The organism is Terriglobia bacterium, assembly GCA_020072565.1.
GTDB lineage: Bacteria > Acidobacteriota > UBA6911 > UBA6911 > UBA6911 > JAFNAG01.
The window spans coordinates 56,505-138,569 of the sequence record JAIQGI010000021.1; the positions used below are offsets into that span (position 1 = coordinate 56,505).

The following is an 82,065-nucleotide window of genomic DNA, read 5'->3' on the forward strand; positions in this document are numbered from 1 at the left end:
GGCCCGGCCTTCCCAAAGTGTTCTACGGCAGGATAGGGTCGGCGAACACACTACTTCGAGATTGTAAGCTACGGGATCGTCTACGAGACCAATATGATGTACGCGCCATTGAGATGGAGGGATCAGGAGTTGCCGATAGCACATGGACGCACCAACAGTCGTATTTGGTGATTCGTGGGATTAGCGATTACGGCGATGGACATAAGAATGATCTTTGGCACGGTTATGGCGCCGTCGTTGCGGCCGCATTCGCGCGGGCGCTACTTGAAGCGGTTCCGAGCAAGGCAACAGGCAAGAAACGCAACAAGCGTACCATAGGAGCTCGATCAAGCCTGCAGGGACGCAAATCTACTGACCGGCGAGCACTTGAGCGATTGCGCCATCTGACCGCGATAGTTCGTGACGACGCTCGCGAAATTCCAGGTTCCGGACCAGAATCCAGACCAATCTATCTCGATGAATCCTTGTACGTGCCACGATCCATAGAGCAAGAACTGGAACATCTGATTGCTGACGCTATGATCGCTGACCCTGTCGTCGCGGTTATAGTGGGTGAAGCAGGAAATGGGAAGACCACACTGCTCTGGAAACTCCATCATGCGCTTACCAACCAATCAAGGTGGGAACCGTGGTTCCTCAAGGCAAGCATGTTATCAATGAAGGAGCATGAGGAAGCGACCGGCAGATTCGACATAAGCGACATCCTTCAGGCAATCAATGCCTTAAAGACAAAGAAACCAATTCTCTTTCTGGATACTGTCGATCTCCTTCTGCATAGTGAACGCGAGCGGGATGCCTTGTTGGAACTGCTTGTAGCCCTACGCAGTCATAACTGTCCAGTGATTGCCACTTGCCGACCCCAGGAGGCGACTCGCTTGCGTAGCGCTGGGGCGCACCACCTCATGCTAGGCCCATATACGAAGACGGAGCTTGATGAAGCCGTAGCAAAGCATGTCGCTCGGTTTTACAAAAATGCTGTCCCTCGTGACCGGCAGGAACATCTCCTGAGAATTCAGGAAGCTGTTGCACTTGGGCTTCCGATACGGGAGATCTGTTCAATTCCTCTTACACTCCGGATGCTGTTCAGCCTCTATGCGCCTGAAGAAGTACCCGTTGAGATCCATGCCTTCCGTTTGTATGACGAGTACTGGAAGTCCCGCGTCGTCCAAGACGTGCGAGCTGGAAGCCTCCCAGCGGACCTGGCGAATAATAGCCTTGAAAGGTCTTGCTGGCTTGCGTCCCTGACCATGCTGGCCGAAGGTACGCCCGAAATTGACGAAAGAAGAGTCGAACGGGTGCTTTCAGAGTTTGGCGCTTCACCAGAAGATATATGGAGGCTTGCGTCAAGGGCAGTCATTCGCCGCTCTGAAGCAGGCACTATCAGCTTTTTTCACCAGACATTCTTCGAGCATAGTGCAGCACGAGCAATATTAGGTCTGATGGGCACTGCAGGCCTAGCATTGATGCGTCGCCGGATAAAAGCATCACCGAACGATCTTTTTCTTAGTCCCATCCACGAACAACTGCTTCTGCTTAGTGAATTTGACGTTTCGCTTAGGAGTCAGGGGAACTCAGCCCTTGCAGAACTTCTTTCGATAGAGGGATATCCCAGAATGTCTGGGATTTACGTGTATGCTCACCTTAGCAATCCTACGGTTGAGATCTCAACTACCATCAGATCGTTGCTGACGAATGAAGAGACGGCCCTCGTAAAGAGGTTTCTTCAAGTTGCTCCCAACATGCCAGGTTCAAGACTTCGCATGCTCTTTGAGGAACTAGGGAGCATCTGGTGCCGCAATCAGTGGACAGAGCGACAACATGTTCTTGAATTGCTCGAGCGATTGGGTTCTCGTGACGCGCTCTCGGTCAAGGAGTTTCTCGAACGGCACTCGATTTTCGACCACGTCCTCGCTATGCCTGCTTCTGCAGGCCCGGGTGATCGCAGACTGCTTCGCGTTTTGCACGCAATCGCGCCGGGTTTTCCAGAATGGACCTGGGGGTGTCTCATCCAGCTATATGCTAAGTCCCTTCCTCGAGCTGAAAGCAGGCAACTCCAAGTGGCAATCCTCGATACTATATGCGCGCGTGCGAGCACTTTTTCTCCTAGTGGTATTGCGAGACGATTCGAGGACGCCATTTCCGGAGCGGCAAATAAACCCTACACCAATGATTTCGATGACCTTACGCGGTCAGCAGGGCGCCTCTGGGCAATCGAGTGGAAGGAGAGTGGAATCCAGATTAGATCGATTCTAGAGGAGCTCGCCAAAATGGAGGACGGCTTGGGATTGCGAGCTAGGCTCAATGGCCTCAGTTACCTCCTCATTGAGTCGAGTGAGGTCGAAGCAAAGCGCGCTTTTGATGTGTTCAAAGGAGAAACCGACGTTTTTCGACTCTGGCTTTGGAGCATGGTCGTCTTTCCCAACTGGCTTCGCGGCAACCGAGGAGACATCGGTTCCGCCCAGACAACCGATAGTGTCAGATTCCTCCGTCGAAAAACGAGGACCGTGCTCACGCTCATTGCCTCTGAGAAAGAGACGTTGTTGGCCCCGATGCGACGCGCATTGATAGAGGCCTCTCTACCTCCAGAAATTCTGCTGGAGATCCTCAGCGACGTACATCAAGACGAATGGCTCGACCCTGATCGCCTGGCAGAACTTCTCGCTGATGCTGCTCTTGCGAATCACCCAGCGGCCTCGCGGGCTCTGGAACAACTGATTTCTGACCCCAAAATGTTCAGTCAGTCGACTGCGTCCATGGTGTGCTCACTATTGGCTCGCAGGGCTCAGCAAAACCGTCGAGCTGTTTTTAAATTAATTCAGTTATCGGTGAAGATCAGAGATTCAGTCCGTCTCTTCAGAGCACTGGCCATGCTCGAAGGACCTGTTGAACCATGTATTCTTCGGTACGCCTCGCAACTGGACCATTTTCGGCAAAGTCTAGTTGATTCTACAGCAGGACAAAGCCGGCGCATTGGATTAATAATATGGCTCCATTTGCTGCGCCTCGGACTGGTACCGGAACCGATATTGTCAGAACTTCAGGGACGATTCCAAAAAGAAAGCGATTTACGCGCGCGGGCCTCCATCGCACGTCTGATTGCACAAGCAAGTATTGGTCCCGGCTCAACATTAAAAGAGATTGTAGATATCCTAGGGCCCATGTCACTGGCAACTGATGAGGACTTACGGACGCAGGCATTTGACGCTCTTGCTCGGGCAGTTGCCGAGCGCTCAAATGATCCGGATCTTTACGCGAAAGTTCTCGATATCGCCTTGACCCAGCCGACAAATGCCGGCCGACTCTCCATGGTCGGTCATCTCGTCACCCGTCTCCTGCCGCAGACCCCAACACACGCCCTGGAAATGTTCGAGCGGCTTCTGCTTTCGCCACAAGTAGCTGCGATGGGCGCGCAGGCCAAACGAGTACTCATCAACCGTCTGCGGACTCCTGCTCGGCATCTTGTTTCGTCAATCTCATCGACCGATCGGTTGCAGCTTATCGGCCACGTACCAGGTCTTGATCGCTTTCTGGGTCGGCTCGTCATCGAAGCGATCTGCCATGAGGCGTTCGATTCCGTAGTGCCCCAACTGGATGCCCTTCTTCAAACAAAGCTTGATGGCGATATTAAAGAACTCATCCGGCGCCAAAAATACCAACGAGAAAGAACACTTGGTGGAGACCAGTGGCCCGAAGTCCTCCAGGCGGTTCGAAATAAGAGCAGGCTCTAATTCGCCTTGTCGATCTGCCTGCTTGGATGCTGGAATAGGGAACCATTCATCTATGGGCCGTTAGAACATCCGTTGCCGTCCTACAGAACTGCTCCCGCCAGGACCTCGCTTTGCTCTTGCGCGAAGTCTACGCCGGGCCTGGTAAGGCCGCTGCGCTCCATGTTGTGATACAGGGTGGCCTTGGCAATCGCACCGCCTTGCCAAACTGTGACAAGCTCGCGCAACATGGCGGGATCCATCGACTGTTCAAAGAACTCGGTGTTCAACCGGACCATAATGCTTCCTGACGCCCCAGCCCAGTCCGCAAACCATTGAAGCGCGATTGTTAGCGCCAGGCTGGCAGTGTTCCCGATCGTCGTCAGCGCAACCTGCTCGCCGCCCAGCCTGAGGCGTATCGCTTCGGCGGCTTCGGCTGCGCGTTTTGGATCTTCCAACAGGCGAGCGCCCAATGCGGCCATCATCGCCTCTTTCTGGGAAAGCGCCTTCTCCAGCGCTCCCAGACCCTGGCCCGTAAACTCCAGGATGCCGGCCTTGGCGTCGGTGCGGTCGGTAATCCATGCTGTCTGACTGCCGATCCGCAGTTCCGTTCCCTCCGTCGGGAATCCTGCCACCCAGACGGTAGGAAGAGCTGTGTAATGTCGCCCGTGCTCCAGATCCGCCGAGCTGCGATAGTGCGACAGGTTCACGTCGACCAGGTCTTCACTCGGTGACTTCTCGACATCAGGCAGGATCGTGTTCGGGCCGATGAAGCAGAACGGAATGAAATCTAGCGGCTGCCCCTTTAGCTTGGGGACATATTCCGCGACTGGAGTCCACGAATCTGAGTCGTTTTTGTCGATCTGTCGCCATACCCTGACCGTGTACGTGTTGAGCGCATCGCCCTCAAGGGTCAGCACCCGATACTGCTCCACGTTCTTGATTTCGAATGGATCTTCAGGTTGCGGCACCGCTTCAGTTTCCCTCAGCACGACCATCGACAGCACCACGTCTCCCTGCCGGCGGGCGGTCTGCCAATTAACGATCTGTTCCGCCTTGAAGGGGATCAGGTACGGACGCCGCTCCTTGGATTCCTCGGTCGGCATGTCAACCAGGATGCCATAGCGCCCAACCGTCAAAACCTCCTGAAGCGCCGTCTTCGCGAGCGCTTCAATCGGGACACCGGTCAGCGTTACATCCTGGAACTGCTGCTGAATCGAATCAGGGACTGCAATCTGCGGGTCCTTCCGAAATACGCAGCCGAGCCAGCCTTGAATCGTCCGGGCGGTGGCGTTGTAGTACAGGGCCCGTTCCATGTACGCGTCGTAATCATCGCTGTTCTGGCCTCCCAGTTTTGGAAGGTACGTCTCGCCCCGAGCTTTGACAGCCTCGCTGCCATCGAACGCATCCCGGCATTTCTGCCACTTGCCTTCGTTCTCGTCATACTGCGGATGCTTCGTCGTAACGCCCATTGAACCGCGCCTCTCCAAAATGATGAGACCTCAGAATCCGGTGATTTTCCCGACCTTGATCGACGCCTTGCGGTACATCGCCCGATAGCGCGTCTCGTCCGCGATGTGGTCTTCAGACTCGTCGTTGATGTCGTCGGGGTCGCGCTCGTCCCGCGGCAGCACCGGAACCGTCCGGATGAAATCCCGGCAAGTGTCGAAAACGAACATGCCCGCCGACTCCATCGGTCGATCCAAGCACGCTTTGAGCCGTTTCCTGAGTTCCTGCCAGCCCGGTTTGCGGCTGTTGTCTGTGCGATTGTCCCAGCGGATGCCAACCGCGGCCATGTCCTCGGCTACGCAGTTGCCGTTTTCCTTGCTGAAGATCGATGGATCGGCCGGTCCCGGCCTTATCGTATTGCCCTGAACCAGGGTTTTGAGGAGGATGCTCTCGCGCTCGCGAATGCGCCGCGCAATCTCGGGCGCCGTCAGCTTCAAACCCTCGTTGGGATTCCCGGAGCAGCCGTAGTACTCTGAGATCCGGAACAGCGTTCCCCGTGGGTACACCTTCCCGTTCGGCGCTTGTGTGCCGTCGCTCTCCGCCCACCAGCCGACGCTGAACGGTTTCGCACTGCCCCAGTCAAACGAGCGATCCACATACCACGTCTTTGGAACCGTGAACGGTTGGACCAAGTGAACATCGGGCCGCCAGAGGTCGTCCAACATGCCGCCGGCAACAATGTCCCAAATGCCCCAACGCCAGGCTTTGAGTAGCGCCTCGTTGCCCGATACCGACTCCACAACGCGCTGCCAGTACTCGGGATCTGCCTCCAGGAGCTTCCTGTTGTCTTCGAGCAGCGCCGGAATGTAGACGCGCTTTCTGATAGCAGTTGAACCATCGAGCAGCTTGATCTTTTGGACGTGTGGAATCAGCGGTGGCGCAGGATCAACATAGCGGCCCTTCACCCAGGAATGTCCAGGTCCGCCCGGGTTCCCAGTGCACCGGAGAATCGTCTTGACACCCTTCGCGCTTCGCAGGGTCGCCTTGATCTTGTCAATCGCGTACGGGCTGGCCCAGTTCGTAACCTCGTCGAACCCGGCCCACGTGTACGAATGGCCCTGGTATTCCTCAGCGTCAACGTCCCGCTCGAGATGCCTGAGCTTCAACTGCGCCCCGTGCGTCCAAGCGAACGTCGGCGGGGACGTCTTCCACGTCACCCCCATCGGCAGGTATATCTCTTTTGCCCGCCGGATGATTTCTTCGAACTGCTTGTACCGTTTTCTGAACAGGATGCCGTTTGCGTTTGGGCCATGCTGAATGACGTGATTCAGCCAGTCGCCCAGCAGGCTGTCGGTCTTGCCCCCGCCGCGTCCTCCGCCAAGGAAGACATCGGAAATTTTGCAGCTAATGAGCCAAGTTTGCGGCCCCGGCTGTGGCTCCCAAATCGTTACTTCTTTGATTGCGCCGGCGCTCATATTCCTCTTGGCTTCGTTTGGCCCATTCGTCGTCGTCCTCGACCGGCGTCGGCAGCCTCACCACTTTCACCTCACCCGAATGATCCGCAGCCACGTTGTCTGTCGGCTCGCCCCTGGCCAAACGCTCAATTTTCACTCCCACCTCAAGCAACCGCGCAATCACGCTTGGCGTCATCTCAACGTCTTTCCTGACTTGCCCCTTCTCGTCGAGCAGGTTCTTGACGCCGCCCATCGCGATGTTTTGCAGCGTTGTTCCTTCCCTGGCCTGACGCTCCGCCATTTCGATGCGGGCCTTTTCCTGCGCGGCCTGCTTCAATCGCTGCATGTGCAGGTCATAGGCTTCGGCCCGCTTCAGCCAGTCCCACTTGGAACTCAGATCCCACATCATGCGGACGGATCGCCCGACCTTCTCCGCAACCTTTTTGACCGAACGCTCCAGAGCTTCCATATCTCGATACAGGCAGAAGTACGAATACGCCCGCATCGACTCAAACGGCTGCCGATCCCATTCCTCAATCTCGATCTTGGCCACGACACACCAACCGCTTCACTTCGTATGCGCTTCTTGCCGAGCTGCAATGATTCCTGCGACCGCTCTGCGTCGCCACCGGTCAAAGACCTCGATCTATCTTCATACTTTCCGTCGATGTTAGGTCGCCGACTGTCTTGGGGGCCATCGAGAGCTACGCGGATTGACCCTGCCGAGTCGATAGATGATGGAACATTGTCTGTCAGCGAATATCAAGGTCCAATCCGCCATACCGAGCGGAGCCGCGCTGGAAATCTCAAAAACTCCATGACCGACAACATCGTTTTCGTTGTAACATCAATTTGCAAATCCCATTGGGATTCGGGACAACGCGGTTGGGGCAGCATCCCGTTATCTGAAGGCTAAGTGGTTCACTTGCAGCCGAGAATGACCAGTGCCATACCTAGAGTTGGAGATGGTGTAATTTATGCGACTCGACGTTAAAGGCCGTATCCGCAATGTTTCGCTGCCGGCGAGCAGGCCGTTGCTACCGTTGTTCGAGGCCATCGTCAATTCGGTCCAGGCCATTGAAGACAGCGGCGAGGCGAAAGGAACTATTGAAATCTCTATTCTGAGAGACAATTGGAATTTGCTGAGCGATCAGGATCGCGCGTTTGGTGACATCATCGGGTTTGAGGTATCAGATAACGGCATCGGCTTCACGGAGGAGAACTTTGCAGCGTTCGAGACCTCCGACACAACGTACAAGCAGAACCGGGGCGGTAAAGGCGTTGGCAGGTTCCTGTGGCTCGTGGCGTTTGCACGCGTCGAAATCGAAAGCCATTACCTGGCGAACGGACAAATGGAAGTCCGCCGGTTCGCCTTCGTACCGGAAGGCGAAGGCGTCCAAGACCCTGTTCGCGCTGCTTCCGACCGGGCGACACGGTCAACCACCGTTCGGTTGACGGGCTTTTTGCCAAAGTACAGGGAAACATGCCCAAAGAAGGCGGAGACCATCGCCGCGCACATCGTTGAACACTGCCTTGAGTTCTTCATCCGCCGAGATTGCCCTCGGATCATCCTGACCGATCAGCAGTCAGGAGACACCTTTGAACTTAACCGGATGTTCGACTCTGAAATGGTTACACATTCGAAGGCCGATGATTTCACAGTCAAGGAGAAACAGTTCTTCATCGTTCATGTCCGTCTCTATTCCTCCCATGCGCGCGAGCATCTCGTCCATTACTGTGCTCATGACCGGATAGTGAAATCGGAGCGGCTTCGAGGTCGTATTCCTGATCTGGCCCGCTCGCTCGAAGACGACGAGCACCATCCCTTCCTCTATGCTGCTTATGTCGAGTCCGACCTCCTTAACGATACCGTCAATCCCGACCGTAGCAACTTTGACATTGCCAGCGACCCACCCGATTTGCCCAGTGGCGAAATAACCTGGAAGGACATCAACGCGGCTGTCGAACAGCAATGCCGTTCATTCATTACCCACTACACGCAGACAATCGCCCGTCAAAAGCAGGATCGCATCAACCGCTTTGTGGCCACCGAGGCTCCAATGTATCGGCCGATAATGAAGTACATTGGAGAGAAGATCGACAAGATCGATCCTGAAATCAAGGACGATGAATTGGACATCCGTCTCTATGAGGCCTATCACGCTCTGCAAGTGGAACTACATTCGGAAGGGCAGACACTCTTGCAAACTGAGGCTACCGCCGCTGATCTGGATGACTATGCCAGCCGGCTTCAGGCCTATTTCAACAAAGTGACCGACATTAACGCCGCCGATCTTGCCCGGTACGTCTGCCATAGGAAGGCTATTCTGGACTTTCTGCAAAAGCAACTTTCCATTGACGAGGAAGGCAAGTATCGTCGGGAAGAACGCATTCACAACATCGTCTTCCCGATGGGAAAGACTTCGGATGAGGTTCCACTTGAAGGCCATAATCTCTGGTTAATTGACGAAAAACTCGCCTACCACGCTTTCCTGGCTTCGGATAAGCAGCTCCGTTCCTGCCCGCAGTTGAATTGTACGAGTGGCAAGGAACCGGACATCATTGTGTTCGATATCGCCTGCGCCTTCGTGCCTTCCACAGATCCGCCGTATCCAGCGTTTGTAATCGTTGAATTCAAGCGGCCGATGCGGAAGGATTTTAATGAAGACAAGAATCCTTTCGTGCAGGTCCGTGAGTATATCACGGAGCTCCGCTCCAGGAAGGCCCGCACGCCTGAGGGCCGCGACATCCCAATCGACGACAACACCCCTTTTTACTGTTACATCGTCTGCGATAACGTCTCTTCGCTTGAGCAGCAAGCCAAGGACTTTGAGCTTCTGGACACGCCCGATGGACAGGGCTTTTTCGGCTTCAAGCGGCACTACAATGCCTACTTCGAGGTAATTTCGTATACCAAGATGGTGACGGATGCCAAAAAACGCAATGCTGTCCTGTTCCAAAAGCTGGGATTGCCCGCGCGCATCAACTTGAAGGATCCCACTCCTGCGCCGTCATGCGCGCAAGAATGAAATCCTGATGATCCCTCAGGCTCCCTTTGATTGTTGAATGCTGCTGATTCCCCATAACATCTCCTTGGACAGGTCCTCCGCAAGATATTGGATTGCCTCACCCTGCCTTCGAAAACTCCGCCAATTGGACGAGCTCATGCCTGATCTCCGTACAGACGTGGTGTGATTCGCTTCGCGCCAGGCATGCAAAGCACCCCTAGGCAGAAATGTGTTCGAAACTCTGATGTGCCGCTTCTTCACTTTCCAAATCCTCGAAGGCGGCGGATTCTGCAGTTGCTACCATGAGCATTCCCATCCTGATCCATTTCTGAATCTTCATTAGGTCTAGCTTCGAGATTTGATTTGCCCGCTTTGCGAGTGCCTCGTATCGTTCCTTGCCAATATGGATCAGCTTCCAGACCTTGTGCACGTTCGGGTGATGGTCCATGTACCAGTGGCATTGCCAACAAAGAGCCGCGGCATTCTCCAGGTCGAAGCGCGTCGCCTTGTGCCGCCTGCTGTGGAAGTGACTACAATGGAGCATGTCTCGATTTCCGCTGAAGTTCCTGCCGCATCGGGCACATTTCCAGTTTGCCCGGGTCCGAACCAGGACTGAGAACTCCCGGTCCAGCATTTCCAATCCCGTCGACATCCAGCCCCCTACTGCTTCATGGGCATCAGCACGTACCGGTATTCGAACTCCGATTCGCCGACCGGCCTCAGTTCCGCCTGGGTTTCGCCATCCTTCAGCGCAACGGTCACGTTTGTCGACCCGCATGCACCCAGAAAGTCCAGGATGTATTTCGGGTTAAATCCGATCTCGAGCGGGCTTCCCTCGTATTCCAGGGGAAGAACTTCGCAGGCTTCACCGATCCCGACTGAATTGGCGGTGACCATCAGCATTGCGGCATCCATCGCGAGCTTGATACACCGGATGCGGTCGTCGGTCATGATCCCGACACGCTTCACAGCCTTCGCAAGGTCTGCCACAGGAACCGCGATCAGCTTGTCGTTGGCCTTGGGGAGCACCAATTCGTAGTTCGGGAATCTCGCGGCAAGCATCCGGCTGGTAAGCCGCTTGCCCTCGACCGCGAAAAACTGCTTGTTCTCGCTTATCGCGAATCCAACGACTGGATCGCTACCGCCGATCAGCCCCTGAAGCTCGACGAGCGCCTTATACGGAATCATGATGCTGGTCTCGGATTCGACTTGGGTGAGGTCTGCATTCTTGGTCACGATTGCCAGCCGATGACCGTCAGTGGCCACCATGCGCATCTGCGTCGGGCTCAATGCGAGCAATGCCCCTGAAGTGGCATAAGCCGATTCTTCCCGGCTGACTGCGAATATCGTGCAGCGGATCATCTCCTTTAACGCCGCCCCGGGGAGCGCAACCACGCCATCGCACGGGAACGATGGGATCTGGGGAAAGCTCTCGACAGACAAGCCTGGCAGCTTGTATTCCGATTTCCCGGACTTCAACTGGATGAAATCGTTCTTGAGGAGCTTGATTCGGATCTCGGCGTCTTCCGGCTGAAGCCGCACAATGTCAAACAGGCGCTTCGCGGGGACGGTTGCCGCGCCTTGCTCCTCGGCCTGGACCTCGCAACTTGCCTGGATCGAAATATCGAGATCAGTACCGACGATGGTGAGCCTTTCGCCCTCGACTCGCAGAAGCACATTCGCCAGGATCGGGATCGTGCTTTTTTGCTCGGTTACGGCCTTTGCCAGGCCCAACGGCTCCAACAGATCGTTTCTTGAAACGATAAAATCCATGCTGTCCCTCTCGGTAGCCGATTGTTTTGAGAGCTGGGTTCCCGGCAGAAGACCCTAGCACGCCGGACTCGCGCCGTTCGGTTTCTACGCCGGTCACCTGTGCGTTGCTTCCGCATTTCCTCGTGAGCTAATTCAGGCCAGGCCTGGCGCTTCTGACTGAGTTGGGGAAGAGCCTCCGGTCGGGATGGGGCATGGGGGGATCAGGCTTGGGTGCCTCTCCTGGTTTTGGCATTTGCCGCATCACGTTGCCGATCCCATTGAGTATCACCGAGACAATGCAAAGAATCCCGATGCCCAGGGGCCAACTCTTCGCGCCTACCGAAATCAGCACGCAGCCAGCAATCAACGTCAGAAGATTTGCGATCATCTCACTCTCCTTGCGGCTCCGCCTTGGGCAGCCAGTTGCGCCCAACGCATGCGCCCGCCACCGGCAAAAGTGCGTATTCGTGCCGGAGCGCCCCCGTTGGTCCTCCCCCGGGCCGGTTTAATCGCCGTCGATGAAGTCGGCGAGTTGCGCCAGAACGTGGAACGTGCCGCCGTTTTTCATTGAGATTTCCACGATTGGAGATTCGTCAGGGTCAGGGCGAATTTCTCGCATTGAGGAGATTTGATCGCCGGCAATCAGTGCCTCGCGGATATGTGGATCTTCCGCCCCATCGCCATAATCGAAGTAGTTCACTTGGTAAAAGGTTCGATCCATAACGCTTCCCCTAAAATGCCGAAGGCCGCCATTTCTGACGGCCTTGTTACTGCCCATGATGGGTTGACAGATCAGCGGTGTGGGAACTATAGCCGCATCGGAATCACGCTTTAGCGGCAGTCGTGCCCAGGTTAGATAGCTCTGCAGCTGAGCTCTCGCCCCATGTATTGCTATTCCTTGTCATGCACTGGTGGCATTGCTGTCTCGCTCGACTGGATCTCCAGCAGCCGGGCAAGTCCTCGGTTTGCGCAATCGCTCTGGCTCCCGACAGAAATTCGGCGAACACGTATTCCAGGCCTTGCCATAGGTTTGTGTCGTCGATGTCGCCGTTGAGCTTCATCAGGTTCAGGGCCTGCTCGATCACCCCAGCAACGGCCTCGGGAACGTTCGCGGTCTTGAAGATCATTCGTAGTGGCACCCAATCTTCATGACTCTCTTTCGGGAGACGCTTCCGGCGCGGCCTCGCCTCTTGCCGATTCGCGCGTCCCAGAATCTCCTTTGCAATTGCTTGGTCCCTGGGGCAGAACAGCTTCAGAAGCGCCTCGTCATCCAGGCAACGATCTTCAGCATCATTTGTCGACGTTTCTTCGTCCACTCGTTACCTCCCGGCCAGGCAATCGGCGGCCCAGAGCTCAATGGCTTGCCAGCGATTTTTCTCGCCCACGTTTCCTTCAGCTTTCATTTTGTCCACTGCTTCCTGGATGACCTTTGCCGCCGCCTCCGGTACGGAATCGCCGTCGAAAATGGTCGCCAGCGGCACCCAGTTCTCCCCGGCTTCTGCCTCCCCTCGCTTCACGAGGTAGAAATGGACGATATCGAGCAAGCGCGCCAAAATCGCCGCGGCATTCACAACCTGATGCAGGCTGGATATCTTCTGGGCCGCATCCTTGAAACGGTCGAAATCCGCCTTGTCCGCGACGTAGATGTGAGCGTCAGACGACAGCAGTTCGAGCACTTCCTTGAACCGCTTAAAGTCGCGTTCCACGAAAAGGATGTTGACGAGCTCGTAGTCGATGTCGAACATCACCGGGTCGGCCTTGACGTCCACCTTCGGAATTTCGATGTCCAGATCCGTCAGCCCGCTTTCGATCTTGGCGTTGATGTCGTCGATCTCTTGGTAGAGTTGCGCCAGGATCTGCTTGTCGTCGTACCCGTTCAGGGAGTTATGCGCCAGCTGCTTGGCTACGACATCCGATCGCTTGAGCGGCGTCTGATCGTTCAGGACATAGATCTCTGTCAGACCGGCCTTCCTGCTCGCCCTGGTACGATGATGTCCACTCAAGATCATAAACTCGGAGTTTGAGTCCTCCGGATTCGTGTTGCATGTAAACGGCAGCGATTCCAGCCGGCCGCTCTGCTTGATGTTCTGCGCCAGCCGCTCAAATTTCTCGGGCGCCATGATCCGGGCGTTTTTGTCCTGCTCACGCAGGCAGTCGAGGTGGACTCGCCAAATAGACAGACCGCCCTCGAGGTCACAGACCTTCTGCCGCTTCGCTAGGTTTGGATGCGCCATATTTCGCTTTGAACTCCTCCAGGTACGCTCGCAGCGCTTCCTGAAAAGACTGGTCTCGGAACTCGCACTCGTACCGGATCTTGTAAAGCTCGTTCGATTCCTTTTCCCGGCTCACGAGCTTCAGCAATCCGCTGTTCAACTTCACGTGCCGGTACTTCGCCAGGCAGGTCGTCTTCAGTCCCGTGAGCGTGTAAAAGCGGTTGGCTTTCGACAGGTCCCGCCTCAACACCGCGCCCATGTCCCGGCAGGTTATGAGGTACATCAGCAGGCGGTTGATGTTCGGATATCGTCGCGACGGAGCCGAAAATCCGAAGGTCTCCTCGATCTTGTCCGACTTCAGTCGGAGGAGGTTCGAGGCGTGAAACCCGACCGTGCCAAACACCTTGCCATCGATCAGGATGAGGTAATAGCGTTCCGACTTGGTCACGCCCAGGCGGTGAGCCCACAGCTCCCGATAGTACAGAGCCTGCGGCATCTCGACCGTAACGAACCGCACGGTGCTTTCCGGGTGAAGCTCGTCGTCGGGCCCCCAGATGCGCAGGTTTTTGTGCGGCTTCAACTCCTTGTCATTCGTCCACGCAATTGTGCCCTTGATATCAAGGCCGTCGAGCAACTCGGGCTTGGTCAGGAGCCAGAAATCAAAACGGTCCTTTTTGTACCGCTTTGCGAACACGCAGTCGGCTCCGAGCCCATCGAGCGAATAGCCGAACTTGCCCCAGAAGGTCGGGAATGGATATTGCTTCGTCTGCGCGTAAAGGCGCAGGTATTCCTCCTTCATGTCGAACTGGGCAATACCTGGGTCCCATCGGACGATCTGCTCAATCGGGCCAAACATCTTGTTGTACCCGCCTTTGTAAGCCGGCGGATTCACAAGGAGGATGGTCTTGTCCGTATGCGGCCGTGCGATCACGTCTCGCAGATCGGCAACTTCGTAGGACATCCCCTGATAGGTGGCGGCAGCCTTGCGTAAAACGTCCTCCAGGCCGGCGAGGTATCTTTCCCTGTTTGCCAGAAGCTCGTCATGGACTACGCGCTCGTAATAAAGGTGCGTCCGCAGTTGCTTCAGCTTGATCAGCCAGAGCAGGTAGGAGGCTTTTTTGAAATCGTCATCAAGCGCCTCACAGCATTCCCTGACAGCCTCCTGCCTCGATCCCACCGACACCGATTCAGCGATTTCAAATCCCAGTGACCCCATGGGCCGGCCGGAGTACAGACATCCGAGCATCGACGAAAACACGGAGATGTCGCTCGTCTCAATGCTCTTCGCGGGAAACCCGGCCTCGATCGCGCATTTTGGAAGGGTGAATTGCCCAGCCGCGACTACCACCATCCGGTCAAAGCCCTTCTCGCGGAGATGCCGAAGGGCCGCGATGATGAATTTTCGCTGCTCCGGCGGCGTGACGCCCAGAAAAACCTTGTCGAGTTGTTGCATAAGAATGAAAAAGGCCGGTGTTGCCAGCGGCCTCTCGAATTGCGGATTGAATATGTGGATTAGAACAAACCCAATTGCGGGCTCCGTTTCGCTTGCTTTGCCGCCCAACTCGGACTCAGCGGCATCGCACCGTATGCAGGCACCTCGCGCCGGAGGAAGCCCATCTCAGTGATCTCGATCCCGAGAGCGGCTTCCAGCCATTCGGCAACCAGGCGCCGGTGACACTTGTGCCAGTGCGGGGCAGGGTTCTCCCAGCAGAGCAGAATCGCGTCCATGCCGAGATCTTCGAACACCTTCCGCGGATCCAGGTTGGAAAGCAGTTCAGAATACATCCGATCGAAGCCCTCGTCGCCCGCCCGCAGCATCTCGCGCGTCGGCCTCAGTGGCTCATAGACCTTGCCGTCGTAGAATCTCGGCAGGCCGCGCGAGATCGCCCACGCATCCGGATTGCCTTTCGTTCTGAAGAAATTGCTCGTCAGCATCCTTTCGCCCATTGAAGTTGGCTGAGGGGCGAGGTCTCGAACCGTCGGTTTCCGGGTTTAAGGCCCAGCGTCCTGCCCGTTAGACGACCCCTCAGAATAGTTGGACTTGAGACTTTCACAATGCCAACTATACAACAGATGACAATGCATTGTCAATTACATTGCAACGGACGCCGCGGCCTCCGCTCAGTTTGTTTGCCGCGCAGCCTTCGGATGCTGTCCGTGCTCGGCGCGGCGAGCCCTGATAGGTCAGAACCCAAGGTCGAAAGGATTACGTTTGCCCGGCCGCCGTCTCTCGGCGGGCCGCCTTCGCTACATCTCGCTGGATCGATCGCACGAGCTGCCGGCAGCGGCTTGAACTCCGGACCGGACTTCCACAAGTCCATCAACGATGCCGCCAGATTCGTTATCTGGTAAAGCCGTTGCCGCTTGTTCCAGACAATCGCCCTGATTATTTCGCCGCTGGCATGGTCTCGAATCGCATACCGAGCCAGCTTGTCGAACACATGATCGGTGATGAAAATGCGCTCGCCGCCGGGATTCAGGACCTCGCCGTTAAACCGATGTTTTGGACGCATAGCTCCGCCCTATCGCTCTCCGGGATTTTTGCGACTCCGGGGATGTCGTGCTGTTTGAAGATGGAGACGGCAGGTCGCTTAAGTGCGTGCCCTGCGGATCTTTCTCTCGATCATTGTCTGTATCCGGGCGAGTTGGCCGCGTTCCAGGTTGTAGAATTCCACAATTTCCTGGTGCGGCCACTCGTCCATGAGGGCGTCAAGTATCTCCCGCTCGTCTGCGGTCAACCCGGCGCCCAGAACAAGCCGCTTTCTCGCAGCGTCGCGATCGCTCACCATGGCAAAGTTCTGGCCGTCCGTATCTGCCCAGTCGCCAAACCACCTCGCGAGCATCTGCCGGCGACTGACCTGCCAAGCCGCCAGTTTCTCTGCCTCAGCTACCAGATCTTCCTTGGGTGGGAGCATTTCCGGGTGCTTACGTAGCCATCGCTCTGCCTCCTCTTTTTCTTGTTTGTCTCTGAATCGATATCCTCGAGATTCCAGAAAATCCATGGCGCTCTTATGGCCTCGCAAAATCTGCCGCAAGTGACGCGGCTCTTGGGAATCGACACATCCATCCAGCCGGCACTCTGGATCGGATCAGATGACGTTGAGGCGAGCCGTTCCAGCCTTCCATGATCTCCTCGGCCACATAGCGGAATCCTCGGCTCACATCATCGCAGTCCCGAAGGAATGCTTCATAGCGTGGCCTGCACCCAGCGCAGTGGCCCGATAGCGACCAATTGCGTGCGCGACTTCCGCCTCTCGGTACCTTCAAGGTCGCCCTGTGTGGCTTGCCGCATCCCAGGCATTTCGTCACCGCCAATTGATTGGCCATTGAATGTTTCGTTTCCCTCCCATCGGTACAAATTGCGGATCGACTTACAACGCATTGATTTTGCATTGTTTATGCCTCCCGAACCCGCAATCCAATCTTCTTGGCGGCTGATTTCGTTGCCCGAATCACGGCAAAGGGAGTCATGTTTAGCGTCGATGCGATCTCCTTCTGCTTGGCGCCAAGCGCCGACAGTGCCAGCACCCACGCCTGAAGCGGAGTCAGGTCGGCCTCGATCACGGCCTTTCTCAGCAATTGGTCCACAAGCGTGTTTCTGGATCCTTCGCCTTCCTCCAAATCGATTCCAACCGGGTTGGACAAAAGCGCCCTGAGTTGCCATTCTTCGGGAATGCCAAGGTAGATGATCGGATCGCCGTTGATCTTCAGGCCGGCATCCATGCTTGGAATTTCGTGCGCGTGCTTCTTAAACCATTTCTCGGCTTGGACTTTTTCCTGTTCGCTGTTGAAGACGTAGCCTTCCATCGGATCGGACATCAAAACTCCTTCCGGTAACGGTCGGCTTGGTTTTTGGGGGATTAGCCCTGCGGAAAGGGAAAAGATACACCATGACCGACCACGTTAATCATTCGGGTTGTGGTCAGGCACGGTTTGTTCCGGTGGCCCGAGATCCCGGCGAGGGCCGGGGTCGGTTGCACTGTCCTCTCGGAACCGTCGCGGTTCACGAATGCGAAGAGAGCGCCTTGGTACTGCTAATGTACTGCCCAGATCATCGCGCGGTTTATTCCGGTGGCTCCGATCCTAGATTAAGGCGGACGCACTGTACTCCCAGTCTCAATGCATTGTCAACATAATCGCTAATAATATTTTGATTTTGCTGCAACGCGCTCGATTCCAACGGAATTCGAAACACATCGCGACGCCGATTTGAAAAAGTCTTGACAGGTTCTACTACAATATAGTAGTGTAGCACACACCATAGGAGGGCGCATGGCGAGGAACAAATTCACCAGGCTCGAACTGCAAATACTGGAGGCGCTCTGGGTGAACGGGAAGGCCTCCATCCGCGAAATCCAGGAGGCGTTTCCCGAGCCTCGGCCGGCCTATACTACGATTCAAACCACCGTGTATCGGCTCGAAGGCAAGAAGGCCGTCCGCCGCGTCCGGAAGATCAGCAACGCGCACATCTTCGAACCGCTCGTTGCGCGCGATGTGACCCGGCGCAAACTGCTCGACGAGATCCTGAGCTTCTTTGGCGGAAAGGCCCAGCCGATGATGGCGCAGCTCGCCGAAGCGGGAAAGCTCACACGCGACGATATCCGCGAGTTGGAGCGCATCATCAAGGAGCGCGAGGAACGGGAGCCCGATAAGGGAAGGAGGTCGTAGTGATCGCCACTCTCATGAACCATCTCTGGCAGTCAACGCTCTTCGCGCTAGCGGCCGCGATTGCGGTGGCGGCGCTGCGGAAAAACGGCGCGCACATCCGGCACGGCATATGGGTGATCGCATCGCTGAAATTTCTGGCGCCATTCTCATTATTAATGAGCCTGGGCTCGGCGCTGCCATCGTTCACGCAGGCAGCGGCTGTCATCCAGGACACGACGACGGCTGCCGCTCCCGCTTTGCCGCTCGCAGTCGATCGATTCGCGCAGCCGTTCACGGGCGATGACTTCGTGCCTGCGGCGACCGGGCGGGCAACGACAACAAACTGGATGCCGATGGCGCTGCTCGCCATATGGACGATCGGACTGTTGGCCGTGGCGTTGGCGCGCCTCCGCGGCTGGCGGCGCATTTGTGCGGTCGTCCGTCAGAGTACGCCCATCGCGCTGCAATGCTCGATTCCCGTTCGGTCTTCGCCGGGCCTCCTCGAACCGGGTGTAGTCGGCATCCGGCATCCTGCGCTGCTCGTGCCGGCGGGCATCGAACAACGTCTCACGCCTTCGCAGCTTAATGCCGTGTTCGCGCACGAGCTGTGTCACGTCCGGCGTCGCGACAACCTCACAGCCGTGATTCACATGGTCGTCGAAGCCGTGTTCTGGTTTTACCCGCTGGTCTGGTGGATCGGCGCCCGGATGGTCGAGGAACGCGAGCGCGCCTGCGACGAGTACGTGCTGCGCGCCCTCGGAGAGCCACAGGACTACGCGGAAAGCATCCTCAATGTCTGCAAGCTCTATGTCGAGTCGCCGCTACCCTGCGTCTCCGGCGTCAACGGATCGGACCTGAAGAAGCGCGTCGCAGCCATCATGGTCAATCGCATCGGCTCGCGATTGAACCTCGCTCGCAAGGCTGCGCTGGCGCTCGCGGCGATCCTTGCGATCGCGCTGCCGCTCCTCGTCGGGATGCTGACCGCGCCCATTGGCGCGTCGGCACTCGGCATGGCCCAAGATGTCGCAACAACGACGGGACAGTCTCCGTCCGCGAAATTCGATGTCGTCTCAATCAGAGCATGTTCTGAAGCCACTCGATCTGGGAGTGCTGTTCCGAGTACTACGCGCGGTCTCAGGGGCGGCGTGGCCCCCTGGGCGGCGCAGACATCACCGGGCTATGTGTATTGGGACTGCGTAACATTGGCCCAACTGGTCGATCAGGCCTATGCAGGTAGCGACCATCCATTGCTCAACACCACTGCCGGCTGGCCGGGTTCGCCTTGGGATACTTCGTTCCGCTCCAAGCACGTCAGGGGCGGCCCCTCGTGGGTAGAAACCGACAAGTTCACGATCGAGGCCAAAGCCGCGGTCGCTATTACGGATGCAGGATTATCAGGAAGGCCAAGTCGGAACCTTGTAACGCTGCCCGGGGCCATGAGTCAGGCGCTGCGCGCTATGCTCGAAGACCGATTCCAGTTGAAGGTGCGGCGAGAGCGGGAACAACAGGACTTGTACGCGCTGAAGGTTGCAAAGGGCGGATTGAACAAGCAGAAGATCACGAGCCCGCCCCCGGGTGACTGCATCACGATTGAGGAATACTCCGCGTTGGCCCGACAGGGGCGCGCGCCTGGAGACGAGCAGAGAATCTGCGGCCACATGCTCTCCACGCTCGACCGCGGACTGATCTTCAGCAGTTTTACGCTGCAGAAACTGGCGGAGTACCTGTCGACCTCGATGGAACGCTACGTTGTCGACCAGACAGGACTCAACGGGCAGTTCAACTTTGTGCTGCAACTCGACCCGGATGACCACACGCGGGGTGATGATTTCTACATCAGGGCGCTTGAACGACTCGGGCTGAAGATTGAGACGACGAAAGGCCCGGCGGAGTACCTCCTCATAGAAAGCGTGCAGCGGCCGAAGCCGAATACGCCTGATGCGAGTGCACTCCAACCGCCACCCCACGCGCAGGGACCCGGGAGGAAGCCGCGATGAATCCTCCCACAGTCGTCATTGTCAGCCTGATGCTGGCGACTGCGCGAAATGCGCCGCGTCCGTCCGAAGCGGGAAAGCTCACCCGCGACGATATCCGCGAGCTGGAGCGCATCATCAAGCAGCGCGAGGAAAGGGAACCCGAAACGAGAAGGAGGTCGAAATGATTTCCGCCCTCATGAACCATCTCTGGCAATCAACTCTTTTCGTGCTCGCGGCTGCGATTGTCGCGGCAGCGCTGCGGAAGAACGGCGCGCACATTCGGCACGGCGTGTGGGTTATCGCGTCGCTGAAGTTCCTGGTCCCGTTCTCTTTGTTAATTAGCGCGGGTTCGGCACTGACCGTGTTCAGGCCGCCGGCGGCCATCACTGCGGACACGACGACGGCTGTCACGCCCTCACTGCCGCTCACGGTCGACCGATTCGCGCAGCCGTTCACGAGCGATGACTTCGTGCCGGCTGGCCCGATGCGCGCAACGGCATCGACAACGAACTGGATACCAACGGTGCTGCTCATTATCTGGGGAGTTGGATTCCTGGCTGTGGCATGGAAGCGAATCCGTGACTGGCGACGGATTTGCGCGGTTGTCCGTCAGAGTACGCCCGTCGCACTGCAAAGTCCCATTCCCGTTAGGTCTTCGTCAGGTCTTCTCGAACCGGGTATTGTCGGCATCTGGCATCCCGTGCTGCTCGTGCCGGCGGGCATCGAACACTGTCTTACGCCGTCGCAGCTCAACGCCGTTTTCGCGCACGAATTGCGTCACGTCCAGCGTCGCGACAACCTCACAGCCGCGATCCACATGGTCGTCGAAGCCGTGTTCTGGTTTTACCCACCGGTTTGGTGGATCGGTGCCCGGATGGTCGAGGAGCGTGAGCGCGCCTGCGACGAGTACGTGCTCGGTGCCTTCGGGGAGCCGCAAAACTATGCGGAGAGCATCCTCAACGTCTGCAAGCTGTATGTCGAGTCGCCGCTGCCATGCGTCTCCGGCGTCAACGGATCGGACTTGAAGAAGCGCGTCGCGGCCATCATGTCCAGCCGCATCGGTGCGCGGTTGAACTTCGCGCGCAAGGCGGCGCTGACGCTCGCGGCGATCCTTGCGATCGCGCTGCCGCTCGTCGCCGGGATGCTGACGGCGCCCTTTCGCGCGCCGGCGCCCGGCCCGGCCACGGCGACGACGGAACAATCGCCGCCGGCGAAGTTCGACCTCGTTTCGATCAGAGCGTGTTCCGGACCCACGCAATCGGGAAGTGCAGTTCCGAGTACGCCCGGTCTTCGGAGCGGCGCAACGCCCTCGGCGGCGCAGACATCGCCCGGCTACGTTTACTGGGACTGCGTGACGCTGGCCAAACTGGTCGATCAGGCCTATGCGGATAGCGACCATCCGCTGCTCAACAGCACCGTCCATCCGCAGCCGGATCCGATCACTCGTGTTTCGCGCCAGCCGAAGCGCGTAAGGGGCGGACCGTCGTGGGTCGAAACCGACATGTTCACAATCGAGGCCAAAGCCTCCGTCGACGTCACGGATGCGGGATTGGTTGGAAGGCCCAACCGGAACCTGACAACGCTGCCCGGGGCCATGAGTCAGGCGCTGCGCGCCATGCTTGAAGACAGGTTCCAGTTGAAGGTGCGGCGAGTGCAGGAACAGCAGGACTTGTACGCGCTGAAGATCGCGAAGGGCGGATTGAACAAGCAGAAGGTCACCAAGCCGACGGCGGGCGACTGCATCACGATTGAGGAATACTCCGCGTTGGCGCAACAGGGGCAGGCGCCCTACATGCCAAAGATCTGCGGCCGCCTCCTTTCCGCGCACGAGGGATTGATCTTCAGCAGTGTCACGATGCATTGGCTGGCGGAGGTCCTGTCGTCATCGCTGGATCGCTTTGTCGTCGACCAGACAGGAGTCGACGGGCTGTTCAACTTCGCGCTGCTCTACCCGGAGGACGGCCCGCGGGGCGATGAATTTTTCATCAGGGCGCTTGAACAGCTCGGATTGAAGCTCGAGACGACGAAAGGGCCGGCGGAGTACCTCCTCATCGAGAGCGTTCAGCGGCCGAAGCCGAATTCGCCTGATGCGGATGCACTCCAACCGCCACCCCACGCGCAGGGACCCGGGAGGAAGCCGCGGTGAATCTCTCCGCAGTCGTCATTGTCAGCCTAATGCTGGCGACTGCGCAAAATGCGACGCGCCCGTCTGATTTGTCTGGCCGCGTCGTGTTCTCGGACGCCGGCGTGCCGGGAGTGACGGTCAGCGCCGCACGCAGCATCGACTCGGATCCCCGCGCGGTCGGGCGGAGCGTGGCGACCCTCACGAATGAAGAGGGCGTCTTTCGGCTGGCCAATCTCGAGGACGGCACGTGGACGCTGCACGTCGAGATGCGCGGCTTCGTCTCGATCGATCGCGATGTCGTTGTGCCGCTCACAGAGCCGCCGCTCGTCTTCGCGCTTAAGATGCGGCCGTTTGAAGAAATCGTACGGAGCGGCGGCGCGAGGGTCGCATCGGCAGACGCATCCCTTCCTCGCGCAGCCCCGCCCGTCGCCGCGCCACCCGACGAGCCCGGCATTATCAACGGCAGCCTCACCAACGGCGCCGCGACGCCATTCGCACTGCCACGCGCGATTGGCAACAACCGCCCGCGCCTTGGACGGCTCTACTACGGCAGTTTCACAAGCAACCTGGCGAATTCCGCGTTGAACGCGCGGCCCTATTCGTTTGGCGGCTCGGCCGTCGCTGCGGACACGAGCAATGTCCAACTCGGTTTCAATCTGGGCGGGCCGTTCAGGATTCCGTGGCTGATCGCGCACGGCCCGATGATGACGCTCGGGCTCGACTACGGCGCCAACAGCAACGCGACGGCGCAGTCCGCGTTCATGCCTACTGGGGCGGAGCGCGCCGGCGATTTCTCGCAGTCCGCCACAATAGTCCACGATCCGCTGACAGGCCTGCCGTTCGCCGACAACACGATTCCCGCCGATCGGATCAGTCCGCAGGCGACGGCACTGTTCGCATATTACCCGTTGCCAAACACGACGACGGAGGGCGCGAACTTTCAGCGGGCGATCGCGACCGGGACGCGGCAGGGCTCGGCACGATTTCAGACATGGTACGCACTGACGCGGCGCGATCGGATACAGGGCGACGTCTCAGGACGGCGTTCCGTCGCCGAGTCGGTCAACCTGTTTGATTTCACCGATGCGCGGCGCCAGAATTCGTTCGACGCAAAAATCGACTGGACGCACACCTTCTCGCAGCGCCTGCAGATGACCAGCCGATACCGGTACATGCAATCAGTTGCAACGCTGACGCCGTTTTTCGCGAATCGGATCGACGTCTCGGCAGACGCCGGCATCGCGGGTAACGATCGGAGTTCAGTGAATTGGGGACCGCCAACGGTCGCGTTTCCGACCATCGCCGACCTGGATGACGTTGAATATCAGCGCACTGTAACGTTTCTGCACGCCCTTGGCGTCTCGTTCCTGTGGAGGCGTGGCGGACACAACATGACTTTCGGTGGCGACGTCAACCGGACGGCGTTCGATCAGGCGGCGCAGCCGGATGCGCGCGGGACGTTGTCGTTCACGGGCGCGGCCACCGGCAACGCGCTCGCCGATTTTCTGTTGGGCATTCCGACAACCAGCTCGATGGCTCTCGGCACCACACACACCGTGCTGCGCGGAGCGACGTTCGACGCCTACTTCACCGACGATTTCCGGATCGCGACGGGCTTCACGCTCAATGTCGGCGCGCGTTGGGAGTACGAGTCGCCGTTCACCGAGCGGGAAGGCCGGCTCGCCAACTTCGATGTCGTACCCGGTTTTGCGGCCGTCAGTCCCGTGCTTGCGAGCGATCCCGTCGGATCGCTTACCGGCCGCCGCTACCCGGCGTCGTTGCTGCGCGTCGACAAGCGCGGCATCGAGCCTCGCATCGCCGTCTCCTGGCGGCCGAAGCTCACGTCGTCTCTCGTCATTCGCGCGGGATACGGCCTGTACCGTAATCTTGGCACGTACCAGTCGCTGGCGCTCCTCCTCGCGCAGCAGCCGCCGTTCGCGAAGACGTTCAGCATCCAGAACACACCGGCGACGCCGCTGACGCTTGCCAATCCGTTTCCCGCATCTCTACCGGCGAACTCGAACACGTTCGCAATCGATCCGGATTATCGCGCCGGCTTTTCGCATTCATGGCAGATAACGGTGCAGAGCGAGCTCCCCGCGTCGATGACGGTGATCGCCGGTTACTTCGCGAATCGCGGCACGCATCTCATGCAGGCGTTTCTGCCGAACACGTACCCGGCAGGCGCGGTCAATCCATGTCCAGCCTGTCCAACCGGTTTCATCTATGTCACATCGAACGGCACTTCCAGCAGAGATGCGGCACAGTTCACGCTACGCCGCCGTTTGCACAACGGGTTCACGGCAGGCCTACAGTACACGCTCGCCAAGGCGACCGACGACGCGGCGACCTTCAACAATAGCGGGATCGAGCCGGGCTCGCTGGCGATAGCGCAGGATTGGCTCAACCTTGCCGCCGAGCGCGCGCCGTCCTCGTCCGATCAGCGGCATCTGGTTTCGATCCAGTTTCAGTACGGCACCGGCAGGCGTCTGACCGGCGGCATGCTCGAGGACTCGAAGATGGGACGGATTTTCAACGGATGGACCGTCGACGGCCAGTTGAACGCCGGCAGCGGATTGCCGTTCACGCCGGTGGCATTCGTCGCCGTCAACGGCACAGGCGTCGTCGGAGTGCGGCCACGGCTCACAGGTGAATCGCCGGCGCCGACGGCAGCCGGGGCGTACGCCAATGTGGCTGCCTACGCCGCGCCGTTGCCTGGCGCCTGGGGCGACGCAGGACGAAACTCGATTCGGGGACCGTCGCAGTTCACGCTCGACATGTCGGTTGCAAGGACGTTCCTGCTGCCCCGTCGGTTGCGGATCGACTGGCGGGTCAACGCGACGAACGTCCTCAACCATGTCACGTTCTCGTCGATCAACACGGTGATCACGAGTCCGCAGTTCGGCTTGCCCACGCGCACAAACGCGATGCGGCGGATTCAGATGTCGTTGGTGTTCGGGTTCTGAAATGAAACTCATGATCGTGACACAGCTGGCATTATTAGCCGCAGCGGCGGGGCTCGGCCTGCCGGTTGTGGGACAGCAGCAGCCGCGACCGACGTTTCGCGCGTCCGTAAATCTCATCGTGCAGACGGTAAGCGTGAAGGACAAACAGGGCAAGCCTATCCTCGGCCTTACTGCCAAGGATTTCATTGTAACCGAGGATGGGCAGAGGCAGGAGATCGCATTTGTAGAGTACGAGGCGCTGGACACGACGCCGCTCGCGCCGTTGACCGTCCTGACGACGGAGACCGAACGCATGCCAAGCGCGCCGGTGACTTCGCTCCCGCCGCTGACGAAGGGGACGGTCGCAATTCCTTCGACCGCCAATACGAAGTACCTCGGCCGTCGGCTCGTGGTCCTGTATTTCGATCTCATCGGCATGTCGTTCTTCGATAAAGGGCGAACGTTCTCGAGCGCTGCCGAATATGTCGCGAAGCGGATGACAGCGGCCGACATGGTCGCCGTCATGGTCTTCCAGGGCCGAGGCGTCGAGCTGCGAAAGGACTTCACGGATGATCGGATGGCGCTCGCCGAGGTAGTTCGGCAACTCGCGATCGAAGCAGACGACGCGCGACAGAATCAGTTCTTGGCCGGTTTCGATCCAGGCGGCGCATTCGGCGAGGACAGCCCAACATTCAATCTCTTCGCCACGGATCGTCAACTAAACGCGCTGCAGACGGCGGTCACCGATCTCGGACCGCTCCGGCAGGCGAAGACGCTGATCTATTTTGGCAGCGGATTGCGGGACACGGGCGGCTACGCGAACATCGCGCAGCTGCGCGCGACAGTGAACGCGGCCGTCCGCGCCAACGTGACCCTCAATCCGATCGACGCACGCGGACTCGAGGCAATTCCGCCCATGGGCGACGCGACCCAATCGTCGGCGGGCGGCGCCGGCATGTTCTCGGGGACGATCGCGCAGATGGCGGTCTCGCGCGCAGACCGCGAGCGCGACCTGCTATATGCGATTGCGAAAGACACCGGAGGACGCGCGACATTCGATACGAACGATCTCGCACGCGGCATCGCGGACGCCGCGGGCACGATCGGCAGCTACTACACTCTCGGTTACTACTCGAACAATACTGCGACCGACGGAAGGTACCGCCGCGTGAAGGTGACGCTGGCCGATGGGGTCGCAGCGGAGCTGTCCTATCGACAGGGGTACTACGGCGAAAAGGACTACAGCAAATTCAACGCCTTCGACAAGGAGCGCCAACTCTCCGAGGCGCTCAGGCTGGAGGATCCGATCACCGACGTCCCGATGGCGCTGGAGCTAAATTATTTTCAGATCAGCAGCGTCGAGTACTTCGTCCCGATCTCGGTCCGCATGCCGGGCGGTGATCTGGCGCGGCTCCGGCCGGACGGGTCGTCGAAGTCGCGCATCGACATGATCGGCGAGATCAAGGACGAATACGGCGTGACCATGCGGAACTGGCGCGATCTGATCGAGTTCTCGCTCGATCAGAACGAGGCCGGCCGTGTCGCGAGCCGGCCGATTCAGTACGAGACCGGATTTTCCCTGCTGCCCGGCAAATACACGATCAAGGTGCTTGCGCGCGACGCGACGGCGGGTCGCATCGGGACCTATCTGCACTCGTTCACGATTCCAAATCTCGAACAGGAACAGACGAAACTGCCCACGAGTTCGGTCGTCATCACCCAGCAGCGCGTGGCCGGCGCCGACGCGCTCTTCACCGTCAAGCAGAAGATTCCAATCGCGGTCGCCAATCCGCTCTTTCACGACGGCCAGCGGCTCGTGCCGAACGTCACGCGCACTCTTCAAACCAACCGTCCCCTTTACGTGTTCCTGCAAGCATACGAGCGGAGTGCCGAAACGATGCGCCCCCTGGCGGCGTACGTGACGTTCATCCGCGATGGCGTGAAGGTCTTGGAAACGGACACGCTCGAAATCAACGAATGGGATCCAAAACTCAAGGGCGTGCCCATCCGGTTCACCATTCAGCTCAGCAGCCTCGAACCCGGTCCGTACGACTGCCAGATCAGCGTGCTCGATCCCATCGGCAACCATGCCGCCTTCTGGCGAGCCCCGGTGATGATTGTGCGGTAGTACTCTACCAATCGAAGAAGTCTTGTTCTGTGTTGTCACCAAGCGATTCTCCCTTGCCCCTGAATAGCAATGCTTATAAAGTTCTCGCCATAATAACTGGCGGCTTCGCGTGGCTTTTCCTGCTCGGAGGACACCATGTTGAGTTACGCACGACAGATGATTGCCTGCGTCATGACACTGTTTTGTCTCGCGGCAAGCCTGGGAGCCGCCCATCAGATTGGAACGGCCCAGCCTGCCACTCCACAAAGCGCGAAGACGACCGTTGACAACGCGATTGCGCTCTGGAACAAGGGCGAATTCGAGGCGGCGCTGGCCGAGTTTCGGAAGAGTATCGAAGCCGATGCCGGCAACCTGGCGCTTCACGCGAAATTCGCGAAGGCGGTTATGGGGGACCCACGCGCTCGGCGCCCCGACGCTGCGGCGAAGGCGCTCGCTGATCTGCGGGGTCTCTACGCCCGCTGGATGACGGAAAACCCGGCGCGGGCAGTCTATCCCTATGCCGCTGCGCTGCTGCTGGATCGGACCCAGGCATCCAGGAAGGAACAACTGCTGCTGAAGGCGGCAGCACTGGATCGGAGGATTGTCGAGCCCTACGTGGAGCTCGTCAATCTCCACAGCGGATATGACGACGCGCTTGCGCTGACCTACGCGAAGAAGGCGCTCGAGATCAAGCCGGCCGACATTCCGTTGCAAGTCATGTACGCCAGAGTGTTGTGGTCGGTCGACCGGACCGCCGCGCGGCGATACTACGACGGCCTGCTCAAACGGGCGGCGGGCACCAAGGAAGGTGCTGTCGCGTTCCAACATTTGATCATGAACGTCGAAGACCCGGCCGAGACGGGTGCGCTGGTTGAACACTTCCGGCGCGATTTCCCCAATCAATGGACGCCGTCATTCTATAAAAACCCCGATTTGTTCGCCTGGTATTTCACAAAGCAGCCAGAAAAGGGACTGGCATTCGCGACGGAAATGCTTGCGGCAGCCGACCAACCCCAACCGACCGGAGCTCGCTCCCCGGTGAGCTGGTTCGACGAGCTCCTGACTATCTCCGGCGGCGACTTCAAGTCGGTTTGGCAGCGGATCCACGAGTACGCGCAGACCATCGTTGATGCGCAGAGCCTCATCCGCGGGAAAAAAGGCGCCGAAGCTCTTGCCCGGCTCGAGAAGGTCAGAACGCCGCTTCCCATTGAGGATCTGACACAGTTGACGCTGGTTCGTGCCCAGGCACTCGCCGTATCCGGCGATGTGCCCAAGGCGTACGAGATGCTGGCGGCAGAGTTGGAGCGCGAGGTCGTTCCCGAGTATCAGGAAGCCATTGTCAAATACGGGACGACGCTGGGCAAGTCTGCAAGACAGATCGACGCTGAAATCCGGATTCGCCGGGTGGCGAAGGCTGAGCCTTTCAAGGATTTCGACCTGTCGAAACTCGGAAGCCGAGAGCAGGTCAAGCTATCGGATCTCCGAGGCAAGGTTGTTCTGGTCGACTTCTGGTTTCCTGGCTGACACACTTGTTGTGTGGAGTTCCCACACCTCGAAGAACTGGTCAGGAAATACGGACGCAGGGGTTTCGTCATGATCACCGTGAACACGAGACCCGAGTCGAACGCCGATGGCGTCGAATTCATGGCTAAAAAACTCTACCACTTCACGAATCTGACCGCGGCGTCAAGCGGATGGGCGGCGAGCGAGTACAAGTTCTGGGGGGCACCCACGACGGTACTGCTGGATCAGCAAGGCCGAGAGATCATGCGGCACGTTGGATTCAGTCTCGCTGGCGTGCGCGCGATGGAAGCCGGAATCGACACGTTGCTGCGACAGGGAACGCGAACGAGGTAAGGCGCTCCGTTGCAGAGACCGCGGGTGTCAAGGGAAGGCGCGTATCGAAGCCCGTCCCCCACCGATCCCAATCAGGGCGGAACAGCGAAGTGGCTACTCGTTTCGCAACGCGAGCATGGGATCTACGCGAGTGGCCCGCCGCGCGGGCAGGTAGCACGCAGCAAGGGCGGCGATCGTTAAGAACATCGCCGCTCCTGCAAACGTCGCCGGATCGTTCGGCTTGACTTCGAAGAGCATGCCGCGCAGAACGCGTGTCAAGGCGAGAGCGCCAACCGTGCCGATGGCGATGCCGGAAACGGCGAGCCGCATCCCTTCTCTCAGAATCATGCGGAGGACGTCTGCCCGCTGCGCGCCGAGCGCCAAACGCACGCCAATTTCATGTGTCCGCTGGACGACGGAGTAGGAGATCACGCCGTAGATGCCGACGATCGCCAGGATCAATCCCAGGACGGCAAACGATCCCACGAGCGCCGTCTGGAATCTCGGCTCCACCGAGGAATCTGCCAGGATCTGATCCACGGTTTCGATGTGAGTAACCGGCGCGTCCTTGTCCGCAGCCTGAATCACGCGCGTTATCACCGGGACCAGGGGCATTGGGTTTCCGGATGTCTGAACGATAATGTCCCACTGACTGCCTTCGGGTGCGAACGGGGTGTAGTACTCCGGCATCGGCGATTCCTTCAGGGCGCGGTTGCGGACGGCATTTACGACACCGACGACTTCCATCCATTGGTGCCGTCCGTCCTTGTCCATCCTGACGCTGAATCGCTTCCCGAGCGGATCCTCGGCAATATATTTGCGGGCAAAACTCTGGCTAACGATGGCCACCTGCGACCTCTCGTCTCCCGGTTCAAAATCACGCCCCTTCAGTAGGCGGATTCCGAGGGTGGCGAAATAGCCTTGAGTAACGGAACCGCCGATTATCACCTGCTTGGCCGGCAGTTGATCACCCTCCCGGCCCTCGACGTACAGGCCGACGGGGCCTGAACCGGGGTAGCGAAATGTGGCGTAAGGTCCGCTGAACGGCCCGCCCAGGGAGAGCGCCGCGCGCTGTACTCCCGGAAGCGATCGGATCTCATGGAGCATCTCCTGGCCCGCCATCCGGCACTTCGTCGCCCCGTCCGTGCTGCTGCACGCCAAATCAGGAAACCTCGCCTTCATGGTGAGAACGTGGTTCGAGTCTAGGCCGATGTCCGTGCTCATGAGCCGATAGAAGCTGCGCCCCATCAGCGCTCCCCCCACCACGACAATGACCGCCAGCAGCACCTCCATGATCACGAGCGCGCTTCGGAGGCGATACGGCCGCCTCATCGCAATTCCGGCAAACGAATCACCCAGGACGCCTCTCAGCGTGGCTCCCATGCGCCGGGACGATGCTTGTAAGGCCGGTGCCAGGCCGACCAGAACTGCCACCAGCAGCGAGATCCCCATTGTGAACCAGAGCACGCTGCCGTTCAGGTGGATGAGATCCACCCGCGGAGTATTCGGCGGGGCCAGGGCGCGCAGCAGCCGAACTCCCCACAGGGAAAGAAACAGGCCCAGTGCGCCGCCCGCCAGCGCGAGCAGGAGGCTCTCCGCCATGAGTTGCCTCAAGATGCGCGGGCGGGACGCGCCGAGCGCCTTTCGAATTGCTAGTTCGCGCTGGCGCGTCCATGACCGCGCCACCAACAGCGAAGTCACGTTTACGCAGGCCATCAATAGCACGAATCCCACCGCGCCCTCGAGAATCCACAGGCCGGTGCGCACGTTTGGATCGATTCCCAGATCAAGACTCTTGGCAGACAGGTTCATCAGTTCCGGACCCGCACGTTTGACATAAGCCTTCGGATAGGACTCCGCAAAACGGGCGGAGAGCGGTTGGAGCTGAGCATTGAGTTGGGCAAGGGTCGCAGCCTTTTTGAGCCGCGCAATGATGATCGAGTATCCTCCTTTTGACCCTTCCGCCGGAGACGAAACCTGGGGCACCCACATGCCGACGGCACTCCCGTCGTATTTCCCGGCCAGATAGGACAGATAGATGCCGGCGCCGAATTCTCTCGGCATTACGCCGAGGACGGAATACGGCACATGATTGACGGAAATGTCGCGCCCGACAATACCAGGGTCGCCGCCGAACTCGTCCATCCAGAGACGGTAGCTCAGGACCGCCACGTGGTCATTCCCGGCCTGAATGTCTTCGGCAAGGATGGGCCTTCCGATCAGGGGCCTGGTTCCCACGAGCGGGAAGAAATCGGCGGAAACGTGTGCAGCCGAGACCTGCGTCGGCGTCTTGCCTGCTCCAAGGGGCAGGCGGCCTAGTTCGTAGGTCGCGATGTGCTCCAGCGTGTTACATTGCTGCCGGATGGCGTTCAGCTCCGCGTAGGCTACATATATAGCCACCTGTTCCCGCCGTATCGTCACCAGGCTTGAGGAGTCCCGATAAGGCAGCGGCCGCAGGAGGATTCCATATACCGCGCTAAAAATCGCCGAATTGGCGCCAATGCCGAGCGCCAGGGTCAGGACAGCGATGGCGGTGAACCTAGGCGATTTGCGCATCATGCGCCAGCCGTAACCGAGGTCCCGCCTGAACTCAGCTGCCCATCGGATTGCGCACGTTTCCCGGCATGCTTCCTTCGACTGCTCTAGGCCACCCAAGGCAATGAGTGCCTGGCGCCGGGCTTCCTCGCGACTCATCCCCTGACGAAGGTTTTGTTCCATCTCCATCTGCAGGTGGAATTCCAATTCCTTGTCAAACGAGGACTCTGATTCTGAACGTCGCGCAAGGTGAATCACACGCCACACAAAAGCACGAATCGATGCCAGCATCTTTGCTCTCCGCTTCGCGCTCAAAAATGACTCAGTGTTGTCCAGTTGCGACGGTATGAACGCACTACCTCATTCATTCCGTAGCGAGGCTATCGGATCCGTGTTGGTGGCGCGCATGGCAGGGAAAAAACCAGCCAGCGCAGTCACCAAAGCTATTATCATGGTAACAGCGATCAGGGTCGGTGCGTCGTGCGGGCCGATACCAAAAAGAAGGCTCGCAAGGAATCGCGTCAACGCCAGGGATAACAGCAGGCCGGTGGCCAAGCCGAGAAACGCCGATGTCATTACTTGCGCCAAAATCATCCGGACGATTTCCGATGGACGCGCTCCAAGGGCAACCCGAATCCCTATCTCGCAGGTCCTGAGGCCGACAGAAAATGAGACCACCCCATACACACCGACTGCCGCCAGCAGGGTTCCCATCACTGCAAAGAGCCCAACCAGGGTGGAATAGAAACGGGGTTGATCCACTGATTCCCAAAGGATATCTTCCACGCGCTGGACCCGCTGGATCAGCGCTGTTTTGTCAACAGACAGAATTCGACTACGCATTTCCGGGATCAGCCTGGCCGAATCCGACCGGGTTTGTACTATCAGTGAAAAGTAGCTGCTTCCTCGATGCAGCCGGTAAAGGGTGAGACGCGGCGGTTGCTGCAACCCATGCTGTCTCACGTCCCGCACAACGCCGACAACCGGAACCCAAGGAAGGGAACGAGGACCCAAATGGAGCCGCTTGCCGATCGGATTTTCCCCGGGCCAGAGCATGCGAGCAAGCGACTCGCTCACAATCAACTCAGCCGGCCAATCGCGCTCAGATTCTACAAACGTCCTGCCTTTCAAAATCTCAAGGCCCATGGTCCGGAAGTAGTCTGGGCTCACGCGTGCATCGTCAAGGTCTTCAATAGTATCCCCTAGACCCGCCGGAGGTTCCTGTTCTAACAAACCCTTCGTGCGCAACGAAGAAGAGCCTGCTACGCCGGTCAACGGCAACGAGCTGACTACGCATGAAGACACCACTTGGGGAAGAGCATTAATGCGGCGCAAGATGTCTTCGTAAGCCAATGGCGAGCCCTCCGGCCCTTGACCAAGCGAGAGCTGGAATATGAGCAGGTTTTTCCGCTGAAATCCCGGATCAACGCTTATTAGCCTCACGAAACTGTTGATCAACAGGCCGGCCCCAGTCGCTAGGACGAGCGCCAGGGCTATCTCGGAAATCATGAGCGCATTGCGGTATCGGCTATGCGGTTTTCCTCTATTCCCATGTGCCCACTTCAAGGTCGAATTGAGATCGAGCCGCCAGGCGCGCAGCGCGGGAGCGAGCCCGAAAAGAACACTTGTCAAAATGGATAAGCCCATGGCGAACGCGAATACTCGGAAATCAACATTGACTTCGAGGACGCGCGGAATCGTTTCCGGACATGCGGCGACAATCAGGTCGATGCCCCACCTCACTGCCAGGAAGCTGAGCACGCCGGCAACCAGGGCAAGAACTCCGCTTTCAGTCAACTGCTGCTTCAGAAGACGCATGCGGCCGGCGCCGACCACGGCTCGGACTGCAAATTCCCTTTCTCGACCAAGCGCCCGGGCGAAAAACAGATTTGCGACGTTGGCGCAGGTGATTAAGAGCACAAGCCCGACTGCTCCAAGCAATAGCTTCATCGGGCCCTCAATATTACCGACGATTTCTTCCCGCAGCGGCACAACCGTGACGCCTGATTTCGCTACTCCGACGGGCCCGCGATTTTCCTGTGCCAGCCGGCTCGCGATCAAAACCATTTCAGTGTAAGCCCGGTCGAAAGGCACTCCAGGCATTATTCGCGCGACTACCTGCAGCCAGCTGGCTGCGTTGCTGAGCGATCTCATCTCTGGAGCTATTGGAACCCAAAGTTGAGGTTGCTGAAATGCATACTCCGGCCGTGTAAGCCCAGGGAGTACTGGCCTAAAATCAGGCGACAAAACGCCTGCCACTGTATAGCTCTTCCCGTTCAGTTGGAGTCCGCGTCCGACGACGGAAGGATCCGATCCGAAGCGATCCCTCCAAAATTGATCGCTGATGACAGCCACGGGTGCCGCGCCATTTTGCTCGTCTGAAGCAAGGATGGTTCTACCAAGGGCGGCATTGATACCAAGCGTCGTGAAAAAGGTGCCCGAGACGGTGGCTCCCGGAATGATCTCTTTGGTGCCCGACTGGTCGAAGACGAAACCTCCGGAACTGTAGGCAGCGATATCCTCAAAGTTCGATCTTGCCGCCCGCCAATCGGAGAAGTTGAAATAGGAAACCCGCTGATTCGTGCCGCGCCGGATGTCCTTCTGCCAAATCATGACGAGTGAGCCGGGATCTTTATAAGGCAGCGGCCGCAAAATAACTGCATTGACCACACTGAAAATTGCGGTGTTGGCTCCAATTCCCAACGCCAGCGTGATGATAGCCACTATCGTGAAGCTCGGATTTCTTCGCAATATGCGGACTGTGTAACGCAGATCCTGTTGGAGTTCATCCAGTAAGCGGATTCGGCGGGTGTCGCGATATTCCTCCTTCGTTTGCTCCAAGCCACCCAAAGCGATAAGCGCTTGCCGCCTGGCTTCTTCGGGACTCATGCCCTGACGCAGATTTTTTTCGACCTCCATCTGCAGATGAAACTCCAGCTCGTTCGCAAGAGTAGCCTCTGATTTGGTCCGGCGATTGAGATGAATAACCCGCCACAGGAACGCTCGAATGGATGCCAGCATCGCCGCCTCCCTACGCGCCCTCAAGTACCCTGTTGATGATTGCCATCATGCGCTCCCAGCTCTCCGTTTCCGCGCGGAGCTGTTTGCGCCCCGCCTTGGTGATGGAATAGAACCGCGCCTTGCGGTTCTGGTCGGATATTCCCCACTCCGCCGCGATCCAGCCGCGTTGTTCAAGGCGCAGTAGTGCGGGATAAATGGTGCCCTGGGTCAGTTGAAGGGCATCGTCGGACACCTGCTGAATGCGACGCGATATGCCCCAGCCGTGCATCGGTCCTATGGTTTCCAAGGTCTTGAGTACGAGGAGGTCGAGAGTGCCCTGCAATACTTCGGATTTAGGTTGCGTCATGGCTCACTCCTGTAGACGGTCGTAAGCACACCTTAAAGCCCTGGCGAGCAACTGTCAATGAAAAACAGAATGTGAGATTGGAATTTGACAAAGAATCGGCGTCTGAACAACAGTGGAGGCGTCCTTCCCGTTTTGACGGCGACGGGATTAACCTGGCTATGGTGCCGTCAAATACGACATACATGCTGCAGGCGGCGCCGTCGAGAACTGGCGTTCTGTTGCTGCGGCGTTTTCAAATTTTCATTCATGCGATTTCGCGACGTTGATATGCTCGATCAGCCAGTGGCGTCGCATGTGCCTGTTCCAACAGGTCTGCGCAGCAAAGCGCCGCGCCTCCCCCCAGCGGATGTTCCTCCGAATCTGGTCCTCGATCTTGGCCAGTTCGGCCTCCCATTTCACGACTCGCTCGGCTTTAGCTGTATTCATCCTTCCACCTCCCCTGAAATCCATGAATCTCATGCGGTCAGGGCTGAGCATCATCTGTTCATGCTCGTGAGCGTTTGAATTTCTCAGTTGGATGCGCCCGCGCGGTCGGCTTCGATTTGCATCGGAGCTCGCGGAAGCCAGGCGCCCAATCGCACACCTTTTTTAGACCGCTGCTGATTCGTGGCGCTCCTCTTCTATAAGGACAGCGCAAACGCGTTCCGCAAGCTCCGAGGAAATCCAGCGCAGGCTAATTTCCACCTCATTGGAGTACTCGCTGATTTTGATGTCTGCGTACCCATTGCTCAGATTGCGCGGATGAATCTGGAAATCGGAGCCGGCTCCATTGTTTTGTGAGACCCGGCAGCCGAGGATGTCGGCGAGTTTGCTGGCGATGCGCTCTGCCTCCGTCCGTTGTCGCTGACGCTCGGCAATGTCTTCGGCGGCCTTTTGGAAAGCCTCCCGATATTGGGGAAGCAGCCTGCGCTCGATCTCCTTGGCCACCGCCTTGGCTGGTCGAGTAGGCGCGACCGTGATCCTCAGGTTATCAGGCCAGCTGACGCTGAAATGATTGCCATTATTCTGTTGGGGCCTGCTCCCGATGATCGTGATCCGGCTGTGATCCCAATAACCGTTGTTCAGGTAAAGCTTCATCCCGTCCGGCCCTTGGATATCCGCGCTATCCCGTCTGTCCGATTCCCGATCGCAGTACGTCCAGCCCAGTTCTGCTGCCACCGCTCTGGCAAAGGATTGGAATTCATCCGCTGGTAATGACATGACGCCTCCCCTAGAAAAGCCCTCTGTTTTCAAACATCGGCGCCGATTTTTGCAGCCGCCGCTTTCGATCCAAGCCAAGCATGGTTCGTTTGCTCTGGTTTGGGGTTTCGGGCGCACGGAGCACCCGGTTGATGACCTCGTTGCGTACCGTTTCGCGCTGCCGGTTCTGTGCTTCGGTCATATCCTTTGCCAATTCGTCGAGTTTCAAAATGGCTCCTCCATTTCTACCGGGTCGAAACATCCTTCTGCCCGGGTCAGGTTCTCGATTTGCTGCCGGAGCGTCTCGTTTTCCTTCAGCAGTTCGTTGATGCGCAGTTCCAGGTAGTCTTCATTCCTAATGTGTACTTCTTGCGGCTCTTGAGACCAGTTGACCTTCTTCTGGTCCTTCAGGTACTCGAGCAGGCTGTCGGCGTCCTGCACCGGGTAGCCGTATCCGGCAAGTTCCGTGGCGATCGAATCAACACTGTTCGTGCTGGCGTGCCGGAAAATGCGACGGCGGATGCTGGCCGACAGAAACTCATGGAATTCCGTCCACCAGCCCGCCCTGCGGAGCTTGCGTGGATTGATGCCGCCGAGATACTGAATCGCGCACAGGATGTTCTTGTAAGGATTGGGCAGAAACGGTTTCTTCTTGCCGGGCGACTTCAACAGTTTCGGTGTCGGCGGCGCCGGCAGATTCCTCATAAATTCCGTCGGGATTCCCAACTTGTGAGCCTTCATCACGCAACAGCGGCAGAGCGGATCTTCATTCAAGCTGGCTGGTGCGGTCCCGGTTCCAGGTATGTTGTCGCAAAGCGTTTTCGCGTCGCCGGTCCCGATCATGTGCGCCATTGACCGCTGCTTCTTCCGGTTCCACGAAATCAACTGCACTTGCATGCTTGCTCCGGTCTTAGTGATCTCCAGCCGGCCCCATTCGGTAGCCTTCGCTCGTAACCACATAGGTCATCGTCCGAGTGTCCAGGCGAACCCAGGGAACCGTCGCCGTGAAATACTCGATTGCGGCACAGGCGCCCATCACCGCCTCGCCCGGCATCGTTGCTGCGATCGGGCCCTTCCAGTCCTGCGGGTCCGCCAGCTTCTCGAAAATCTTGCGAAGATCGGATACCCGGAAATCCTGATAGAACGTCCGGTCTTCCCAGCTGCGGTCATACGGACAGTCGGGCTGGTGCCCAGAATCTGACAGCCCGCACCACATACAGGTTTTCAATTCGCAGACCATGGCAGCACCTCCTATGTAATCAATGCATTGTCAATGCACGCATGTCCTAAAGAAACACAACTCGGCGCGTGATCGCCACCCACGATGCCGCATTCCTCGCAGCCTGACTTCCTGGCACAGTCCGGGCACAGGTGGCCTTTACTGTCGAGAGCGACTATGCAGTACTCGCACATACGGATCCCACACTCTTCGCATCGTACCCATTCATAGTCTGTGTCCTTGCAGAAGGGGCAATATGCCGGAAGCTGCCCGGCCTCTATCGCGATCTCATGCTTGTCAATTTCCACGTCGATTCTGGTCATCATCTTTTGGGCCTCATTATTTGCGCGTGTGCCGGGGTCGCCAATTCGAATGGCGATGCGAGTCAGGCTCCCCAGATCGCCATGTGTCCCACCTTGTTTCCGTTGATGTCGCGCAACGCCTGGCTGTGGCCCGGCGAGAAATGCGGGTTACATTCGATCCGGTTAGCAAGGTCCCGGAGAATCCGGGCCGCCTCGTGCCTCTCGGCTCCCGGACCATCCTCCGTAAATGCGGCATTTTCCATTTCAACCTCGATCTTCATCCTCATTGCAGTCCCTCCATCTGCCCGAGCAGCCCCGCATCAGCGAAGCTGAAATAGTCAGACTCTCCGATGATGATGTGATCCAAGAGCCGGATGCCCAGCAGCTTGAATGCCTTCGCAAGCCTTTCGGTGCACTGTCTATCTTCCGTGGAGGGAGCGGCGTCCCCACTCGGATGGTTGTGGATTCCGATGACCGCCGCTGCATTGTGCACCACAGCAGGTTTGGCTGCCTCCCTGGGGTGCACGACCGAGGTGCTTATCGAGCCGACAGATACGGTGTTCATGCCGATCAGCTTATTTTTCGAATCGAGCATGAGAACGATGAAGTGCTCACGATCAAATTCTCGCGTGAGCGGCCGCATGATTTCGAATACCTCACGGGAGTTGCTGAACCTCTGGTGCGGAGAAGCAACGAAGCCTTCACGTACCAAGGAGACTCTGTAACACGGAATGCGATACTGCTTCAGAACCTCGGTTTTGGCGTCCATGATTTCCCCTGGTTGTTTGTTTGTGTTTTTTGTTTCTTCACACTGCCAGTATAATGCATTGTCTGTGCGTTGTCAATCTAATATGCGGCTGGTCCTGAAGTGAAAACCCACGAAATTCCGGACGTCCGTCGTTACCAATAACTAGAGCGAGTCTGATTCTGTTAAATTCTAGGAGCCGCTCCCTTTCGGCGCAATTACATCATTGCCTGTTGAATCGGAAGTCGGACCGAAATGAACTCAGATGCTTTTGGCGTGCGGGCCAGCAGGATTCGCGGGATCCTCGTCAATGAAATTCCAGCGAAGAACAGGTACAATATCCGGAGCGCGCTCAGTCGCATACGGAGGTTGGATTCTGTGCTTGCTTGACAAAGCTCGCATAAACAGGCTATGCGACAGCACATCTGCTTGCGCAAGAGCAGAGGCATCAGGTGGGAAGATAGCCAAGGGCGGGTCAAATGCCTTGGATTCATGCGTTTGCACTCCCAAAGACCATTCCAGCTGAGGGTGTAGAACTACTTCGACATCTGTTATCGGACCCCACCACGCCGGAAGTCGATCTGGAACAATGGCTTCGGCGGTACCCGCAGGTCGTCAACAGCAGCCCCGAAGGGATATTCCCCAAGACAACCTTTCGACTACCCGGTGAATCCGAAAAACTCTGGACTCCGGACTTGCTGTATCGCGAGGTGGGATCGGAAGCTTACGATGTGATCGAATTGAAAAAAGTCAGTATGCCCTTGCTGCGCGGACAATCGGACCTTGGAGTAAGCCGATGGTCGCCGTCGTCCCCGCCCCGCCCCTCGAGCCAGCTGACACACGCTATGGGGCAATTGGAGTTGTACCTGATGTACTCCCATGAATACAGAGAGCAATTGGAGAGAGACCATGGGCTTTGCCTCTATTTGCCAAAAGGTACCCTGGTCGGTGGCACCTCACCAAAAGACGACCATGCGTTCAGGTTCGTCCAGCATCAGTTCAGAGGAGTCCAGTTGATGACATGGACTACTATTCTCACACGAGCGCAGGCGATGATACCGGAACGCTTAGTCATAGCGTTTCCGTGTGTGCCGTCGCCGGCAACTCCAACGTTGGAACTCGCTCTTGACAGCCGAATCAGCAGGGTTGTCAGTGAAGTATTTTATGACTGGACCGGATTTTTCTTCGAGTTTATCAACCCCATGATAGAGTGGCAGCAATTGCTGGAAAACGCGAACCGCGAAGTCAGTGAGCTCGAGGATGACGGCACGGAAGAAGGCCACAACATATTTTCGACGCAGCGCGGGCGCATCTTGGAGATTGTTTATTATAGGCTCGGAAAATATTGTCCCCGCGCAGATCTACGTCGGCTACTTGCTGCACTGCCCGATGTGGACAACTATATCAGTCGGAGATCTTTTGTTAAGCTTGGTCAGCGCATCAAAGATGGTTTCGAGGACACGCAAAAGTGGATGCAGCTGGGGCGGGAAGCCAGTTCAGTCAGCGAGCTGGAGAGCGTGATTCGCCGGGCGCTCTCCCGGCCAAAAGACAAATACACGGAGCCTTGGGCTTACTACCCAAAAACAATGACTCTCGGCTTCCTCGAGAAACATCTCCTTGAGGGTGAACTGAGTCATCTCCTGCGGATCGCGCGCTGGACGAACGAATGATCAGCCGTTACTTGCGTCTGAAAAACTCAAAGGGAAAACAACAAGACCCAGGGAGCTTCTTCTATGATATATAAGTTGTCGGTCATGCGCTTCCGCGGCTATGCTCCGTTTTCGCTTTCCAAGACTAAGCCGCAATATATCGATCTCACTCATTGTACCCGAGGTGTCCAATGAAAAAAAACCTGTGGTTTTGGCTCACCCTATTCGCTTCTCTCTTGTCCTTTGTACTCTCCGTGACTCGAGTAATCCTCCTGACCCCCGACGGACTCTCGCAACTATCGTCATTGACGTTCATTTTACTTGCAACTCTCACCCCTTGGCTAGTGCGAGTTGTCTATATAACGGAAACTCTGCGCGTTCGATCGCAGGACCAGATGGTTAATGAAGTGTTTTCGGTTACGCCAAAGGGGCCTAGACAATACTGTCAGATAGCAAAAGAATTGCTCACAGTGATGAGGGATCAGTATCAAGCGCTCTGTGAAGATGGCAGGGCAAGTATTAAAGGTCATCTTGAGAGCATCAATTTGTACACATCGTTCTTTCGCACGTCACGAGCAAGGAACAACATTATACTTGCAACAAGTATGATAAGGACCTCTTCGTGGAATTGCGATCTGTATGAGTTGAACAAGAGGTTTCTTGAGCACGGGGGGAAAATACGGCGTATATTTATCTATGAATCGGAAGAACAAAGATGTGAATCCAATGTTGAGGCGATGCGCCAGTACGCCTTTTGTAAGAACTCGCCTAGTCTGGAGTTGTTTCTTTACGATCTAAAAAAGGCGCAAGATGCAATTCTTATGAATACGATTGTTGATTTTATAATAGATTGCAATCACAATATAGCTGTACAATTCGCGGTCTCATCAGGTCAAATCGCCGGTGGCACCCTTCTTGCAAATACAATGGAAGTTAAGGCTCTGATAAAATTGCATGCGGTGCTCCAAGCAGATTCTATCGCGGTTTCGTTAGATCAAAGCAAAAAAGCATCCAATTGACTCTTTTGCGCGCGTGTTTTTAAACGCGGCGCATCGCGGCCGCAATTTCCTCGGGTTGGCCCATTCGTCCATGTAGATCGATCTGCGTAACAATTTGGCGCGCGCCAAACGCTCCAAGAAGTCCCCAGAAGAGATCATTCAGCTGTTCACCCCATACTCAGAGGCAAGCGAAATTGGCCGGAAAAGCGCTGAATGGAAGCAGTACTCGCAGCCTGCCGATAAGCGGAACCGCGACCTCTTGGTTCAAAGACTTTCCCAAATGGACCCGAAAGACCAGCCCACGAGGGCCGTCTCGTCCCGCAAACGGTATGTCGCTGTGCTTCCCCTACCAGAATACGGAGCGTAGTCGCTCAGCATTCCTTACAAGTTCGGACGCCAGTCCTGAATAAGTCACCTCGCCGCAACGGATAACGTATGCGCGTGATGCGATAGCCAGCACTTCGCGGACCTTCTGCTCGACTATCAATACGGCGGTGCCCAACGAGCGACTTAACGACTGGATTTTTCTAATCGCCTCGCTCGCAGCTGGCGGTGACAATCCCAAAGAGGGCTCGTCCAAGAGCAGTACCCGCGGAGACAGGACCAACGCCATTCCAAGAGCCAGCATCTGCTTCTCGCCGCCAGACAAAGTGCCGGCTCTCTGGTCCGCCCGGGCACCGATCACCGGAAATGAACTAACCACGCTCTCAATCGCCTCGTGCATTCGCCTTCCATCACGTATCGTGATAGCAGCAAGCTCCAAGTTCTCGCGCACAGTTAAACCTGTAAACACCCTGCCGCCCTGAGGAACATATACACACCCAAGACGCAGAAGCTCCCTGGGGCTGAACCCGCGCCCCTGCTGGCCCAGGATGAATAGGCTACCGTTGTTTGCCGGAATCAAACCAAAAATCGCTTTTAACAACGTCGACTTGCCCGCCCCATTGTGGCCCACAATGGCGACGACTTCCGAGGCCGCAAGGCCGACCGACACGCCATGCAGCACCTCCTTTCCCCCATAGCCGCAAACGAGGTCACGCACATCAAGAACTGGTCCGTTGGAGCTAGGCAAGGTAGGTCTCCACGATATCTGGTCGGTCCAACACCTCTCCTGGTGCACCCGAGGCGATTACCCTGCCCTCGTCCATCACCACCACGGAATCCGCAACTCGCCTTACTGTCTCGATATCATGTTCAATAAATACCAGCGTCTTCCCCAGCTCACGCAGGCGAAGCAAAAGGCGCACAATGCGCTCCCTCATCTCAGGATCGACTCCCGCAACCGGCTCATCAAGCAATAACACCCCAGCATTGCCAGCAAGGCAGGATGCAAATGTCAAGAGCTTTTGCTGACCATATGAAAGATCCCTGGCCCGCGCCCTCCCCAAACCGTCCAAGCCGACCAGGTCCAGAATGCGCTCGTGAACACTAAGCCCCCCGCCCGCCCACTCGCCACTCTCCCAGCACGGCACCCCCGCCGGGCCCCCGCTTCTTCCAGAGCCCGATTCTGACAGGAGCATGTTCTCCTTGACGCTCATTTCACGAATAAGTCGAACATCCTGAAATGTTCGTCGTATCCCAAAGGCCGCAATCTTGTGGGGCGCCAGGCGCGTTACATCTACACCAGCGAAGCGCACCCGACCAGAGTCCGGACGCAGAAATCCTGTCATTACGTTTAAGAGAGTAGTCTTGCCTGCCCCATTAGGCCCGATTATTCCCACGGCACCTCTCGACGGAAAGGCCAGAGACACGCTCGCTAAAGCCACGGACCCATCAAAAGACTTGCAGATCTGGACACACTCAAAACTCACTGGATCCTACTCCCAAAACCAAATGTGCCCCGGAAACCCCGAGGCCGCCACAACATGAGCACTATCAACAGAAGGCCGTAAATGATCTGCCGCAAATTCGCGGCAACGGCACTCGGTAGGCCCAAAAAGCGCAAAGCTTCGGGAAGGCTGACAAGAACGCATGCCCCTACCACTGGGCCAGAAATGCTGCCTGCGCCGCCGACAATTACGATTGAAATAATGAAAATCGATTCGCTTAGCGAAAAACTGCTGGGGTCTATGAAGCTAAAATATGCGGCATAAACACACCCAGCCAACGATGCCAGGCTCGCGCTAATAGCAGTAATTACAATTTTGTACGAGGCAACATTGATACCTAACGACTCCGTAAACACCTCGTCCTCCCGAATGGCACGCAACACTCTTCCCGTGGAGCCCGACACAATCAGCCACGAGACTGCAATAACCATTAGGGCTGTCGCTCCAGTCAACACAAGGTAACCCGCCTTCGTCGTTACGACCCAGTTACCCACTGAAGCTTGGGCTATGTCGGTAAATCCCATGGGGCCGCCCGTCACGGATACTAGATTGTTAAAGACCGAAACCAAAACCACCTGAAGGGCAAGCGTTGTGATCGCGAAGTAATCAAGCCGTATCCGAAGACTAGGGTACCCAATTAGTGCACCTAGCAGTGAGCTGATCATCATTGCGAAAAACGTCGCAGTTAGAAAGTTGACATGAACTCGTGTAGCCAGTAGGGCGTATGAGTAAGCACCCACACCAAAAAAGGCAGCGTGCGCGAGTGACAACATGCCGGTATAGCCAGCCATCAGATCGAGCGAGACCGACAGTATGATGAAGATTCCAATGACGATGGCGATATGAAGAAAATAGTCCACGGCCGTTCCCCTTAAAGACTCCACTTCGCGGGCCGCCTTCGTGCCAGACCCTCTGGTCTAATCAGGAGCAATGCAAGAAGCAATGCATAAACCACCGCCTCCTGCCACTCAGAGCTTAGCACCCATACCGCAGCCTGTTGTAGCACGCCGATTGCGATGGAGGCTAAAATCGTTCCGGACCGGCTTCCGATGCCTCCCACTATCACCGCAACGACGGCCAAGAGCAGTGGAGTCATTCCCATTGTCGGGGTGAGATTCACCTCCAGTGCAAACAGCAGCCCCGCGATTCCTGCAAGAAAAGAACCAATAACCGATGCGGCCAGTAGGACATGTGCGGAGTCAATGCCAATGATGATCGCAAGCTCAGGATTGTCTGCAACGGCTCGTAGCAATTTGCCGTACCGAGTCCAATGCAGGATCGCACATAGAACGCCAAGGACGACGACAGAGAGAGCAATTGTTGTCACTTGAAGTCCAGTAAGGCGGCCTCCGAGGATTTCGATTGGCATGATGGAGGGCTTCCATTGAATCCTCTTGGTATCGTCCCCAAATCCGAGAGCAAGTGCATGTTGAATGACAATATACGCACCCATCGATGCGATTAGCATAACCAAGCCCGTGGCGCCCCTTACGCGAAGCGGGCGATAAGCAACCAGCTCGAGCACTGCTCCGAGACCTGCCGCAATTAAGGGAGCTGCAGAAAACGCAAACCATGCAGGCATAGAGAGCAATTGTACGAGAAGGAAGGCTGTATACCCACCAAAGGCGAAAATGGCGCCGTGAGCGAAGTGGAAGAACCGTCCGCATCCATAGATCAGGCCGAACCCGACACTCAGGAGCGCCAGGTGCGACGCAGCAATGAGCGCGTTCGCGACAAGCTGGGATATCATTTGCGCTCCGGTCGCTTTGCGACCAGATAGAAACCAACCACGGGATCGGGCCTGCCCTGTACGAGTTCGACCTCCTCGAATTCCTGGATAGTGGCAGCCTCTAGGCCGGAAGACCGGCAAAGATTTAAGATCTCCTCGCGGTCGCGAAACCGCCACGGAATACCCTTGGTGACCTCATAACATCGCTCGCAGAGCTTACTGCCCTTCCCATAGTGGCGATCCCTCACCGAAACGAACGAAGCCACGACACGACCTTCCCGGCGAACTATCGCACCCATGGTACGCATAATCCTCAGCACTTCGGCATCCGAGAACAGGTGCAAGAAATAATTGGCAAACGCGACGTGGTAGCGATTCGTATCGGCCTCATGACCGTACTGAAAAATATCCGCATTGATTATACGCAAACCTGGAATCTTCCGCCGCGCGGTTTCAATGGCAGACGGGGATGCATCCAGGCCGCTAAGCTCAAGGTGGGCGAATACCGATCGGAAGAGTTCTAGATCCCTACCGTAACCGCATCCAATGTCAATAACCCTTCCTCTAAGTCCATCCGCTTTTGAGATCTCCGTTAAGGCCATGTGCGCAACCAAACTCGGTAGAGAACCCCAACGCTGACCTTGCAATTCATAGATTGCGGTCCATCGCAAGATTCTGTCGCGCGCCGACGGAAACGAGTTAGGCATCAGTATTTCAACCTCGTGATGTGCTGCCCGATAGCCTGTTTTTCTGCCAAATATGATGCATCGGCCAGCTTCTCGAATTGATCGATCTTTTTCCGGTGGGTTGCAATCAACAACTCCGGCCTATCCCCAGCAACGACATTGTTCGGATTCTTGAATACCCGCAAAGCGGGCTGGAACAAGGCCGGATCTTTTTGAATTGTCTGGAGCTCGAAGAAATCGTAGTGGTATACACTCTGATTTAATCCCGAGACCCTTCCCAGCATCAAAATCTTGTCATCGATGAGTGCGAAGTCCTTAAGTAGCGCATCCTTGAGTTCTGGCTGCAGATCGAAATCGTCGACGATAATAAAATAGATCATAAAGCCTTCGGTCATCTGGCGGGTCACAATACTCAAAAAGCGGTCGCAGTCTTCCCTAACGGAATAGTCTGATTTGTGTAGAATGAATGTGCGCTTAACCTTTACACCGTGGGCAATAAGTTTTCGGACCTGCAAATCCTTGTAGTCCAGGAGTTCCTTGTTGCTGTCTATGGGGTTGAGTTCATCCCAATACTTGAGTGGTACCAGACTAGTGCACTCAACGCTGTCATGGGCGAAGTCGTAGAGATTGGCGCAGACCGACCAGTAATTTGATTGAATCGTGACGACACCGTTTTGGAGCTTGGCCATGCAGACGGCCCAGTCCTGCAATAAATAAGTTAGGAACGCGCGGCTAACAACCGAGCTGTCGCGGCATTGTTCAAGCGCAGCCATAAATTGAGATTGGCGGCTATATTGGAGCTCACGGGAACGCATGTCCATAAAAAGGGTGACGATCTGGATCGCGCAAGAGAAGGCAATGCTCACGAACGGTATAAGGATAACCGTCACAAGGAACCACATGGAGACATACTTAGTCCTCCACTCGTCAGCGGAAAGGATGTTACCGAGAAAAGAGAGAGTCGCAATCGCATAAAGAATGACGATGGACCATACAGCGAACCGCTGGTGGGGCGATAGTCTAATTGCAAAGATTTTGTTCAATCCGCTACGAAAGGACATGGCCACGCCCTCATTTTTGCCTTGGGGGATTGGATTCGGTGAATGGAGTGAAGTGGGCGTCCTTGATCGTCATGAATCTGGCGGCCTTGATGGGATCGCCGTTTTGGTCAATGCTTGTTTTACCCGCCACTCCCGGGAAGTCGCGGATCTCGTACAAAGCTTGCTTGACGCTGTCGGCGTCTGTGCCCCGTTTCCGCATCGCTTCAACGATGATCATCAGCGCATCGTAACCATGTGCGGACCAGACATCAGGATCTTTGCCGAATCTGCTCTTGAACGTGCTTATGAATTCATTGATTTTGGGGTCTAGCGATTCGGCGTCAAATATGGCGGACGAGTAGATTGTGCCTTCAACAGCCTTCCCTCCCGTGACGAGCGTCTCAGTGTCCTGGAAATTTACCGTCGATAGGAATTGTACCTCCAGTCCGAGTTCTCGGGCTTGCCGGACTATGGTGCCGAGCTCTTTGCCGTAGCCGACGATAAAAACACACTTGGGACTCCGGCCTTTGATTTTTGTGAGTATTGTGCGATAGTCTCCAGATCCTTGGCTGTATTTGTCGTTCAGCAGAACTCTGCCGCCTTGATTTACATACGTCTTCAGGAAAACGTCGTTCAGCCCGTTTCCATAATCGTTGTTAATCGTCAGGATCGCGGCTGTAGAAAACCCGTGCTCAACAGCAAACTGAGCCACTAAGCGCCCCTCCAGCTCATCTGAGGGATAATTACGGAAGATGTAGTCGCCCGCCGTCGTCAATTTGGGTGAGCTCGATGCAGGCGAGAACAGGATTACTCTTGAGCGTTCGGCAATGGGGGCGATCGCAAGCGTAACGCTGGATGGCACGGCGCCTATGATGACCTGAACGTGGGCCATCGAGATCAACTTCTGTGCTGCGGCGACGCCTTGTTTGGGCTCGCCCTTATCGTCCTCATACAAGATTGACAAGCGCCGCCCATTAACGCCCCCCGATCGATTCTCCTTGTCGACCGCCAACTCGATTCCTTGCTGAACGGCCACCCCGTACGACGCTACATCTCCCGTTAGTGGGAGTATGGCCCCCACCTGGATTTCAGAGGCAGTCCGCGGTTTCCAGTGGACGATCGCGAAAATTCCGGCGATCGCGGCAACCACAACCGCAATTCCGATCCACACTTTCGTATACATCGTCGCCTCCGTGTCTTACGGTCGCGCCCGTTTTGTTCAGCTTTCGACTGATAGTCGAAATTTGCTGCGTTTCCGGATCGCAGCCGGGTGTGACTTTTAGCCTGCTTCTGATTTGGGATGTGAATCAACTTTTTCGGGCCTCTCGGACTACTCCTGCGCCCGAAAATGTCCGCAACGACGCATCTTACACCAAAATCGCGTCGTGGGTGCGGAATTTGCACACCTCGGCTTTGCGGAATGTCAGTCAGCTTCGTCGGCTCAAATAACCCCCTCGTGCTTTGAAATCGCAAACCCTAGTTGCGGGGGACATCCGCGAGGAACGGGATAGTAATCCGAGGCGGTCAAAAAGCTTACCAATTGCCTCAGGCGGTTGGGTGGAGGCAAGTATTCGCATGTGGCGGATGTTGACACTGTTTCTGTGGGCTGTGACAGGGGAACCGCAGGTACGATGGCCTGCGGGTTTTGCTGCGGTGGTTTGGTGCGGGTTGGTGGTGGAAATTATTGCGCTCGGCCAGTTTGGTTCGTGGACCTCATTTCGATCATGAGTGCGATTGCCCACTCTGCGGTGGGCCAGAGTTTTGATCTGGCTGCCCACTTGCATCCTCAGCTCACGTAGGCCACTTCCAGCCGCTTATGGCCCCATTGGAGGACGAGCGCGGAGTTGTGCCCGGGGATGATTTCGCGGGATTCGCCGAATTCGCCGCAGTAGATTCCGCTCACGACGTCCGCCGCGTCCTCGCCCAGGTGCTTCTGGATGATCTCGATCGTTTGGCCGATGCCGCTCCCGAGGGTTGGATTCGTGCGGGTCAGGTCGAATAACTCCCGGTTGATCTGCCTTCTTGTTCTTGCATCCATTTTTGTCTCACTACCTCCGACCGCAGTAGGGGCAGAACCGCTCTTTCTGTGACGCCTCTTCTGCATCTATCGCGAACCTGCCATTGCTGAGCATGTAGGGGCCGTAGATCAGGCCGGCCCGCCGGTCCTCGCGGAATCCACTGATACATTCAGGGTGGCAAAGTAACCGTCTGCCATGAACCTGGTATCGTCGTAAGCGGTTTAGTGCGGCCATCACTGCACCTCCTAAATGCTGTTGTAAAGCAAACCGAGAAGGGCCTTAAGGGCTGCCGGCTCCCCTTTGATGATGAGGGGGGCGCTGTCGCCCTGTCGCTTCGAGTAGAAGCAGATGTCGGCGTACTTCCCGTCCTCGGTGGCGAAGGTCACGGCGCGTGCCACTTTGAAATATCCGTTGCGGCCCTTGGCCTCGACCTCCGTGACTGGATCAATTGCACGAATCATTCGCCCTCCATCCTGTCATGAACCGGGATCGGCGCCACGGCCGGGAAACGCGAGTCCGACGACCAAACCCAATTGCCACCAAACATCCATTGATGCTGGAATATGGGAATCTTCCCGTTCGCCACATGTCTGCCGCTGACTTCCTCGAAACCGATGGCCTCTTCCGGCACTGTCTTGTAGTGCCCGCACCACGGATAGACGTACAGAGCAGGGAGGTCCGGGCCAGCTTCGGCCAATCCCGGAATTCCGGCGCCAACCAGGACCGCCTCCTTGATCCGCGATGTCAGGCCGTGATTCGTACAGTCGTGGCCGTCGGCGTCTTTCAAGATTGAAACCAACATTCCTCTTGGCATCATGCCCCTCGTTATTTCGCCGCTTTCAGTTCTGCCTGCATCTCGCCGACTGCCTGGTTCACCGCTTCCCACTCCGAGAACGACAGCCGGCCCTGTTTCACGTACTGACTCTCGCCGTTATTGAGCTTCACCGTGCGCGAGATTTGGATTTTGGGCTCGCCGCCGTTGTATCGCTGGATGCACACGATCAGAGTGTTCGTGCCGTCGTTGAGCGCCACCCTGCTCGCAACCGTGATGTCTTTCTTCGCGTCATATGCCATGTGATTCTCCGCAGTTGTATGCCACTCCGCTCGGCGTGTTTTAGGCCGCCGTACAGAAATAGAATTGGTCCAGGGCCACCGAGTCATTTCCGCGGCTGAGTTCGATGCGGATCAGGTCGTCCATCGCGTCCGCGAACTGTCGGAAGCTCAGGTGCAAGGAGCGCAGGACCGACCGGAAGCGCCGGACAGTCAAAAATGCCGCCACCTCGCAGTCCATCCTATCGATCAGGTCAGCTTCGGCCATCATTAGCCTGTCAATCGCCTTGCGGGCCGCGCGAACCTTCTGATCTACCGTCATCTGTGGCGCCTGGGTGTTTTTCATTGGCTTTGTCTCCTGATTTTATGAACTAATTCTATCGTACTGACAATGCATTGTCAATCTAATAGAGCAAAAGAAAATCATGCCCTGTCGTTTTTTTCTGCTCCCTCAGGCTGTTCTTCCGGCTCGAGTCCGTGAGCCCTCAGTTGAAATGCGATGGCCTCCAGGTTCTCGATTTCCCATTCCTTGTTCTGGTTCCACATTTCGATGTCTTCGCCCGGCCCCTTTGAATAGGTGATGTCGAGATATAGGATCTCCTGCACCGCACCGACGATTTCTCTAAGCTCGTCAACCGTCAGATCTTCGACCTTCTTCATGCGCGCCTCCTAGTACTCCCCAGGTTTCATCGCGGTCCATCCGCCGACTTCGTTCTCGATCAGCCATAATCCCGGCGGGAGCGTCCAGATGCCGCCCTTGCACCTTGCAAGTTGGAGCTTCATGCGCATTATCTTTCTCAGCTCCTGCATTGGAGTCGGCGCTTGAACTCCCGGGTAGGTGGTCTCGAAGGTGATGAAGGGTTGAAAGTCCTCCCACAAGCCGCAGGTCATGCGATTGAGTGGCCGGCCTTGGAATTCCAGTCCCAACCCTGAGATATCCACGATGACGCCGTCTTCGATTGCCTGGCTGTCATCGTAGACCGAGATTATCTCCGCCGCTTCCCAATTGTCGTTGCTCACGCGATCCCTCCTTTATGGGCTTGTTTGTCGTCGTTTCCGGAGTCGTGCACGGCTACCCTTTTCGGCAGGCGCTTCGTACTTGCCAGCGCCAGTGCGTTGAGCACATTCTCAAGTTGCTCGTGGGCAACCGACATTACCCGGTAGGCCTCGTCGAGTTGTTCCTCCTTGGTTGCCTCCGGGTCGTGGGTTTCTTTGATTTCCCTGGCGATGAAGACTGCCAATGAGTCGCCGACGAGCAACTCGTCAATGGAACCCGTTTCTGCCGCGAAGGCGCGTTCAACTGCCCCGTCGTCGCTATAGGCCTGATCTGCGATTTTTATGATTTGTTTGAGTTTCACGCTCTGCTCCCTCCTGTCATCGATTCGTACACCGTGAGGATTTGCTCACTGCTGATGTGGGCGCCGGCGTCCTTGAACGCGTATGCCCAGTTCAATGCAATTCTCGAAGAGTCATCTAATTCGACGCCGACTTGCAGCCACTCCTGGCGCTGGATAAGATTTGCCTGCATCCACTGCCTCAGATTGATCTGTCTACCTTTCATGTGAGCCTCCGGGTTGTCCGTCATCAGGCGGTCACCGTTTCGTAGAACCAGTCTTCGAAATCGGCGCAGACAGCAAAACCAGCGCATTCAAGCATTGCGACGCATGCCTTCACAGCCTCAATGTCTGGCAGCACCCGTTGACCGTAGTGGCTGATGTCAGCCGGCAGGCAATCTCTATCGGACGTGAGTTTGATCCGCCTGCCCCTCTCTTGATAGCCGCTGTGGACTATGATCATGGGGAATCGGGCTCCGTTTAATAGACCAGGTCCATGCCCGGGTGCAGCTCACGGATGATCTTGATGGCGCTGGAGCTGGTGACTTCGTAACGGGCAATTTCTCGGGGATTCCGGCATAAAAACCACGGGCTGCCGTCCTTGCAGGCGGTGCAATCGCAGGGCTCGACGACCCTGACGATGTGCGTTTCACCTTCGGCCAAGTTAGGGAACTGGCTCATGCTCATTTCCTCCTGCACACGACTCGGAGTCCGGGATATCGGGCTCTGGCTCCTCGGTGTAGACTTCAACTCCATCTGATTTGTCGTTGCTGATCACTTCCTGATGGCGGGCGTCGTAGTAAAAGGTAGAGCGCCTGTACTCCTCGTCGCCGACTTCGTCTACCAGGTAGTGCGAAATCTCATCGCCGAATTCGATATGTTCGATGCCGGACATGGGGCTCTCCCGATCGAACAAATCACCCAGGTCCGTCGCCTCTACTGCCTTCTTGATTGCGTCCCGATGCGAACCGGCCCCAATACCCGGCACCTTCACCCGGACAACTGCAAAAATGTGAATGTTGTACCTCATCGCGTACCTCCTGGTCCCGCCGCCGGCGAGTGATTGATTGCTACAGCCCGAGGGCTATCGCCTCCTCGGCCGCCAGCATCTCCGTGTACTCCGGAACAACTGGTTTTGGCTTGACCTCAGCCACCCTGGTAAGGATCGTCTGCTGGATGCCCTGGTAAAGCTCGTGCTTTTTCACGGTCGCCTTCACCTTATGCGTCTCCCCCATTTCGAACCAAGACGGCCGGCCTGAGGCAAACCAGGTGGCTACGTTTCCGTTCTGGTCGCGGAATTTCACAAGCGTCATCAATCCGTAATTGCTATCGATTTCCTTGGTAAAGGTCACGGTCAGTTCGTAGACGGCCCGCTTGCCGACCTCGCCGAAAAACCGACTGTCCTTGTCGCTCTGAAACCGCTTGCGGCGCTCAATCTCGCGCTCCATCGCTCGCCGATAGCTCACAATCAGCGAGCATACGATCCCGGCGGATCTGGCGGTAACGTAATCGCTGGAACAGGCAACCCGAAGATTCCATAGGTAATCGCTGCTGAGATCCGCAGGCAGGTTTCGCGCCCACTCGATTGCGGCCTTGGCCTCGGCGCAGTCGGAATTAATCACCTCCGCCCGCTTCCCCCGATATCGCGGGTCCACGTGATCGAGCACCCGGCCGACCGTCGCGGTCAGCATCTTGACGTCCTGTTCCTTCCTGCTGACCCAGCCCTCCGTTCGGATGTAGGCCACGGTGATCGCCACCCACGTTTCAATCGACCACGACCGCGCAACCGGCTCGCAGCCGCCCATCCAATCGTCGTCGCCGGCGCTCGTGCACAGATCGCCGAGATCAATCAGGATTTCCGCGAATTCCGCAAGCTGGTGCGGGTTCGCATGGCCCATAAAGTCCTTCAGGCAATTGCGGCCGACCTGCTTCCAAGACCCGTCGTCGTGGCGGACCAAGTAGGTGTCCTTCCAGCCCCGGTCGATCTTGCAGTAGTCGCACCACCTTTGTGCCGTCCGGTACTGCTGAGGGATCTCGCCCTCGAATCCCGGCACGGTCCGGAGGATGTTGCCGGCTTCTTCGTGCTGGATAGCGGCTACGAATTCCCAACCTTCGTATTTGGGCGTCTCGCCTTCGACCTCGAGCTCAAAGACGCGGCGGACGATTTCGACCATCGATCCGCCGGCGCCGCCCCAAAGGATCTCATCTTCAGTGAAAGGGCGGGGGACGAACTTCTTCTCGACCACCATCTCCTCGCCGGTCAACGTCAAAGTGATGTGAGGCATGCCGATCAGAGCGCATCGCCGGTTCAGCTTCTCAATCCTGTCTCTCAATTCCTCCAGGTTCTGTTCCGGGATCTTGTAGGTAGCTTTCATGGATTGCACCCCTCAGGCTGCCGTGCAGAAAAGGAACTGATCAAACGCAGAGGAGTAGGCGTCGTGCGCAAATTCAACCCGGATGATCGAGTCCATCGTCTCCGCAAAATCATGAAAGGGAAGGCGAAGCGTACGCAGCACCGACCGGAACCGCCGAACGAAATTGGCATCAATTTCAAAGTTGTTGACCTCTAGCGGTACCGTTTCCATCAACTTGTCGATCGCCTTCCGTGCCGCCCTGACTTTCTGTTCAATTGTCATTTCGTTCATTTGGTTTTTCCTTTCAATCATGCGCACATCTTAACGAACGGACAATGCATTGTCAATCTAATAATGCACACAACTCCTTATTTGGCAGACACATAGCGTCACAAACAGACATGGTCGGGAAAAAAGACCGAATCGAAGCTTTAGGGGGAATGAAGAATCAACTTAAGTTCCAATCATGCAATGCTCGCAGGGGTGCAGTGGAGATGGATCCCCCCAGTCACAAGTGCTGGCGGGTCACTTTCGCCAAGCAGAGCCTAGCATTCTTGGGTAGGGCCGAAGGGAAATGCCGATACTGCGGCCAGCCGCCCTAAGACAGGGAGCGTCTCGCCTGAGGTGCTCACACAGCTAATCTGGTCTGAGAATCGTTCTCAGCGATCCGGCTCAACGTACAAGTCGCGAAGCATGTCATCAGCCCACCGGATCGTAACAGGTGCATTAATCTCGATGTCTGGTGCGCTCCAATTGAGTTGGGTCAGAAAAAAAACATCACGCGCCACATCTTCAATTGAGAGAACACCAGGATTATGAGCCAGCTGAACGAGGATCGTTCCTGCGGTCCTGCCTTGTTCATCCCATTCACTCGGCCTGCCAGTTGAGGTCAGGACCGCGCGGTTCCGGTCGAGTACGAGATAGCAACCAGGAAACGGATTCCTAAAAGTCGGCCGCCCAGCCTTGTACTCAGTGCTAAAAATGCGGATGGGAAAGTGTGATTTGTGTATTTCTGCAACAGCGTAGCGCACATCTAAAGGAAGAGTCTGCTGATCGTCGCCTTTCAAGAAACTAACAGCCTCTTCCAGAGCCTCAGTCTCTTTTGGCCACCAACGTCCATCCCGGTGAATGATGAAGCTGTTTACCTCTACTCCAAGGGAGTGGACACGCGTGATGCCGGAAATCAGCTTCTCTCGTAGGAGGCGTGTCTTGATAAGTTCGTCGCCACCGGAGTGACCTCGATCGCGGAAAATATCGCGGCCACCCTGTCCATAAAGGAGAGTGTATGCAACTTGATCAACGAGGACGTCGAGGCCAATATGCAAGTCGACATGCAGTGGTGTTGCAAGAACCCAGGGTTTAGATCCTAGGGCCATCATGACGCCGAGCGCGAAATTTCGACGTTTAGCACGGAGCAGCGTTACTTCGCGGACGTTCTCTTCTTTGACGCACTGGGAAAATAAGTCTTCGCATTCGGTCTTGAACCGGTTGTGCACGTAATCGTCAAATGAACGAGAGAGGATGCAGACTGCTAGCGCGTGTGCTCCATGCTTTTGTTTTAGTTCGTTCGTCTTGACAAGGAGATCATGGCCATTTACGTCGGCGGCATAGGACGTCTGTTTTGTAAATGTCGGAGATGACCCACTGGCTTGAATTGACAGTTCTTTTTTAATCGCCTGGATGAATTCCTCTCGGGTCCGACGATCTAAGCCTTCGGGATAGAGAAGAATTGTAGGGGGAAATTCTTCCTGAAAATACGGCCCAGCTTGAATAAGAGACCGCATTTTTGATGCCCCCCATGCATCAACAGGATAATCACCTTTGGTCCGTCGCAAATCATTGATGTCGAGCGTGTATCCTTGGCCAAATTCTAGCCTCGGAACAGGGAAGTACGTGTCCTGGGAAGTAAGCAACCGATCGCTGAGCTCGAGTTCAATTCCGCCGTATCGCACTGAACCAAAATCGTGAATTAATCCCCTAATTACCTGCTGGCGTTCGTCGGGGGCCAATTGTGGTAAAACTGAGCAGTGCCGGCGAAAACCTGGTTCAAACTGGAAGATCGGAAACAGTCGGCTTGCTGGAGCGGGCACAGGGTCTTCGTCCTTCTTATTGCGAGCACAGAAAACAGCTGGATCTGAGGGCTCCAATAGCTGAGCGATCTTGGGGAACTTCTGCTGGTAGTAGCCCAAAACCGTCATATCCAGCTCTTCTATGTAGTACTCACCGATTGATTTTCCGGTTTCCCCTGCATAGATGCACCTGTATTTAGCGGAGCCATTATCGCGCAGAAACCATCTGCGCTTCCCAAACGGCACCGAGCAGTGCTGCTCAAGCAACGATTCACGATTCTGTGCTCGGTACTCAGCCAAAGACAAACGGCCCACATACCTGGTCAAGACGTCGAAGGCGAGATAGATCTTTTCGGGTGGCATCGGCACAACGGAGAACGAGATGCCTCGAAAGGCATTGAGTGTATCACTGGCGTGCGAAGCGTTTTCGGCCTTCATCCTGAAGAAACGCGTCCAAGTGTCCCGCCAGAAATCTTGTCCCCTGGACGAGAGCCGATCGGAGAACGGTCGCTCTAGCATTCGCGCGAGGAGCTCAACCTCTCGCGACGTCGCAGTGGGGAGAGCGATCTCTCGGTATTCTTCCGTTGGGTCAGCATGGTATGTGAAGCACGGTACGTCCACGTAGCTAAGATCCACGCCATCTAGGCCGATGTCGGCCGGAATGAGGAAGAAGGCGTCCTTTCCCTGCCTCATGGGGAAAACGGGGCAGTGCAATCGGCGGCGCCAAAGTTCGTCCGCCCACTGCTGGAGCCTGATCGGTTGACGAGCATCATCGGGGAGCGGCTCGCGCACCTTAATAAGGCGATATCGAAACGAGAGTTGCTGAGCATTGACGATTTCGAATAGCGTATAGGCAATATTCATGAGAACTCCTGACAAACGCGTTGCAGCGGACACCTCCGGCACGTGCTGACGTACCGCGTATAATTAAAATCGCGGATATTCGGGCTTCGAGTATCCACTAAGGAAGTGAGCACACTGATGAGATCGGAGCTGCGATGCACCGCTGCCAAACGGTAATACATTCCAGGCTCGGTCAATTGATATGGCGAGCAGGTAGCCGTATAGAGAGAAACCTCATGTGCGGATATCGACTTTAACGGATAGCCGAGCGAGACGTGAGCCCACAAAATATAGAGTTCGAGTTGCGACGTAGCATCTTCCGATGTCTTTCCCGTCTTCCAATCAAAGATTTCGTAGTGACCATTCCTCCTCGCAATTGACAAATCAACTTTCACGGTTACCCGGATACCGGGTATTTCAAAGATCGTAGCGCCATTTCCCCAGGCGGGAGGTTCAACCAGCTGGTCGTGACCTTCGACGAAGGCGGCAGAAATGCCCTCTTGGGCATCGATCTGGAAGAAGTTCGCAATGCACTTCCGGATATGGCTCAAAGCTTCGTCCAATGATTCGGCGTCACCGATGTTGTACTCGTGTTCGAACAATGCAGCGAATGCCTTCCCCGCTCGATTGCGGCCCTGAGTGCGGTAACGCCTCGCTAGCGAAAAAGCCCACTGCGGCTTCGCCAGCCGTTCGGCGAACTCGATAACATCGGCCAGAAGGAGGCGTCGACCGAGTGTGAGATTGCGAAAGTATTCTGCAATCGCTTGGTGCACAATGTCGCCCTTCCACATTGCGACAGGCTTGACCTGTTTAAGGAGGAACAGGTCTCGCATGCGAAGGTCGGGGTGGTCCCAACGGGCCCCAGCACAGTAAGTGAAATAAAACTGACGCTGGCAGGTCGCCATTGTCTTTGCTCGGGAGTGCGACCAGGCTTGAAACGCGTTCACTATCTTGATGGCCATGCTCAGGAGTCCTTAGCTAAATCTTCATATCGTGAATAACTTTCCGGTGATTTTCTGCTGCCAGGCAGAAAAGTCACTTGGCGCGAAAATGAGGTTTACCGCTGCCACGTTCACGAGTTCTTGGAGGTCATCGATTCTTTCGTACGTCAGGCTATCCGGCGGTAAGGGAAGAGTTGAGCGAAACACCGGAAAGCCGCGATGCCCAATCTCGGCTTGGGCAACCCGCACGATATCCATGATTAGCAAAAATGGGCATAGTTGGTCGAACAAAGGAGGTTTTGTGCGTGGATTGAGGAAGTCCTCCCATAATCTGCAGATTGATCTCCTGAGCGGGGCATCAGCATAGATTTCGTCGAGCGCGAGCATGCAGGCTTGTGTTCGCGCAGCGTTTGGAGGGTGCTCATCAGCGGGGTCGAATCGATAGGGGTCCCGCGGGCTTGTCAGGGAAATGTCGACCCAGGACATAAGGTGCGCCGGTCCAGCGACAACCGTCGCGAAGATATCGCAGAATAACTCCTCCAAGCGGTACTTATTCCAATAGAGCAATGTCTGACGAAGGCGTTCAGCTCGCTTGTCAAGTTGACTCGTAGAAAGGGCAGGCGCATGACGCAGTTGGCGCTGGCAATATAAGAGCACCACATTCGAGAGACTCCCGCCGATCTCCGGAAATTTCTGGTGTACCGCATGGCCGATTTCATGGTAAAGGCCTGTCCAATCCAACAAGGTTGCGCGTGTGTATCGAGGCATGAAGAAAATCGGGTGCTCCGGCACGCCCGGATACATCGACAGCGCTCTGCTAAAAGACACAACTTGATCTGCCAAATGCGGTACGTGAAGTTGATCCAACAAACGGGAAATGATCCGGCTGACAGCCCGCTCCTCGTCGCCCTCTTGTAGGAGGGTGGGCAAGTACCACTCTTCCAAGAATTCCAGCCGAGCGCGGATGCGAACGAGATCAACTTGGTGACGCCGAAACAGCTGAGGCAGGTTTAGAGCAAGTGTCCTCCGAGTCCGCACGAGCAATTGCTCGGCCTCTTGGCACACTGTGCGCAGGTGTGCTATGACGCCAGTATGATCTCCACGAGCTGCGATGTTGGTGAGGACCATCTTCTGGTTTGCAAGCTTATCGCCGAATTCGATAACCTTGGCTTCGATATAGTTCCGCATTCATACCTTCACGCTTTGCTCAGGGCAACAAGATCCTGTGCGAGCTCGGTATCCAAAAAGTCGATTAGCTGTTCGAGCAAGGCCCAATCTGCAGCTTCGATCGGAGCCTCGACTCTCAATCGCTGGATGGCTTCGCCGATATCCTCGACCCAGTCTTCGCGAGGTTTCCCTTGCTCATCAAGTCGTGAGAGTATGTTCTCGGCCGCCAGCTCTGCCTGCGTCCTGCCGTCCGATAGCTCCCTACGCTGAGCGCGACCAATCACATTCGCGAGGATGTCAAGAAACTCGCACAAAATCTTCCGACTTGCCTCCAAGTCTTCGTTTTTGTATCCCAGTTCTGAGGCCTTGCCTGCTGCTTCAAGCTGCAGCTGCAAGAGTGCATCGTTAATCTTGCCAAGGAATTCTTCGTCGTTGGCTGTCTTCGCTGCCAAGGCTGCAAGAACGCTCACTCCGCACCTCCTACGGTCGGATTCAGGTTACGTACTCCACGGTAGAAATCTACTTACGTTGGCGTCGCTCCACGCGCAGATAGCCGACGAAATCTCGGACGCGCTCCAGTTCCTCTCTTGTGAGGTCTTCAAGTAGCGCCGAAGCCAGCTCTCGATTGGGATCCGACGCATTGCGCTCGTCGGATTCCGTCGGATAGCCCGCCAATTTCATCAGCAACGATAAGGGGACACCGTAAAAATTGGCTAGCTTAAACAGGATTTCGGGAGAAGGACTCTTTATCCGGTCGTGTTCCAACAAGTTTAAATAGCCGTTTGAGATACGAGCCTTTTCTTCAAGGTCACGGAAGGTTAGCCCTCTCCCCTGCCTTAGTTCCGCGAGATATTCTCCCAGGGTTGACATGTCACCTCCCAAATGAACCAATGAATCAATAAGATACAGCCGGCTGCTTTCTTTGTCAAGCATAATATTTTGATCTAAACCTGATTCATAAGATTATGCTATTAATCAAAAGCATGTGCTTGACAACGAAAGCAGAGCGGTGTATGGTGACTCTAGCTCCAAAGGAGGGAGCGATCGAATGAAAGTTCTTATTGAAGTTATCGAGGATCAGGACAAGGTTATCCGCTTTGTTGAGTGTGAAGCTTCCACCGAGGAATCAATCGAGGACCTCGCCAATCGCATCGCAGGTCAGCTTGAATTGGAGGCGGAGGACCTGGCTGCCGACTTAGGAGTCAATGGCCTCAACTTTGATCGAGACTCTAAAGTTGGGGATTGCGTCAGGCACGGCCAACGTTGGCGTCACCGCCGAGTCTTCATTGACCTGCATTTTGAAAGCGAGAGCCAGACTCACCATTTTCCCCCTCGCTCGACTTGGGCACGGGTGCACCGTTGGGGGTGTCGCCATTTTCATGTCGCCGCCGATGCGTGCGTCAACCTCGAGTTACGGGAGGGATCCCCGAGCGGGCCGGCGCTTAACGAGAGCACCGAGATCGGGCTGCATTCTGGTTGCAGGACTGTTTGGCTGGTCAAGCCGGGGCCGGAGCCTAATGGCGTTGCCGATTGAAAAACTCACCACTGACTTGAACTCCCCTGAGTTCTTGCATGGCACCGGACAGCGGTTCTGGGAGCTGGTAGAGCAGTCGGGAATGGTGATTTTTATCTGCCTATACGCAGCGGACAAACGCGGATACATTGCCAGATTTGACTGTGACTCTTACGGTGCGGAACCGATCGCCTGCAGGTTTGTGGACACCGCAACACGGCAATGTGTAGCCTCGGCTTGGCCTCAGGGGAATTCGACTTTTGAGCAATGGGTGAAATTCCGCGAGGGCAACCTGTTCATCTGTTGGGACCAGGACCGACTCGGAATCTCACATCACCCGGATTGGAGATGTCGAAAAGCATGGAGCAAACATCCAAACCAAATCGTTTCATACCTGGATTTCTTACGGCGTCTGTTGCATCTGCCAATTCTGGGTTACCTTCAGCAGACTCCACCCCATCATGCCTAGAGGTGCCGCGAAACCTTTTCTTCAAGACGATGGGGGCACTAGAAAAACGTAGCGACGGATTGAGAGAAAGCGCGGGAGTATGGGCTGGGCAAGTAATCGGGGAGCTTCGATGGCAACCCAAACGACTTTATTTGCATCACAAACTCTACGCAGACCGGGCCGGTCCACTTTCTCTAGAACTCACGGAAGCGGCTAAGTTGCAGCTTTATGAACAGCTTGCACGACAGCACCTCCGTCTTGTTGCCCTCATTCATACCCATCCGCAAGCATGGGTCGATCTCAGCGAGATCGATCGAGCCAATCAGCTCTCTTCGAGAGTTGGCTTCTGGTCGATCGTTGTCCCCTGGTACTCCAGCAGACCGTGGCGAGTGGATGCGATCGGTTTCCACGTTCGGACTGAAACAGGGTGGCACCGATTGACTGCGTCTGAGGTCAAGTGGCGCGTCTCAATCTTGGAATAGCCTATGGAACTCTATGAAGATCGCATCATAAACGGTGTACTGAAGTCTGATCTCGTGTGTGACCCCGAAGTAGCTCGTTCGCTGCTGTCCCAAGACATAGAAATTGTCGCCGCAGCGGACCGAGCAAATTCGGATGATCTGTGGCCGTGCATCTGGGCCTTAGCTTCTGTTCTGCAACGCCAATTTTCCGGGAATGTTTTCATGCGTTGCGGCCGGAGGAGCACCTTGAATTGTCCTGCTCAATTGGGAACCCGGTGTCGCTTTGTGGAGGCACCCATAAGAGGGGCGACCCGAATTTTCATCGGTGCGGAACCAGATCCAGAGGACTTCACGGCCCTCTGGGGCGATGCACGTGGGGCGCACATTTCCTATCAGTCACTTGTCGAGGGAGGAGAAGCGGCTGACCCAATCGCTTGTTTCGCCCTCGCGGGCTATCTCGGCTTTGCCGCACTGGCCACCACTGTGCGAATTCCGCCCTTTCGAAAGGATCTCGCTATTCGCTTTTTAGAACTTCCGTTTTCCCATGGAAGACCGTGGAACCTGCCTCAGGATGGTCTAACGCTGGTTGGATTGGGACAACTCGGTCAAGCATACCTTAGTTTGCTCTACTTTCTTGCACAGAACAAAGGCGAAACCCCGGCAATAATGTTGTTGGACAAGGGTTCTTTTGAACACCCAAACTACTCAACTCAGATTCTTCTTGAGGATGGTGATGCGTGGGAAGGGAGGGAGAAAGCAAAGCTGTTGGCGACGAAAGCGCAAGGCTGGAGATGGCGTGTTGAGGGCGAGGTGACAGAACTCAAGTGGAATTGGAAGCGCCCCGCGAATCATCCGCGCCTTGCAGTACTCGGTCTAGATGATTTTGATGTGCGTCGAATGGCTGTCGCAGCAGGTTATGAATGGCTGATTGAAGCTGGTCTGGGAACATCGTTCCTTGCGCCGCGTCTTTCGTGGCACTCCCTCTCGCCCGAACCAATGCTCGCTCGGAAGCTATTTGTCGCCGGGCAAGGGAGTGACACAACCGCTCCACTCAAAAATACCGCGTTTGTACGCCACCTAAAAGAAACGCCGGGTGGATGCGGTTGGGTGACATTCCAGAATGTCCAGGCTTCGGCCCCGGCACTGGGATTAGTCGCAGCAGCGTACGTCTGGTGTGAGATTATCCATGTTCTCAGCGGTAATCGTGTGCCGATCCAGGGCCGAGCATGCGCTTGGAGTCCATTCCTTCCATTTTTTCGTCAGGCAATCAATTAGTGGAATCTTTTCAAAGATGCAGAACCGGCCCCCTTCCTCCGACCTTGAGCAGGTCGTGGCCTACGCGGAAGCGAAGGGATGCAAGAACGCCGCCTTGATTTATCCTGCATCCTTATCATCACCTGTCCGGGGAATGTGGGGCAATATTTACGTAGAGTTTCTCACGTTTCCTCTTGATGGCGACCTCGAGCGAGATAGGCTCCAGCTGCTGGAACAGCGGTTATCGAGGATTGTGAAATCTCATGATACCGGAGATTTGTGGTTTTGCAGGGCGGCTTCGCTTTCCGACTAAAGGTCGATGCCCGAAGAGGAACAACCTGGACACAGCCAGCTGCAGAGTGTGCGGCGGATGCATCCTCCGAAGGTGCCGAGGAACCTCCAGTCCTGTGTTCCCTCAGGTCTTACCCTCTCAGGGGGCACCGGCTGGCGCAGTTGGTTTTCGTCGACTTTCATAGAGTTACGTTTGTTCTTGTGCCACTTCGTTGATGGTGGTAGCTTGGTTGTACGCTGACCAGGCGCAAGCCTAACAGTGGGAAATTCCAGAGCTTAGCCATGGGAAAGACAATGCCTGAACCTTGGGTTGCTGTTGACAAAGTTGCGCGTCACCTCGGTGTGGCCAAGGACTCGGTCTATCGTTGGATCGAGACCAAGGGCCTGCCAGCCCATCGAGTGGGAAGGCTCTGGAAGTTTAAGCTGTCGGAGATCGATGAGTGGGTTCATGCTGGCGGCGCCGGTCAGGATGGCACCAGCAGAGGCAAGGAGAGATCCTGATGGCACCCAAGGTGGAAAACGGCGCAGATTATTTAGCCAAGGTCGGTTACGAGTCGCGGCTCTGGCAAATGGCTGTTGTGCTCTGAGAGCTGTATGAGAGTGCGCCGGGCTCAACGGGACAATAGCTGACACAGTTAGCCGATCAGTATGAACGCCCGCATGGGAGTTTCTGCGTGAGATTCGTCTCCAATACAGGCACCGACCGTATCATCGACCTTGTCCGGCAGGGGCTTGCTTCGGATCATCAGCTCGATGTCGTGACCCCGACCATTTCGCTTTTTGCCTTTGCTGAAGTCATTCGTGAGGCGGCCAAACTATCGCGATGCCGCCTTATAATACCACCAGCAAATGCGGAACTGGGGATTCTAGGTTCGTCTGCCGACCGGCCAGCTCGCAACCGTTTGCTGGCCCGCTGGCTCGCGATGCGCCTGGTTGAGTGGATTCATGACAAGGCCGAAGTACGTCGCGCTATGGGCCAAGTTCCGCAGGGCTCCTTCGTCCTGCGTGATGGTAATGCTCGCCCCATGCAAGTGTTTCTGGGATCGCTTGCCTTCAGCACCGACGGATTCGGATTAACTCCTGGCAATCCCATGAGTCTCATCCAAGCATCCGAGACTTTCGAAGAGGCCGCGCTGCTCAGTCAGTGGTTTGATACCCAATGGTTCGCCCTTGCGGCTGATACTGGTGCCAAGGCGGCGCTGATCGAGATCCTGCAATCCCTCGCTCAGCATCGCGCTCCTTCCCTCGTCTATACGCTCATCCTGTACCACCTCTTCCGCCACCGTGGCGACGACCTTGACGAAGAACGCATAGTCAAATCAGAGACCGGTATCCGTAAAACAGTGGTCTGGAAGAAGCTATACAAGTTCCAGCGCGACGGGGTCGTCGGCGCGATCGACAAGCTTAACCGCTTCGGCGGATGCATCATCGCAGACAGCGTCGGCCTCGGGAAAACGTTTGAAGCGCTTGCGATCATCAAGTATCACGAGCTCCGCAACGATCGCGTGCTGGTGCTCTGTCCTAAGCGCCTGCGTGACAACTGGACGCTCTACAAAGCGAATGACCGCCGCAACTTCCTTGCCCCCGATCGTTTCAACTACGATGTCCTGAACCACACGGACCTGTCTCGCAACGGCGGTTTGTCCGGTGACATCGACCTCGGGCACGTCAACTGGGGCAACTATGACCTTGTCGTCATCGACGAATCGCACAACTTCCGCAACAAGAAAACGCCTCGCGTCGGCAGCGAGACTCGCTATGACCGTCTGATGCGCCAAATCATCAAGGAAGGCATCAAGACCCGCGTGCTCATGCTCTCGGCCACGCCAGTCAACAACCGCATGGCCGACCTGCGCAACCAGATCGCTTTTGCCACCGAGGGTGACGACACCGCCCTGCTCGATCATGGCATCGGCAGCATTGACAGCACAACGCGGCTCGCGCAGAAGCAGTTCAACCGTTGGCTCGATCTCGACGACGCTGAACGGACGTCGTCGCGCCTCATCGAGATGCTGGGCTTCGACTATTTCACCCTCCTCGACTTGCTCACCATTGCCCGGTCGCGCAAGCACATCGAGAAGTACTACGGCATCTCCGAGACGGGCCGGTTCCCCGACCGCCTGAAACCCATCAATATCAAGGCCAATGTGGATCGCGCCGGCGAGTTCCGGTCAATCCGGGACATCAACCTCGAGATCCGCCGCCTCAATCTGGCCGCCTACGCGCCACTTCGCTACGTGCTGCCTCATAAACAGGCTGCATATGACAAAAAGTACAGCACCGAAATCCGCGGTGGCGAGGGTTTCTTCCGTCAGGTGGACCGCGAGGAGAGCCTGATCCACCTGCTGCGCGTCAACGTGCTTAAGCGAATGGAAAGCGCGGTGCCTTCATTCGCGCTCACGGTGGGGCGGCAACTTCATGACGTGGAAGCCACCCTGGCACGCATCGAAGCGCACGCCGAAGAGGTGGAGGAAATCGAGATCCAGGACGTGGATATTGAAGACCCTGCCTTCGAGAGCCTGCTCGTCGGGCGTAAGGTTAAGGTGCTGCTAAAGGATGTGGACCTTATCCGCTGGAAACAAAACCTGATCGAGGATCGCAACCGGTTGGCCACTCTGCATGCTGCAGCCACGCAAGTGGACGCCGCACGCGATGCCAAGCTCGCCGCTCTGCGCAAAGTGATCGAGCACAAGTGCCAGAACCCGATCAATCCCGGCAACCGCAAGGTGATTGTATTTACAGCCTTTGCGGACACCGCCCACTATCTCTACGAGCAGCTCGCACCATGGGCGCAGTCCGTGCTGGGTCTTCACTCCGCCCTTGTCACCGGCGCCGGTCACAATAAGACGACTCTCCCTAATCTTCGTAAGGATTTCTCCAGTATCATCACCACCTTTTCCCCGCGCTCCAAGGAACGGCCTGAGGACCTTGCTGCCGAGGGGGAGATCGACTTGCTTATCGCCACCGACTGCATCTCCGAAGGCCAGAACCTGCAGGACTGTGACTGGCTCATCAACTACGATATCCACTGGAACCCGGTGCGCATCATCCAGCGCTTCGGCCGCATCGATCGCATCGGTTCGCTCAACGAGCGTATCCAGCTCGTCAACTTCTGGCCCAACATGGAGCTGGAGGAATACATCAACCTCGAGCAACGGGTGAGCGGCCGCATGGTGTTGCTTGACATCTCAGCCACCGGCGAGGAGAACTTGATCGAGCAGCAGTCCGGCAACCAGATGAACGACCTGGAGTACCGCCGCAAACAACTGCTCAAACTGCAGGACGCCGTCATTGACCTGGAAGACCTTTCGAGCGGCGTGTCAATCGCCGACCTGACCCTTACCGACTTCCGCATCGATCTGGCCGAATATCTCAAGGCGCATCCTGGTGTACTCGAAGCGTTGCCGCTGGGCACCTTCGCAGTCACTACGACGACCGAGGCGGAGGTGCCGCCGGGCATCATCTTCTGTCTGCGAGCGGAGGGAGAGGCGGCCGGGCGTGCGTTTGAGCCAGGCTATCCTCTGGCGCCACACTATCTCGTGCACGTTGGCGATGACGGCGGCGTCCTGCTGCTCTTCCCCCAGGCCAAGCAGATTCTCGATCGCCTGAAGCGCGTCTGCGTTGGCCGCGACCTGCCGGATGCCGCCTCCTGCGCCCGCTTCGATAAGGCCACGAAGCAGGGCGAGGACATGCAACAGGCGCAGCGCCTGCTCGCCGCCGCCGTTGCCTCCGTTGTGGGCAAAACCGAGGAGCGCGCAGTCGCCAGTCTCTTTTCGCCGGGCGGCACGCATGCGCTTAAGGGCGAGTTCGCCGGGAGCAACGACTTCGAGGTGGTGGCCTTCCTTGTAGTTCTCCCGGGAACTCCCGACAACAACTGCAAGCCGACGATCGGATCAGAGGCCACGAGATGAGGAAAGAACAATTAGGCCGACTGGTTTACTCCCCAAGCGAACTCGTCCGCTATCCTGCCTCACCGTTCGCGTCCTGGATGGACCGATACTACTTGGAAAATCCCGGCGCGGTCACTCCAGACCCACAAACCGAGGATGAAAAACTCATCGTAGAGACCGGCAACGAACACGAGCGCACGGTGCTGAAGGAATTGAAGTCATCTGCGCCGACTTTGGTGAAAATTCCAATATCCGATGCAGGGGCTGCTCGAACGATGACGCTCTCTGCCTTGAATTCAAAGGCCCCCATTATCTATCAGGCGGCCTTGGAAGATGCGCGGTTCGCTGGGTTTGCCGACTTTCTTATTCTCGATGAATCCGGGCGATATCAGGTGTGGGACACGAAACTCGCCCGCTCGCCCAAGCCTTATTATGCTGTTCAACTGTGCTGCTATTCAGAAATGCTCGCCGCGATGACCGGCGCACTGATGTCAGAAAGATTTGGGATCATCCTCGGCACCAAGGACAGGGTTGAATTCCGGGTCGAGGACTTCATTCACTATTATCGCAGTATCAAGGCGAGTTTCCTCGCCATGCAGGACGCCTTCACCGGGAAAATGACAGATCGTCCGGAGCCGCTCCCTCGAGCTGATCACGGCCGTTGGACTTCCCATGCAGAAAAGTATTTCCACGATACGGACCACCTTGTGGGGGTTGCTGGAATAAGTGTCAGCCAGATCAAGAAGCTTAAGAGGGCCGGTATTGCAACTGTGTCTGACCTCGCTGCAGCCTCAGGCAAATCGATTCGCAAGCTTGCGAGCGAGTCATTGGAAAAACTCATTGCCCAGGCTCGCCTCCAGTGCCAGACGCGTGTGGACCGCATCGAAAACCCAGATGCCGCACCGCGCTTCGAGATTCTACCTCACACCGGAGCCAATGGTGAACCAAGGGGTCTCGCCGCGCTTCCACCCGATCATCAAGGAGATGTCTTTTTCGACATGGAGGGTTACCCGTTAATTTCTGGCGGACTGGAATACCTGTTTGGTATCTGCGCGCGGAATGTGGAGCCAGGTTCATTTGACTACAAGGACTGGTGGGCACACGACCGTCAGGAAGAAAAGCTCGCATTCGAGGGTTTCGTGGATTGGGCATTCAACCGATGGAAGCTCAACCCCGGCATGCACATCTACCATTACGCCGCCTACGAGGTTGGCGCGGTGCGGCGATTGAGCACGCGCCACGACACACGACAGGACGAAGTGGATGAGCTTCTCCGGAACCAAGTCTTTGTCGATCTCTACCAGATCGTCCGCCACGGACTGCGCATCGGCGAGGACAGCTACTCGCTCAAGACAGTTGAGCGCCTCTATCGGCCGAAGCGCGCAACTGAGGTCGCCACGGCCGTTGACTCAATCATCCAATATGCGCACTGGATCGAAAGTAGGGAACCGCGTGATTGGAAGGCCAGCACCATCCTCAAGAACATCCGCGATTATAATGAAGACGACTGTAAATCCGCGGCGGAGCTGTTGCATTGGCTTAGGAAGGTGGCGGGTGAAAACAAGATTGCTGCAGCGCGCCTGGTTCCAGTGCCGGCGCCATTCACGCCACAAGATTTGCCCCCCGAGGTTTTCGCGCGACTGGACACGGCGGCGAAACTTCGCAAGCCCAGCAACGGGGTCTCGGTGGTCCTCGCTGATTTGATCGACTTCCACCGCCGTGAAGAAAAGCCCATGTGGTGGCGGATGTTTGACCGCGCCACAGCTACACCCGAAGAACTCCGCGACGACCCAGGTTGCATTGAGGGTGTTCAAGCCGTCGGATCTCCCGCATCCGAAAAACAATCGTTCGTACAACAATACCGGTTCGATCCCGCGCAGGAATGCAAGCTGGCGCCCGGTGATAGCTCCCGGGTGATGTTTACCCACAATCTGAAGGCAAAGCTCACGCTCTCGAAGCTGGATACCTCCGTGGGCAGTCTGGGGCTCAAGATTGGCAAGAGAGTATTGAACGAGAAATTTTCAGGGGCGTTCCCCCTGCAGGGTTCTCTGCTTCCGGACGAGTATGTCTCGGCGGCGCCAATTCAGGTGGCCTTGACCGAAGTCGCAGTCAGGCACCTGTCAGGACAACTCGACGCGCCGGTGACCGCGCTCTTGAACCGTGTGCCACCCGCGATGCCACTTCAAAAAGCAGGTGAGTCCCCAACTGATGCTGCCATCCGCATTACCGCCGCGATGTCTGGGGAGTGCCTTGTGGTCCAAGGGCCACCAGGCACCGGGAAGACCTACACCGCCTCGCGGGTCATCACGACGCTTCTCGCTGCTGGCAAGAAGGTCGGAGTCACTTCCAACAGCCACAAAGCAGTGGTGAACCTTCTCCTTGCTTGCGGCGAGGCCGCCAGAAAAGGCGGCGGTTGTCTCCACGGGTTGAAAGTAGGTGGAGACGTCGAGGATCAGTTGTTTTCGTGCAATCCCGGCCTGAAACACGTCCAAAACACCAGCGACGCGCACAATGCTTATACAGGGGGTGTCGTAGGGGGAACAGCCTGGTTATTTACCCGGCCGGAGTGGGAGGGCGCGCTCGATTTCCTTTTCATCGATGAAGCCGGGCAGGTCTCGCTGGCCAACGCCGTGGCGATGGCCCGATGCGCAAAGAACCTCATTCTTCTCGGCGACCAGATGCAGCTCGAACAGCCCGTACAAGGCTCCCATCCCGGAGATGCCGGCCTCTCTGTTCTGCAATATGCCCTCAAGGACACGGCGGCTAGCCGGCCCGATTCACCCGTTTTCCACGCTGTGGTGCCCGTGGACTATGGGCTTTTCCTTGGCGAGTCTCACCGGATGCACCCGTCAGTCTGCCGCTTCATCTCCGAGAGCATCTACGAAAGGCGCCTCGGTTCGCACTCAGACTGCGCCAGGCAGAAGATCGCAATTCCGTCGGGATCCAATGGCCTCATCACCAGCGAAAGTGGGATTGTTTTTAGCGGCGTCGAGCACGACGGAGACATCCAGCAAAGTGACGAGGAGGTTGAACGGGTCAAAGCGATCTACCATGAACTGCGCGGACGTTCCTATACAGCCAAGGATGGCACGACCAAGCCGCTGGCGCTGGAAGACTTTCTTTTCATTGCCCCCTACAACGCCCAAGTCCGCGCGCTTCAGGTTTCCCTCCCCGCCGGCGCACGCGTTGGGAGCGTAGACAAGTTTCAAGGGCAGCAAGCCCCTGTCTGTATCCTTTCCTTCTGCTCCAGTTACGGTGAATATGGTTCCCGCGGCCTTGCCTTCATTCTTGACCGCAACCGCGTCAACGTTGCCATCTCCCGCGCCCAATGCTTAGCAGTGGTTGTTGCTGATCCTCGCATTGCAGGCGCCATACCTGGTTCCCTGGATGAAATGATGCTCATCAACCTGTTCTGCAAATTGGCCGATGCGTCCGCATCCACGTGATATCATGACCATCGATAACGTCATCGCCGCCCTCGACTTGCCCGCCGGCGCGCGCGTAAACCGGCGTGTGCCTAAGAAGCTGTTGGTGGAGCACGGCGCGCCCACCGCCGCCGACAAACGCCGCATCAATGATGGCATCGAGGACGTGCAATGGCTGGCCGCGCTCAAACCGACCACCATCGGCGTGCCGGAGTTTCGCGACACCGCGCGGGAGTATCTGGAGATCGCGGTGCTGAGCGTGGCGCTGCGGTCAGGTGCGCAGGCCGGTCGGCTGGCGGAGCTGATCCACCGTGCCGTGCCGTATCCGGTGTTCCTGATTGTCTCCGAGGGCTACCAGCTTGCGATCTCGCTCGCCCACAAGCGCTGGTCGCACGGCGAGACGGGCGCTACAGTACTCGACGGCGATGCGGTCGCCGCGGACCTTGGGACAGGGCAGGACGGTGGATTCGGGCAAGCGTTTGTTGATGCACTGCCAATCGCCCGGCAGCCGCGCGCAAACTTGTTTGCGCTCTACCAGGGGTGGATGGATACCATCCTGGCGCTGCTCGCTGCCCGAGTGACCGGCACATTCGCAACGGCGGGATCGCCCGAACACGCCGCGGCGCGCCGGAGCGCGCTCGTGGATTGCGCACGTCTTGATGCGCAGATAGCGGGCCTGCGCGCCGCTGCAGCCAAGGAAACGCAGCTTGCCCGACGAGTGGAGTTGAATCTGGAACTCAAGCGCATGCAGGTGGAATACTCTGCTGTCCGCGCCAAGTTATGAATGATGAGGATGCGATGAAAAAGCTGACCACTAATGACACCGAAACCCGCTCCGCCGACATTGTGGCGGAGAACATCGCGCAGTTGAAGACGCTCTTTCCTGAGACGCTTACCGAAGGGAAGCTAGATTTCGAGGTACTGAAACAACTGCTCGGCGACGCGGTGGACGAGCGTGACGAGAAGTACGGTCTCAACTGGCACGGCAAGCGTCGCGCCCGCCAGCTTGCGCTAACGCCTTCCACCGGCACGCTGCGCCCCTGTCCGGAGGACAGTGTGGACTGGGATACCACGAAGAACCTGATGATCGAGGGGGACAACCTCGAAGTCCTGAAACTCCTGCAAAAGTCCTACGCCGGGAAGGTAAAACTTATCTACATCGACCCTCCGTACAACACCGGCAGTGACTTCGTCTATCCCGACGACTTTCAGGACAATATCAGGAACTACCTGCAGCTTACCGGGCAGCTGGAGGGCGGGCGGAAGATCAGCACCAACACCGAAGCCAGCGGACGTTTTCACACCGACTGGCTAAATATGATGTATCCACGCCTGCGTACCTGCCGACAATTGCTTTCGCAAGAAGGGGCGATATTCGTCTCTTGCGATGACTCCGAGAATGCGAATCTACGACTGGCTCTCGACGACGTCTTCGGGCCGGAGAACTTTATCGCGCAGTTCGTATGGAGATCACGACAGTTCACCGACGCACGCGCGGTAACCAATGTGTCGACCGATCACGAATACCTTCTGTGTTATGCGCGAGACTCTGGTTTTTCCGTTCGGGGCGTCGAACGCGATGAATCCAAGTTCACCAATGCAGATAGCGATCCGCGAGGGCCATGGATGAGTCGTAGCCTTCTCGGTTTAGCCACCCGCGACCAGAGACCGAATCTTCACTATGACATCGTTGAACCGGAGACTGGGCGGAGGTTTCCCCCCAATCCGTCTACTGGTTGGAGGTATGGCCCGGAGAAGATGCAGTCCTTGATCCAAGACAAGTGCATCTTGTTCCCCAAAAAGGATGACGGTCGCCCCCGCGAAAAGAAGTTTCGCAAGGACATGAACTCTGAATTTATCGCGTTCAGAAGCATAATTGAAGGAACATACACAGCGGACGGTACCCAGGAGATCCGCACGTTATTTGGGGCAGAAGTATTTAGCTTTCCGAAGCCAGCAGAACTCGTGCGACAGATTATTGCGCAGGTAGCTGGCGCCAGCGATATCATCCTGGACTTTTTTGCTGGCTCAGGCAGCACAGGACAGGCTGTGGTCGCGCAGAACGCTGCGGATGGTGGAAACCGCCGTTTCATTCTGGTCCAGCTTCCCGAGCCGCTGGACCCCGAAAACAAGGACCAGAAAGTCGCTGCGGACTTCTGTGAGAAGCTGCGCAAGCCCCGCACCATCGCCGAACTAACCAAGGAGCGCCTCCGCCGTGCCTCGAAAAAGATCAAGAACGAGAACCCGATGTTCCCAGGCGACATGGGCTTCCGCGTCTTCAAGCTCGACTCTAGCAACATCCGCGCGTGGGAGCCGGACCGCGATAATCTGCCGAAGACACTTGATGAGTCGGTCGAACACCTCAAGACCGACCGCACCGAGGCGGACATCCTCTACGAACTGCTGCTCAAACTCGGCCTCGACCTCTGCGTGCCCATCGAGCGGAAGGTGATCGCTGCCAAAACCGTGCACAGCATCGGCGGCGGCGTGTTGCTTGCGTGCCTAGCCGACAAGATCACCCGCGATGAGGTCGAACCGCTCGGGCAGGGTATCATCGCCTGGCATAAGGCTCTCGCACCCGCCGGCGACACAACCTGTATCTTCCGGGACAGCGCATTTGCCGACGATGTCGCCAAGACTAACCTCGCGGCCATCCTCAACCAACACGGTCTTGCCAACGTTCGAAGCCTGTAGGGGGATTCGCAATGAAAGTGCACTTCGAACCCAAGCTGGATTACCAGCTTCAGGCGATCGAAGCGGCCTGCAGCCTCTTCCGAGGCCGGGAGATCTGCTGCACGGAGTTTACAGTAACCAAGAGCGCGGTTGGCGGTGCCTTGCTGCCATACAGGGAGTCCGACCTCGGCATCGGAAATCGCCTCATCCTATTCGATGACGAGCTGCTCAAGAACCTCGGCAACACCCAGCTACACAACGATATGGTGCTTCTCCGGCGCGCTAGGCTCAGGCCACCTTACCATGGAGATGGAGATGTTGCAGATGAAATGGCGGCTAACCGGGCCAACCTGCACTGCAATGGCAATTGAAAACGATTTGAGTTCTCCCCACATGAGGTGATCAGATGAATGGTTTTGTTGCATCCCAAGACGTATGGACCACAATCCGTGCATTATCCGCTGGGAGCTCAACAAAGAAAGCCGCGGTCTCTTACGTCAGTAGCGACGTATCCCTGAAGTTTGGCCGTGACGATTCTCTCGTCGTTGATGCAAGTGAACTTGCGATAGTTGCCGGTCAGACTAGCGCGAGTGTAATACAGCGCGCTATGATACGCGGTGCGCGAGTCATATCAGTTCCACATCTTCACGCTAAGGTAATGGTTCTTGGCAAAACTGCTGTTGTAGGATCGGCCAATGTTTCCCACCGTTCCGAAAGAGAACTTATTGAGGCGATAATGTTCACCGAGCAGCCGGCTCTCGTGCGCCGCATTTCCCGATGGATCGACGATTTGGAATGCACCGGCCAGATTGTCGACGACGCCCTGTTGCAGCATCTTCTTACTCTCGAATCAAAGCGGCCACCCATTCAAAGGGCCTATCGCGCGCTTGCTGAGTCCCAAATTGTCTTCTTCAAGGAGGTGATGGCTGGGGATATTGAAAAGTATTACACGCGGTCAAGTACGGCTGGTTCAGGGGGCGGAGCAAGAGACCTCCGTATATCACCGGCACCCCAGTTCCAGCCCCTGCTTGCGCAGATGCTGTCGGAGCACGGCGATAATCCCGGTGTTACTCACGGCAGCGTGCTTTCCCGTGTGGGGAGCAGACGATTTGACGTCACTTCCGTTGAGCTGTGGCCTCCGACAAATGCGCGGCCTAATGAGATGCGGGTTGCTCGCTTCTATGAAGTACCGGGCTGGGCTGTTCACGAGGCGTTTTTCAAACGGGCCCAACAACAAGGACGAAAACTTTTCTATATTCTGGAGATGGATATCCACGGAACTGTGACTGCAAAGGTTCTAGACGACCGGCAACTCCTCCGTAGCAATCCGATCATCGGTCAACACATCCACGAATTGGCATCGCGTTCGGGCCACAGGCGGTCCATTATCGGTGCGGTGGACGTCGTGCACAACGTCATGGTTCCGTAATCGCGAGGCCACGATGGTAGAGCGTGCATGGTTAGCATCATGCGTTTTGAATTTGTTCGCGCTCGTTCAGGAACGCGCTCGCGCCCGCCGGCGCCACTACTTGCGTCTTCCGCGACAGCGCCTTCGCCGACGATGTGGCCAAGACCAATTTAGCCGCCATCCTCAATCAGCAGGGCCTGGCCAATGTGAGGAGCTTATAGGAACCACGCCATGAAACTGCACTTCGAACCCAACCTCGACTACCAGCTACAGGCCATCGAAGCGGTGTGCGACCTCTTCCGTGGCCAGGAGATCTGTCGAACGGAGTTCACCGTCACAACGGGCGCGGTCGGCGGCGCCTTTTTGCCCGGCATGGAGAGCGAGCTCGGCGTTGGCAACCGACTCACCCTGCTCGACGACGAGTTGCTCAAGAACCTCGGCGACATCCAGCTCCACAACAGCCTGCCGCCGTCCGGCACGCTCGCCTCCGGCGATTTTACGGTGGAGATGGAGACCGGCACCGGCAAAACCTACGTCTACCTGCGCACGATCTTCGAGTTGAACAAGCGCTATGGCTTCACCAAATTCGTTATCGTAGTGCCGTCGGTGGCGATCAAGGAGGGCGTGTACAAGACGCTCCAGATCACCGAGGATCACTTCAAGGGGCTCTACGCTGGCGTGCCCTTCGACTATTTCCTATATGACTCCGGCAAGCTCGGCCAGGTGCGCAACTTTGCCACCAGCCAGCAGATCCAAATCATGGTGGTGACGGTCGGGGCTATCAACAAGAAGGACGTCAACAACCTCTACAAGGACAGCGAGAAGACCGGTGGCGAGAAGCCTATCGACCTGATCAAGGCCACCCGGCCCATCGTCATCGTGGACGAGCCTCAGAGCGTGGATGGCGGCCTTGAGGGACGCGGGAAGGAAGCCCTCGACGCCATGAACCCGCTCTGCACCCTGCGCTACTCGGCGACGCACGTGGACAAGCACCACATGGTGTATCGCCTCGACGCGGTGGACGCATATGAGCGGAAGCTGGTGAAGCAGATTGAGGTTGCGGCGGCCACCGTGGCGGACGCGCACAACAAGCCCTATGTGCGTGTGCTGAAGGTGGAGAGCAAGCGTGGCACCATTTCCGCGAAGGTCGAGCTGGACATGCAAATTGCAAGCGCGATCAAGCGCCAGCAAGTCACGGTGCAGGACGGCGACAACCTAGAGCAGACTACCCGGCGGGCCATCTATGCCGACTGCCGCATCGGCGAGATCCGGGTTGCCAAGGGCAACGAGTATGTCGAGCTGCGCGTGCCGGGCGGCGAGCAATACCTCAGGCCCGGCCAGGCATGGGGCGACGTGGACGCCCTATCCGTACAGCGCGAGATGATTCGCCGCACGATCCGGGAACATCTCGACAAGGAGAAGCGCCTGCGTTCCCAGGGCATCAAGGTGCTGTCGCTCTTCTTCATCGACGAGGTGGCCCGCTACCGGCAGTACAATGCCGATGGTAATCCTGTGAAGGGTGACTATGCCCGCATCTTCGAGGAGGAGTATCGGCGCGCCGCCAATCTCCCAGACTACCGAACACTGTTTCAGGAAGTGGACCTGACCCGAGCCGCCGAGGAGGTGCACAACGGTTACTTCTCGATCGACAAGAAGGGTAGCTGGATAGACACCGATGAGAACAACCAGAGCAACCGGGACAACGCCGAACGTGCCTACAACCTCATCATGAAGGAGAAAGAAAAGCTCTTAAGCTTCGAGACGCCGCTCAAATTCATCTTCTCCCATTCCGCGCTCAAGGAAGGCTGGGACAACCCCAACGTCTTTCAGATTTGCACCCTGCGCGACATTCAGACCGAGCGCGAACGGCGGCAGACCATCGGCCGCGGCTTGCGCCTTTGCGTCAACCAGAACGGCGATCGTCTGCGCGGCTTTGAGGTGAACACGCTCACAGTGATTGCGATGGAGAGTTACGAGCAGTTCGCCGAGAACCTGCAGAAGGAAATCGAGGCTGATACTGGAATCCGCTTCGGCATCGTCGAGGAGCACCAGTTCGCGGCCATCGCGGTCGCAGCCCCGGATGGGACCACCACGCCGCTAGGCGTCGAGCAGTCAAAGGCGCTCTGGGAGCACCTCAAGGCGGCAGGTCACATCGACACCAAGGGCAAGGTGCAGGACTCCCTCAAGAAGGCGCTTAAGGACGGCAAGCTCGAAGTGCCGGAGGCGTTCACGGCGCAACTCGATCAAATCACCGCCGTACTGAAGAAGGCTGCTGGACGCCTGGAAATCAAGAACGCCGACGAGCGCCGCCAGGTGCGACCGCGGCAGGCGGTGCTGCACAGCGCCGAGTTTAAGGCGCTGTGGGACCGCATCAAGCACAAGACCACCTACCGCGTGTACTTCGACAACGAGAAGCTCGTGGAGAGCTGCACCCGCGCGCTAGAGAACGCGCCGCCGATTGCGAAGACACGCCTGCAGTGGCGCAAAGCTAACATTGCCATCGGCAAAGCGGGAGTGGAGGCCACCGAGCGCAACGGCGCCGCGACCGTGGTGCTCGACGAAGGCGACATCGAGCTGCCCGACCTACTTACCGATCTCCAGGACCGTACGCAGCTCACACGACGCAGCATCCAGCGCATGCTGAGCGCCAGCGGGCGGCTTGATGACTTCAAGCGCAACCCACAACAGTTCATCGAACTGGCCGCCGAGGCCATCAACCGCTGCAAGCGCCTCGCCGTGGTGGATGGTATCAAGTACCAGCGCCTTGGTGACGAGCATTACTACGCGCAGGAGCTGTTCGAGCAGGAAGAACTGACGGGCTACCTGAAGAACTTGCTGGCGGTCAAAAAATCGGTCTACGAGGAGGTAGTCTACGATTCCGACACGGAGGCCCGCTTTGCGGATCAGCTCGAAAAGAACACCGCAATCAAGGTGTATGCGAAGTTGCCTAGGTGGTTCACGATACCGACGCCCCTGGGGAGCTACAATCCCGACTGGGCGGTTTTGGTCGAGAAGGATGGATGTGAGCGACTGTACTTTGTGGTCGAAACCAAGAGCGGTCTCTTTGCCGATGATCTACGCAACACGGAGCATGCCAAGATCGAATGTGGCAGGGCGCACTTTAAGGCGCTAAGTGTCAGCGAGACTCCGGCCAGATACATTGTGGCGCGCTCGCTGGATCAGCTGTTAGATTAAGAGAGACGAAATGTTCAATGAATACCCGATCAAGGCCTGAAACGTTTGTTCGCGATCCGTCAAAGTAAATGCCGGGCTGTACCTGCAACCGTGCTCGCGACAACTTGACCGCAACCATGCACAACCAACTCAATCCAACCTCTCGCCCGCGATGGACGCGGCTTCTCTTTGTTTATCAATGGCTTGGGGAGTTTATCTGAAGACTCAAAATCCCGGGTCCCGAAAACAGCTTCGGTTTCGAGCTCCGACTTTCATTCAATTTCACAGGATTTTTCCGATAATTCCCCGGACTGCGCGGGGCGATCAAGGCGTGAATAACCCGCCATACGATCGACTGCCCAACGATTGGGTTCATTTTGCCGCCTCAGCAACGAGATAATCATCATCAATCCTGAGACGGGTCAGATTCTTTGTCCGTCCCGACGCGATCAATTAGCTCCTTTCGGCTCGTGTGTTTCGTCAGCATGACACTCTCATTCACCCGACTAATCACGGCGTCAAGTAGCGCAGGCTTGGACGGCTTTCTCTTTCCAAGCGAAGCACCTAACTCTGTTCGCAAGAGGTTCAGGTCGGGGACAGCCAGTTCGTCCAGTCTGCGGCGGGCTGCATGGCGATCGCCGGCTTTGGCTAATCCTACCACTTCGTCGTAGATACTCATGACTTGCTCAACCGTCATGGTCGGCGCGGTCATGGCATTGCCGCTAGAAGTACCAGAGCTTCTCGGCGGGCTCTTCGAGAATACTCCTGGGAATGCCCGTTTTGCTCGCGCTTCTATACGGGCGAGCTTACGGGAAACATCCTGAAGGACCTCTTTCAGCTCGCGCAGCTCTTGAGCCACCATGCGCGCCTCATCCGACTCAGTGTTAAAGATATCTTGGCTCATTGCAGGTACTCCACACATTCGCGCCACAAGTTCTTAAAATCCCCTACTACGTCCCAAGGAACCCCGCCGCCGGTGATGGCGCGCTTGATGCCGACGCGTTCACGGATATAGGACTTAAAGTATCGAGCGTTAATTTTCTGGGCATTGACGGCATCATTGCATACACGTTCAACTTCACGTGCATAGAATTGAACTTCCCTGGTGGGGGCGTTGCTCCAGGTCTTGGCTTTGTTCATGAAAACGCCGATTTTGGGTAGTGGGTGGGGCTCGATTCGAAGACGTAGCGAGTTCAGAATGAGACTCGTACCACGTGAGGCGAAGAAATCTGGATTCACTGGAATCAAGACGAGGTCACAGCAGCTTAACACGCTGTAAGTGAGAAGAGTAAACGAGGGCGGGCAATCAAAGAGGACGTAATCATATCTAGGCAGTTTAGAGCTGTTAGTGATTTTGCCGAGTAGGCGACGAACAAAGTCCTTAACGCCCTCGCGGTCGAAAACTTCAAGTTCCTGCCAATATAAGTCCTCGACAGATGGAACAAAGTGAAATTGATCAGTGATCTGATAGATAAAATCGAAGCCCACAGAGAAGTCGAAATGGGACGCCGCAGGTTTGGTAAATGCGTCCAGCGCGTCAAAGATCGTTTTCTTCCGCTCAACGGCTTTTTCGTACCAAGTCCCAAATCGCTCTTCCAAATTGCCAGTGTTTTCGTTCAAGGCAATTGCTTGGGTAAGCGACATTTGAGCGTCCAGGTCGAACATCAGCACGCGCCCCTGAGACATAGTGGAAAGAATGTCTCCCAGACACCACGTAATGGTCGTCTTGCCCACTCCCCCCTTGAAGTTGATTGTCGCAATGGTCTTAGGGCTCATGTCAACCATATTCGGTCTCCTCCATACGTGTTAGATGCTGCTCATGACAACCAAATTTCTCCTTTTTGCAGATCTTGCCAGTCGTCATGCAATTAGGCGGCACAACGCAAGCATTCCCTGAAACTCGCTCAAGACATTAGCAAGAGGCCGTTGCATCCTCCGCCAACCGAAGCGCCTCTACAAGTGGAATAAGCATCGCTAGTGGCACCGTCACGCCTTTGCCCGGTTTCCAGTCATCGTCACTTGCCCCGTTGTTGTAATAGATCCTTACCTCCGCATACGTGTGATTCTGGTACTCGCATATTGCGAAACGCATTTTCGCCTTGTTGCCCCGTGGAAGCTCGCAGACTTGACCCACAGTTTTTCTTCCGGCCATCTCTTCCACCGCATCGATGGTTTGGGCAAGTAGTTCAAGGGGAATCGATACGCCTTTCTTAGTGGGCAGCCATTCCGGACTGTCCGCAGGGTGAAAGTACTCCCTGACGTCGCACGTCCGCTTTTCTGCATATCCCTTTGCAACTACCCAAATTTCGCTAGCTGCATTTTTTCTGATCTTTGCAATTACGATATCTTCGCGCAATGTCGTACCTCCGGCGCAATAGAATCCTGCATCTTCTAAGAACAGCACTCTTACGCGAATGCCTTGGGATAGCGGGCGCTCCATCCCGGCGTGCTGTCAACGGTAGGGAAAATATCGTTGGACCGGACACTTGTGATGACGAGCCCGGAATCAGTCGCTTGGACGGATTTCCACTCACTCTAGTTTAATCGCGCTAAATTTCTCCAATTTGCGGATCGCTCGAACTAAGCGGCGAATCTTCTCCAGGCGCGCGTCGTCACCCTCTTGTAACGCTGTGATTTCGGCAAGACTGGCGTTCTCCAGTTCGGTCGCAGCTTGGTCTATCGCGCTGTACAGATTCGAAACCAACGACGGGTTCTGACCGTAGAGGACAGACTGCGCTTCACGGATACCAGATTTCAAGAACTTCTTATGGGCATCTTCATTCTTCAAAATCTCCGGCAGATATCGGATGTCTTTGGCATCTGGGAACTTTCCATTTTTCACCCAATCTCCGAACTGAGACATGAAGCCGGGTTCGGCGTCGCGCTTGTCTCGAAGTTCTTTCTTCTTCATGAACTCCTCAAAGTGCGAAAAACGGTTCGTCCCCTGTGGATCGCCGGTTCGTTCGATATATGCTTTCGATTCCTCGAAAGCGGCAATTTTTTGAGCGAGCTTGCTGCGCGACCAGCGCAGATGGCTGGCAAGGTAGTCGTAGTTCTTGCCGAACATTTTATTCATCTTCCATACGTACTCGGCTTGGTCGAAAGCACGCCATTCGATTTTTCCGGCCACATGCAACTCGCCAAGAAGAAGCATCAACTGCTCTTCGGTAACATCTGTCGGCAGCACTCGGACGTGTGCCTTTTGAAAGCGATCGTCCTTGGGGTATTTTTTGCACAGCTCCCTCAGGCATACGGTGCGGCAATTGCCTTCGACCACAACTCCATTTTCATAGATGATGGGGTCCTCTAAAAGTCCCCCATTTTGATAAATGCTCTGGTACAGATCTTTAACCTGGTCGATATCCCAGAGCATCTCATGCAGTTCCCTGTCAGTGGCAGGAACGCCTTTCTTGTGTGTCCGCAGCAAGTACCCCAGGCGCTGGTTCCTGGGATCGAGCTTTAAGTCCGAGACCTTCCACAGCTGCCTCCTGACGCTGAACGTTCGACCGGCAAGCGGGAACGACAGCGTCGTGCTATCGGGCGTTTGTTCGAGAGTAGTCATATCAATCCTCCTTCGATAGATTAGAACCTTCAACTCTGGCTCGACGACTGTGCCGTACCGGAAATTATGATAACACAGTTCCGTGGTACTGCAACAAGTATTTTGGGACTAAAAATACCGAGGATCGATATAGCTCACATGCCCGGTTCCCAAAACGCTCTAGAACCTCATGATTTCTCCCACTGAGGTGCTGTGGATGGGAGGTCCTTCAATCGTAGCCGCGTTTGAAATTGAATGCACGACTGGGATCCTGGCGGCTCGACTAGGTTGGCCTCGACATGCTACCTGCAACGAAGGTCAAGATAAAATCCCGATCCCGCCCTGTGTTCCTCAAATAATGCGACCTGTGGAAACATTGTGGGCGAGGTCTCGGGGTGCCTGGAGAAGTAACGGCCGGACAGGAGCTTCCGGGACGGCGACTCGTGAGTTTTCTTACGGCATCAATCCGATTTAGGGAATGAATTCTGGAAGGGTCTGCACGACGAAACTTGCGGGCTCCCATGAATGAGAGCCCGCTTGTCACTTCTTCTTGGCTGCGCTTCCCTTCAGGTTCTCGACCGAGACCCTCGGGTGCGTTGCGGCGTAATACTTCTGTTGGCACGGCTTGGTGTCGAAGGCCTGCCATTTCCGGTTGGGAGTGAACTCCTTGCCGCAGACAGGGCATTTGCGCCGAGGCAGTTCTTCCTTTTGCAGGGGCGGTCTCAACATTTCGACATGTCGTACCATTTGGCACATCCTCCGTTGTCAACGCAATATAATGCATTGTGTGGACTGTGTCAACTCGTATCGTACGGATCAAAAGGGAATATCTGAGCCGTCAATGCCCGTTGCCTCGGAGGATCCGACAGGCTCTGCGGCTTCTGATTCCTCAGAGGGGGCCTCCTCGGCTTCGGCATTGCGCTTTCCGCCGAGCATTACCATCTTGTTGCAGACCACCTCGGTTGTGTACCGGTTGGCGCCGCTCTGGTCCTGCCACTTCCGGGTGATCAGTTTGCCTTCCAGATAGACCAGGGCGCCTTTCGACAGGAACCGCTTCGCAACTTCGGCGAGCTTGTTCCACATGACGATGTTATGCCAGCTGGTCTTCTCTTGCGGGTTGCCGCAATTGTCCTTCCATCTCTCGCTCGTGGCGACACTGAAAGTCGCGACCGGGTTGCCGCCTTGCGTGTACCGAACCTCGGGATCTTTGCCGAGCCTGCCAATTAGCATCACCTTGTTCAAACTTGACAAGTGTTCGCCTCCTTTGATGAAAACAGATTTCAGTGTTGTGCTTTTTGTTGTTGGTAACGGATTTCCAAATGGCCCTAAATCATAAATTTGACGCAAAGATGGAATCGGCTCTGTTTGCGTCTGGATCGTTTGTAGGACGATGACGGTCGATCCGCATATAAAATGATTGGGGCGTCGACGATCGCGGTTTTGCATGTTTCCGAAATCGCGATCTAAGCAGCGGAGTTCGGCTCTTCGAACATCAGCCGGAGCAGCTTGACGTACACGCTGATGTCGCCGGCGCGCGGCCCGGCGCCCTCGACCTTGTGCTCGATTTTCTGGCACATTCCCCAGAGGATGCAGTCCAATTGCTTCAGCATTATGTGGAATCAAGTTGTCAAGCCCCCACTTGATTTTTCGCATGGAATCTTTCCGGGACAGCACTGCAGATCCTTTGGTGTCTGCCCAGAGGGGGTTGGCTGGTTTG

The 82,065-nt window shown here is 56.6% G+C and carries 76 protein-coding genes (1 of these 76 cut by a window edge); 22 read left to right on the forward strand and 54 right to left on the reverse strand.

The genetic code is table 11. The features are described from left to right. A protein-coding gene (locus LAP85_15045) for a hypothetical protein (GenBank protein MBZ5497717.1) crosses the window boundary here: on the forward strand, positions 1–3,728 show its 3' portion. It extends 622 nt beyond the left edge of the window; the window shows 3,728 of its 4,350 coding nt (coding positions 623–4,350); its start codon lies off the left edge, out of view; it ends in the stop codon at positions 3,726–3,728. A gap of 80 nt (positions 3,729–3,808) precedes the next feature. On the opposite strand, the gene LAP85_15050 is transcribed toward LAP85_15045, so the two are convergent. From LAP85_15050 to LAP85_15060, 3 genes are read right to left on the reverse strand one after another with little or no spacing between them, the layout of a single operon-like run. Beyond that, a complete protein-coding gene (locus LAP85_15050) occupies positions 3,809–5,176 on the reverse strand; it encodes a DUF4055 domain-containing protein (protein MBZ5497718.1) in 1,368 nt (455 codons plus the stop codon). A gap of 30 nt (positions 5,177–5,206) precedes the next feature. Then, the gene (locus tag LAP85_15055) at positions 5,207–6,628 is read right to left on the reverse strand and encodes a terminase family protein (protein MBZ5497719.1); all 1,422 of its coding nucleotides are present in this window, start codon (positions 6,626–6,628) and stop codon (positions 5,207–5,209) included. Further along, on the reverse strand, positions 6,558–7,160 hold the full coding sequence (locus tag LAP85_15060) for a hypothetical protein (protein MBZ5497720.1): 603 nt from the start codon (positions 7,158–7,160) through the stop codon (positions 6,558–6,560). The genes LAP85_15055 and LAP85_15060 overlap by 71 nt, the downstream gene beginning before the upstream one ends. 424 nt (positions 7,161–7,584) lie before the next feature. On the opposite strand from LAP85_15060, the gene LAP85_15065 reads away from it, so the two are divergent. Next, positions 7,585–9,636, forward strand: coding sequence for an ATP-binding protein (locus LAP85_15065; GenBank protein MBZ5497721.1), 2,052 nt, complete (start codon positions 7,585–7,587; stop codon positions 9,634–9,636). A gap of 196 nt (positions 9,637–9,832) precedes the next feature. Here the strand turns inward: LAP85_15065 and LAP85_15070 are convergent, their stop codons facing one another. The 10 genes from LAP85_15070 to LAP85_15115 all read right to left on the reverse strand — a co-directional run bounded on the left by LAP85_15070 (position 9,833) and on the right by LAP85_15115 (position 17,399). Continuing rightward, a complete protein-coding gene (locus tag LAP85_15070) occupies positions 9,833–10,267 on the reverse strand; it encodes an HNH endonuclease (GenBank protein MBZ5497722.1) in 435 nt (144 codons plus the stop codon). 8 nt (positions 10,268–10,275) lie between these two features. Continuing rightward, on the reverse strand, positions 10,276–11,388 hold the full coding sequence (dnaN, locus tag LAP85_15075; GenBank protein ID MBZ5497723.1) for a DNA polymerase III subunit beta: 1,113 nt from the start codon (positions 11,386–11,388) through the stop codon (positions 10,276–10,278). A 484-nt stretch (positions 11,389–11,872) separates the two neighbouring features. After that, the gene (locus tag LAP85_15080) at positions 11,873–12,088 is read right to left on the reverse strand and encodes a hypothetical protein (protein MBZ5497724.1); all 216 of its coding nucleotides are present in this window, start codon (positions 12,086–12,088) and stop codon (positions 11,873–11,875) included. A 103-nt stretch (positions 12,089–12,191) separates the two neighbouring features. After that, on the reverse strand, positions 12,192–12,683 hold the full coding sequence (locus LAP85_15085) for a hypothetical protein (protein MBZ5497725.1): 492 nt from the start codon (positions 12,681–12,683) through the stop codon (positions 12,192–12,194). Between the two features lie 3 nt (positions 12,684–12,686). Further along, positions 12,687–13,601: a ParB N-terminal domain-containing protein gene (locus LAP85_15090; GenBank protein MBZ5497726.1), complete on the reverse strand. Its 915-nt coding sequence runs from the start codon at positions 13,599–13,601 to the stop codon at positions 12,687–12,689. Further along, positions 13,561–15,141 carry a hypothetical protein gene (locus LAP85_15095; GenBank protein ID MBZ5497727.1) on the reverse strand — a complete coding sequence of 527 codons (1,581 nt, stop codon included), beginning with the start codon at positions 15,139–15,141 and terminating at the stop codon, positions 13,561–13,563. Before LAP85_15095 ends, LAP85_15090 begins: the two co-directional genes overlap by 41 nt. Continuing rightward, positions 15,093–15,515 carry a DUF488 domain-containing protein gene (locus LAP85_15100; GenBank protein ID MBZ5497728.1) on the reverse strand — a complete coding sequence of 141 codons (423 nt, stop codon included), beginning with the start codon at positions 15,513–15,515 and terminating at the stop codon, positions 15,093–15,095. The genes LAP85_15095 and LAP85_15100 overlap by 49 nt, the downstream gene beginning before the upstream one ends. 152 nt (positions 15,516–15,667) lie before the next feature. Then, a complete protein-coding gene (locus tag LAP85_15105) occupies positions 15,668–16,093 on the reverse strand; it encodes a hypothetical protein (GenBank protein ID MBZ5497729.1) in 426 nt (141 codons plus the stop codon). Between the two features lie 78 nt (positions 16,094–16,171). After that, on the reverse strand, positions 16,172–16,495 hold the full coding sequence (locus LAP85_15110) for a hypothetical protein (GenBank protein ID MBZ5497730.1): 324 nt from the start codon (positions 16,493–16,495) through the stop codon (positions 16,172–16,174). Positions 16,496–16,976: 481 nt separating this feature from the next. Next, positions 16,977–17,399, reverse strand: a complete 423-nt coding sequence (locus LAP85_15115; protein MBZ5497731.1) for a hypothetical protein — start codon at positions 17,397–17,399, stop codon at positions 16,977–16,979. 453 nt (positions 17,400–17,852) lie between these two features. Between LAP85_15115 and LAP85_15120 the strand changes: the two genes are divergently transcribed. From LAP85_15120 to LAP85_15155, 8 genes are all read left to right on the forward strand, one after another. Beyond that, positions 17,853–18,248, forward strand: coding sequence for a BlaI/MecI/CopY family transcriptional regulator (locus LAP85_15120; protein ID MBZ5497732.1), 396 nt, complete (start codon positions 17,853–17,855; stop codon positions 18,246–18,248). Beyond that, positions 18,248–20,224, forward strand: coding sequence for a TIGR03435 family protein (locus LAP85_15125; GenBank protein MBZ5497733.1), 1,977 nt, complete (start codon positions 18,248–18,250; stop codon positions 20,222–20,224). Before LAP85_15120 ends, LAP85_15125 begins: the two co-directional genes overlap by 1 nt. After that, a complete protein-coding gene (locus tag LAP85_15130) occupies positions 20,221–20,388 on the forward strand; it encodes a hypothetical protein (GenBank protein MBZ5497734.1) in 168 nt (55 codons plus the stop codon). Before LAP85_15125 ends, LAP85_15130 begins: the two co-directional genes overlap by 4 nt. Then, positions 20,385–22,349 carry a TIGR03435 family protein gene (locus LAP85_15135; GenBank protein ID MBZ5497735.1) on the forward strand — a complete coding sequence of 655 codons (1,965 nt, stop codon included), beginning with the start codon at positions 20,385–20,387 and terminating at the stop codon, positions 22,347–22,349. Before LAP85_15130 ends, LAP85_15135 begins: the two co-directional genes overlap by 4 nt. Beyond that, positions 22,346–25,294, forward strand: a complete 2,949-nt coding sequence (locus LAP85_15140) for a carboxypeptidase-like regulatory domain-containing protein (GenBank protein MBZ5497736.1) — start codon at positions 22,346–22,348, stop codon at positions 25,292–25,294. Before LAP85_15135 ends, LAP85_15140 begins: the two co-directional genes overlap by 4 nt. A gap of 1 nt (position 25,295) precedes the next feature. Beyond that, on the forward strand, positions 25,296–27,401 hold the full coding sequence (locus LAP85_15145; protein MBZ5497737.1) for a VWA domain-containing protein: 2,106 nt from the start codon (positions 25,296–25,298) through the stop codon (positions 27,399–27,401). A 135-nt stretch (positions 27,402–27,536) separates the two neighbouring features. After that, the gene (locus tag LAP85_15150) at positions 27,537–28,904 is read left to right on the forward strand and encodes a hypothetical protein (protein MBZ5497738.1); all 1,368 of its coding nucleotides are present in this window, start codon (positions 27,537–27,539) and stop codon (positions 28,902–28,904) included. A 69-nt stretch (positions 28,905–28,973) separates the two neighbouring features. Continuing rightward, positions 28,974–29,237: a hypothetical protein gene (locus tag LAP85_15155; GenBank protein MBZ5497739.1), complete on the forward strand. Its 264-nt coding sequence runs from the start codon at positions 28,974–28,976 to the stop codon at positions 29,235–29,237. 93 nt (positions 29,238–29,330) lie between these two features. Here LAP85_15155 and LAP85_15160 read toward each other — a convergent pair whose 3' ends face one another. From LAP85_15160 to LAP85_15205, 10 genes are all read right to left on the reverse strand, one after another. Further along, positions 29,331–32,042 (reverse strand): ABC transporter permease, encoded by a 2,712-nt coding sequence (locus tag LAP85_15160; protein MBZ5497740.1) that lies wholly within the window; start codon positions 32,040–32,042, stop codon positions 29,331–29,333. Positions 32,043–32,111: 69 nt separating this feature from the next. Beyond that, a complete protein-coding gene (locus LAP85_15165; GenBank protein MBZ5497741.1) occupies positions 32,112–34,772 on the reverse strand; it encodes an ABC transporter permease in 2,661 nt (886 codons plus the stop codon). A gap of 10 nt (positions 34,773–34,782) precedes the next feature. Then, on the reverse strand, positions 34,783–35,118 hold the full coding sequence (locus tag LAP85_15170; GenBank protein MBZ5497742.1) for a PadR family transcriptional regulator: 336 nt from the start codon (positions 35,116–35,118) through the stop codon (positions 34,783–34,785). A 240-nt stretch (positions 35,119–35,358) separates the two neighbouring features. Continuing rightward, entirely contained in the window at positions 35,359–35,544 is a 186-nt protein-coding gene (locus LAP85_15175) for a hypothetical protein (GenBank protein MBZ5497743.1), read from the reverse strand. 162 nt (positions 35,545–35,706) lie between these two features. Next, a complete protein-coding gene (locus LAP85_15180) occupies positions 35,707–36,318 on the reverse strand; it encodes a hypothetical protein (GenBank protein ID MBZ5497744.1) in 612 nt (203 codons plus the stop codon). A gap of 10 nt (positions 36,319–36,328) precedes the next feature. Next, the gene (locus tag LAP85_15185; GenBank protein MBZ5497745.1) at positions 36,329–36,526 is read right to left on the reverse strand and encodes a hypothetical protein; all 198 of its coding nucleotides are present in this window, start codon (positions 36,524–36,526) and stop codon (positions 36,329–36,331) included. Next, positions 36,523–37,194 carry a hypothetical protein gene (locus LAP85_15190; GenBank protein ID MBZ5497746.1) on the reverse strand — a complete coding sequence of 224 codons (672 nt, stop codon included), beginning with the start codon at positions 37,192–37,194 and terminating at the stop codon, positions 36,523–36,525. Before LAP85_15190 ends, LAP85_15185 begins: the two co-directional genes overlap by 4 nt. Before the next feature lie 13 nt (positions 37,195–37,207). Next, entirely contained in the window at positions 37,208–37,537 is a 330-nt protein-coding gene (locus tag LAP85_15195; GenBank protein MBZ5497747.1) for a hypothetical protein, read from the reverse strand. A gap of 364 nt (positions 37,538–37,901) precedes the next feature. Next, positions 37,902–38,105: a hypothetical protein gene (locus tag LAP85_15200; protein MBZ5497748.1), complete on the reverse strand. Its 204-nt coding sequence runs from the start codon at positions 38,103–38,105 to the stop codon at positions 37,902–37,904. After that, positions 38,102–38,587, reverse strand: coding sequence for a JAB domain-containing protein (locus LAP85_15205; protein MBZ5497749.1), 486 nt, complete (start codon positions 38,585–38,587; stop codon positions 38,102–38,104). The genes LAP85_15200 and LAP85_15205 overlap by 4 nt, the downstream gene beginning before the upstream one ends. 455 nt (positions 38,588–39,042) lie before the next feature. On the opposite strand from LAP85_15205, the gene LAP85_15210 reads away from it, so the two are divergent. Together LAP85_15210 and LAP85_15215 are read left to right on the forward strand one after the other, a co-directional pair. Then, complete coding sequence (locus LAP85_15210) at positions 39,043–40,233, forward strand: DUF4263 domain-containing protein (GenBank protein ID MBZ5497750.1); 1,191 nt, start codon at positions 39,043–39,045, stop codon at positions 40,231–40,233. Positions 40,234–40,403: 170 nt separating this feature from the next. After that, entirely contained in the window at positions 40,404–41,231 is an 828-nt protein-coding gene (locus LAP85_15215; GenBank protein MBZ5497751.1) for a hypothetical protein, read from the forward strand. A gap of 325 nt (positions 41,232–41,556) precedes the next feature. Here LAP85_15215 and LAP85_15220 read toward each other — a convergent pair whose 3' ends face one another. The 25 genes from LAP85_15220 to LAP85_15340 all read right to left on the reverse strand — a co-directional run bounded on the left by LAP85_15220 (position 41,557) and on the right by LAP85_15340 (position 59,140). After that, positions 41,557–42,282 (reverse strand): ABC transporter ATP-binding protein, encoded by a 726-nt coding sequence (locus LAP85_15220; protein ID MBZ5497752.1) that lies wholly within the window; start codon positions 42,280–42,282, stop codon positions 41,557–41,559. Further along, positions 42,275–42,931, reverse strand: a complete 657-nt coding sequence (locus LAP85_15225; GenBank protein ID MBZ5497753.1) for an ATP-binding cassette domain-containing protein — start codon at positions 42,929–42,931, stop codon at positions 42,275–42,277. Before LAP85_15225 ends, LAP85_15220 begins: the two co-directional genes overlap by 8 nt. A gap of 86 nt (positions 42,932–43,017) precedes the next feature. Beyond that, on the reverse strand, positions 43,018–43,875 hold the full coding sequence (locus LAP85_15230) for a branched-chain amino acid ABC transporter permease (protein ID MBZ5497754.1): 858 nt from the start codon (positions 43,873–43,875) through the stop codon (positions 43,018–43,020). Positions 43,876–43,910: 35 nt separating this feature from the next. Further along, on the reverse strand, positions 43,911–44,789 hold the full coding sequence (locus LAP85_15235) for a branched-chain amino acid ABC transporter permease (protein ID MBZ5497755.1): 879 nt from the start codon (positions 44,787–44,789) through the stop codon (positions 43,911–43,913). After that, entirely contained in the window at positions 44,786–45,370 is a 585-nt protein-coding gene (locus LAP85_15240; protein ID MBZ5497756.1) for a class I SAM-dependent methyltransferase, read from the reverse strand. Before LAP85_15240 ends, LAP85_15235 begins: the two co-directional genes overlap by 4 nt. A 104-nt stretch (positions 45,371–45,474) precedes the next feature. Next, positions 45,475–46,515, reverse strand: coding sequence for a hypothetical protein (locus LAP85_15245; protein MBZ5497757.1), 1,041 nt, complete (start codon positions 46,513–46,515; stop codon positions 45,475–45,477). A 10-nt stretch (positions 46,516–46,525) separates the two neighbouring features. After that, a complete protein-coding gene (locus LAP85_15250; GenBank protein MBZ5497758.1) occupies positions 46,526–47,677 on the reverse strand; it encodes an ABC transporter substrate-binding protein in 1,152 nt (383 codons plus the stop codon). A 603-nt stretch (positions 47,678–48,280) separates the two neighbouring features. Beyond that, the gene (locus LAP85_15255; GenBank protein ID MBZ5497759.1) at positions 48,281–48,532 is read right to left on the reverse strand and encodes a hypothetical protein; all 252 of its coding nucleotides are present in this window, start codon (positions 48,530–48,532) and stop codon (positions 48,281–48,283) included. A gap of 225 nt (positions 48,533–48,757) precedes the next feature. Further along, the gene (locus tag LAP85_15260) at positions 48,758–48,973 is read right to left on the reverse strand and encodes a hypothetical protein (GenBank protein MBZ5497760.1); all 216 of its coding nucleotides are present in this window, start codon (positions 48,971–48,973) and stop codon (positions 48,758–48,760) included. Next, the gene (locus tag LAP85_15265) at positions 48,970–49,314 is read right to left on the reverse strand and encodes a hypothetical protein (GenBank protein MBZ5497761.1); all 345 of its coding nucleotides are present in this window, start codon (positions 49,312–49,314) and stop codon (positions 48,970–48,972) included. Before LAP85_15265 ends, LAP85_15260 begins: the two co-directional genes overlap by 4 nt. A 23-nt stretch (positions 49,315–49,337) precedes the next feature. After that, the gene (locus LAP85_15270; GenBank protein ID MBZ5497762.1) at positions 49,338–49,586 is read right to left on the reverse strand and encodes a hypothetical protein; all 249 of its coding nucleotides are present in this window, start codon (positions 49,584–49,586) and stop codon (positions 49,338–49,340) included. A 40-nt stretch (positions 49,587–49,626) separates the two neighbouring features. After that, entirely contained in the window at positions 49,627–49,908 is a 282-nt protein-coding gene (locus LAP85_15275; protein MBZ5497763.1) for a hypothetical protein, read from the reverse strand. Between the two features lie 77 nt (positions 49,909–49,985). Beyond that, a complete protein-coding gene (locus LAP85_15280) occupies positions 49,986–50,222 on the reverse strand; it encodes a hypothetical protein (GenBank protein ID MBZ5497764.1) in 237 nt (78 codons plus the stop codon). A gap of 9 nt (positions 50,223–50,231) precedes the next feature. Then, entirely contained in the window at positions 50,232–50,582 is a 351-nt protein-coding gene (locus tag LAP85_15285; protein ID MBZ5497765.1) for a hypothetical protein, read from the reverse strand. After that, positions 50,579–50,920 carry a hypothetical protein gene (locus LAP85_15290; protein MBZ5497766.1) on the reverse strand — a complete coding sequence of 114 codons (342 nt, stop codon included), beginning with the start codon at positions 50,918–50,920 and terminating at the stop codon, positions 50,579–50,581. Before LAP85_15290 ends, LAP85_15285 begins: the two co-directional genes overlap by 4 nt. Continuing rightward, positions 50,917–51,123, reverse strand: a complete 207-nt coding sequence (locus LAP85_15295) for a hypothetical protein (protein MBZ5497767.1) — start codon at positions 51,121–51,123, stop codon at positions 50,917–50,919. The genes LAP85_15290 and LAP85_15295 overlap by 4 nt, the downstream gene beginning before the upstream one ends. A 253-nt stretch (positions 51,124–51,376) precedes the next feature. Beyond that, positions 51,377–51,577 carry a hypothetical protein gene (locus LAP85_15300; GenBank protein ID MBZ5497768.1) on the reverse strand — a complete coding sequence of 67 codons (201 nt, stop codon included), beginning with the start codon at positions 51,575–51,577 and terminating at the stop codon, positions 51,377–51,379. Beyond that, a complete protein-coding gene (locus LAP85_15305) occupies positions 51,561–51,926 on the reverse strand; it encodes a hypothetical protein (GenBank protein MBZ5497769.1) in 366 nt (121 codons plus the stop codon). Before LAP85_15305 ends, LAP85_15300 begins: the two co-directional genes overlap by 17 nt. 40 nt (positions 51,927–51,966) lie before the next feature. Then, on the reverse strand, positions 51,967–53,271 hold the full coding sequence (locus LAP85_15310; GenBank protein ID MBZ5497770.1) for a hypothetical protein: 1,305 nt from the start codon (positions 53,269–53,271) through the stop codon (positions 51,967–51,969). Between the two features lie 12 nt (positions 53,272–53,283). Further along, complete coding sequence (locus LAP85_15315) at positions 53,284–53,541, reverse strand: hypothetical protein (GenBank protein ID MBZ5497771.1); 258 nt, start codon at positions 53,539–53,541, stop codon at positions 53,284–53,286. A gap of 368 nt (positions 53,542–53,909) precedes the next feature. After that, a complete protein-coding gene (locus tag LAP85_15320) occupies positions 53,910–56,183 on the reverse strand; it encodes a hypothetical protein (protein ID MBZ5497772.1) in 2,274 nt (757 codons plus the stop codon). Further along, positions 56,180–57,124 (reverse strand): PD-(D/E)XK nuclease family protein, encoded by a 945-nt coding sequence (locus LAP85_15325; protein MBZ5497773.1) that lies wholly within the window; start codon positions 57,122–57,124, stop codon positions 56,180–56,182. The genes LAP85_15320 and LAP85_15325 overlap by 4 nt, the downstream gene beginning before the upstream one ends. A gap of 24 nt (positions 57,125–57,148) precedes the next feature. Then, positions 57,149–58,291 (reverse strand): hypothetical protein, encoded by a 1,143-nt coding sequence (locus tag LAP85_15330; protein MBZ5497774.1) that lies wholly within the window; start codon positions 58,289–58,291, stop codon positions 57,149–57,151. An 8-nt stretch (positions 58,292–58,299) separates the two neighbouring features. Continuing rightward, complete coding sequence (locus LAP85_15335) at positions 58,300–58,740, reverse strand: hypothetical protein (GenBank protein MBZ5497775.1); 441 nt, start codon at positions 58,738–58,740, stop codon at positions 58,300–58,302. Positions 58,741–58,789: 49 nt separating this feature from the next. Next, positions 58,790–59,140 (reverse strand): helix-turn-helix domain-containing protein, encoded by a 351-nt coding sequence (locus LAP85_15340; protein MBZ5497776.1) that lies wholly within the window; start codon positions 59,138–59,140, stop codon positions 58,790–58,792. 178 nt (positions 59,141–59,318) lie between these two features. Between LAP85_15340 and LAP85_15345 the strand changes: the two genes are divergently transcribed. The 10 genes from LAP85_15345 to LAP85_15390 all read left to right on the forward strand — a co-directional run bounded on the left by LAP85_15345 (position 59,319) and on the right by LAP85_15390 (position 76,828). Continuing rightward, positions 59,319–59,804 carry a hypothetical protein gene (locus LAP85_15345; protein ID MBZ5497777.1) on the forward strand — a complete coding sequence of 162 codons (486 nt, stop codon included), beginning with the start codon at positions 59,319–59,321 and terminating at the stop codon, positions 59,802–59,804. Positions 59,805–60,716: 912 nt separating this feature from the next. Then, the gene (locus LAP85_15350; protein MBZ5497778.1) at positions 60,717–61,967 is read left to right on the forward strand and encodes a hypothetical protein; all 1,251 of its coding nucleotides are present in this window, start codon (positions 60,717–60,719) and stop codon (positions 61,965–61,967) included. A 564-nt stretch (positions 61,968–62,531) separates the two neighbouring features. Next, entirely contained in the window at positions 62,532–62,738 is a 207-nt protein-coding gene (locus tag LAP85_15355; GenBank protein MBZ5497779.1) for a helix-turn-helix domain-containing protein, read from the forward strand. Between the two features lie 173 nt (positions 62,739–62,911). Continuing rightward, the gene (locus tag LAP85_15360) at positions 62,912–66,148 is read left to right on the forward strand and encodes a helicase (protein ID MBZ5497780.1); all 3,237 of its coding nucleotides are present in this window, start codon (positions 62,912–62,914) and stop codon (positions 66,146–66,148) included. After that, positions 66,145–69,573: a TM0106 family RecB-like putative nuclease gene (locus LAP85_15365; protein ID MBZ5497781.1), complete on the forward strand. Its 3,429-nt coding sequence runs from the start codon at positions 66,145–66,147 to the stop codon at positions 69,571–69,573. The genes LAP85_15360 and LAP85_15365 overlap by 4 nt, the downstream gene beginning before the upstream one ends. A 4-nt stretch (positions 69,574–69,577) precedes the next feature. Then, complete coding sequence (locus LAP85_15370) at positions 69,578–70,336, forward strand: DUF4391 domain-containing protein (protein MBZ5497782.1); 759 nt, start codon at positions 69,578–69,580, stop codon at positions 70,334–70,336. Positions 70,337–70,350: 14 nt separating this feature from the next. Next, positions 70,351–72,246: a site-specific DNA-methyltransferase gene (locus LAP85_15375; GenBank protein MBZ5497783.1), complete on the forward strand. Its 1,896-nt coding sequence runs from the start codon at positions 70,351–70,353 to the stop codon at positions 72,244–72,246. Between the two features lie 11 nt (positions 72,247–72,257). Further along, entirely contained in the window at positions 72,258–72,596 is a 339-nt protein-coding gene (locus tag LAP85_15380) for a hypothetical protein (GenBank protein ID MBZ5497784.1), read from the forward strand. Positions 72,597–72,631: 35 nt separating this feature from the next. Continuing rightward, positions 72,632–73,654 carry a hypothetical protein gene (locus LAP85_15385; protein ID MBZ5497785.1) on the forward strand — a complete coding sequence of 341 codons (1,023 nt, stop codon included), beginning with the start codon at positions 72,632–72,634 and terminating at the stop codon, positions 73,652–73,654. Between the two features lie 210 nt (positions 73,655–73,864). Then, the gene (locus tag LAP85_15390) at positions 73,865–76,828 is read left to right on the forward strand and encodes a DEAD/DEAH box helicase family protein (protein ID MBZ5497786.1); all 2,964 of its coding nucleotides are present in this window, start codon (positions 73,865–73,867) and stop codon (positions 76,826–76,828) included. A 385-nt stretch (positions 76,829–77,213) separates the two neighbouring features. Here LAP85_15390 and LAP85_15395 read toward each other — a convergent pair whose 3' ends face one another. From LAP85_15395 to LAP85_15420, 6 genes are all read right to left on the reverse strand, one after another. Further along, positions 77,214–77,711: a hypothetical protein gene (locus LAP85_15395; protein MBZ5497787.1), complete on the reverse strand. Its 498-nt coding sequence runs from the start codon at positions 77,709–77,711 to the stop codon at positions 77,214–77,216. Further along, positions 77,708–78,583 carry a ParA family protein gene (locus LAP85_15400; protein MBZ5497788.1) on the reverse strand — a complete coding sequence of 292 codons (876 nt, stop codon included), beginning with the start codon at positions 78,581–78,583 and terminating at the stop codon, positions 77,708–77,710. Before LAP85_15400 ends, LAP85_15395 begins: the two co-directional genes overlap by 4 nt. 136 nt (positions 78,584–78,719) lie before the next feature. After that, entirely contained in the window at positions 78,720–79,163 is a 444-nt protein-coding gene (locus tag LAP85_15405) for a transcriptional coactivator p15/PC4 family protein (protein MBZ5497789.1), read from the reverse strand. Positions 79,164–79,337: 174 nt separating this feature from the next. After that, positions 79,338–80,369: a hypothetical protein gene (locus LAP85_15410; protein ID MBZ5497790.1), complete on the reverse strand. Its 1,032-nt coding sequence runs from the start codon at positions 80,367–80,369 to the stop codon at positions 79,338–79,340. A gap of 519 nt (positions 80,370–80,888) precedes the next feature. Then, complete coding sequence (locus LAP85_15415; protein ID MBZ5497791.1) at positions 80,889–81,095, reverse strand: DUF2256 domain-containing protein; 207 nt, start codon at positions 81,093–81,095, stop codon at positions 80,889–80,891. A 69-nt stretch (positions 81,096–81,164) separates the two neighbouring features. After that, positions 81,165–81,599: a single-stranded DNA-binding protein gene (locus tag LAP85_15420; protein MBZ5497792.1), complete on the reverse strand. Its 435-nt coding sequence runs from the start codon at positions 81,597–81,599 to the stop codon at positions 81,165–81,167. Positions 81,600–82,065: the final 466 nt, after the last annotated feature.

What these genes read in the sequence shown, in the direction of transcription:
- LAP85_15050 (MBZ5497718.1), bottom strand. Translation starts at nt 5,176, where the DNA reads ATGGGCGTTACGACGAAGCATCCGCAGTATGACGAGAACGAAGGCAAG.
- LAP85_15055 (MBZ5497719.1), bottom strand. Translation starts at nt 6,628, where the DNA reads ATGAGCGCCGGCGCAATCAAAGAAGTAACGATTTGGGAGCCACAGCCG.
- LAP85_15065 (MBZ5497721.1), top strand. Translation starts at nt 7,585, where the DNA reads ATGCGACTCGACGTTAAAGGCCGTATCCGCAATGTTTCGCTGCCGGCG.
- LAP85_15070 (MBZ5497722.1), bottom strand. Translation starts at nt 10,267, where the DNA reads ATGTCGACGGGATTGGAAATGCTGGACCGGGAGTTCTCAGTCCTGGTT.
- dnaN (MBZ5497723.1), bottom strand. Translation starts at nt 11,388, where the DNA reads ATGGATTTTATCGTTTCAAGAAACGATCTGTTGGAGCCGTTGGGCCTG.
- LAP85_15080 (MBZ5497724.1), bottom strand. Translation starts at nt 12,088, where the DNA reads ATGGATCGAACCTTTTACCAAGTGAACTACTTCGATTATGGCGATGGG.
- LAP85_15090 (MBZ5497726.1), bottom strand. Translation starts at nt 13,601, where the DNA reads ATGGCGCATCCAAACCTAGCGAAGCGGCAGAAGGTCTGTGACCTCGAG.
- LAP85_15100 (MBZ5497728.1), bottom strand. Translation starts at nt 15,515, where the DNA reads ATGCTGACGAGCAATTTCTTCAGAACGAAAGGCAATCCGGATGCGTGG.
- LAP85_15105 (MBZ5497729.1), bottom strand. Translation starts at nt 16,093, where the DNA reads ATGCGTCCAAAACATCGGTTTAACGGCGAGGTCCTGAATCCCGGCGGC.
- LAP85_15110 (MBZ5497730.1), bottom strand. Translation starts at nt 16,495, where the DNA reads ATGCTCCCACCCAAGGAAGATCTGGTAGCTGAGGCAGAGAAACTGGCG.
- LAP85_15115 (MBZ5497731.1), bottom strand. Translation starts at nt 17,399, where the DNA reads ATGTCCGATCCGATGGAAGGCTACGTCTTCAACAGCGAACAGGAAAAA.
- LAP85_15120 (MBZ5497732.1), top strand. Translation starts at nt 17,853, where the DNA reads ATGGCGAGGAACAAATTCACCAGGCTCGAACTGCAAATACTGGAGGCG.
- LAP85_15130 (MBZ5497734.1), top strand. Translation starts at nt 20,221, where the DNA reads ATGAATCCTCCCACAGTCGTCATTGTCAGCCTGATGCTGGCGACTGCG.
- LAP85_15135 (MBZ5497735.1), top strand. Translation starts at nt 20,385, where the DNA reads ATGATTTCCGCCCTCATGAACCATCTCTGGCAATCAACTCTTTTCGTG.
- LAP85_15145 (MBZ5497737.1), top strand. Translation starts at nt 25,296, where the DNA reads ATGAAACTCATGATCGTGACACAGCTGGCATTATTAGCCGCAGCGGCG.
- LAP85_15150 (MBZ5497738.1), top strand. Translation starts at nt 27,537, where the DNA reads ATGTTGAGTTACGCACGACAGATGATTGCCTGCGTCATGACACTGTTT.
- LAP85_15155 (MBZ5497739.1), top strand. Translation starts at nt 28,974, where the DNA reads ATGATCACCGTGAACACGAGACCCGAGTCGAACGCCGATGGCGTCGAA.
- LAP85_15160 (MBZ5497740.1), bottom strand. Translation starts at nt 32,042, where the DNA reads ATGCTGGCATCGATTCGTGCTTTTGTGTGGCGTGTGATTCACCTTGCG.
- LAP85_15165 (MBZ5497741.1), bottom strand. Translation starts at nt 34,772, where the DNA reads ATGCTGGCATCCATTCGAGCGTTCCTGTGGCGGGTTATTCATCTCAAT.
- LAP85_15170 (MBZ5497742.1), bottom strand. Translation starts at nt 35,118, where the DNA reads ATGACGCAACCTAAATCCGAAGTATTGCAGGGCACTCTCGACCTCCTC.
- LAP85_15175 (MBZ5497743.1), bottom strand. Translation starts at nt 35,544, where the DNA reads ATGAATACAGCTAAAGCCGAGCGAGTCGTGAAATGGGAGGCCGAACTG.
- LAP85_15180 (MBZ5497744.1), bottom strand. Translation starts at nt 36,318, where the DNA reads ATGTCATTACCAGCGGATGAATTCCAATCCTTTGCCAGAGCGGTGGCA.
- LAP85_15190 (MBZ5497746.1), bottom strand. Translation starts at nt 37,194, where the DNA reads ATGCAAGTGCAGTTGATTTCGTGGAACCGGAAGAAGCAGCGGTCAATG.
- LAP85_15195 (MBZ5497747.1), bottom strand. Translation starts at nt 37,537, where the DNA reads ATGGTCTGCGAATTGAAAACCTGTATGTGGTGCGGGCTGTCAGATTCT.
- LAP85_15200 (MBZ5497748.1), bottom strand. Translation starts at nt 38,105, where the DNA reads ATGAGGATGAAGATCGAGGTTGAAATGGAAAATGCCGCATTTACGGAG.
- LAP85_15205 (MBZ5497749.1), bottom strand. Translation starts at nt 38,587, where the DNA reads ATGGACGCCAAAACCGAGGTTCTGAAGCAGTATCGCATTCCGTGTTAC.
- LAP85_15210 (MBZ5497750.1), top strand. Translation starts at nt 39,043, where the DNA reads ATGCCTTGGATTCATGCGTTTGCACTCCCAAAGACCATTCCAGCTGAG.
- LAP85_15215 (MBZ5497751.1), top strand. Translation starts at nt 40,404, where the DNA reads ATGAAAAAAAACCTGTGGTTTTGGCTCACCCTATTCGCTTCTCTCTTG.
- LAP85_15235 (MBZ5497755.1), bottom strand. Translation starts at nt 44,789, where the DNA reads ATGATATCCCAGCTTGTCGCGAACGCGCTCATTGCTGCGTCGCACCTG.
- LAP85_15240 (MBZ5497756.1), bottom strand. Translation starts at nt 45,370, where the DNA reads ATGGCCTTAACGGAGATCTCAAAAGCGGATGGACTTAGAGGAAGGGTT.
- LAP85_15245 (MBZ5497757.1), bottom strand. Translation starts at nt 46,515, where the DNA reads ATGTCCTTTCGTAGCGGATTGAACAAAATCTTTGCAATTAGACTATCG.
- LAP85_15250 (MBZ5497758.1), bottom strand. Translation starts at nt 47,677, where the DNA reads ATGTATACGAAAGTGTGGATCGGAATTGCGGTTGTGGTTGCCGCGATC.
- LAP85_15255 (MBZ5497759.1), bottom strand. Translation starts at nt 48,532, where the DNA reads ATGGATGCAAGAACAAGAAGGCAGATCAACCGGGAGTTATTCGACCTG.
- LAP85_15260 (MBZ5497760.1), bottom strand. Translation starts at nt 48,973, where the DNA reads ATGATTCGTGCAATTGATCCAGTCACGGAGGTCGAGGCCAAGGGCCGC.
- LAP85_15265 (MBZ5497761.1), bottom strand. Translation starts at nt 49,314, where the DNA reads ATGTTGGTTTCAATCTTGAAAGACGCCGACGGCCACGACTGTACGAAT.
- LAP85_15270 (MBZ5497762.1), bottom strand. Translation starts at nt 49,586, where the DNA reads ATGGCATATGACGCGAAGAAAGACATCACGGTTGCGAGCAGGGTGGCG.
- LAP85_15275 (MBZ5497763.1), bottom strand. Translation starts at nt 49,908, where the DNA reads ATGAAAAACACCCAGGCGCCACAGATGACGGTAGATCAGAAGGTTCGC.
- LAP85_15280 (MBZ5497764.1), bottom strand. Translation starts at nt 50,222, where the DNA reads ATGAAGAAGGTCGAAGATCTGACGGTTGACGAGCTTAGAGAAATCGTC.
- LAP85_15295 (MBZ5497767.1), bottom strand. Translation starts at nt 51,123, where the DNA reads ATGAAAGGTAGACAGATCAATCTGAGGCAGTGGATGCAGGCAAATCTT.
- LAP85_15300 (MBZ5497768.1), bottom strand. Translation starts at nt 51,577, where the DNA reads ATGAGCCAGTTCCCTAACTTGGCCGAAGGTGAAACGCACATCGTCAGG.
- LAP85_15305 (MBZ5497769.1), bottom strand. Translation starts at nt 51,926, where the DNA reads ATGAGGTACAACATTCACATTTTTGCAGTTGTCCGGGTGAAGGTGCCG.
- LAP85_15310 (MBZ5497770.1), bottom strand. Translation starts at nt 53,271, where the DNA reads ATGAAAGCTACCTACAAGATCCCGGAACAGAACCTGGAGGAATTGAGA.
- LAP85_15315 (MBZ5497771.1), bottom strand. Translation starts at nt 53,541, where the DNA reads ATGAACGAAATGACAATTGAACAGAAAGTCAGGGCGGCACGGAAGGCG.
- LAP85_15320 (MBZ5497772.1), bottom strand. Translation starts at nt 56,183, where the DNA reads ATGAATATTGCCTATACGCTATTCGAAATCGTCAATGCTCAGCAACTC.
- LAP85_15325 (MBZ5497773.1), bottom strand. Translation starts at nt 57,124, where the DNA reads ATGGCCATCAAGATAGTGAACGCGTTTCAAGCCTGGTCGCACTCCCGA.
- LAP85_15330 (MBZ5497774.1), bottom strand. Translation starts at nt 58,291, where the DNA reads ATGCGGAACTATATCGAAGCCAAGGTTATCGAATTCGGCGATAAGCTT.
- LAP85_15340 (MBZ5497776.1), bottom strand. Translation starts at nt 59,140, where the DNA reads ATGTCAACCCTGGGAGAATATCTCGCGGAACTAAGGCAGGGGAGAGGG.
- LAP85_15345 (MBZ5497777.1), top strand. Translation starts at nt 59,319, where the DNA reads ATGAAAGTTCTTATTGAAGTTATCGAGGATCAGGACAAGGTTATCCGC.
- LAP85_15350 (MBZ5497778.1), top strand. Translation starts at nt 60,717, where the DNA reads ATGGAACTCTATGAAGATCGCATCATAAACGGTGTACTGAAGTCTGAT.
- LAP85_15355 (MBZ5497779.1), top strand. Translation starts at nt 62,532, where the DNA reads ATGCCTGAACCTTGGGTTGCTGTTGACAAAGTTGCGCGTCACCTCGGT.
- LAP85_15365 (MBZ5497781.1), top strand. Translation starts at nt 66,145, where the DNA reads ATGAGGAAAGAACAATTAGGCCGACTGGTTTACTCCCCAAGCGAACTC.
- LAP85_15370 (MBZ5497782.1), top strand. Translation starts at nt 69,578, where the DNA reads ATGACCATCGATAACGTCATCGCCGCCCTCGACTTGCCCGCCGGCGCG.
- LAP85_15375 (MBZ5497783.1), top strand. Translation starts at nt 70,351, where the DNA reads ATGAAAAAGCTGACCACTAATGACACCGAAACCCGCTCCGCCGACATT.
- LAP85_15380 (MBZ5497784.1), top strand. Translation starts at nt 72,258, where the DNA reads ATGAAAGTGCACTTCGAACCCAAGCTGGATTACCAGCTTCAGGCGATC.
- LAP85_15385 (MBZ5497785.1), top strand. Translation starts at nt 72,632, where the DNA reads ATGAATGGTTTTGTTGCATCCCAAGACGTATGGACCACAATCCGTGCA.
- LAP85_15390 (MBZ5497786.1), top strand. Translation starts at nt 73,865, where the DNA reads ATGAAACTGCACTTCGAACCCAACCTCGACTACCAGCTACAGGCCATC.
- LAP85_15395 (MBZ5497787.1), bottom strand. Translation starts at nt 77,711, where the DNA reads ATGAGCCAAGATATCTTTAACACTGAGTCGGATGAGGCGCGCATGGTG.
- LAP85_15400 (MBZ5497788.1), bottom strand. Translation starts at nt 78,583, where the DNA reads ATGAGCCCTAAGACCATTGCGACAATCAACTTCAAGGGGGGAGTGGGC.
- LAP85_15410 (MBZ5497790.1), bottom strand. Translation starts at nt 80,369, where the DNA reads ATGACTACTCTCGAACAAACGCCCGATAGCACGACGCTGTCGTTCCCG.
- LAP85_15415 (MBZ5497791.1), bottom strand. Translation starts at nt 81,095, where the DNA reads ATGGTACGACATGTCGAAATGTTGAGACCGCCCCTGCAAAAGGAAGAA.